The sequence below is a fragment of the Mycobacteroides saopaulense genome (assembly GCF_001456355.1).
Taxonomy (GTDB): Bacteria; Actinomycetota; Actinomycetes; order Mycobacteriales; family Mycobacteriaceae; genus Mycobacterium; species Mycobacterium saopaulense.
In genome coordinates, this window is the sequence record NZ_CP010271.1 from 2438783 (window position 1) to 2554125 (window position 115343).

The 115343-nt window shown below is 65.3% G+C and carries 114 protein-coding genes, 2 pseudogenes and 1 riboswitch (2 of these 117 running past the window's edge); of the genes and pseudogenes, 39 read left to right on the forward strand and 77 right to left on the reverse strand.

Annotated features, from left to right (window positions below; genetic code table 11):
- Positions 1–946, forward strand: the end of a protein-coding gene (gene glgX / locus MYCSP_RS12155) for a glycogen debranching protein GlgX (protein WP_088413868.1). Its footprint begins 1196 nt before the window's first position; 946 of the gene's 2142 nt are visible here — the last part of the coding sequence; its start codon lies beyond the left edge, outside the window; its stop codon occupies positions 944–946.
- A gap of 5 nt (positions 947–951) precedes the next feature.
- On the opposite strand, the gene ilvA is transcribed toward glgX, so the two are convergent.
- Entirely contained in the window at positions 952–2193 is a 1242-nt protein-coding gene (gene ilvA, locus MYCSP_RS12160) for a threonine ammonia-lyase IlvA (RefSeq protein ID WP_162266355.1), read from the reverse strand.
- Between the two features lie 14 nt (positions 2194–2207).
- Entirely contained in the window at positions 2208–2645 is a 438-nt protein-coding gene (locus tag MYCSP_RS12165; protein ID WP_070910261.1) for a nitroreductase family deazaflavin-dependent oxidoreductase, read from the reverse strand.
- 127 nt (positions 2646–2772) lie between these two features.
- Between MYCSP_RS12165 and MYCSP_RS12170 the strand changes: the two genes are divergently transcribed.
- Genes MYCSP_RS12170 through MYCSP_RS12180 form a run of 3 tightly spaced genes read left to right on the forward strand, consistent with a single transcriptional unit; the run spans position 2773 to position 4592 of the window.
- Positions 2773–2979 carry a hypothetical protein gene (locus MYCSP_RS12170; protein ID WP_088413870.1) on the forward strand — a complete coding sequence of 69 codons (207 nt, stop codon included), beginning with the start codon at positions 2773–2775 and terminating at the stop codon, positions 2977–2979.
- Between the two features lie 33 nt (positions 2980–3012).
- Positions 3013–3771: a hypothetical protein gene (locus tag MYCSP_RS12175; protein WP_088413871.1), complete on the forward strand. Its 759-nt coding sequence runs from the start codon at positions 3013–3015 to the stop codon at positions 3769–3771.
- A 5-nt stretch (positions 3772–3776) separates the two neighbouring features.
- Positions 3777–4592 (forward strand): DUF6498-containing protein, encoded by an 816-nt coding sequence (locus MYCSP_RS12180; RefSeq protein ID WP_407661700.1) that lies wholly within the window; start codon positions 3777–3779, stop codon positions 4590–4592.
- A gap of 8 nt (positions 4593–4600) precedes the next feature.
- On the opposite strand, the pseudogene MYCSP_RS12185 reads toward MYCSP_RS12180, so the two are convergent.
- Positions 4601–4879 (reverse strand): annotated as a pseudogene (locus tag MYCSP_RS12185) (DUF5313 family protein); the annotation flags it as partial.
- Here MYCSP_RS12185 and MYCSP_RS12190 point away from each other — a divergent pair.
- Positions 4878–4994, forward strand: a pseudogene (locus MYCSP_RS12190) (transcriptional regulator); the annotation flags it as partial. The pseudogenes MYCSP_RS12185 and MYCSP_RS12190 overlap by 2 nt on opposite strands.
- Here MYCSP_RS12190 and dnaE read toward each other — a convergent pair.
- From dnaE to lspA, 5 genes are all read right to left on the reverse strand, one after another.
- A complete protein-coding gene (dnaE, locus tag MYCSP_RS12195; RefSeq protein WP_088413873.1) occupies positions 4991–8548 on the reverse strand; it encodes a DNA polymerase III subunit alpha in 3558 nt (1185 codons plus the stop codon). The pseudogene MYCSP_RS12190 and the gene dnaE overlap by 4 nt on opposite strands.
- A gap of 153 nt (positions 8549–8701) precedes the next feature.
- A complete protein-coding gene (locus MYCSP_RS12200; protein WP_083013358.1) occupies positions 8702–9250 on the reverse strand; it encodes a lipoprotein LpqH in 549 nt (182 codons plus the stop codon).
- A gap of 12 nt (positions 9251–9262) precedes the next feature.
- On the reverse strand, positions 9263–10231 hold the full coding sequence (gene rarD, locus MYCSP_RS12205; RefSeq protein ID WP_088413874.1) for an EamA family transporter RarD: 969 nt from the start codon (positions 10229–10231) through the stop codon (positions 9263–9265).
- Entirely contained in the window at positions 10228–11145 is a 918-nt protein-coding gene (locus MYCSP_RS12210; RefSeq protein ID WP_070910267.1) for an RluA family pseudouridine synthase, read from the reverse strand. The genes rarD and MYCSP_RS12210 overlap by 4 nt, the downstream gene beginning before the upstream one ends.
- Complete coding sequence (gene lspA, locus MYCSP_RS12215; protein WP_162266233.1) at positions 11142–11771, reverse strand: signal peptidase II; 630 nt, start codon at positions 11769–11771, stop codon at positions 11142–11144. The genes MYCSP_RS12210 and lspA overlap by 4 nt, the downstream gene beginning before the upstream one ends.
- Positions 11772–11869: 98 nt before the next feature.
- Here lspA and MYCSP_RS12220 point away from each other — a divergent pair, with 98 nt between their 5' ends.
- On the forward strand, positions 11870–12787 hold the full coding sequence (locus MYCSP_RS12220; RefSeq protein ID WP_207565744.1) for an asparaginase: 918 nt from the start codon (positions 11870–11872) through the stop codon (positions 12785–12787).
- Here the strand turns inward: MYCSP_RS12220 and MYCSP_RS12225 are convergent.
- Complete coding sequence (locus MYCSP_RS12225; protein WP_088413875.1) at positions 12752–14122, reverse strand: DNA polymerase IV; 1371 nt, start codon at positions 14120–14122, stop codon at positions 12752–12754. The genes MYCSP_RS12220 and MYCSP_RS12225 overlap by 36 nt on opposite strands.
- Positions 14123–14226: 104 nt before the next feature.
- Between MYCSP_RS12225 and MYCSP_RS12230 the strand changes: the two genes are divergently transcribed.
- Positions 14227–14796 (forward strand): class I SAM-dependent methyltransferase, encoded by a 570-nt coding sequence (locus MYCSP_RS12230; RefSeq protein ID WP_207547369.1) that lies wholly within the window; start codon positions 14227–14229, stop codon positions 14794–14796.
- Here the strand turns inward: MYCSP_RS12230 and ileS are convergent.
- Both ileS and MYCSP_RS12240 read right to left on the reverse strand, forming a co-directional pair.
- The gene (gene ileS / locus MYCSP_RS12235; RefSeq protein WP_235629474.1) at positions 14793–18044 is read right to left on the reverse strand and encodes an isoleucine--tRNA ligase; all 3252 of its coding nucleotides are present in this window, start codon (positions 18042–18044) and stop codon (positions 14793–14795) included. The genes MYCSP_RS12230 and ileS overlap by 4 nt on opposite strands.
- 221 nt (positions 18045–18265) lie before the next feature.
- On the reverse strand, positions 18266–19522 hold the full coding sequence (locus MYCSP_RS12240; protein WP_088413876.1) for an MFS transporter: 1257 nt from the start codon (positions 19520–19522) through the stop codon (positions 18266–18268).
- 91 nt (positions 19523–19613) lie between these two features.
- On the opposite strand from MYCSP_RS12240, the gene MYCSP_RS12245 reads away from it, so the two are divergent.
- Together MYCSP_RS12245 and MYCSP_RS12250 are read left to right on the forward strand one after the other, a co-directional pair.
- Positions 19614–20486 (forward strand): LysR family transcriptional regulator, encoded by an 873-nt coding sequence (locus tag MYCSP_RS12245; RefSeq protein ID WP_070910273.1) that lies wholly within the window; start codon positions 19614–19616, stop codon positions 20484–20486.
- Between the two features lie 14 nt (positions 20487–20500).
- Positions 20501–21553, forward strand: coding sequence for a putative nucleotidyltransferase substrate binding domain-containing protein (locus tag MYCSP_RS12250; RefSeq protein WP_083013210.1), 1053 nt, complete (start codon positions 20501–20503; stop codon positions 21551–21553).
- On the opposite strand, the gene MYCSP_RS12255 is transcribed toward MYCSP_RS12250, so the two are convergent.
- The gene (locus MYCSP_RS12255) at positions 21542–22126 is read right to left on the reverse strand and encodes a hypothetical protein (RefSeq protein ID WP_070910275.1); all 585 of its coding nucleotides are present in this window, start codon (positions 22124–22126) and stop codon (positions 21542–21544) included. The genes MYCSP_RS12250 and MYCSP_RS12255 overlap by 12 nt on opposite strands.
- 87 nt (positions 22127–22213) lie before the next feature.
- Between MYCSP_RS12255 and MYCSP_RS23415 the strand changes: the two genes are divergently transcribed.
- Positions 22214–22372, forward strand: coding sequence for a hypothetical protein (locus MYCSP_RS23415; protein ID WP_165757429.1), 159 nt, complete (start codon positions 22214–22216; stop codon positions 22370–22372).
- On the opposite strand, the gene meaB is transcribed toward MYCSP_RS23415, so the two are convergent.
- The 3 genes from meaB to mutA are packed head-to-tail and all read right to left on the reverse strand — an operon-like array spanning position 22369 to position 27444.
- Positions 22369–23340, reverse strand: a complete 972-nt coding sequence (meaB, locus tag MYCSP_RS12260) for a methylmalonyl Co-A mutase-associated GTPase MeaB (RefSeq protein ID WP_083013209.1) — start codon at positions 23338–23340, stop codon at positions 22369–22371. The genes MYCSP_RS23415 and meaB overlap by 4 nt on opposite strands.
- Positions 23340–25619, reverse strand: coding sequence for a methylmalonyl-CoA mutase (gene scpA / locus MYCSP_RS12265; protein ID WP_083013208.1), 2280 nt, complete (start codon positions 25617–25619; stop codon positions 23340–23342). The genes meaB and scpA overlap by 1 nt, the downstream gene beginning before the upstream one ends.
- Before the next feature lies 1 nt (position 25620).
- Positions 25621–27444, reverse strand: a complete 1824-nt coding sequence (mutA, locus tag MYCSP_RS12270; protein ID WP_070910278.1) for a methylmalonyl-CoA mutase small subunit — start codon at positions 27442–27444, stop codon at positions 25621–25623.
- A gap of 182 nt (positions 27445–27626) precedes the next feature.
- Here mutA and MYCSP_RS12275 point away from each other — a divergent pair, with 182 nt between their 5' ends.
- On the forward strand, positions 27627–28358 hold the full coding sequence (locus MYCSP_RS12275; RefSeq protein WP_088413877.1) for a TVP38/TMEM64 family protein: 732 nt from the start codon (positions 27627–27629) through the stop codon (positions 28356–28358).
- On the opposite strand, the gene MYCSP_RS12280 is transcribed toward MYCSP_RS12275, so the two are convergent.
- From MYCSP_RS12280 to MYCSP_RS12295, 6 genes are all read right to left on the reverse strand, one after another.
- Positions 28355–28732: a DoxX family protein gene (locus MYCSP_RS12280; RefSeq protein ID WP_083013356.1), complete on the reverse strand. Its 378-nt coding sequence runs from the start codon at positions 28730–28732 to the stop codon at positions 28355–28357. The genes MYCSP_RS12275 and MYCSP_RS12280 overlap by 4 nt on opposite strands.
- On the reverse strand, positions 28729–29097 hold the full coding sequence (locus MYCSP_RS12285) for a DoxX family protein (protein ID WP_070910281.1): 369 nt from the start codon (positions 29095–29097) through the stop codon (positions 28729–28731). The genes MYCSP_RS12280 and MYCSP_RS12285 overlap by 4 nt, the downstream gene beginning before the upstream one ends.
- A gap of 54 nt (positions 29098–29151) precedes the next feature.
- Positions 29152–29283 (reverse strand): hypothetical protein, encoded by a 132-nt coding sequence (locus MYCSP_RS23595; RefSeq protein WP_070910282.1) that lies wholly within the window; start codon positions 29281–29283, stop codon positions 29152–29154.
- 84 nt (positions 29284–29367) lie between these two features.
- On the reverse strand, positions 29368–29505 hold the full coding sequence (locus MYCSP_RS23315; protein WP_070910283.1) for a hypothetical protein: 138 nt from the start codon (positions 29503–29505) through the stop codon (positions 29368–29370).
- Positions 29506–29737: 232 nt separating this feature from the next.
- Positions 29738–29907, reverse strand: a riboswitch (M-box (ykoK) riboswitch).
- A gap of 11 nt (positions 29908–29918) precedes the next feature.
- Positions 29919–31073: an SPFH domain-containing protein gene (locus MYCSP_RS12290; RefSeq protein ID WP_070910284.1), complete on the reverse strand. Its 1155-nt coding sequence runs from the start codon at positions 31071–31073 to the stop codon at positions 29919–29921.
- Between the two features lie 30 nt (positions 31074–31103).
- Entirely contained in the window at positions 31104–31529 is a 426-nt protein-coding gene (locus MYCSP_RS12295; protein WP_083013204.1) for an NfeD family protein, read from the reverse strand.
- Positions 31530–31594: 65 nt separating this feature from the next.
- Between MYCSP_RS12295 and MYCSP_RS12300 the strand changes: the two genes are divergently transcribed.
- The gene (locus tag MYCSP_RS12300) at positions 31595–32422 is read left to right on the forward strand and encodes a hypothetical protein (protein ID WP_083013203.1); all 828 of its coding nucleotides are present in this window, start codon (positions 31595–31597) and stop codon (positions 32420–32422) included.
- Here MYCSP_RS12300 and MYCSP_RS12305 read toward each other — a convergent pair.
- The 9 genes from MYCSP_RS12305 to MYCSP_RS12345 form a co-directional block, all read right to left on the reverse strand.
- Positions 32419–33441 carry a ferrochelatase gene (locus MYCSP_RS12305; RefSeq protein WP_088413878.1) on the reverse strand — a complete coding sequence of 341 codons (1023 nt, stop codon included), beginning with the start codon at positions 33439–33441 and terminating at the stop codon, positions 32419–32421. The two genes, MYCSP_RS12300 and MYCSP_RS12305, sit on opposite strands and share 4 nt — an antisense overlap.
- 9 nt (positions 33442–33450) lie before the next feature.
- On the reverse strand, positions 33451–34260 hold the full coding sequence (inhA, locus tag MYCSP_RS12310) for an NADH-dependent enoyl-ACP reductase InhA (protein WP_070910288.1): 810 nt from the start codon (positions 34258–34260) through the stop codon (positions 33451–33453).
- Between the two features lie 61 nt (positions 34261–34321).
- Complete coding sequence (gene fabG1 / locus MYCSP_RS12315) at positions 34322–35068, reverse strand: 3-oxoacyl-ACP reductase FabG1 (RefSeq protein ID WP_070910289.1); 747 nt, start codon at positions 35066–35068, stop codon at positions 34322–34324.
- Positions 35069–35155: 87 nt separating this feature from the next.
- The gene (locus MYCSP_RS12320; RefSeq protein WP_088413879.1) at positions 35156–36166 is read right to left on the reverse strand and encodes a VWA domain-containing protein; all 1011 of its coding nucleotides are present in this window, start codon (positions 36164–36166) and stop codon (positions 35156–35158) included.
- Positions 36163–37125, reverse strand: a complete 963-nt coding sequence (locus MYCSP_RS12325; RefSeq protein WP_070910291.1) for a DUF58 domain-containing protein — start codon at positions 37123–37125, stop codon at positions 36163–36165. The genes MYCSP_RS12320 and MYCSP_RS12325 overlap by 4 nt, the downstream gene beginning before the upstream one ends.
- On the reverse strand, positions 37122–38258 hold the full coding sequence (gene moxR1, locus MYCSP_RS12330) for a chaperone MoxR1 (RefSeq protein ID WP_083335830.1): 1137 nt from the start codon (positions 38256–38258) through the stop codon (positions 37122–37124). The genes MYCSP_RS12325 and moxR1 overlap by 4 nt, the downstream gene beginning before the upstream one ends.
- Before the next feature lie 173 nt (positions 38259–38431).
- The gene (locus MYCSP_RS12335) at positions 38432–39154 is read right to left on the reverse strand and encodes an NlpC/P60 family protein (RefSeq protein WP_070910720.1); all 723 of its coding nucleotides are present in this window, start codon (positions 39152–39154) and stop codon (positions 38432–38434) included.
- A 38-nt stretch (positions 39155–39192) separates the two neighbouring features.
- Positions 39193–40635, reverse strand: coding sequence for an NlpC/P60 family protein (locus MYCSP_RS12340; protein ID WP_088415594.1), 1443 nt, complete (start codon positions 40633–40635; stop codon positions 39193–39195).
- A 316-nt stretch (positions 40636–40951) separates the two neighbouring features.
- The gene (locus MYCSP_RS12345) at positions 40952–41509 is read right to left on the reverse strand and encodes an Rv1476 family membrane protein (RefSeq protein ID WP_088413880.1); all 558 of its coding nucleotides are present in this window, start codon (positions 41507–41509) and stop codon (positions 40952–40954) included.
- Positions 41510–41790: 281 nt separating this feature from the next.
- Between MYCSP_RS12345 and acnA the strand changes: the two genes are divergently transcribed.
- The 3 genes from acnA to MYCSP_RS12360 are packed head-to-tail and all read left to right on the forward strand — an operon-like array spanning position 41791 to position 45694.
- The gene (gene acnA, locus MYCSP_RS12350; protein WP_083013201.1) at positions 41791–44580 is read left to right on the forward strand and encodes an aconitate hydratase AcnA; all 2790 of its coding nucleotides are present in this window, start codon (positions 41791–41793) and stop codon (positions 44578–44580) included.
- Positions 44581–44607: 27 nt separating this feature from the next.
- Positions 44608–45180 carry a TetR/AcrR family transcriptional regulator gene (locus MYCSP_RS12355; RefSeq protein WP_064633723.1) on the forward strand — a complete coding sequence of 191 codons (573 nt, stop codon included), beginning with the start codon at positions 44608–44610 and terminating at the stop codon, positions 45178–45180.
- A complete protein-coding gene (locus tag MYCSP_RS12360; RefSeq protein ID WP_088413881.1) occupies positions 45164–45694 on the forward strand; it encodes a DinB family protein in 531 nt (176 codons plus the stop codon). The genes MYCSP_RS12355 and MYCSP_RS12360 overlap by 17 nt, the downstream gene beginning before the upstream one ends.
- Here MYCSP_RS12360 and MYCSP_RS12365 read toward each other — a convergent pair.
- The 7 genes from MYCSP_RS12365 to MYCSP_RS12395 form a co-directional block, all read right to left on the reverse strand.
- Positions 45691–46302: a hypothetical protein gene (locus tag MYCSP_RS12365; protein WP_088413882.1), complete on the reverse strand. Its 612-nt coding sequence runs from the start codon at positions 46300–46302 to the stop codon at positions 45691–45693. The genes MYCSP_RS12360 and MYCSP_RS12365 overlap by 4 nt on opposite strands.
- 36 nt (positions 46303–46338) lie before the next feature.
- Positions 46339–46983 carry an AMIN-like domain-containing (lipo)protein gene (locus MYCSP_RS12370; RefSeq protein ID WP_083013198.1) on the reverse strand — a complete coding sequence of 215 codons (645 nt, stop codon included), beginning with the start codon at positions 46981–46983 and terminating at the stop codon, positions 46339–46341.
- A 64-nt stretch (positions 46984–47047) separates the two neighbouring features.
- Positions 47048–47230: a helix-turn-helix domain-containing protein gene (locus MYCSP_RS12375; protein WP_070910297.1), complete on the reverse strand. Its 183-nt coding sequence runs from the start codon at positions 47228–47230 to the stop codon at positions 47048–47050.
- 118 nt (positions 47231–47348) lie between these two features.
- Positions 47349–48977 (reverse strand): ABC-F family ATP-binding cassette domain-containing protein, encoded by a 1629-nt coding sequence (locus MYCSP_RS12380; RefSeq protein ID WP_070910298.1) that lies wholly within the window; start codon positions 48975–48977, stop codon positions 47349–47351.
- Positions 48978–49006: 29 nt separating this feature from the next.
- Positions 49007–49816, reverse strand: a complete 810-nt coding sequence (locus MYCSP_RS12385) for an enoyl-CoA hydratase (protein ID WP_070910299.1) — start codon at positions 49814–49816, stop codon at positions 49007–49009.
- Positions 49817–49882: 66 nt separating this feature from the next.
- Positions 49883–50236, reverse strand: a complete 354-nt coding sequence (gene trxA / locus MYCSP_RS12390; protein WP_083013196.1) for a thioredoxin — start codon at positions 50234–50236, stop codon at positions 49883–49885.
- A gap of 43 nt (positions 50237–50279) precedes the next feature.
- Positions 50280–51407, reverse strand: coding sequence for an NADH:flavin oxidoreductase (locus MYCSP_RS12395; RefSeq protein WP_083013195.1), 1128 nt, complete (start codon positions 51405–51407; stop codon positions 50280–50282).
- 184 nt (positions 51408–51591) lie between these two features.
- Here MYCSP_RS12395 and MYCSP_RS12405 point away from each other — a divergent pair, with 184 nt between their 5' ends.
- The 3 genes from MYCSP_RS12405 (at position 51592) to MYCSP_RS12415 (ending at position 53628) form a co-directional block, all read left to right on the forward strand.
- Complete coding sequence (locus MYCSP_RS12405; protein WP_083013193.1) at positions 51592–52230, forward strand: DUF5666 domain-containing protein; 639 nt, start codon at positions 51592–51594, stop codon at positions 52228–52230.
- 20 nt (positions 52231–52250) lie between these two features.
- The gene (locus MYCSP_RS12410; RefSeq protein WP_083013192.1) at positions 52251–52745 is read left to right on the forward strand and encodes a GNAT family N-acetyltransferase; all 495 of its coding nucleotides are present in this window, start codon (positions 52251–52253) and stop codon (positions 52743–52745) included.
- 106 nt (positions 52746–52851) lie between these two features.
- The gene (locus MYCSP_RS12415) at positions 52852–53628 is read left to right on the forward strand and encodes a DUF5666 domain-containing protein (RefSeq protein WP_088413883.1); all 777 of its coding nucleotides are present in this window, start codon (positions 52852–52854) and stop codon (positions 53626–53628) included.
- On the opposite strand, the gene MYCSP_RS12420 is transcribed toward MYCSP_RS12415, so the two are convergent.
- The 7 genes from MYCSP_RS12420 to MYCSP_RS12450 form a co-directional block, all read right to left on the reverse strand.
- Entirely contained in the window at positions 53625–53969 is a 345-nt protein-coding gene (locus MYCSP_RS12420; RefSeq protein ID WP_070910304.1) for a metal-sulfur cluster assembly factor, read from the reverse strand. The two genes, MYCSP_RS12415 and MYCSP_RS12420, sit on opposite strands and share 4 nt — an antisense overlap.
- Complete coding sequence (gene sufU, locus MYCSP_RS12425) at positions 53966–54418, reverse strand: Fe-S cluster assembly sulfur transfer protein SufU (RefSeq protein ID WP_070910305.1); 453 nt, start codon at positions 54416–54418, stop codon at positions 53966–53968. The genes MYCSP_RS12420 and sufU overlap by 4 nt, the downstream gene beginning before the upstream one ends.
- Positions 54415–55698, reverse strand: coding sequence for a cysteine desulfurase (locus tag MYCSP_RS12430; protein WP_088413884.1), 1284 nt, complete (start codon positions 55696–55698; stop codon positions 54415–54417). Before MYCSP_RS12430 ends, sufU begins: the two co-directional genes overlap by 4 nt.
- Positions 55699–56466, reverse strand: a complete 768-nt coding sequence (gene sufC, locus MYCSP_RS12435) for a Fe-S cluster assembly ATPase SufC (RefSeq protein ID WP_070910307.1) — start codon at positions 56464–56466, stop codon at positions 55699–55701.
- Between the two features lie 17 nt (positions 56467–56483).
- On the reverse strand, positions 56484–57644 hold the full coding sequence (sufD, locus tag MYCSP_RS12440; RefSeq protein ID WP_088413885.1) for a Fe-S cluster assembly protein SufD: 1161 nt from the start codon (positions 57642–57644) through the stop codon (positions 56484–56486).
- Positions 57645–57647: 3 nt separating this feature from the next.
- The gene (gene sufB, locus MYCSP_RS12445; protein ID WP_070910309.1) at positions 57648–59075 is read right to left on the reverse strand and encodes a Fe-S cluster assembly protein SufB; all 1428 of its coding nucleotides are present in this window, start codon (positions 59073–59075) and stop codon (positions 57648–57650) included.
- A 61-nt stretch (positions 59076–59136) separates the two neighbouring features.
- Positions 59137–59832, reverse strand: coding sequence for a helix-turn-helix transcriptional regulator (locus tag MYCSP_RS12450; RefSeq protein ID WP_088413886.1), 696 nt, complete (start codon positions 59830–59832; stop codon positions 59137–59139).
- Positions 59833–60014: 182 nt separating this feature from the next.
- Here MYCSP_RS12450 and mptB point away from each other — a divergent pair, with 182 nt between their 5' ends.
- From mptB to MYCSP_RS12480, 6 genes are all read left to right on the forward strand, one after another.
- Positions 60015–61805: a polyprenol phosphomannose-dependent alpha 1,6 mannosyltransferase MptB gene (mptB, locus tag MYCSP_RS12455; RefSeq protein WP_088413887.1), complete on the forward strand. Its 1791-nt coding sequence runs from the start codon at positions 60015–60017 to the stop codon at positions 61803–61805.
- A complete protein-coding gene (locus MYCSP_RS12460; RefSeq protein ID WP_083013186.1) occupies positions 61747–62646 on the forward strand; it encodes an ABC transporter ATP-binding protein in 900 nt (299 codons plus the stop codon). The genes mptB and MYCSP_RS12460 overlap by 59 nt, the downstream gene beginning before the upstream one ends.
- Positions 62643–63437 (forward strand): ABC transporter permease, encoded by a 795-nt coding sequence (locus MYCSP_RS12465; RefSeq protein WP_083013185.1) that lies wholly within the window; start codon positions 62643–62645, stop codon positions 63435–63437. The genes MYCSP_RS12460 and MYCSP_RS12465 overlap by 4 nt, the downstream gene beginning before the upstream one ends.
- Positions 63438–63475: 38 nt before the next feature.
- Positions 63476–64144 carry a DUF899 domain-containing protein gene (locus MYCSP_RS12470; RefSeq protein ID WP_083013184.1) on the forward strand — a complete coding sequence of 223 codons (669 nt, stop codon included), beginning with the start codon at positions 63476–63478 and terminating at the stop codon, positions 64142–64144.
- Between the two features lie 23 nt (positions 64145–64167).
- The gene (locus MYCSP_RS12475) at positions 64168–64611 is read left to right on the forward strand and encodes a YybH family protein (RefSeq protein ID WP_083013183.1); all 444 of its coding nucleotides are present in this window, start codon (positions 64168–64170) and stop codon (positions 64609–64611) included.
- Between the two features lie 95 nt (positions 64612–64706).
- Positions 64707–65693 (forward strand): COX15/CtaA family protein, encoded by a 987-nt coding sequence (locus MYCSP_RS12480; RefSeq protein ID WP_088413888.1) that lies wholly within the window; start codon positions 64707–64709, stop codon positions 65691–65693.
- Here the strand turns inward: MYCSP_RS12480 and MYCSP_RS12485 are convergent.
- Together MYCSP_RS12485 and MYCSP_RS12490 are read right to left on the reverse strand one after the other, a co-directional pair.
- Positions 65646–66611, reverse strand: a complete 966-nt coding sequence (locus MYCSP_RS12485) for an ATP-grasp domain-containing protein (protein ID WP_088413889.1) — start codon at positions 66609–66611, stop codon at positions 65646–65648. The two genes, MYCSP_RS12480 and MYCSP_RS12485, sit on opposite strands and share 48 nt — an antisense overlap.
- Positions 66593–66925: a hypothetical protein gene (locus tag MYCSP_RS12490; protein WP_083013354.1), complete on the reverse strand. Its 333-nt coding sequence runs from the start codon at positions 66923–66925 to the stop codon at positions 66593–66595. The genes MYCSP_RS12485 and MYCSP_RS12490 overlap by 19 nt, the downstream gene beginning before the upstream one ends.
- Positions 66926–66959: 34 nt before the next feature.
- Here MYCSP_RS12490 and MYCSP_RS12495 point away from each other — a divergent pair, with 34 nt between their 5' ends.
- Entirely contained in the window at positions 66960–67937 is a 978-nt protein-coding gene (locus tag MYCSP_RS12495; RefSeq protein ID WP_088415596.1) for a quinone oxidoreductase family protein, read from the forward strand.
- Between the two features lie 6 nt (positions 67938–67943).
- Here MYCSP_RS12495 and MYCSP_RS12500 read toward each other — a convergent pair whose 3' ends face one another.
- Positions 67944–68879, reverse strand: coding sequence for a heme o synthase (locus tag MYCSP_RS12500; protein ID WP_162266234.1), 936 nt, complete (start codon positions 68877–68879; stop codon positions 67944–67946).
- A 228-nt stretch (positions 68880–69107) separates the two neighbouring features.
- Between MYCSP_RS12500 and tkt the strand changes: the two genes are divergently transcribed.
- The 5 genes from tkt to pgl are packed head-to-tail and all read left to right on the forward strand — an operon-like array spanning position 69108 to position 75639.
- On the forward strand, positions 69108–71225 hold the full coding sequence (tkt, locus tag MYCSP_RS12505) for a transketolase (RefSeq protein ID WP_088415597.1): 2118 nt from the start codon (positions 69108–69110) through the stop codon (positions 71223–71225).
- Positions 71226–71251: 26 nt separating this feature from the next.
- Positions 71252–72385, forward strand: coding sequence for a transaldolase (tal, locus tag MYCSP_RS12510; protein WP_088415598.1), 1134 nt, complete (start codon positions 71252–71254; stop codon positions 72383–72385).
- Between the two features lie 35 nt (positions 72386–72420).
- Positions 72421–73971 (forward strand): glucose-6-phosphate dehydrogenase, encoded by a 1551-nt coding sequence (zwf, locus tag MYCSP_RS12515; protein WP_083013351.1) that lies wholly within the window; start codon positions 72421–72423, stop codon positions 73969–73971.
- A 19-nt stretch (positions 73972–73990) separates the two neighbouring features.
- Complete coding sequence (opcA, locus tag MYCSP_RS12520; RefSeq protein ID WP_070910320.1) at positions 73991–74899, forward strand: glucose-6-phosphate dehydrogenase assembly protein OpcA; 909 nt, start codon at positions 73991–73993, stop codon at positions 74897–74899.
- Entirely contained in the window at positions 74896–75639 is a 744-nt protein-coding gene (gene pgl / locus MYCSP_RS12525) for a 6-phosphogluconolactonase (RefSeq protein ID WP_083013178.1), read from the forward strand. The genes opcA and pgl overlap by 4 nt, the downstream gene beginning before the upstream one ends.
- Positions 75640–75838: 199 nt before the next feature.
- Here the strand turns inward: pgl and MYCSP_RS12530 are convergent, their stop codons facing one another.
- From MYCSP_RS12530 to MYCSP_RS12550, 5 genes are all read right to left on the reverse strand, one after another.
- Positions 75839–76591 (reverse strand): hypothetical protein, encoded by a 753-nt coding sequence (locus tag MYCSP_RS12530; RefSeq protein ID WP_083013176.1) that lies wholly within the window; start codon positions 76589–76591, stop codon positions 75839–75841.
- The gene (locus tag MYCSP_RS12535) at positions 76578–76913 is read right to left on the reverse strand and encodes a hypothetical protein (protein WP_083013175.1); all 336 of its coding nucleotides are present in this window, start codon (positions 76911–76913) and stop codon (positions 76578–76580) included. The genes MYCSP_RS12530 and MYCSP_RS12535 overlap by 14 nt, the downstream gene beginning before the upstream one ends.
- Positions 76910–77296, reverse strand: a complete 387-nt coding sequence (locus MYCSP_RS12540; RefSeq protein WP_070910324.1) for a hypothetical protein — start codon at positions 77294–77296, stop codon at positions 76910–76912. The genes MYCSP_RS12535 and MYCSP_RS12540 overlap by 4 nt, the downstream gene beginning before the upstream one ends.
- A gap of 264 nt (positions 77297–77560) precedes the next feature.
- On the reverse strand, positions 77561–77797 hold the full coding sequence (secG, locus tag MYCSP_RS12545) for a preprotein translocase subunit SecG (protein WP_030093493.1): 237 nt from the start codon (positions 77795–77797) through the stop codon (positions 77561–77563).
- 49 nt (positions 77798–77846) lie between these two features.
- Positions 77847–79016 (reverse strand): neutral zinc metallopeptidase, encoded by a 1170-nt coding sequence (locus tag MYCSP_RS12550; protein ID WP_088415599.1) that lies wholly within the window; start codon positions 79014–79016, stop codon positions 77847–77849.
- 77 nt (positions 79017–79093) lie between these two features.
- On the opposite strand from MYCSP_RS12550, the gene MYCSP_RS12555 reads away from it, so the two are divergent.
- Positions 79094–80764 (forward strand): DUF2207 domain-containing protein, encoded by a 1671-nt coding sequence (locus MYCSP_RS12555; protein ID WP_088413891.1) that lies wholly within the window; start codon positions 79094–79096, stop codon positions 80762–80764.
- 1 nt (position 80765) lies between these two features.
- On the opposite strand, the gene tpiA is transcribed toward MYCSP_RS12555, so the two are convergent.
- From tpiA to uvrC, 8 genes are all read right to left on the reverse strand, one after another.
- Positions 80766–81551, reverse strand: a complete 786-nt coding sequence (tpiA, locus tag MYCSP_RS12560; RefSeq protein ID WP_083013173.1) for a triose-phosphate isomerase — start codon at positions 81549–81551, stop codon at positions 80766–80768.
- Between the two features lie 11 nt (positions 81552–81562).
- Positions 81563–82789, reverse strand: a complete 1227-nt coding sequence (locus MYCSP_RS12565) for a phosphoglycerate kinase (RefSeq protein WP_083013172.1) — start codon at positions 82787–82789, stop codon at positions 81563–81565.
- 2 nt (positions 82790–82791) lie between these two features.
- Positions 82792–83814, reverse strand: a complete 1023-nt coding sequence (gene gap / locus MYCSP_RS12570; protein ID WP_070910729.1) for a type I glyceraldehyde-3-phosphate dehydrogenase — start codon at positions 83812–83814, stop codon at positions 82792–82794.
- Between the two features lie 53 nt (positions 83815–83867).
- Positions 83868–85091, reverse strand: coding sequence for an MFS transporter (locus MYCSP_RS12575; RefSeq protein WP_162266357.1), 1224 nt, complete (start codon positions 85089–85091; stop codon positions 83868–83870).
- A gap of 179 nt (positions 85092–85270) precedes the next feature.
- The gene (gene whiA, locus MYCSP_RS12580; protein WP_030093500.1) at positions 85271–86248 is read right to left on the reverse strand and encodes a DNA-binding protein WhiA; all 978 of its coding nucleotides are present in this window, start codon (positions 86246–86248) and stop codon (positions 85271–85273) included.
- Positions 86245–87330 (reverse strand): gluconeogenesis factor YvcK family protein, encoded by a 1086-nt coding sequence (locus MYCSP_RS12585; protein WP_407661541.1) that lies wholly within the window; start codon positions 87328–87330, stop codon positions 86245–86247. The genes whiA and MYCSP_RS12585 overlap by 4 nt, the downstream gene beginning before the upstream one ends.
- An 8-nt stretch (positions 87331–87338) precedes the next feature.
- Positions 87339–88244: an RNase adapter RapZ gene (gene rapZ / locus MYCSP_RS12590; protein WP_088413893.1), complete on the reverse strand. Its 906-nt coding sequence runs from the start codon at positions 88242–88244 to the stop codon at positions 87339–87341.
- Entirely contained in the window at positions 88216–90231 is a 2016-nt protein-coding gene (uvrC, locus tag MYCSP_RS12595; RefSeq protein ID WP_083013169.1) for an excinuclease ABC subunit UvrC, read from the reverse strand. The genes rapZ and uvrC overlap by 29 nt, the downstream gene beginning before the upstream one ends.
- 179 nt (positions 90232–90410) lie before the next feature.
- Between uvrC and MYCSP_RS12600 the strand changes: the two genes are divergently transcribed.
- From MYCSP_RS12600 to MYCSP_RS12610, 3 genes are read left to right on the forward strand one after another with little or no spacing between them, the layout of a single operon-like run.
- A complete protein-coding gene (locus tag MYCSP_RS12600) occupies positions 90411–90656 on the forward strand; it encodes a hypothetical protein (protein ID WP_407661701.1) in 246 nt (81 codons plus the stop codon).
- A gap of 15 nt (positions 90657–90671) precedes the next feature.
- Positions 90672–91307, forward strand: a complete 636-nt coding sequence (locus MYCSP_RS12605) for a hypothetical protein (RefSeq protein ID WP_083013168.1) — start codon at positions 90672–90674, stop codon at positions 91305–91307.
- Between the two features lie 19 nt (positions 91308–91326).
- Positions 91327–93270 carry a gamma-glutamyltransferase family protein gene (locus MYCSP_RS12610; RefSeq protein WP_088413895.1) on the forward strand — a complete coding sequence of 648 codons (1944 nt, stop codon included), beginning with the start codon at positions 91327–91329 and terminating at the stop codon, positions 93268–93270.
- A gap of 8 nt (positions 93271–93278) precedes the next feature.
- Here MYCSP_RS12610 and eutC read toward each other — a convergent pair whose 3' ends face one another.
- The 11 genes from eutC to MYCSP_RS12665 all read right to left on the reverse strand — a co-directional run bounded on the left by eutC (position 93279) and on the right by MYCSP_RS12665 (position 105630).
- Entirely contained in the window at positions 93279–94052 is a 774-nt protein-coding gene (eutC, locus tag MYCSP_RS12615; protein WP_083013166.1) for an ethanolamine ammonia-lyase subunit EutC, read from the reverse strand.
- Complete coding sequence (locus MYCSP_RS12620; protein WP_088413896.1) at positions 94049–95464, reverse strand: ethanolamine ammonia-lyase subunit EutB; 1416 nt, start codon at positions 95462–95464, stop codon at positions 94049–94051. The genes eutC and MYCSP_RS12620 overlap by 4 nt, the downstream gene beginning before the upstream one ends.
- Complete coding sequence (eat, locus tag MYCSP_RS12625; protein WP_083013164.1) at positions 95461–96888, reverse strand: ethanolamine permease; 1428 nt, start codon at positions 96886–96888, stop codon at positions 95461–95463. Before eat ends, MYCSP_RS12620 begins: the two co-directional genes overlap by 4 nt.
- A gap of 83 nt (positions 96889–96971) precedes the next feature.
- Positions 96972–98495, reverse strand: coding sequence for an aldehyde dehydrogenase (gene adh, locus MYCSP_RS12630; protein WP_083013163.1), 1524 nt, complete (start codon positions 98493–98495; stop codon positions 96972–96974).
- Positions 98496–98599: 104 nt separating this feature from the next.
- On the reverse strand, positions 98600–99883 hold the full coding sequence (locus tag MYCSP_RS12635) for a GAF domain-containing protein (protein WP_088415600.1): 1284 nt from the start codon (positions 99881–99883) through the stop codon (positions 98600–98602).
- Positions 99884–99994: 111 nt separating this feature from the next.
- Positions 99995–101983: an acetate--CoA ligase gene (gene acs / locus MYCSP_RS12640; RefSeq protein ID WP_083013162.1), complete on the reverse strand. Its 1989-nt coding sequence runs from the start codon at positions 101981–101983 to the stop codon at positions 99995–99997.
- A 163-nt stretch (positions 101984–102146) separates the two neighbouring features.
- Complete coding sequence (locus tag MYCSP_RS12645) at positions 102147–102617, reverse strand: PH domain-containing protein (protein ID WP_083013161.1); 471 nt, start codon at positions 102615–102617, stop codon at positions 102147–102149.
- A complete protein-coding gene (gene ribH, locus MYCSP_RS12650; protein ID WP_083013160.1) occupies positions 102614–103102 on the reverse strand; it encodes a 6,7-dimethyl-8-ribityllumazine synthase in 489 nt (162 codons plus the stop codon). Before ribH ends, MYCSP_RS12645 begins: the two co-directional genes overlap by 4 nt.
- Positions 103099–104352, reverse strand: coding sequence for a bifunctional 3,4-dihydroxy-2-butanone-4-phosphate synthase/GTP cyclohydrolase II (locus tag MYCSP_RS12655; RefSeq protein ID WP_083013159.1), 1254 nt, complete (start codon positions 104350–104352; stop codon positions 103099–103101). The genes ribH and MYCSP_RS12655 overlap by 4 nt, the downstream gene beginning before the upstream one ends.
- Positions 104353–104449: 97 nt before the next feature.
- Positions 104450–105046, reverse strand: a complete 597-nt coding sequence (locus tag MYCSP_RS12660) for a riboflavin synthase (protein ID WP_083013158.1) — start codon at positions 105044–105046, stop codon at positions 104450–104452.
- Positions 105047–105075: 29 nt separating this feature from the next.
- Complete coding sequence (locus MYCSP_RS12665; protein WP_083013157.1) at positions 105076–105630, reverse strand: hypothetical protein; 555 nt, start codon at positions 105628–105630, stop codon at positions 105076–105078.
- 450 nt (positions 105631–106080) lie between these two features.
- On the opposite strand from MYCSP_RS12665, the gene MYCSP_RS12670 reads away from it, so the two are divergent.
- The 3 genes from MYCSP_RS12670 (at position 106081) to MYCSP_RS12680 (ending at position 108266) form a co-directional block, all read left to right on the forward strand.
- The gene (locus MYCSP_RS12670; protein ID WP_083013156.1) at positions 106081–106758 is read left to right on the forward strand and encodes an MspA family porin; all 678 of its coding nucleotides are present in this window, start codon (positions 106081–106083) and stop codon (positions 106756–106758) included.
- A gap of 62 nt (positions 106759–106820) precedes the next feature.
- Entirely contained in the window at positions 106821–107507 is a 687-nt protein-coding gene (locus MYCSP_RS12675) for an MspA family porin (RefSeq protein ID WP_083013346.1), read from the forward strand.
- Positions 107508–107549: 42 nt separating this feature from the next.
- Positions 107550–108266 (forward strand): hypothetical protein, encoded by a 717-nt coding sequence (locus MYCSP_RS12680; RefSeq protein ID WP_088413898.1) that lies wholly within the window; start codon positions 107550–107552, stop codon positions 108264–108266.
- Here MYCSP_RS12680 and MYCSP_RS12685 read toward each other — a convergent pair whose 3' ends face one another.
- The 4 genes from MYCSP_RS12685 to MYCSP_RS12700 form a co-directional block, all read right to left on the reverse strand.
- Positions 108267–108929: a methionine ABC transporter permease gene (locus MYCSP_RS12685; protein ID WP_070910348.1), complete on the reverse strand. Its 663-nt coding sequence runs from the start codon at positions 108927–108929 to the stop codon at positions 108267–108269.
- On the reverse strand, positions 108926–109957 hold the full coding sequence (locus MYCSP_RS12690) for a methionine ABC transporter ATP-binding protein (protein WP_083013153.1): 1032 nt from the start codon (positions 109955–109957) through the stop codon (positions 108926–108928). Before MYCSP_RS12690 ends, MYCSP_RS12685 begins: the two co-directional genes overlap by 4 nt.
- Positions 109954–110820, reverse strand: coding sequence for a MetQ/NlpA family ABC transporter substrate-binding protein (locus MYCSP_RS12695; protein ID WP_083013152.1), 867 nt, complete (start codon positions 110818–110820; stop codon positions 109954–109956). Before MYCSP_RS12695 ends, MYCSP_RS12690 begins: the two co-directional genes overlap by 4 nt.
- 154 nt (positions 110821–110974) lie before the next feature.
- Positions 110975–111706, reverse strand: a complete 732-nt coding sequence (locus tag MYCSP_RS12700) for an Rv1815 family serine proteinase (RefSeq protein WP_088415602.1) — start codon at positions 111704–111706, stop codon at positions 110975–110977.
- Between the two features lie 171 nt (positions 111707–111877).
- Here MYCSP_RS12700 and MYCSP_RS12705 point away from each other — a divergent pair, with 171 nt between their 5' ends.
- Both MYCSP_RS12705 and MYCSP_RS12710 read left to right on the forward strand, forming a co-directional pair.
- A complete protein-coding gene (locus tag MYCSP_RS12705; protein WP_083013344.1) occupies positions 111878–112567 on the forward strand; it encodes an LppX_LprAFG lipoprotein in 690 nt (229 codons plus the stop codon).
- Positions 112564–114108, forward strand: coding sequence for an MFS transporter (locus MYCSP_RS12710; RefSeq protein ID WP_083013151.1), 1545 nt, complete (start codon positions 112564–112566; stop codon positions 114106–114108). Before MYCSP_RS12705 ends, MYCSP_RS12710 begins: the two co-directional genes overlap by 4 nt.
- Here MYCSP_RS12710 and ribD read toward each other — a convergent pair.
- On the reverse strand, positions 114076–115098 hold the full coding sequence (ribD, locus tag MYCSP_RS12715; protein ID WP_083013150.1) for a bifunctional diaminohydroxyphosphoribosylaminopyrimidine deaminase/5-amino-6-(5-phosphoribosylamino)uracil reductase RibD: 1023 nt from the start codon (positions 115096–115098) through the stop codon (positions 114076–114078). The genes MYCSP_RS12710 and ribD overlap by 33 nt on opposite strands.
- Before the next feature lies 1 nt (position 115099).
- A protein-coding gene (gene rpe / locus MYCSP_RS12720; protein ID WP_162266360.1) for a ribulose-phosphate 3-epimerase crosses the window boundary here: on the reverse strand, positions 115100–115343 show its 3' portion. 422 nt of this gene lie beyond the right edge of the window; the window shows 244 of its 666 coding nt (coding positions 423–666); its start codon lies off the right edge, out of view — the gene reads right to left on this strand; its stop codon occupies positions 115100–115102.

Below are 115343 nucleotides of genomic sequence, written 5' to 3' on the forward strand. Positions count from 1 at the left end.
TCAAGTGGGCAACTTCCCCGGGCTGTGGACCGAATGGAACGGTAAGTTCCGCGACACCGTTCGCGACTATTGGCGCGGACAGCCGGCCACTCTCGGAGAATTCGCCTCCCGACTGACCGGCTCCTCCGACCTTTATGAGGCCACCGGGCGCCGGCCCAGCGCGAGCATCAACTTCGTCACCGCGCACGACGGCTTCACCCTGCGGGACCTCGTCTCTTACAACGAGAAACACAACGAGGCCAACGGTGAGAACAACCAGGATGGCGAAACCTACAACCGTTCGTGGAACTGCGGAGTCGAAGGCCCCACTGACGACGCCGCGATTCTCGCGCTACGGGCCCGACAGATGCGCAACATCATGGCGACTCTGGTGCTGAGCCAGGGTACCCCGATGCTGTCCCACGGCGACGAGATCGGCCGCACCCAACAGGGCAACAACAACGTCTACTGCCAGGATTCGCCCCTGTCCTGGATGGATTGGGAACTCACCTCCACGAATGCCGACCTGCTGGATTTCGCCAGGACCGTGATCGCACTGCGCAAGCAGCACCCGGTGTTCCGGCGCCGCCGGTTCTTCGCCGGGCGCCCGATCCGTGAGGGCGAAGAAGTACGCGATATCGCCTGGCTGACCCCCGCCGGCGAGGAGATGACCACCGCCGATTGGGACAGCGGATTCGGCAAGAGCCTGGCGGTCTTCCTCAACGGCGACGCGATCCCAGAGCCCAACGCACGCGGTGAGCGTGTTTCGGGCGACTCATTCCTGTTGTGTTTCAACGCCTTCGACGAACCGCTGGATTTCGTGACACCCGACGGCGACTACGCCTCGCAGTGGACCGCGGTGCTCGACACTGCCGAACCCGACGGCCAATGCTCTGCCGTGGTGAGTGCCGGCAAGACCGTGCGCGTGCAGGACCGCGCTCTCGTGGTGCTGCGTAAGAGCGGCTAGCCGAGCTACGTCAGGTAGCGGAACGCTGCCGAATCGGGCTCCAGCCGTTCGATATCCAGGCCGGAGACCTGCATACGATCCAGCAGACCCGACAGGTCGTCGGCATTGCTGAGTTCGATGCCTACCAGCGCCGCACCCATCTCACGGTTGTTCCGCTTGACGTACTCGAACAGCGTGATGTCGTCGTTGGGACCCAGCACCTCCCCCAGGAACCGACGCAACGCGCCCGGCTCCTGCGGGAAATCCACCAGGAAGTAATGCTTGAGTCCCAGGTGCACCAAGGACCGCTCCAGGATCTCGCCGTAGCGCGAAACATCGTTGTTGCCACCGGAAATGAGACAGACAACGGTTTCGCCCGGCGCCAGCTCCAGGTCGGCCAGCGCGGCCACCGACAGCGCGCCCGCGGGTTCGGCGATGATGCCCTCGTTCTGGTAGAGCTCCAGCATGGTGGTGCAGACGGCACCCTCCGAGACCGCTGTCATGCGGATGGAGTCACCGGCTGCCGCCAACACCTCGTGCGTCAACGCGCCCGCCACCCGGACGGCAGCACCGTCCACGAACGGATCGACGTGCTCCAGCGGAACCGGCTTTCCGGCGGCCAGGGCCGCGGCCATGCAGGCGGCCCCGGCCGGTTCGACGCCGACGATCCGCACCGAGGGTGCGCGTTCCTGCAGGTAGGCGGTGATTCCGGCGGCACAGCCGCCACCGCCGACGGGCACCACCACCACGTCGGGCACGGCGTCCAGCTGCTCCAGGATCTCGGCCGCGATGGTGCCTTGTCCCGCGATGGTCCGCGGGTCGTCAAATGCCGGAACCAATGTCGCTCCGGTACGTTCGGCGTCGGCCCTGGCCGCCGCCGCGGCTTCGTCGTAGCCGTGCCCAACCGCGATCAACTCGACGAATCCGTTGCCGTGGTACGTGATTCGCTGACGCTTCTGCTTCGGCGTCTTGCTGGGAATGTAGACCCGGCCGTGCACGCCCATTGAGTTGCAGGCCAGCGCGAATCCCTGGGCGTGGTTGCCGGCGCTGGAGCACACCACGCCGGCAGCCTTCTCCTCATCACTGAGCTGCATCAAGAGGTTGAAGGCGCCACGCAGTTTGTACGAACGGACCGATTGCAAGTCTTCGCGCTTGAGGTACACGTTGGCACCGGTCAGTGCGGACAACCGGTCGGCATGCTGGACGGGAGTCGGGTGCACCACCTCGTCGATGCGCTTGGCCGCCGCATCGATATCGGCGGCGGTCACCACCGGGCCGGCGCTCAAGAGACGGGCGTCAGCACGAAAACCGGGATCTGACGGTCGGTCTTGGTCTGGTATTCCGCGTAGGGCGGGTAGGCCTCGACGGCACGGTCCCACCACGTGGCCTTCTCGTCGCCGAGCACCTCGCGTGCCTGGTAGTCCTTGGTGGTGCTGCCGTCCTGCAGTTCGACGATCGGGTTCTCTTTCACGTTGTAGTACCAGACGGGATTCTTGGGCGCCCCGCCGAGCGAGGCGACGATGGCGTACTCACCGTTGTGCTCGACCCGCATCAGGGCGATCTTGCGCAGCTTCCCGGACTTGGCGCCGAGCGTGGTCAACAGGATCACCGGCATATCCGCGATGGTGGTGCCATCGGTGGTCCCGCTCTCGATAATCCTGGCCACCTGCTTCTGCGACCAATCGAGTCCACTGGGTTCGTATTCACCGGTTAATGGCATGGCGACAACTGTATCGCTCCCCCCATCGGGGATTCATCCCGATAACGGTGTCGAATGGCTTTGTTTCATCACCCGCGATGCTCGTGTTCGGTTGACCGAACTTCATCGTTAGGCCTATCCTGTACCCATGACGACGTTTGAACGCGCTGCACACGAGGTGCGGTCGGTGGACGTCACCGGAGCCGCATGGCCCGCCTACAAGCTGCTGGCACTCGGAGCGGGTGCGGTGGTCTTCGTCATCACGCTTCTGCTCATCGCGACGATGTCGACCGCGGTGCTCTCATCCGCCGCCGTCGCCAGCTTTGTCTGGCTGACCGGCTCGCTCATTCACTGAGCAGAACCCCACCCCGGGGTGTAATACATCCCCATGTCTTCGCCACGCGATTCCACTGCCGGGCATTCCGCCGGGCAACGCATGGAGCGACTTGCCCATGAGGTCACCGATGATGTGCTGGCTGCCGAGAAGCATCTGCCGTCGTGGCTGCGTCCGGGAGCGCCGGAAAGCCGGATACCCGTCCTCATCGCACTGATCGCCGCGATCGGTCTCCAGTTGGCCATCCCGGCACAGTTCAATTTGACCCCACGCTGGCCGCTGCCCGCTCTCGAGTCCGTACTCCTGCTGATCCTGGTGATTCTCAACCCGATAAAGTTCACGCGCTCAACGACTCTCGGGCGCTGGGCGACGTATGTACTGATCGCCGCCATCACCGCCGATAACACGATCTCCGCGGTTCTCCTCGATTACAAGATCGTCTCCGGGCAGATGGGCGACAACCCACGCGTGCTGCTCGGCAGCGGGCTGGCCATATTCATCACCAACGTGATCGTGTTCGGTATGTGGTACTGGGAGTTCGATCGCGGCGGGCCCTTCGCCCGCCACACCCCGGAACGACCGCATCCGGACTTCATGTTTCCGCAAATGGCCAATCCCGAACTCGCACCGCCGGATTGGCGCCCGAAGTTCCCTGACTACTTGTACGTGAGCTTCACCAACGTTGTCGCCTTCTCCCCCACGGACACCATGCCGCTGTCCCGGTGGGCGAAGATGCTGATGACGTTGCAATCGATGGTGGCACTCTCGACCGTTGCACTGGTGCTCGCCCGTGCCGTGAACATCCTGAGCTAGCCGTGATCGCACCGAACTCCATCCCGACATCGGACGACCCCGGGACCCTCAATCGGATTCTGCACCTGGCCACGATGCTCGCGGTCAATGCCATCCCCGTCACCGGGTGGTTCGTCGGAGGATGGTCGGCCGGCACCACGCTCGCCGTCTACTGGTTCGAGACGGTGGTGGCGTCCCTGTTCATCGCCCTTCGCGCGATCCTGCACCGGAGGTGGAGCCCGCGCCGCGGACACTTCAGATACGAGGCCCCCGGACCGGACCGCAGCTACTCGCGCACCTCGTTCGTCAAGGGGTTCCTGTTCACCACCCTTGTCTTTTCGGGTGCACATGGATTCTTCCTCGCGGTGATCGTGTTCCTGCTCACTCACAACGGCAAGGCCGTACTGATCGGTATCGACTGGCACAGTGTCGGATTCGGATGCCTTCAGGTGCTCATCGCCCTCGCCGTCGACCTCCTGATAGACCTTCCCTCGCTACGCCGGTGGTCCTTCTGGCAGTTGGAGATGATGGCAAGTCGCGGCTTTCTGCGAGTGGCCGTCGTGCACCTGACCCTGATCTTCGGGATGTTCGCAGTCGCGGTCACCGATGCGCCGTCCGCACTGTTCGGAGTGTTCGTCGCCCTCAAGACCATGTATTCGCTGAGCACCACCTTCCCGCAATGGGAGCCTGCCACGCCGCCGCGCTGGTTGAGCAGCGCCATGAACCGCATCCCGAGCGCACGTCTGGGGCTCACCTTCGAGGAGCAGTGGGCCAAGGACCGACGTGACGAGACGGCACGGCGCAGGAAGAACGAAGAGCCATGGGCCGACTCGAAGCGCTGACCAGCTGATCAGATGGGATCACTGCTGGAGTAGGTGTCGGTGGACTCCGGCCGGGCGCCGTAGCGCTGAGCGTACGCCTCGTGCTTGCGCGCATGCTTCTCGCGGTTGCCGATATCGGCCAGTTCCGGATCCAGATCGTGCTGGGCCAACCGGTAGCGCCGCCAGATCTTGTTGAGTGCGTGGGTCATCAGGATCGCCCAGACGTAAATCGGCAGGGTGATCGCCACGTGCAGCAGTGTTCCGCCGGGCAGCAGCCAGAACGGAGCCAGGATGAAATGCGGCGGGATCTACACGTTGACCTCGCCGCAGGTGGCCGAGCTGTTGGCCACCGCGCGCAAGATCCTGACCGGCGTGGTGGCCGACCAAGCCGAATGGCTCGATGGCGCCGATGCGGCGAGCTAGCCGCCCAGGCAACCCGGCCCGAGCAGCGCCTTGAGGTCGCCCATCAACGCCGACGAGGGCGTCACCCGAAGCGACTGATCGAGTTCCAGGGTGGTGACACGTTCTCCGCTGATCAACCGCAGGTGTACCTGGTTGGTGCCCGGATGCCGCGCCAACACCTGCTTGAGCGCCGTCACCTTGTCGATGGTGCATTGCCGGGTCGGCATGGTCACCGCGACCGGACGATCATCGGCTGCCTGCGAGAAGTCAGGTACCACAAGGTCATTGGCGATCAGGGAGATCCGGTCATCCCGGATGGCAACCTTGGCGTTCACGAGCACCACCGCGTCGTCGGCGATCTCGGCACCGTATACCGAGTAGGCCTGCGGGAAGAAGAGCACCTCGATACCACCGGTGAGATCCTCGAGCTGCGCCGAGGCCCACGGCATCCCGTTCTTGTTGACGCGACGGTTGACCGAGGCCAGGATGCCTCCCACACGCACCTGGGTGTCGTTGGGGATATCGCCTTCCAGAATCGTGGGGATCTGGGTGTCGGTCTGACGGCTCAGCAGGTGCGCCACCCCGTTGAGCGGATGCCCGGATACGTACAGGCCCAGCATTTCCCGCTCCAGGGCCAGCTTGTGTTTTTCTTCCCACTCGTCGTCGGGCACCTTAATCGCAAACACAGACGAAGACTCCGCACTGTCGTCCCCACCGCCGCCGAACAGATCGAACTGTCCCATGGCTTCGGCCTTTTTGGTGCCCAGCACCGAGTCCACGGCGTCGGATTGCACGAGGAAAAGACCTTTGCGTGGATGGCCCAGCGAGTCGAAGGCGCCCGCCTTCACCAGCGATTCCGTGACCTTCTTGTTGCAGGCCGCGATGTCGATCTTGTGCAGGTAATCCGAGAAGTCGGTGAACGCACCCTTTTCCTCGCGGGTGGCGATGAGCGACTGCACCACGTTGGCACCGACATTTCGGACACCGCCGAGCCCGTAGCGGATGTCCTCTCCCACCGAGGCGAAGTTGTGCACGGACTCGTTCACGTCCGGCGGCAGCACCGTGATGCCCAGGCGGCGGCAGTCGGCGAGATAGACGGCGGCCTTGTCCTTGTCATCACCCACCGACGTCAGCAGTCCGGCCATGTATTCGGCCGGATAGTTGGCCTTGAGGTAGGCCGTCCAGAAGGACACCAGCCCGTAGCCGGCGGCGTGCGATTTGTTGAAGGCATAGCCGGCGAACGGAAGAATGGTGTCCCACAACGCCTTCACGGCCTTCTCGGAGAAGCCGTTGTTGGTCATGCCCTCGTAGAAGCCCTTGTATTCGGCCTCCAGCACTTCGAGCTTCTTCTTACCCATGGCCTTGCGGAGCGCGTCGGCCTTACCCATCGAGTACGAGGCGACCTTCTGGGCGATGAACATGATCTGCTCTTGGTAGACGATCAAGCCGTACGTCTCGGAGAGGATCTCCTTGAGCGGCTCTTCCAGCTCGGGATGAATGGGCTTGATCGGCTGACGGCCGTTCTTACGGTCGGCGTAGTCGTTGTGGGCGTTCATGCCCATCGGGCCGGGGCGGTATAGCGCCAGAACCGCGACGATGTCGTTGAACCCGGTGGGTTGCATGCGCCGCAGCAGGTCCCGCATCGGCCCGCCATCGAGCTGGAACACCCCGAGAGTGTCACCGCGGGAAAGCAATTCGTAGGTGGCCGGATCATCGAGCGGCAGGTGATCGAGGTCCAGATCGATCCCGCGGTTGGCCTTGATGTTGTCCAGGGCGTCACCGATGACGGTGAGGTTGCGCAGGCCCAGGAAGTCCATCTTCAACAGGCCGATGGCCTCACAGGACGGGTAGTCCCAACCGGTGATGATGGCGCCGTCCTGTGGGCGCTTCCACAGCGGGATGGCCTCGGTCAGTGGCTCCGAACTCATGATGACCGCGCAGGCGTGCACGCCCGCGTTGCGGATCAGACCTTCCAGACCGCGTGCCGTCTGGAAAATGGTGCGCACGTCCGGATCGGTGTCGATCAGCGTGCGGACCTCGGCGGCCTCCTTGTACCGCTCATGCTCGGGATCGGTGATGCCCCACACCGGGATGTCCTTGGCCATGATCGGCGGCGGCAGCGCCTTGGTGATGCGGTCTGCGATCGCGAAACCGGGCTGCCCGTAGTGGATTCGCGCCGAATCCTTCAGTGCGGCCTTGGTCTTGATGGTGCCGAAGGTGATGACCTGCGCCACCCGGTCGCTCCCCCACTTCTCGGTGGCGTAGCGAACCATCTCGCCGCGGCGGCGATCGTCGAAGTCGATGTCGATATCCGGTGCCGACGGCCGTTCCGGGTTGAGGAATCGCTCGAACAGCAGACCGTGCGGAATCGGGTCGATGTTCGTGATGCCCAGCGCGTAGGCGACGAGCGAGCCCGCCGCAGACCCACGGCCGGGGCCGACGCGGATGCCGACCTCTTTGGCATGGGAAACGAGGTCGCCGACGACCAGAAAGTATGCGGGGAATCCCTTTTGCTTGATGACGTCGAGCTCGTAGTGAGCACGGGTGAAGTACTCGTCGGGCACTCCGCCGGGAACACCCTCGAACCGGCGCTCCAGGCCCCGATCGACTTCCTTGCGCAGCCACGAGTCCTGGTCCTCGCCCTCGGGAACCGGGAAGACCGGCATCCGGTCCTTGAAGTTCCAGACATCCTCGTAGAGCTGCACGCGCTCGGCGATCAGCAGCGTGTTGTCGCAGGCACCGGGGACCGCGTCATCCCACAGGTCCCGCATCTCCGATGCCGGCTTGAGGTAGTAACCGTCACCATCGAACTTGAAGCGGGTGGGGTCCGACATGGTCTTGCCGGTTTGCACACACAGCAACGCCTCGTGGTTGTGCGCGTGGTCCTTGGTGACGTAGTGGCAGTCGTTGGTGGCCAGCGGTGGAATGCCGAGCTTCTTGCCCACCTCCAACAGGCCCTCGCGCACCCGGCGTTCGATGGACAGCCCATGGTCCATCAGCTCCAGGAAGAAGTTGTCCTTACCGAAGATCTCCTGCCACTTGGCCGCGGCAGCAAGTGCCTCGTTCTCTTGCCCGAGCCGAAGCCTGGTCTGCACCTCACCGGAAGGACATCCCGTGGTGGCGATGACGCCGCTGGCATGTTCGGCGATGAGCTCGGCATCCATCCGGGCCCACTTGCCGAGCTGACCCTCGAAGGACGCCAGCGACGACAGCTTGAACAGGTTGCGCAGGCCCGTCGCGTTCTCGGCCACCATCGTCATGTGGGTGTACGAACCCGAGCCCGACACGTCGTCGGACTTCTGGCCCGGATCGCCCCAGAACACACGTTTGGTGTCGAATCGCGACGCCGGGGCGATGTACGCCTCGATGCCGATGATCGGTTTGACCCCGGTGGCGGTGGCGACGTTGTAGAACTCGCTGGCGCCGTACATGTTCCCGTGATCGGTCATGCCGACCGCGGTCATGCCCAGGCGCTCGACCTCGGCAAGCATCGGCTTGATCTTCGCCGCACCGTCGAGCATCGAGTACTCGGTGTGGTTGTGCAGGTGCACGAACGAAGAATTCGAGGAGCTCACACGTGCCTTTCGTACTGACCCAGGTCGGCCGTCAATCGTTAGAGGGGTCAGTTTATTGCGAGGCTCTGACAGACTCGGGCGTGTCGGGGGTGTGTCGTCGGGCTCATCCAGCTACCTGATTCACAGCGGTCACAAACGCCCCGCCAGCAACGGTTAGCCCGTGGCCCAGCCCGGCGGGCAGCTGACATCGATCGCATAGGTCATGGTCTTGACGACGCCGGCGTTCCAGCCGGATCCCTCTCCCTCGACGAGAAAGTCGTCGCCACTGCGGGTCGCCTTGATCAGCTCGCCGACGTTGTCCTCCTCGTTCAGCAAGATGATGAGTTCGCGCGTCTGAATATCGAACATCTGCACTCCCAGCGACTCCTGGTCGAGCGTCACCATCGCGTGTCCCCCAGACACTTTCTTGGGGCCGACATTGATCAGAAAGCGAGTCAGGCCTTTGTCCACGAAGCAATAGACCGGTCCGGGCATGCTCACGACGGTGCCCTCGACCGTCACCCTGGCCTTGCCCGACGATATGAAGGCGGGGTGCCCGCCCTCCGCCTTCGGTTCCGGCACCGCACTCTCCACCGGTATAGCACTGGCCATCGCGGCCGCGATGCTGGCGTCCATGGCCTTGAGCTCTGCCGCACCGGGCCGCGCCACGGGTGACGCACAGCCGGACAGCGCGGTGGCAACGACGGCCACCCCGATGATCATCTGTCGCAACATTCAGTCCCTCCCGCTCCCCAGAGCCGTATCGCTCTGCCGAACCGTAACCCGCGGGCTCGCCGGGCGTCGCGAGATCAGTGAGCCGCGCACCATGTCGACCGTGAAGATCGCCAATGCCGCCCAAATCAGGACAAAGCCCGCCCAACGCTCCGGCGGCATCGCCTCATGCTTGACCAACACGCCCCAGAGCATCTGCAATGTGGGCGTCAGATACTGCAACAGTCCGAGAGTCACCAGCGGAATGCGTTGCGCTGCAATACCGAACAGCAGCAACGGAAGTGCCGTCACCACACCGCTGAGCACCATCAGGGCGGTGTGACCATGTGTGTAACCCAGGAAATGCTGCTGCCCGGCCAGACCGAGGAACACCAGGTAGGCAATCGCGAACGGCGCCGCGACAACGCCCTCGGCGGTCAGGCTCACCCGAGGGTCGACGGTCACCGTCTTCTTGATGGCCCCATAGCCCGCGAACGAGACGGCCAGGATCAATGTGATCACCGGCAGCTGCCCGTAGTTGACCGTGAGCACCGCAACGGCGGTGAACGCCAACACCAGGGCCAGCATTTGCCACCGGCTGAGCGGCTCGCGGAAGATCAGCACACCCAGCAGCACCGTGACCAACGGGTTGATAAAGTACCCGAGCGCGGCGTCCAGCACGTGCCCGGAGTTGACGGCGTAGATGTAGACACCCCAGTTGAGGGCGATGAGAACCGATGCACCGACCAGCAGACCCCAGTTCCGCGGTCCCATGGCGACCAGGTCGCGCAGCCGTCGCGACACCGCCACGACGATGACCATCAGCAGCAGCGTCCAGATCATGCGGTGCGCCAGAATCTCGACCGCGCTCGCCGGCTCCAGCAGCGGAAAGAACGCCGGGAACAGACCCCACATCAGATAGGCGCCAGCTCCGAACAAATACCCGGACTTCAGGCGGCGATTCTGTTCAGAGGTCGTCTGGACCGCGCTCATCGCAGGACATCGAGTGCATGCGCCAGATCGTCGGGGTACTCGCTGGTTATCTCCATCCAGCGGCCGTCGCCGGGGTGGGCGAAGGCCAGCGACTTGGCATGCAGCCATTGGCGTTCCAGCCCGAGCTTGGCGGCCAGCGTCGGATCGGCACCGTAGGTCAGGTCGCCACAGCACGGATGCTTGATGGCCGAGAAATGTACCCGGATCTGATGCGTACGCCCGGTCTCCAGGTGGATCTCGAGCAGGCTGGCCGCCACGAACGCCTCGAGCGTGTCGTAATGGGTGATGGAGTGACGGCCGTCCTCGACGACTGCGAACTTCCAGTCGTGTCCGCGATGCCGGCCGATGGGCGCGTCGATGGTGCCGCTGGAGGGATCTGGATGTCCTTGCACCAGAGCGTGATAGCGCTTCTCCACGCGGCGGTATTTGAAGGCGCGTTTGAGCTCTGTATAGGCCTTCTCCGACAGCGCAACCACCATCACGCCGGAGGTTCCGACATCCAACCGGTGCACGATTCCCTTACGTTCCGGCACTCCGGAGGTCGTCATCCGAAACCCCGCCGCGGCGAGCCCGCCGAGCACGGTAGGACCGGTCCAGCCCACAGAGGCGTGAGCGGCGACACCCGCCGGCTTGTCGACAGCGACCAGGTCGTCATCGGCATAGAGGATTTTCATACCCTCGATGGCCTCGACGCGGTTCTCGGGTGGGGCTTTGGGCTCGGGAAGCGTGACCTCCAGCCAGGTTCCCGCGGTGAGTTTCTCGGACTTGGCGACGGCGACCCCGTCCAGGAGCACCGCGCCCTCCTCGGCCAGCGCTGCCGCCGCAGTGCGGGACAGTCCGAGTAGCCGTGCCAGCCCGGCATCGACTCGCATACCGGACAGACCGTCGGGTACGGGCAGGGAACGCGATGTCATGACGGCTTGGTCTGGGATGCCTGCGCGTCGGCGCCCTCGGTGTCGGACTCGGGACCGGAGTTCGCCGATGCCTCCGGAGCCTCGTCGCCGGGGACTGCTCGCGTGGTACGGCCCTCGCGGTCGTAGTCGTATCCGAACAAGGACAGCGCCACCAGCAGAATCGCTCCACCCACCACCGACGGGTCGGCGACATTGAAGACCGGCCACCACCCCACCGACAGGAAGTCGACCACGTGGCCGCGCAGTGGACCGGGTCCGCGGAAGAACCTGTCGACCAGATTGCCCAGAGCGCCGCCGAGAATCATGCCCAAGCCGATTGCCCACCACGTCGAGACCAACCGACGACCGATCAGCAGGATTCCCACCACCACCGATATCGCGATCAGGGTCAGGACCCAGGTGTAGCCGGTGGCGAACGAGAACGCCGCGCCCGAGTTGCGCACCAGCGTCCAGGTCACGGTGTCGCCGATGATGGGCACAGGTTTACCCGGTTGGAGCAGTTTGACGGCGAGGACCTTGGTGACCACATCGACCGCGAGCACCACCGCCGCCACGATAAGTAGCAGTTTTATCCGCCGCTGGGGCTGTGGGGCGGTTTCGGGCTCGTCACTCACGTCCCCCATCATCCCTTACTCGGCGCGGTGCATTACGCGGCCTGTCTGCGATGATCGCCGCTGTGGCCGATGTTCTTCCCCCTAGAGACTCATCACCGACCGTTGTGCTGCTGACGACCGGCGGAACCATCGCGACCGAGGTGGACAGCGACGGTATCGCCCGGCACAGCAGCTCAGGCGGCGATCTGCTGGCGGCGTCCGGCTCTGATGATGTGGTCGTGGACGACCTGATGGCCGTCGACAGCGCGGAGATGACGCCCCAGCGCTGGCAACAGATCGCGGCCGCGGTCCGCGGACATGTCGCACGCGGTGCCACCGGAATCGTCATCGCGCACGGCACGGACACCCTTGAAGAGACCGCGCTGTGGCTGGCACTGACGTGTTCGGTGCCTGTCCCCGTGGTGCTCACCGGAGCGCAACGCAGCGGTGACCATCCGGAGTCCGACGGGCCAGGCAATCTGCGTGATGCGTTCACGGTGGCCGCGACCGGCGCGGCGCTGGGCGTGGTGGTCTGCTTTGCCGGTCAGGTGTATCCGGCGACGGGCATCCGCAAGGTCGATTTGGCCGCACCGGCCGGATTCGCCGGCGTTGCACCCATCGGGCAGGTGCGCGATGGAATGTTTCTGCGCCATGCCGACACACCGCCGGTCTTTCTGGGCACCGTGACGCGCGCCGCGCTGCCCCGTGTCGACGTCGTGAGCCTCTATCCGGGTGCCGATGCGGTGGCCCTCGATGCCTACGTGCGGGCCGGTGCCCAGGGCCTGGTACTGGAAGCTCTGGGCGCAGGCAACGCCAATGACGTTGTCATCGAGGCGGTTTCGCGCCACATCGCCAATGGCATCCCCGTGCTGGTGACCACCCGCGTACCGGCAGGGACGCTGGCCCCCGGGTATGCCCCGGGGCAGAAGCTGGTGGACGCGGGCGCGGTAACGGTGTCGCGTCTTCGTTCCGGGCAGGCCCGGGTGCTGTGCATGGCGGCGCTGGCCACCGGGTCAGATCTCGTCTCCGTCGTCGAGCGGCTCGGCTGACTCCTCCGGCCAGTCCAGGCTCGCCACCGGATCGGCGCGGGCGATACCCGGATCGTCGACCGCGAAGGTGCGCGCGATGCCCGCACCACTGCTGCGTGTCTCGAATCTCACGGTCATGACGCCATGTCCGGTGCCCTGGATCCAGCCGTGACCGAACTCGGGGTGTTCGACGTCATCGCCGACGCCCCAGCTCGCGGCGCGCGGGGCCTCCTGTTGCGCGGCAGCCGGCGTCTCGTCGGTTTCCGCGACAGACTCGCCCTGATCCAAGTCGGGGAAAAGTGAGGTCTGCTGCACATCGGAGAAGCCCGAGAATCCCACGCCGACAAGACGAATGGGGCCGATTTCGACGGGGTCCAGCAGCAGCCGCCGCGCCGCAGACATCAGCACCGCGCGTTCGGTGGTGGCGTAGGGCAGGGTCGCCGATCTGGTCAGGATGCTCATATCCGAGCGGCGCAGTTTCACGGTGACGGTGCGCACCCCGCGCCCATGTTTGACGAGTCTCCGATGCGCGTGCGCGCCGATCGGCTCGATGGCTTCGCGGAGCTGCTCCAGGGTTGTCAGGTCGTCGGGAAAGGTCGACTCGGCACTGATCTGTTTGGTTTCCGCACGTTCGGCCACCGGGCGTTCATCGATCCCACGCGCAAGTTGGTGCAGTGCGGGACCGATCGTGCCGCCGAGCACCGAAGCCACCTCGCTGGTCTGCAGTGCCGCGAACTGACCGATGGTGTCGATTCCCAACCGGTGCAGTCGTTCTTCGGCTACGGGCCCGATCCCCCACAACTTGCGCACCGGGAGGTCGTCGAGCAGTGACCGTTCCTCCTCGGGCGCGATGATCCGCACGCCATCGGGCTTGGCCAGCCCCGAGGCGATCTTGGCGATCTGCTTACCGGACCCCGCCCCGACGGATGCGGTCAGGCCGGTTTCGGCGAGCACCCGCGTGCGCAGCTCGGCGATGTACTCGGTCACCGATTCGGTTGTGGCTCCGGCTAGTTCAGCAGGTTCGCCGAAGGCCTCGTCGAAGGACAGCTGTTCGAGCACGGGGATCATGGACCGCACGGTCGCGAATACCCGCCGACTGGCGACGCCGTACACCGCGCCACGCGGCGGCAGGACGACCGCACTGATGCCTACGAGACGCCGCGCCTGGTGCATGGGCATGGCCGAGCGCGCACCGAAGATCCGGGCCTCGTAACTCGCGCCGGCCACCACGCCCCGACCTCCGGTACCGCCGACCAGGACCGGACGATCACGCAGGGTCGGCCGGGTCAGCTGCTCGACCGAAGCGAAGAAGGCATCCATGTCGAGGTGCAGAACCCATCGACCGGCAGCACACACGCGCTCATCGTATGGCGCAGCTCTGACACCCTCGTGGCCGAACCTCGACAAGGAATGGCCGAATCGCGCTACTCGGACAGCAGCCGCGTCCCTAGCCTGATGTCATGGCAATGAATCTGGTGCACCGTTGGTGCTGTAGCTCGGAGATGTGGGCACGCAAGACCGAGTCGCAGCTCCTCCCGTGGGCCCTGGAAGGGGTCGAGCTCGGTGCGGACACCCTGGAGATCGGTCCCGGCTACGGCGCGAATCTGCGTGTGCTAAGCAAGCGCACGCCGCAGCTCACCGCAGTGGAGATCGATGAGACCATGGCCGCGCGACTGCAGCGGCTCTACGGCGATCAGGCGACGGTCATCCAGGGTGATGGCACCGAGCTGGGTTTCGATACCGACCGCTTCAGCTCCGTGGTGTGCTTCACCATGCTGCATCACGTGCCGACACCCGTGCTGCAGGATCGACTGTTCGCACAGGCGCATCGGGTGCTGGCTCCCGGCGGTGTCTTCGCCGGCAGCGACGGCGTGCACTCCACCTTTTTCCGGCTGCTGCACATCGGTGACACCTACAACCCGGTACCGACCACCTCGCTGCCGGATCGCCTGCGCGCGGCGGGGTTCACCGATATCGAGCATCAGCTCGACGGTGGCAACCAGCGCTGGCGGGCCGTGAAGGCGGCCTAACCGGCCGCCTTCACCAGGGACACCCGGACCCCGTCGCCGAGATCGGTGGCGGGGTCCGGCACATTCTGGCCTCCCTCTCCGATCTGCAGTGTGGTGGCCAAGATTTCACCAGCGATCAGGTCCCGGTGGCGTTCGGCCCAGGCGCGACGATCGGCAGGCACCCCCAGGACGACCTCGATACGATCGGAGACCTCAAGACCCGAAGACTTGCGCAGATCCTGCAGTTCGCGAATCAGGTCGCGCGCCCAACCCTCGGCCTCCAACTCCTCGGTGACGGTGTCATCCAGGATGACCAATCCCCCGCCTTCGGGAAGCGCCGCCGTGGAATCCGGCTCCGCGGCCACCAGTTTCGAATCGAACTCACCCTCCTGCAGGGTGATTCCCGCGGCGACGACGGTGCCGTCGGCCTGCTGCGCCCAGTCACCGGCCTTGACCGCGCGGATGACGGTCTGCACATCCTTGCCCAGACGGGGACCGGCGGCCCGCGCGTTGACCGTCAGCTCGAACTTGCCGTACACGGCGATATCATCGGTCAGCTCAACGGATTTCACGTTGAGCTCGTCGGCGATGAGCGCTGTGTAGGGCTCCAGTCGCTTGGGGTCGGGCACCGCCACGGTCAACTTGAGCAGCGGCAACCGTACCCGCAGCTTCTTGGCCTTGCGCAAGGAAGAACCGGTCGAGGCGACTTTTCGTACCTCGTCCATCGCGGCGACCAGCGCCGGATCCGCGGGCAACACGGATTCGGAGACCCAGTCCGTCAGGTGCACCGACCGCTCTCCGGTCAGTCCGCGCCAGATGACCTCGGTGGTCAACGGAAGCAGCGGAGCGGCCAGCCTGCATGTCGTCTCCAACACGGTGTGCAGAGTGTCGATGGCGTCCGCATCCTCCTCCCAGAAACGCGAACGGGACCGTCGCACATACCAATTGGTCAGTGCGTCGGTGAACTGACGCAGCTGCTCGCACGCCACGGAGACGTCGCAGTCATCCATGGACTTGGTGAGGTCGTCGCGCAGCTGCGCCAACTTGGCCAGGATGTATTTGTCCAGCACCTGCGTCGAGTCGGTGCGCCAGGTGCCGGGTTTGGGCGCGTACAGCTGCAGGAAGCTCCAGGCATTCCACAACGGCAGGATGACCTGCCGCACGCCCTCACGGATCCCCTGCTCGGTGACGATCAGATTGCCGCCGCGCAGGATCGGCGATGCCATGAGGAACCACCGCATCGCGTCGGAGCCGTCGCGGTCGAACACCTCGTTGACGTCCGGGTAGTTGCGCAACGACTTGCTCATCTTCTGGCCGTCGTTGCCCAGCACGATGCCATGTGACACACAGGTTCTGAACGCGGGCCGGTCGAACAGCGCGGTCGCCAGCACGTGCATGACGTAGAACCAGCCGCGGGTTTGGCCGATGTACTCGACGATGAAGTCGGCCGGGAAATGATTCTCGAACCACTCGGCGTTTTCGAACGGGTAGTGCACCTGCGCGTAAGGCATTGAGCCCGAGTCGAACCAGACATCGAAAATGTCTGGGATGCGGCGCATGGTGGACTTGCCGGTGGGGTCGTCGGGATTCGGGCGGGTCAGCTCGTCGATGTAGGGCCGGTGCAGGTTGGTCGGCCGCACGCCGAAGTCCCGCTCCAGCTCATCCAAACTTCCGTAGACGTCGATGCGCGGGTATGCGGGATCGTCGGACTTCCACACTGGAATTGGGCTGCCCCAGTAGCGGTTCCGCGAAACAGACCAGTCGCGTGCACCTTCCAGCCACTTACCGAACTGGCCGTGCTTGACGTGCTCTGGATACCAGGTGATCTGCTCGTTGAGTTCGACCATTCGATCCCGGAATTCCGTCACCTTGATGAACCAGGAAGACACCGCCCGGTAGATCAACGGGTTACGGCAGCGCCAGCAGTGCGGGTAGGAGTGGTCATAGGTCTCGTGGCGCAACAAGACCGCGCCGTTGGCTGCGGCCGAGCCGGTGCCATTCTTGAGATCCTTGATGATCTGCGCGTTGGCGTCGAATACCTGCTGCCCCTCGTAGTCGGGCACGGTGACATCGAAGCGCCCCCTCGAGTCCACAGGGGTGACTGGCGTGATCCCGGCCTTGTCGGTGACGTTCTTGTCCTCCTCACCGTATGCGGGTGCCATATGCACGATGCCGGTGCCGTCGTCGGTGGTGACGTAATCCCCGGAGAGCACGGTGAACGCGTTCGGCGAGGCACCCTGCTGGAAGTACGGGAACGGAGGGACGTACCGCATACCCAGCAACTCGGCACCCGTATAGGTGTCCAGCACCGTCGGCTCTTCACCCAGCTCACGGGCGTACGCCCCAACCCGCGCCTGCGCCAACAGATAACGGTCCGCCGTCCCATCGCGGCCTTCGGCCGCCACCAACACATAGGTGACCTCCGGGTTCACCGCGACCGCCAGGTTCGAGGGCAGGGTCCACGGAGTGGTGGTCCAGATCAGCAGGCGTGCACCGTCGAGTGTCGCCCACCGCGTGTTCTCGTTGCCGGCGATCCGGTAACCGACGGTGACCGCGGGATCCTGACGACTCTGGTACACGTCGTCGTCCATGCGCAGCTCGTGGTTGGACAGCGGTGTCTCGTCACGCCAGCAGTACGGCAGCACGCGGTATCCCTCGTACGCCAAGCCCTTGTCCCACAACTGTTTGAACGCCCAGATCACCGACTCCATGAAGGTCAGGTCGAGCGTCTTGTAATCGTTGTCGAAGTCCACCCAGCGCGCTTGCCGAGTCACGTACTCGCGCCATTCCTTGGTGTAGCGCAGCACCGATTCGCGGCACGCATCGTTGAACTCGGCGATGCCCATCGAATCGATCTGAGACTTGTCGGTGATGCCCAGCTGGCGTTCGACTTCCAGCTCTGCCGGCAATCCGTGAGTGTCCCAACCGAACCGGCGGTCCACCTGGTATCCGCGCATGGTCTGATAGCGCGGGACGATGTCCTTGACGTAGCCGGTGAGCAGATGCCCGTAGTGCGGCAGTCCATTGGCGAACGGTGGCCCGTCGTAGAAGACGTATTCCGGGGCGCCGTCACGATGTGCAATGCTCGCGCGGAACGTGTCGTCTTCGTCCCAGTAGCCCAGCACCTGCTTTTCCAGCGCAGGGAGATTCGGCGATCCGCTGCGCTGATCGGCGCCAAGATCAGTCCGCGGGTACGCGTCCGCGGATGAGCCGCTTGCGCGAAGACTCTCGGATGCGGATGAGCCGCTTGCGCGAAGACCATCAGGCATAGTCGGTAGATCTCCCTGTGCTCGCCGGCACGGGGACGATGGGACGCCGTCGGCGTACCTCCGCGGTACCACCCCGCTTGCCCCGACCTGTGCGGGGCCTCTCACAGCGGCTGTGACGGGCCTACCCGTCCGGTTCTACCGGGTTATCCGTGCTGCGCGCACGGAACCTTTCTTCCGGAGACTCCCCGGTGATGGCCGGATCGATGTCTGTGGCCGTAATTCTATTCGGGTGTGTTGATATGGCCAAACCGGTTTCGAATGATCATCGCAGCCGCCAGGACCAGCGCGATCGCCAACAACGCCCCGACGAAATGGACCGTCAGCGCCCATCCGCCGGACTGGTACGCCAATCCTCCCGCGGCACCTGCCACCGAACTTCCCAGGTAGTAGCTGAACAAGTACAGGGCAGAGGCTTCGGCCCGGTCGCGCTGCGCGACCGCGCCTACCCAGCCGCTCGCGACGGTATGTGCGGCGAAGAAGCCCGCGGTGAACACACCCACCCCGATGATCACCGTGACGAGCGAGTCCGGGACGGTCAGTGCAAGCCCCAGCGCGGTGACGGTGACCGCTCCGATCAGGACCAGCCCCCTACCGCGCCGATCCGCCAGCCGACCGGCGACCGCCGACGACACCGTTCCGGCCAGATACAGCAGGAACAGCAGCCCGGCGATTGCCGTCGGAAGCCCGAAGGGCGGAGCCACCAGGCGATAGCCCAAATAGTTGTAGACCGTGACGAACCCGCCCATCAACAGAAAGCCCAGCCCGAACATGATGAGCAGCACCGAGTTTCTCAGGTGCATGCCGAGAATCCGCAGTGTGGTGCCGACCCTGACCCTCTTGGGCACGAAGAACTGAGACCTCGGAAGAAGCATCGCGAACAACACCGTGCACACCAAAGTCATTGCGCCACTGCCGAGTAACGCGATCCGCCAATCGCTCACATCAAGCACCGAAGAAGCCACCAGTCGCCCGGCAAGTCCACCGACCGTCGTTCCGGCGATGTATCTGCCCATCGCCGAACCGAGAGACCCCGGATGCACCTCCTCGGCAAGGAATGCCATGGCCACTGCCGGAATCCCGGCCAATGCGACACCTTCTGCCGCACGGCCCATCAACAACACCGCGAACGTAGGACTGGCCGGAAGCAGCAGCCCGATGACCGTCGTAGCGATTGCCGACACCAGCATCACCGGGGTGCGCCCGAACCGTTCCGACAGAGCACTGGCAGGGATGATCGACAGTGCCAGCATTCCGGTAGTCACCGAAACCGTGAGGGCGGCAGCCGCCGGACTGACTCCCAGATCCGCGGACAGTGCGGGAAGCACCGCCTGTGTTCCGTACAGGGCCGCGAACGTCGCAAGCCCGGCGGCGAACAGCGCACCGGTCAGCCGCCGATATCCGGCGGTTCCTGTGGTGTGGGGCACGGGACTCGCACCACAGCTCGCCGAAACTCTCTGGGTACTCGGGGCGACGGCCATGGCTGTAGATGCTGCCTGGGTCAATGCATATTGCGGAAATGAGCAATTTGACACTTTATAATTCGATTCAGGCATAAATGGAGGTGAAGAGATGGCCGACGGCGACTACGAGTGGTACATCACACTCGCCGAACTCCACAACGTCACCGCCGCCGCCGATCAGCTCCAGCTCGCGCAGCCGACGCTCACCCGAATGCTCGCCCGCTTGGAGCGCCGGCTGGGCGTGCAGCTGTTCGATCGGCACGGCAAGCGGCTCACCCTGAATCCGTTCGGGCGGATCTTCTACCAGCACGCCCGCCGCGCCCAGATGGAGCTCGATTCCGCCCGCCGGGCCATCGACGACCTGGCCAATCCCGCTGAGGGGGAAATCCGGCTCGGGTTTCTGCACACCTTCGGCCCGGCGTTGGTCGCCGGTCTCATCGCGGGATTCGCCGCGACGTCGCCCCATGTGCGATTCGTGCTGGAGCAGGGTGCTGCGGGCAGCCTCGATGATCTGGTCGCCAACGGCGATCTGGACGTGGCAATCGTCTCTCCGCGTCCACGTCGCGCAAATCTCGGGTGGCGCAACCTCTTCCGGCAGCGCCTCGGTGTCGCAGTCCCCACCGACCATCGACTGGCACAGGCCGAAGACGTGTCGATGTCCGCTCTGGCCGACGAGCCCTTCATCGGGATGCACCAGGGATTCGGTATGCGGCGCCTGCTCGAAGAACTGTGCGCGGCTGCGCAATTCCAGCCGCGCATCGTGCTGGAATCGAGCGATCTGACCACGGTGGCGGGCCTGGTGGCAGCCGGCCTGGGCATCGCGGTACTCCCCGTGGACGCCACCACCTACCCGCCCGATCTCAGAATGCTGCGCCTCATCGACGCCGACGCGCACCGGGACGTCGGCATCATCTGGAGTTCCGCGCAGCCGCTTTCGCGCCCGGTCCGAGATTTCATATCCCACGCCGTCGCGTCGACGTAGGGAAGAATCACCCCATGTCCGCTGACGTGCCGCCCGAGAACGGGATCGCCCACGCCATCGCACAGATCGATGCCGCTACGGACGAATCTGCATTCTGCGCGGCGGTGGGCGCGGCACGCATGGTGATAGCCCTGGAGATACGGGCGCGTACACCTGAGGCGACTCTGGCCGCCGCCTGGTCAGTGGCATTGCAGCGCAGCATTGACACGGCGGCACGACTCGTCGCCGACGGGACGAACCCGGGCTGGACCTGGTTTGTCTCGGGAAGCGTGGCCCGCGGTGAGGCGGCTCCCGGCTCCGACATCGAGACCCTGCTCGCCGTCGACGACGAGGTCGATGCCGCCGGGAAGACCCACCTCATGGAGCTCGCGGCGCGCGTGCACGCGATGCTCGAACGCAGTGGCATCGGCAGTGACGCCAACGGAGTTCTCGCGAGCCGCGGCCGCTTCTGCCGCCGGGCCGCCAATTGGTTCGAGGGCATCGAACGGTGGTGCGCCAACCCGCCGGAGGATCGCGGAGTGGTGATGGTGGGCCTGATGGCAGATTCCCAAGGGATCGGCACCGGATCGTCGTTGCCTGACAACGCTCTTCGTAGCGAGAATGCAGACTGTGCACACCACCACTACCCCATCAGGCTGGCGATGCTTCAGGATGCGGTGGCTGTGCGCGCCGGATTTCCCTCGCGGTTGAAGATATTCGCGACGCAATCGGACACCGTCGATCTCAAGATCGCGGCGATCGATCCCGTGGTCAAGATCGCTCGCTGGGCTGCCTTGTCGGCGGGTTCAGACGCTCTCGCGACAACGGATCGACTGGATGTGGCGTCCGCGGCCCGGATTCTGGACCCGGATGATGCCTCGACGCTGCGAGATTGCTTCGGATGGCTGCTGCGGTTCCGGTGGCGCTCCCGGGCCGGCGCCTGGCAGGACGGGCAGCACATGTCCGACACCATCTCGCTCTCCGCCCTGGCACCGCAAGAGCGTGCGGTGCTGCGCACCATCGCCCGGGAGATCGCCGGCATCCGGCGCAAGCTGATCTACCTGTCCTCGACCTCCTCATTTAGATAATCGGTCATACCAGCGCATGGCCCAGCGAGCATCTCCGAGGGCCGTGTGCCGTTGGCCCGCGCTCGGTGTGTTGACACCGAATTGCAGCGACAGGTTGGAGTAGTCCGCATCCGGTGTCAGCCCGCGTTCGCGGATCCGCTCCGCGGTGCGGCTGACGACGTCGACCAGGTCTGGGTTCCAGGTGGGGCTGACCCCGTGCGCCAGGAACATCGTCGTCAGGCATTCGGTGTCGAACTGAGGAATCACGCCGACAATGGTCGCGCCGGACGTCCACTCCTCAACCAGCGAAACGGCCTCGGCGGCACGAAAAACGCGGGGAAACTGCAGCGGTCGCAACCGAACCTGCGGATGGCGCTTGTGGAATCCACTGATATCAAGGCCCGCAGGATCGGCCGCCTCGAGATCGAGGTCTTGGACGTCGACGCACAAGTGCAGTTGCCGTTGCCCCTCCTCGGTTCGGCGGATGATCGCGATCTCCCACGGCTGGCGCTCGCGGTGCAGCCCGGTGGTCTCGGTATCGAGAAACACCAACGGGCGCCAAGACGTGCCGGATTCGCCTGCCTCGCCAGTCATATCGGTGGCAGTCTCCCACACGACATCCGCCGATAGGGCGCACCTGGAGACAAATCCGAGTCAGCTCATGGCGGCTACCCAGTTGCCGTGGAGAATGCGGGACCGATACTCGCGTCCCTCACCTCTGATCTCTTTGTTGCCCTGAGTGATTCACAGGAGAAGGTCTACAGATCCGCAGCCCTCACTCTGCCCCGCATCGCCACCGAGATCAACGCGTTGCCGCTGCCGACACACGGGGATCCCTAGGAACCCAGCGACAGAATGCGCTCGGCAGCAAGGGCGGGTGTGAGGGTGCCCTCGCGTACCTGCTGCTCGACTTCTGCACGCACCGCCTTGACATCGGGTGCGTTGAGCACCCGATCCAGCACCGCATCGCGCACCATCGCCCACATCCACTCCACCTGCTGGCGGCGACGTCTGGCATCGAACTCCCCCGCCTCGGTCAGCACCTTGCGGTGTTGCAGCACGGTGTCCCACATCTCGGACACACCGTTGTTCTCCAGTGCGCTCATGGTGAGAACCGGTGGACGCCACAGGGTGTCATGCGGATAGATCAGACGTAACGCACCCGACAACTCCCGAGCGGCCTTCTTGGCCTCGATTGCGTGCTCACCGTCAGCCTTGTTCACCACGACCAGATCGGCAAGCTCCAGCACGCCCTTCTTGATGCCCTGCAGCTGATCTCCGGTGCGCGCCAACGTGAGGAAGACAAAGGTGTCCACCATGTTGGCGACGGTGACCTCGGACTGGCCGACGCCGACGGTCTCGATCAGGATGACGTCGAACCCGGCGGCTTCCAGCAGCACCACCGTTTCCCGGGTCGCCTTGGCCACCCCGCCGAGCGTCCCCGAAGTCGGCGAGGGCCGAATGTATGCATCGGGATGTACCGAGAGCCGACCCATTCGGGTCTTGTCGCCCAGGATCGAACCGCCGGTGCGCGTGGACGACGGATCGACCGCCAGCACTGCTACGCGGTGTCCCTGTTCGATGAGGTACATCCCGAGAGCCTCGATGGTGGTCGACTTGCCCACCCCGGGCACGCCGGTGATCCCGACCCGCAGCGCATTTCCACCGTCAGGAGACAGCTCCAGCAGCAGCTGCTGGGCCTGCGCACGATGGTCTTGGCGAGTCGACTCCACCAAGGTGATGGCTCGGGCCAACCCCGAACGGTCTCCCGACCGGATCAGTGCAGCCAGATCGTCAGGTGCCGACATCAGGTCAGGACGTACCCAAGCCGCTCAGCCAGCTTATGCAGCAAGCCAATCGCCGCCTCGGCGATCACCGTTCCCGGCGGGAAGATGGCCGCGGCACCCGCCTCGTACAGCTCCTCGAAATCTCCGGGAGGAATGACGCCGCCCACGACGATCATGATGTCTGGGCGCCCCACCTCTGCCAGAGCCTCACGCAGCGCGGGCACCAAGGTGAGGTGGCCCGCTGCCAGTGACGACACACCAACCACGTGCACGTCGTTGTCGGCAGCCTGGCGCGCGACCTCCTCGGGAGTCTGGAACAGCGGGCCCACGTCGACATCGAAACCGATATCGGCGAAGGCCGTTGCGATCACCTTCTGTCCGCGATCGTGCCCGTCCTGGCCCATCTTGGCGACGAGGACGCGGGGCCGGCGGCCATCGGCGTCGGCGAACTTCTGCACGAGCTCGGTCGCTTGCGTCACGCTGCTAACGGCGCCGTCCCTTCCCACCTCGTCGCGGTATACCCCGCTGATGGTACGGATTTCGGCCTGGTGCCGCCCGTAGACCTTCTCCAGCGCGTCGGAGATCTCTCCGACGGTCGCCTTGTGTCGGGCGGCCTCGATGGCCAGCGCCATCAGGTTGTTGCCCAACCCGTCTTCGCCGGCACGGCTGGAATCGGCTGCAGCCCGGGTCAACTCGGCCAAGGCGGCCTGCACGGCATCGTTGTCGCGATCGGCGCGCAGCTGCTCCAACTTGGCCAACTGCTCGGCACGCACCCGCGAGTTCTCGACCTTGAGGACCTCGATCTGCTGATCCTCGGCGACCTGATACTTGTTGACGCCGATCACAGGCTGACGACCGGAATCGATGCGCGCCTGCGTACGCGCGGCGGCCTCCTCGATGCGCAGTTTCGGGATGCCCTGGTCGATCGCCTGCGCCATACCGCCGGCCTCGGTCACCTCCCTGATGTGCTCGCGTGCACGGGAAGCAAGCTGATGAGTCAGCCATTCCACGTAGTAGGAACCGCCCCAGGGGTCGATCGGACGGCAGGTACCCGACTCCTGCTGGATGAGCAGCTGAGTATTACGGGCGATGCGCGCCGAGAAATCGGTGGGCAGCGCCAGCGCCTCGTCGAGAGCGTTGGTGTGCAGCGACTGGGTGTGCCCCTGGGTCGCGGCCATCGCCTCGATGCACGTGCGAGCCACGTTGTTGAACACATCCTGCGCAGTCAACGACCAGCCGGAGGTCTGCGAATGTGTGCGCAGGGACTGCGATTTGGCACTCTTCGGATCAAACTGTGCCACCAGCTCGCTCCAGAGCAGCCGCCCGGCCCGCAGTTTGGCCACCTCCATGAAGAAGTTCATGCCGATGGCCCAGAAGAAGGACAGCCGAGGGGCGAACACGTCGATGTCCAGGCCACCCTCCAACCCCGCCTTGATGTACTCGACACCGTCGGCCAGGGTGTAGGCCAGCTCCAGATCAGCTGTGGCACCGGCTTCTTGGATGTGATAGCCCGAAATCGAGATCGAGTTGAACTTCGGCATCTTCGCGCTGGTGTAGGCGAAGATGTCCGAGATGATCCGCATCGAGGGCTTCGGCGGATAGATGTATGTGTTGCGGACCATGAACTCTTTGAGGATGTCGTTCTGGATGGTCCCGGCCAGCTTCTCGGTACCGACACCTTGCTCCTCGGCGGCCACTACGTACAGCGCCAAGATGGGTAGCACGGCGCCGTTCATGGTCATCGACACCGAGACCGAGCCCAGATCGATCCCGTCGAAGAGCTGGCGCATGTCGAGGATCGAGTCGATGGCGACACCGGCCATGCCGACGTCACCCTGCACACGCGGATGATCCGAGTCGTACCCGCGGTGGGTCGCCAGGTCGAAGGCCACCGACAGACCCTTTTGACCGGCGGCAAGGTTGCGGCGGTAGAACGCATTGGATTCGGCAGCCGTGGAAAAGCCCGCGTACTGGCGGATGGTCCATGGCTGGTTGACGTACATCGTCGGGTATGGGCCACGCAGGAAGGGCACCTGACCGGGGAATGTGTCGAGCGGGTATCCCTCGCTGCGGACAGCCTCGCGGTCGGCGGCCGTGTAGATCGGCTTGACGGTGATCGCCTCAGGCGTTTCCCAATCAAGCTGCTCGGGCGCATATCCGTGCGCATCGGCCGCTGCCGCCACCGCGGCGTCGACGGCGGCGGCATCAGGTGCCGCCGCCACCCGATCACCGTGCAGCGGCACATCGGCGAAGCTGCCCAGGACGGTCTCGGACACAGAACGATCCGTGAGGTCAGTCATGTCACGCCCCCAACTTGGTCAGCATGGCCGAAAGCGCTTCGACAGCATTGATTTTCATGGTCAGATAACCGTCGGGGCGTGACGACTCCGCGACCTCAGCGACTGCCTTCTCTGGCCCCGCGAGGTAGATGTCGGTGATGCCCGCGGCCCGGGCCGCATCGACAACCGCGGCCGCCTCGGCACCGTATCGGCCATCGGTTCCACAGATGACGGCGAGGCGTGCCCCCGCATCGGTCACCGCACCGGCCACCGTCTCTGCGTCAAGCACACCGGGATTGACGGTCTCGATACCGCCGGAGGCCAGCAGATTCGACGCGAATGTGGTGCGCACGTTGTGCTCGGCCAACGGACCCAATGGGATCAGCAGCGCCGTCGGACGCGCACCCGAGGCAGCCAGAAATGCGTCCGAGCGGTCCCGAAGAGCCTCGAAGTCCGCCGCATACCTGTACGCCCCGGCGGGGTGCGGCGGCAATGGCGCCTCCCCCAGGTTCGGAAACTCGTTCACCCCCGTCACCGAGGTACGCCGATGCGCGATGTCGTCAGCGCGCTTGGCGCGCGTCGCCGCCACACGGTCACGAATGAGATCGGCCGCCGCCTCGAATCCGCCCGCGCGCTCGATCTCGGCGAACAACGACCATGCCTGCTGCGCAAGGGTTTCCGTCAGGTCCTCGATGAACCAGGATCCGCCACCCGGGTCGAGCACCCGACCGACATGAGATTCCTCGAGGAGCAGCAGTTGCGTGTTTCGGGCGATACGCGCCGAGAACGCCGGGGATACCGAATCCAATCCGCCCGCGATGGCGTCATCGAACTGCCGCACCCGTACGCTGTCCGCGCCGCCGACCCCGGCACCAAAGGCGGCCAGTGTGGTGCGCAGCATGTTCACCCACGGATCACGTTGGGCCATCATCGGTTCGGAAGTCACCGCGTGCATCAGGGCGCCACCGTCGTTGGGGGCGCCCGCCACCTCCGCCACCCGGGCCCAGAGCACCCGCGCCGCGCGGAACTTGGCGATCGACAGGAACTGGTCATCGGTAGCGGCGAAGCGGAAGCTGATCTGCCGCAACGCCTCTGCGATACTCAAACCGCCGTTCTGCAGCAGTCGGAGATAGGCGACTCCCGCAGCGACTGCAACCGCGAGTTCTTGACTGTCGCTGGCGCCCAGTTCGTGAGCGATCGTGCCGTCGACGGTGATCGCGTGAATCTGCTCGATCCGTGCGCTTGCGCGCTCGGCCAACGCCACCGCGTCATCCACCGACACGCCCGGGCGCTCGGCGAACGCGCTGCCGAGCGGATCGGCGCCCAGGTCCACGACGACGCCCTCGGCGCTGCCCTCATGGGCGTCCAAGACTGCGAATATCGCCTCGGCCACCGCGGTGAGCTCGGCAGCCGCCTCCACCTGAATGGGCGCCAGGTCCAGGTAAACACCCTGCAGGGCACGGCCGACCGCCTCGGGACGAAGATCCGTCAGCACGATGGCGCTGGCTCCCTGTCCCAGCGCGTCGAGGATGGCCTCGTTCAGCAGCGCCGGATCGCCCGCGCCGTCGAAGCGCTCGGCGACCTTCCATCCACTGTTCACGTCCCGCTGCGGATCACCACCGCGCACAAACGGCCATTGGCCGGGCAGCGACGGCTCGGGTAGCTCGTCCAGCGCCGTGTACAAGGGCCGGATCGCAACCCCGTCATACGTGGGCGAGTCGAGCAGGCGTTCGGGATCCGCAGGCAGATCTTCGACCGCCTTGCGGGTGGTCTTCGCCAACACCCCGGCGACATCCTTCTGCCATCTGGCGAAGTCATGCCGAATTTCGGGCACCTCAACAGTCACAAAACTGCTCCCTGCTGCTCGTCGTCGAGCGACACATATGGCACTCCATGCCGAAATGCCTATCACACTTACTCATCAGGCTAAATGACACCGTCTGCTACCGCCCAGTACGGGGGCCGGGAGGTGGCGGACGCCGTGTCCCGATACGCACCATTCACGCACGCTCCGTACCCTTATTCAGCATGGGGTTCCGGCAGATCTGGGGTACGGGGGTCGCGGCATTGCGCCGACTCCCGCGGCGTCAGCTGCTGTGGACCGGTGTCGCCGTGCTCATCGTGCTCGCGGCCGCGCGATTCGTACCGGTGCCCACGGCCATCCAGATGCGCGATTGGGCGCGTGAGCTCGGCCCATGGTTCCCGCTGGCCTTCCTGGCCGCCCACACGATCGTGACGGTGCTGCCCTTCCCACGCACCGCCTTCACCCTGGCAGCCGGGCTGCTGTTCGGCACCCAGCTCGGCGTGCTGCTCGCGGTCGTCGCAAGTACGGCGAGTGCCGTCTTGGCGCTATGGACGGTACGCGCACTGGGATGGAAGCTGGCTGCGCTGCATCATCGGCCCGCGGTCAAGAAGGTCGATGACCAATTGCGCCTACGTGGATGGATCGCGGTGATGTCGATGCGGCTCATCCCGGCGGTGCCGTTCTCGGTCCTCAACTACGCCGCGGGAGCCTCTGCCGTGCGGGTCATGCCGTATACGTTGGCCACCTTTGTGGGCCTGCTGCCGGGCACCCTCGCAGTCGTGGTCCTCGGTGACGCGCTCACCGGACACATCAGCCCGACGCTGTTCGCGGTTTCTTTGGTCACCTCGGTGGTCGGCGTGCTGGGCATCCTCTACGAGATCCGGCGCTACAAGCGCATCCACACCGAGATCGCCGATGCCGAACCCTCGGACGAACCAGAGCGAGTGGGCGGCTAGGCCCGCCCGGCCCCCGATTGCTCGAACCCCTTGCCGGCCAGCGTCGCGAACAAGGCCAGCAGGCTCGCTGCGGGCACCGCATTGACCATCTTGTCGTGTGCACGGAGGTGAGCACCGACCGCCAGCGTGAAGTAGACGGTCAGCATGAACGCCGTCAATCGTCCCAGCGCGGGCCACCGGATGCCGCCGGCCAGGCCGACCGCCGATGCGGACTTGACCACCGGGAGAACCCACCAGATCCGTTGCGGCAAACCCACTTTCTCCAGGGACGCCTTGACGGGCCCAATCGGGCCGATACACACCGCGGCATCTGCTGCTTGCATCGCCGCCAACGTGGCCAATACCTTCGGATTCGCCAAAAGCCGCCCGGTCATGATGGTTTGGCCGTCAATCCCCTGGCTGCCAGGACACCGTAGGTGGCCAGCAGCGTCGATGCCGACACCGCATTCAGGCCGATATCACGCACCCGCAGGTGGGCGCCGACGGCCAGGCTGAAGTAGAGCGTGAGCATGACCAGGGTCAGCTTGGCCAACGCGGGGAAACGCACACCACCCAACAGCCCCACCGCGGCCGCGGCTTTGATCGGCGCGAAGATCCATCGGCTCTGTCGCGGGAAGTGCACATCGTCAAGACATTTGGCCACATAGGGAATCGGCTGGACACAGAGGGCCGCGTCGACAGCCTGGAATGTTCCCAATAATGCGAGAACTCTGGGAGATACGAAAGCGTCATTGCTCATGGCTCCAGTGAACCACTACGACACCAGGCAATCGATCGATCCGACCGATTCCCGCTAGTGCGATGCGTGTGCGCCCAGAGATGCGGAAATGACCGCCAGCGGCGACTGGGCCAGCTGCATGTTGGCCCGCTCCTGCGGGGTCAGCTGGTGGCGCTCCCAGAAACGTCGTAACGCGCGAATACTCATGTATCCATTGGACGCGGTCGCGCCGGTGGAATCCAGCGCGACCGCGTCTTCTAGACACTTTCATTACGGCGTCGCCGCCATCCCTTAGCGCGGTGGATGTGCGCCCAGTGATGCCGACACCACCGCCAGTGGCGAGTAGCTCAGCTGCATGTTGGCCCGCTCCTGCGGGGTCAACCGCCGCCGATCCCAGTAACGCCGTACTGCTCCAATGGTCAAGGTCATGATCGGACTCCTTTCATAGGGAGCTGCCGACCCAGCGCACGTCAGATGCGGCTATCGCGTGGAGGATTCACCGATGCGGGCAGGCCGAGTGGGCAGCTTCGATTGTCTGTACGGACTATCGCCGGGTTTCACGGGTATGCCTCACCTCCTTGCCTTCGGGACGCACGCGGGCGTCAAATCGCCGGTGCAGCAACAGGGAGAGAGAATGCCCGAAACCGTAATGCCGGCCGGGCGTGCACCTCTCTCGTCAGGGCTTCGGCACTGCGCGACGTGTCCGTATCACGGAAGCCACTTTGGGTCATCCCTTAGTCCGGGAAGACCTGTCCTAACCTTGGGCGTCTCTCGACGTCGTCAGATCAGTGGCCTGTGTTCACGCAGGAGCCTCACCTAGCAAGGTGCTGAACCGAAATCCACTATACCCCGGGAAGTCCGTGACGGCTCGTCGGATCGATCGCCGGGTCCACCGAGCCGATTTCCTTGGCCGCCGATTGCGCCTCGGCAAGCGCCGCAGCGACTTCCGGAGTGGTCTTGGTCTCGAACCAACCGGCGACCTCGTCGGAGTCGTCCTCGGGACGCTCTGATGTTTCATCGACCGGGGAGGGTTCGTAGCGGAACACACCGTCGGAGCCCGGCGCGCCCAGCAGCTTGGTGAAGCCCTGCAGCGCCGAGCCGAAGTCGCTGGGGATCAGCCACACCTTGTTGGCCTCACCCTGCGCCATCTTCGGCAGCGTCTGTAAGTACTGGTATGCCAACAACTCTGGTGTGGGCTTGCCGGACTTCACTGCCGCGAAGACCTTTTCGATGGCCTTGGCTTGGCCCTGAGCCTGCAGATATTGAGCGGCACGCTCACCCTCGGCCCGCAGGATGCGCGACTGCCGATCGGCCTCTGCCGAGAGAATCGCCGCCTGCTTGGCACCCTCGGCCGCTAAGATCTGCGACTGCTTGGCACCCTCGGCCTGCTTGATGGAGGCCTCGCGCACACCCTCCGCGTTCAAGATCATGGCGCGCTTCTCGCGGTCGGCCTTCATCTGCTTTTCCATCGATTCCTGCACCGAAGGCGGGGGGTCGATGGAGCGCAGTTCGACCCGGGCCACCCGCAGTCCCCAGCGTCCCGTCGCCTCGTCGAGCACCCCGCGCAATTGGCCGTTGATCTGATCGCGCGAGGTCAGCGTCTGCTCCAGGGTCATGCCGCCGACCACGTTGCGCAGCGTGGTGGTGGTCAGCTGCTCGACACCCACGATGTAGTTGCTGATCTCGTAGACTGCGGCCTGTGGATTGGTGACCTGGAAGTAGACGACGGTATCGATATTCACCGTCAGGTTGTCCTCGGTGATGACCGGCTGGGGCGGGAACGACACCACCCGTTCACGCAGATCAACCTTGGCCCGGATGCGGTCGACAAACGGCACCAGAATGGTCAACTGGCCGCTGACGGTCTTCGAATACCGCCCCAGACGCTCGATCACCGCGGCCTCCGCCTGCGGGACCAGAGCCACGGACTTCAGCACGATGGTGACGCCCAGGATGATCAAGACGATCAGCACAAAGGCTCCGGCAGCTACTCCCATTCCCCTACTCCTGTCACTGAGGTTCTTGCGCTAGATCTTCTCGACAACCGCCGTGGCACCGTCGATTTGAACAACCGTCACCGTCTCACCCTGCTCGAATCGTCCCGATTTCTCCAGGCTGCGGGCCGACCACATCTCGCCTCCCAGGCGAATCAGCCCGTGCAGGTCGTCGACGGGTTCAATCACGATGGCGCTCTTACCCTCCAGCGCCTTGGCGTTGGTGTGCAGGATCGGGCCCGCAGTCAGACGTTTCCGCAGAGCCGGCCGCACACCGACCAGCAGCACCACCGCACTGATCACGAACACCAGCCCCTCGCCCCACAGCGGCATATCGAACGCCCAGCCGGCACCGGCCGTGACCAGGGCCGAGGCGCCGAGCATCAACAGGAACATGTCCCCTGTCATCAGCTCGGCGGCCGCGAGCAGGATGCCTGCGACGAGCCACACAATCGGCATGGGTCCACATTAGCCCGCGTGGGCAACTGGTGGGGGCGGATGCGGCGCCTTAGACTGCGAGCATTATGGCGAATCCGAGTGTGTCCCTGGCAGTGTGGGCAAGCGCGTGGCTGGCAGGCCGCGCGGCGCCCGATGATGTCATCGATGCCCTCATCGCCTGGGCACCAAGACATTTGGTCACGGCCTACGATGCGGTGGCGGCAGGCCACACGGGACTCTCGTGGCCGGATATGGATGACAACGGCCCGATCGGCCTCCTGCAGACGATCCGGACCGGGACCGGTCAACCGCACGGCTCGCCCGACATCCATGTGATCTTGCCCGCGCCGGGTGACCCCCGCGGCCTGCCCGCAGGCACCCAGTTCCAGCGCGACGCGATGGAAGCCAGTGAGGCGATTGTGCTCAGTGATCACCGAAATGATTCCACCGCAATAGGATTGGTACCTGCCGTAGAATACGACGAGGACCGTGACGAGACGATCGGCCTGTCCTGGACCGTGTACTCGCTGCCCGCGCAGATCCCCCCGCAAGCCGGACCGGACCTTGGGGAAGCCGAGTTTCAACTACGCCAGGCGATCCGTTCGGCCACCTCGACGCTCAACCGGCTGGACCGGGCTGTGGGCGCAACGGACGCCGACCCCCGCGAACTTGTCGACGAGGTCCTATCCACGCTACGCGGGCACCGGCTGCCGGACCACGCGCCACACCGGGCGATCCGAGTACTCGACTCGGCCAATCAGGTCGAGGCAATCGCCACGGCGGCGGCCGAAATCATGGAGCTACCGGGTGCCCTAGACGACGGTGCCGTGGCGAATGCCCTACGGCCGCTCGTTCTGGTGGTGCGCGAGGCGCGCATGGCCGCGGCGGCAGCCATCATCGACGCCTCGCGTTAGGACTCCAGCCGCACGCAGCAGTGGGCTGAACACAGGGCGCCGTTCACACTGAATCCGTATCCGGCGACCGGATCGATCCCACTGGCCCGCAGCGGGGCCCGTCCCTCGGCGGCCTCCGTGATCAGGTCCACCGCGAGCCGCGCGAATCGCGCATCGGCGCCCGGTGTCCCCGCGCGGACAAACTCGATGCCGTGCTCGTCCGCATACTCTCGGGCCTCGTTGTCCAAGTCCCACACCACCTCCAGGTGGTCCGACACGAATCCGATGGGTGCCACCACCACCGACCGCTTTCCTCGATCTTTCAGCGCGCCAAGGTGATCGACAATGTCCGGCTCCAGCCACGGCACCTGAGGCGGGCCCGAGCGGGACTGCCACACCAGGTCGTAATCCTGGTGATCGGTTGCGGCGGCCACCAATTGCGCGAGGTAACGCACCTGCCGGCTGTAAAGCTCGGGGCCGTGCCGTCGGTCCGCCGCCAGTGGGATGGAGTGTGCGGTGAACACCAGCCGCGGGGCCCCCTGCGCGCGTGAGACCGCAGCTTTCACCGCCTCGGCGTACAGCCGCACCAGTATCGGGTGGTCGAAGTACTGCCGGAGCTTCACCAGCTCGGGCGCCCCGTCCCCCACCGTAGCGCGGGCCCGGGCAATGTCTTCGACGTACTGCGTACAGCCCGAGTAGCCGCCCCACGCAGAGGTGGTGAAGACGGCCGCCCGCTTAATCCCCTTGTCGCGCATATCGGCAACGGTGTCCTCCACCATGGGATGCCAATTGCGATTACCGAAGAACACCGGCAGCGGACGTCCGGCCTGCTGGAGCTGCAACGAGATCTGATCGATCAGCGCCCGATTGATGCCATTGATCGGAGAGACGCCACCGAAATGGAAATAGTGCTCGGCGACCTCGTCGAGCCGTTCGGACGGAATCCCACGGCCACGCGTCACGTTCTCCAGAAACGGCCGCACCTCCTGCGGCCCCTCGGGACCCCCGAAGGACAGCAGAAGCACCGCGTCAAAATCCACGTGAGTCCACTAGAGCAGTTGGGTGTGCGCGCCGCCGTCGGCGAAGATGATGTCGCCGGTGGTGGCGGGCAGCCAGTCGGACAGCAGGGCACACACCGTCTTGGCGACCGGCGTCGGATCCTTCATGTCCCAGCCGATCGGGGCGCGCTGATCCCAGCCGTCCTCCAGCACACTCATCTGCTGGCCGGCCTCTTCGCCGAGTGCCCCGCCGACAATGGCGCTCATTGCGAGTGTCCGGATAGGCCCGGCCGCAACGAGATTCGACCGAACACCGACCGCGCCGGCTTCGCGTGCGACGAACCGGTTGACCGACTCCAGGGCGCTCTTGGCCACGGTCATCCAGTTGTAGAACGGCATCGCCCGCGTGGGGTCGAAGTCCATACCCACGATGCTGCCGCCGCGGTTCATGACGGGAAGTACCGCCTTGGCCAGCGACGCGTAGGAGAACGCCGAGATGTGGAAGCCCTTGGAGACATCCTCGAACGGCGCCTCGAAGAACGGGTTCAGCCCCATGCCGGTCTGCGGCATGAAGCCGATCGAGTGCACCACGCCGTCGAGCTTGTTGCCCTCGCCGATCACCTCGGTGATGCGGCCGGCCAGGCTCCCGATGTGCTCCTCGTTCTGCACATCGAGTTCCAGTAGCGGCGCCGGCTTCGGGAGGCGCTGGGTGATGCGCTCGATGAGACGCAACCGGTCGAACCCGGTGAGCACCAACTCGGCGCCCTGCTCCTGCGCGACCTTCGCGATGTGGAATGCGATGGACGAATCGGTGATGATGCCCGTCACCAGGATGCGCTTGCCCTCAAGTAGTCCTGCCACGATTCTCCTTAGGTAATTGCCTGCGCTCCTGCGCACGCTGGGGGACGTCCGACAAAGTTTGTTAGTGGCCCATGCCCATGCCGCCGTCGACCGGAATGACCGCACCGGAGATGTAGCCGGCATCTTCGGACGCCAGGAAGCTGACCGCCCCGGCAACCTCGGCGGCAGTGCCTATCCGCTTGGCCGGGATGAATTCCAGGGCACCCTCCTGGATCCTTTCGTCGAGCGCACGGGTCATCTCGGTGTCGATGAAACCCGGTGCGACCACGTTGGCGGTGACACCTGCCTTGGAGAGCTCCCGGGCAATCGAGCGCGCCAAGCCGATGACTCCGGCCTTGGAGGCGGCGTAGTTGGCCTGGTTGCCGATTCCCCAGGTGCCGGAGACTGAACCGATGAAGATCATCCGGCCGAAGCGCTTGCGTTGCATGCTGCGCGAGGCCCGCTGGGCCACCCGGAACGCCCCGGTCAGGTTCGCGTTGATGACCTGCTCGAACTTCTCTTCCGTCATGCGCATCAGGAATGCGTCCTGCGTGATGCCGGCATTGGAGACCAAGACCTCGACGGCACCCTGGTGCTCCTCGACCTCCTTGAAGGCCCGATCGACGGCATCGTTGTCGGTGACATCGCACTCGACCCCGAAGAAGCCCTCCGGCACACCGGACCCGCGGTGGGTGACTGCCACCTTGTGCCCGTCGGCGGCAAGACGTTGCGCAATCGCCAGGCCGATACCCCGGTTGCCACCGGTGACCAGGACAGAGCGAGAGACAAACTCGGGACGGGCGACGCTAGCGCCGAGAGCATCAGACATGAGATTCAACTTATCGTCTTCTTAAACTTATGCCTAAACGACTGGCCCATGGACCGGCGTGAGAGACCCCACCAAGCGGGTAGCGCGTCAGTTGGGCAGGCGGCGGTTGATGACCAGCCCGACGAAGGCCGCGGCCAAGACCAGAAGCGCGCCCAGACGCAGCCACCCGACACTGGCGTCGCCGCGGATCGTCTCGTACCCGATCTGCTGCTGCAGATTGGCGTAGACCTCCTTGAGCTGGCTCAACGTCGACGCCGTGTACGTCTCGCCACCCGAGAGCTTGGCCACCTTCTCCATCATGTCCGGGGCGTAGGGAACGTTCTGGCGTTGACCGTTGATCTCGACGTACCCGTCCTTGGTGCCGAACGCGATGGTCGAAATCGGCACCTGCTGGTCCTTGGCGGTACGCGCCGCGGTGTAGGCGCCTTTCGGGTTGTCGGGGTTGGACGGCACCGTTTCCTTACCGTCAGACATCAGCACGATGCGCGCCGGTGGCGGCTTGTCACCGCCGCCGATGACCGCGCCCACCGTGGCGATCGCCTGCAGCGCGGTGAAGATGCCCTCACCGGTGGCGGTGCGGTCGGCAAGCTGCAGGTTATCCAGGGCATTGACGGTGGCATCGCGGTTGGTGGTCGGCGACACCAGCACGGTGGCGGTGCCCGCGTAGGCGATCAGCCCCAGGTTGATGCCCGGGGTGAGGTTGCGCGCGAACTCCTTACCGGCTTCCTTCGCCGCACCCAGACGGTTCGGGGCGACGTCGGTCGATTCCATGGACCGAGAGACGTCGATGACGAGCATCACGACAGCGCGGTTACGGGGAATCCGGACGTCATGTGTGGGGCCGGCGAGCGCGATCGTCAGCACCATGAGACCGACCACCAGCAATGCCGTCGCAAGGTGTCGCCAAGTACGCGGCCGGGTAGGGGCCACCGAGTCCAGCAGCTCGGTGTTCGCGAAGCGCAGCACGCGCTTCTGACGCATGTACTGCGCCACCACGTAGAGCGCGACCAGCCCGGCCACCAACAGCAGCACCAGGAAGAACCACGGGTGAGCAAAGCCCGTCAGAGTCATCGGCCCGAAGAACGGCAGATCACTCATCGAACCCCGGCTCCTGTCCCCGCCACCGCACCGCGGCGCTGTTGAGAGACGAATCTCACGATGTCATTGATCCAGTCACGGTCGGTCCGCAGGCTCAAAAGCGGTGCACCGCAACGGCGTAATGTGCGTGCCACCTCTTCATGATGCCTTGCTGCCGCCTGGGCGAAATCCCGGCGCAGGTTCTCGTCGATCCGGTACTCCTTGGTGATCCCGGTCTCGGCGTCCTGCAGCAGCACCTCACCGACATCCGGGAGCTCCACATCGCGCGGGTCGAGCACCTCGATGCCCAACACCTCGTGCCGGCCGCCGACGGCCCGCAGCGGCCGCATCCAGTTGATGGGGCCCAGGAAGTCGCTGATGATCACGGCCATCCCCCGACGGCGTTCCGGGCGGCGCAACGCGTCGATGGCCACCGACAAGTCACCACGTACCCCTTGGGGTGCCTTGGGCATGGTGGCGATGCTGCGCAAGATGTCCTGTTCGTGGGCGCGTCCGGAGCGCGCGGGCAGCCGCACAATCTTGTCTCCGTTGGCGATGATCGCGCCCAGCCGGTTTCCGCCACCGCTGTTGAGGAAGATGATCGCGGCAGCCGCCGCCACCGCGAGGTCACGCTTCTCGCAATTGGTGGTCCCGAAGTCCAGACTCGCCGACATGTCGACCACCAGCCACGTCTCCAGCTCGCGGTCGGCGATCATCTGGCGAACGTGCGGGCTGGTGGTCCGCGCCGTCACCGACCAGTCCATGCGCCGGACGTCGTCACCGGGCTGGTACAGCCGTGACTCCCCCGGCTCGGATCCCGGGCCGGGGATCAGGCCGAGGTGGTTGCCGTGCAACACCCCGTCCAGCTTGCGCCGGATCTTCAGTTCCAGGGTCCGCAGCGCCGCCGACAGCTGCGGATCACGGATTTCGCCACGACGCAGGGACGGGATATCTACCGGCCGGGCTGCGGGGGTGCTCACCTGGGCGCGGCGTTATGGGTGGCCGGGACCGGGCCGTTTGTTCCGACCATCGCCGGCTGCACCGAATGTCCTTGTTGCGGAACGGCATTCACCTGCGGCAGGCCCACCGTCTGCAGAATCCTGTTGATCGCGGTGTCGGCGGAGACCTCGTCGGCCAGAGCGTCGTAGCTCATCACCAGACGGTGGCGCAGCACATCCGGGATCACCTCGATGACGTCCTGCGGGATCACGTAGTCCCGTCCCCGCACCAGCGCCAGGGCACGGGACGAGGCGATGATGCCCAGCGACGCACGGGGGCTGGCACCGTAGGAGATCCAGTTGGCGACATCGCCGAGGCCGAATTGCGCGGGGTTGCGGGTGGCCGAGATGACCCGGACCACGTAGTCGACCAGCGCGTGGTGCACGAAGTTGTTGGCCGCCAAGTCCTGCAGGCGCAGCAGTGCGTCGGAGGAGAGAATCTGCTTGGGCTCCGGCGGCGTGACACCCATCCGGTAGATGATCTCGCGCTCTTCTTCGACGGTCGGGTAATCGACATTGATCTTGAACAGGAACCGGTCGCGCTGCGCCTCCGGGAGCGGGTACACGCCCTCGTTCTCGATGGGGTTCTGCGTCGCCATCACCAGGAACGGCTTGGGCATCGGGTAGGTCTTGCCACCGATCGAGACGTGCCGTTCGGCCATGACCTCCAGCAGCGCCGACTGCACCTTGGCGGGCGCACGGTTGATCTCGTCGGCCAGCAGGAAGTTCGCAACCACCGGGCCGAGCTCGGTGTCGAACTCTTCCTTGCCCTGCCGGTAGATGCGGGTACCGATGATGTCGGTGGGCACCAGGTCAGGAGTGAACTGGACTCGGGAGAACGAACCGCCCACCACCTTGGCGAAGGTCTCGACCGCGAGCGTCTTGGCGACGCCGGGCACACCTTCGAGCAACACGTGACCCTTGGCGAGCAGACCGACGAGGATGCGCTCCACGAGCCGGTCCTGGCCCACGATGACGCGCTTGACCTCGAAGATGGCGCGCTCAAGGTTCTGCACCTCGGCGGCCAGGGCCGGTGATGTCGCGGCGTGCGACGCGGGGCCGGCGCTTCCGCCGGGGTACCCGGCACCTCCCCCTGGTGACCCTGGTGATGACATCAACTTCCCTCCGGCTCTGCCTGACGATTTCATGCCTTGTTGGTGGCGCGAACCACACGAGCGGCACCCAAGTCTGGGCGGCGCCTCCGGTCCACTATTCCAGCATCCCGGGATTTGGTCCACGTACCCGTTCGCTGGCGCGCCCTTCTAGCTCATCCGAAGGATCAGAAGAGCTACCACGCGATGATACGAACCGCGTAAGGAGTCATGCCGCCCGTGCGCACCGGAGACACCGTGACCTTCTCCGCGCTGCCGCTGGCTTCCAGCATCTGACCGTTGCCGAGGTAGATCACCACGTGCTGCGACCCACCGGGGCCGTAGAAGAGAAGGTCACCACGCTTTGCCTGCGAGACCGGAACCTTCTGGCCCGCGTTGTACTGATCGCCGGAGTACTTCGGCAGCTTCACGCCCGCGGCCGCATACGAGAACATGGTGAACCCGGAACAGTCGTAGCCGACCTTGCCCGCGTCGTAGTCGACACCACCGCTGGGGCCACGCACGGTTCCGCCGCCCCAGGAGTACGGCACACCCAGCTGGCTGCCGCCACGCTGAATCACCCGTTCGACCGCCGCGCGGCCGTAGACCAGCGGACGGCCGGCGCCCGCCGACGCACTGTTTCCGCCGATTCCCAACGCACCCAGCGCCGTCTGACCGACGCCCATGACGCCGTTCATGATCTTTGTCGGATCGGCACCCTGACTCGGTCCCGTGAAGGGCAGCGTGTTGTCCCAGTCCCCGCCCGACGGGTTGAGGCCCAGAGCGTTCAAGAAGGCCGTGCCGACATTGGGACCGAGCGGGTTTTCATCGGCCGTAGCCCGCGGTACGCCCATGAACAGCACCAGTGCGATAGCGATCCCCACCGCAAGAGCTGCCCGTAACACGAAGAGCCCCTGGATTTTTAGCAACTTGGTCGTTTTCGCTGTGCTCACAGGTTCTACCACTCAATCATCCGGGTTACATAGGGCGTCATGCCGCTGGTGCGCACCGGCGACACCTTGACCACATCGCCGGTGTTCGGCGCTTCGAGCATCTGGCCGTTGCCGAGGTACAGCGCCACGTGCTGACTTGCGTTGGGGCCGTAGAAGATCATGTCGCCACGCTTCATCTGTGCACTGGGCACCTTGCGCCCGGAGTTGTACTGATATCCGGTGTAGTGCCGAAGCCTGATGCCGACCGCGGCGAAGCCGTACATCATCAACCCGGAGCAGTCGTAGCCGACAGTTCCTGCGCCGGAATCGATTCCACGGGTCGGACCGTTGTATGAGCCACCACCCCAGGAGTACGGCGTGCCCATGGCACTACCGGCGCGGGCGATGACGCGCTCCACGTTCTCGCGGCCGTAGACCTTGGGGAGGTACTCACCACCCTCGCCGGAAGCTGCCGCCGCCGGGGCGGCCTTCGGGCAGAAGATGCCGATCACACCGCACACCGCGGACTGGCCGACGTTGGCTGCGGTGTTGCCGATGCCCAACACCATGTTGATGGTCTGCGTGGGATCGGTGGGCACGTTGGCGCTGGCGATCATCGGGAGAGTGGTGTCCCATTCGCCACCGCCGGCGGCAGCAGGAGCCGGCCCCTCGGTCCATTCGTTCCCGTTTCCGGCGATGGCGGCGCTCGGATTGATCACCCGCGCGCTTGCGGCCGACGCCGAGAACTCCGGCCCACGGGCGGCAGCCAACTGCGCCTCGGCGCTCTTCTTCTTTGCCGCCAGCTCCGCGGCGACTCCGCGCTGGGATTCCAGCTTCTTCTGCACGTCGTGCATCGCAGCCACCAGATCGTCCTGCTGTTTCTGCGCATCAGCAGTCGCCTGGTCGGCCTTCTCCTGAATGGCCCGCGCCTGTGATTGCTTGTTCACCTGCTCGGTCCGTGCCCGGCGCAGGTTGTCCATGACGGTCTGCGAGCTCGACTCCACGCTCTTGGTCACCGAAGCAAGGCGCACCACATCGTCGGGATTGGTCGCCGTCAGGTATGAGCCGGACGGACCCGCCATATAGGTGGCCACGGCCATCCGGTCGAACTTGCCCTGCGCTTCGGCGATCGCGCCGTTGGCGGCGTCAACAGCGCGCTGACCTTCTTCGACCGCCCGACCGGCCGCGGCAGCGTTATCGCGTGCGTCCTGCAGGTCGACCAGACCCTTGTTGATGGATTCCTGCTGAGTCTGCACGTCCGCGGTGAGCTGCTCGATCTGCTGGTTGGTGTCGGCCAGCTGAGTGATCAGCGATGCCATGTCATTGGGTTCGGCGGAGGTGACGGCCATGGTCGGGGACGTGATCATCAACCCAGCCACGAGCGGGGGCACCACCAGGGCTGCCACCGCGGTCCGTTTGCCACGCACCGCGAAACGGTCCGCGAAATTCTGCGGGACTGTCCGTTTCATTCGGTCTGCCGTCTCCTCGATCTTCGGCGTTCGGCGAGCCTTCTCGGTCATAGCGGCCCTTCCCCGACACGCTCCCAGTTGTCACATAAGACGCACTAACCACTTTGGCGCCACTTGCACCGTACGTCACTTTTGCAACTAATGAAACTTTAGTCACAAATTACATATGTGTAATTAATTGGCCACTGACGGACAATTGCGGAGACGCCTTCTGACGGTTAATTGACGTGAATTGAATACCGGCAGTTCATCCGGGTTACATACTGCGCGCGGCTATTTCGCGATGGAACGGCCTGCGCGAATGGTGTGCAAATCGTTACTTAACCGAGTCATTCGCGAAGCGGCCGCGAACGAGCGTAATTCCGGCACAGATCGCCGCGACTAGCACGACAAGCGCAATGGTCAGCTCGGTCCACGAGAAGTGCTCGCGCCCCAGCTCGTCGACAAAGTTGTTGGCCGAGAGCACGGGGTTGCCGGTCTTGGCGACGTCCTGCCCCGCCTCCAGCGTTACCCGGTCGAACGTGGCGCTGTACGTTCCCGCGAAGGACGGACTGATGACGAGGATCGTCGAGTCCGGATGGTCCTTACCGATCTCGGTGGCGATATCGCGCAACGGGGTGTCGATCCCGGGGTTGTTCGGTAGCGCGATCACCTTCAGGTCGATGTTCTTGGCATGCGCCTTCGCGACGACATCCTTGAGCCCGGGGACGTCGACCGACGGGGCGGCAACTCCGTCCTCGTTGACATCCGCGCGCGTCATCTCCAGGCATTTGGCCGACCAGCCCATGGGGTCGGTTCCCGCGGTCTGGACTGACACCCCCACCGCCTGGCACAGCTCGGCGGGAATGAAGGTCGGCAGGTGCTGCGGCGTCACGCGACCAATCTAACCTGCGCCGCGCACGGTGTTGCGCACCCTGACACGCCGTATTTGGCGTGCATAACGCGGCCCTCACCGGAGGTGGTGGATGCCACGACGGGAATGCGGAGTGAAATTTAGGCATCCCCCTTATTACGGGACAAGCGTACTGTTAGACTGGCGGCGGAAGGCAGCCATCTGCGGTGGCGCCTCCGGAACCCCGCCTGGCACAGCCCGCCGGCGGGTGGCCTTCGAGCTTTGGAGCTGATGTGACTAGCAGTCCTAACAAGACGGAATCAGTGAATTCCTTCGGCGCGCGCGGCACTTTGCAGGTCGGCGATGAGTCGTACGAGATTTTCCGCCTCAACGCTGTGCCCGGTACCGAGAAACTGCCCTACAGCCTAAAGGTGTTGGCGGAGAACCTACTACGCACCGAAGACGGTGCCAACATCACCAAGGACCACGTCTTGGCGCTGGCCAACTGGGACCCCTCGGCCGAGCCCAGCGTGGAAATCCAGTTCACCCCGGCCCGCGTGGTCATGCAGGACTTCACCGGCGTTCCCTGCGTGGTCGACTTGGCCACCATGCGGGAAGCCGTCGCGGCCCTCGGTGGCGATCCCGACAAGGTGAACCCGCTGTCCCCCGCCGAGATGGTGATCGACCACTCGGTGATCCTGGACGTCTTCGGTACGGCCGACGCCTTCGAACGCAACGTGGAACTCGAGTACGAGCGCAACGCCGAGCGCTACCAGTTCTTGCGTTGGGGCCAGGGCGCTTTCGATGACTTCAAGGTCGTGCCCCCCGGCACCGGCATCGTGCACCAGGTCAACATCGAGTACCTGGCGCGCACGGTGATGGTCCGCAATGGCCAGGCCTACCCCGACACCTGTGTGGGCACCGACTCGCACACCACCATGGTCAACGGCCTCGGCGTTCTCGGCTGGGGCGTCGGCGGTATCGAGGCCGAGGCCGCGATGCTGGGCCAGCCGGTCTCGATGCTCATCCCCCGCGTCGTCGGCTTCAAGCTCACCGGCGAGATCCAGCCCGGCGTGACCGCCACCGACGTGGTGCTCACCGTCACCGACATGCTGCGCAAGCACGGCGTGGTGGGCAAGTTCGTCGAGTTCTACGGCAAGGGTGTGGCCGAGGTGCCGCTGGCCAACCGCGCCACCCTGGGCAACATGAGCCCCGAATTCGGCTCTACCGCAGCGATTTTCCCGATCGATGAAGAGACGATCAACTACCTGCGCCTGACCGGCCGCGACGACCAGCAGTTGGCGCTCGTGGAGGCCTACGCCCGCGAGCAGGGCATGTGGCACGACGCAGATCACGAGCCCGCGTTCTCGGAGTACCTGGAACTCGACCTGTCCACCGTCGTGCCCTCCATCTCCGGCCCCAAGCGTCCCCAGGACCGCATCGAGCTCTCTGATGCGAAGAATGCATTCCGCAAGGACATTCACAACTACGTCGAGGAGAACCACCCGGCGCCGCACACCAATCTCGATGAGGCCGTTGAGGAGTCGTTCCCGGCAAGCGATTCGGCTGTGCTGTCCTTCGCCGAAGAGGACGCCGTGATTCCGTCCGCCGCCAACGGTGGCGAGGGCCGTCCGTCCAAGCCCGTCAAGGTGAAGTCGGCCGAGCGCGGCAACTTCGTGCTGGACCATGGTGCGGTCGTCGTCGCGGGCATCACCTCCTGCACCAACACCTCCAACCCCTCGGTCATGCTGGGCGCCGCCCTGCTGGCCAAGAAGGCCGTCGAGAAGGGCCTGACCACCAAGCCGTGGGTCAAGACCAACATGGCGCCCGGTTCGCAGGTCGTCACCGATTACTACAACAAGGCCGGCGTGTGGCCTTACCTGGAGAAGTTGGGCTACTACTTGGGCGGCTACGGCTGCACCACCTGCATCGGAAACACCGGCCCGCTGCCCGACGAGATCTCCAAGGCCATCAACGACAACGACCTGTCGGTGACCGCGGTGCTCTCCGGTAACCGCAACTTCGAAGGACGCATCTCCCCCGACGTCAAGATGAACTACCTGGCCTCACCGCCGCTGGTCATCGCCTATGGCATCGCGGGCACCATGGACTTCGACTTCGACACCGACCCGCTGGGCAAGGACCACGACGGAAACGACGTCTTCCTCAAGGACATCTGGCCCAGCGCCTCGGAGATCGAGGAGACCATCGCGTCGTCGATCAACCGCGAGATGTTCACCAACTCCTACGCTGACGTCTTCAAGGGCGATGAGCGCTGGCGTGGCCTGCCGACCCCCGAGGGCAACACCTTCGACTGGGTCGATTCCTCCACCTACGTGCGCAAGGCCCCGTACTTCGACGGGATGCCGCTGGAGCCGACGCCGGTCACCGACATCTCCGGTGCCCGGGTACTCGCACTGCTGGGCGACTCGGTCACCACCGACCACATCTCGCCGGCCGGTTCCATCAAGTCCGGCACGCCCGCCGCGCAGTATCTCGACGAGCACGGTGTGGATCGGAAGGACTACAACTCGCTGGGCTCGCGTCGCGGTAACCACGAGGTGATGGTGCGCGGCACCTTCGCGAACATCCGCCTGCGCAACCAGCTGCTGGACGATGTCTCGGGCGGCTACACCCGCGACTTCACCCTCGACGGTGGCCCGCAGTCGTTCATCTACGACGCTTCGGTGAACTACCAGAAGGCCGGCATCCCGCTGGTCGTCTTGGGCGGCAAGGAGTACGGCTCGGGCTCGTCGCGTGACTGGGCCGCCAAGGGCACTCGCCTGCTGGGCGTCAAGGCCGTCATCACCGAGTCGTTCGAGCGCATCCACCGGTCGAATCTCATCGGTATGGGCGTCATCCCGCTGCAGTTCCCCGCCGGCGAGTCGGCGGCCTCACTGAAGCTCGACGGCACCGAGACCTACGACATCACCGGTATCGAGAAGCTCAACGAGGGTTCGACACCGAAGACCGTGCACGTGACCGCGACCAAGCAGGACGGGTCTCGTACTGAGTTTGATGCCGTGGTCCGGATCGACACTCCGGGAGAGGCCGACTACTACCGCAACGGCGGCATCCTGCAGTACGTGCTGCGGAACATGCTGGCCGGCTAACCGCGCCCAGGACTAGAGGCCAACACAGTGCCGCGCGTTAGCGAGGATCACCTCGCGGCTCGTCGCCGCCAGATTCTCGATGGCGCGCGGCGCTGTTTTGCCGAATATGGGTACGACGGCGCTACCGTGCGCCGCCTCGAACACACCATCGGCATGTCACGGGGAGCGATATTCCACCATTTCCGCGACAAGGACACGCTGTTCTTCGCGCTGGCGCGCGAAGACGCCGAACGGATGGCGAACGTCGCCAGCCGCGAGGGTCTGGTGCAGGTGATGCGGGACATGCTGGCCGATCCGAATCAATTCGATTGGCTGGCAACCCGTCTCGAGATCGCCCGCAAGCTGCGCAATGACCCCGAGTTCCGGCGGGGCTGGAATCAACGTTCCGAAGAACTCAACACCGCCACCCTGGCCCGGCTGCAGCGCCAGAAGAAGGCGGGTCGCTTGCGCGAGGACGTGCCCAGCGAGGTGATTCTCGGATATCTGGATTTGGTGCTCGACGGCCTGGTCGCCCGCCTGGCCGCGGGCGAGTCGACGGAAAGCCTCAGCCGCGTGCTGGATCTCGTGGAAGACTCGGTGCGCCGTGCCGATCACGCCTGATACCAAGGACTGGACCTGGGTCTTGGAGAGGCGATGCGGCGAATGCGGATTTGATCCCGCCGCAACGTCATTCGATCAGATACCGCAGATCGTTCGGGAAAACGTGGCAGCTTGGCAGCCGGTGCTAGTCCGCGCCGGGGTGCGCTCGCGTCCCGACGAGCAGACCTGGTCACCGCTGGAGTACGGCGCGCATGTCCGCGACGTGTTCCGGATCTTCCTGACCCGGCTGCAGCTCATGCTGTCCGAAGACGATCCGCTGTTCGAGAACTGGGACCAGGACAAGACCGCCGTAGCAGATCGCTACGGCGAGCAAGACCCCGCGACGGTGGCTGCCGAACTTGCCGCGGCGGGCGAGGCCGTCGCCGCTGCCTTCGCCGACGTCCCACGCAACTCGCTATATCGCCGCGGAAGGCGAAGTAACGGCTCGGTTTTCACGGTCGAGACGCTGGGGCTGTATTTCGTGCACGACCCGGTGCACCACCTGCACGATGTTTCCCGGCTGCCTGCGGACTAGTGCGGGAAGTCGATCACGGCCCGTGCGGGCGTGTCGGCGACGTAGACCACCGGACACTTGGCCCCCTGCGCGGCGACCTTCCAGGCCATCACACCGTTCTTGTCCCTGAAGATGTCGGGGTCCTGCAGCAGGCGGGCCGATCGCACCACCGTCGTGCCGGGAGGCGCGCCGAGGTTGTCGGGCTGCGGGAACGATTTCACCTGACTGTTCTCCGGGTGCCCGGAGGTGCCGAGCACGGTGTTGTGTGCCGCCGCGCCGCGGAATGCCACCGCGTATCCCCCGTCGACCGGCGTGACCGAGAACGGTGGCGCCTGCCAGTAAGTGACCGGCCCCACCGGCGGAGCGAGCCTGTCCGCCCCGAAGGCGAAAGTGACCCTGTCGAGGTCATCGAGGGTTTCGATGCGCACGTCATGCAGGATGGTGGCGTAGTTCTCGGCGCCGCCGTCGGTCAGCGTGGGGCACGCCGGGGCGGCCGCCGCCTGCGGGGCAGGCAGGATCGAGCCCACTACTAGTACAAGCGGTACCAGGTATCGATACATGGTTAGCGAATGTACGGCGTCCGCCACCGCACCGCTGGCATTCGGCCGGGGATTGTCCCCAGTGGCCAATGCCGAGCCGGGCGATGGTGCCCCGTCACAAGCGCCTTAGTGCGGCAGATCCACCACCAGGCGTGGCGGATTGGTCAGGGTGCTCACCTGCGGGCAGCGCTGCTTGTTCAGACCCAACGCCCACCGCACCTTGCCTTCGAAGTCCTCTCCCTGCTTGGCCTCGGCCAGGACCGGAAAGTCCTTGGGCTTGATCTCACTCGGCCCCGGATACGAGCGGACCGGCTTGTCGGCCTCATGCGCGGCCGCACCGTCGAACAGCACACCGAGCAGCGCGGTACCGGCGACGACAACGGAGTCGCCCTTGGGGCCGGCGGAGACGCTCGCCGGGCTGTCCACCGAGTACTTGGGCACCACCAACTGGTCCAGCGAGACCTTGTTCTTGGGGTCTGCCTTCGGATCCGGCCCGAATTCGAAGGTGACCCTGTCGAAGTCGCCCTGCTTGCCCACGCGGACATCCCGCAGCAGGGTGGCCACATTCTTGCCCCCGCCCCCGCTGAGCGTCTCGCAGGCCGTGACGCGGAAGGTCTCCGGAGCGGGTGCCGAGGTTTGCGGCAATGCCGTGGTCGTGGCCACCGGAGATACCGCGTCGCCCGACTGGCGCACCGGCCCGGCACAACCGGATGCCGTCATCGTCGCGAGCGCCAGCACGCTGAAGCTCCGGATACCACGTTGTCGTCGCATCGCACTACGGTAGCAACAATTGTCGCCCGAAAGCTCAACGGGCACACTGCGTGTCGGACGTGAGCTAGGCCTTGCGACCCCGCCGATTCGGACCTCCGCGCCCGCGCAGGGTGGCGCCTGACTCCACGAGAGCGCGATGCACAAAGCCATACGATCGACCGGCCTCGGCGGCCAGCGCGCGAATGCTCGCGCCCTTCTCGTATGCCGCCTTCAGCTCGGCACGCTCCTCGTCGCGTGTTTTGGCCATCGCGACCTCTCTCCCGACTCCATCCCGCTGCCCCGGTGGGCGACTCGACCCGGTTGCACCATAGCGCAAATGTGATCACGCATGTGAACGAGACGCGAAGGGGGTGGAAAGAAAAAGATCAGGCCAGTTCGATGAGGTCCCGATACTCGTCCGACCAGTAGTCTTCGGTACCATCCGGCAACAACACGACGCGTTGCGGATCCAACGCCTCCGCAGCACCCGGGTCGTGGGTCACAAGCACGACCGCACCGAGGTAACTGCGCAACGCGTCTAAAACCTGTTCACGCGAGGCCGGGTCCAGGTTGTTGGTGGGCTCGTCGAGTAGCAACACATTCGCGGTCGAGGCCACCAGCCCAGCCAGCGCCAGTCGGGTCTTCTCACCGCCGGACAGTGTGCCCGCCGGCTGTTCCAGCTGGGCGCCGCTGAACATGAATGCGCCCAAGATTCCCCGCAGCTCCTGCTCCCCCGTGTCCGGAGCGGCGTGGCGGATGTTCTCCCATACCGTCGCCTCGTTGTCCAGGGTGTCGTGCTCCTGCGCGAAGTACCCGAGCTTGAGTCCATGACCCGGTTCCAGTTCGCCGGCGTCCGCAGTCTCCGCGCCGGCCAGCAGCCGCAGCAGCGTCGTCTTGCCCGCACCGTTGAGCCCCAGCACCACGACCCGAGATCCGCGGTCGATGGCCAGGTCAACCCCGGTGAATATCTCCAGCGATCCGTAATTCTTGGTCAAACCCCTGGCCACCAACGGCACCCGGCCGCACGCCGCGGGCGTCGGGAACTTGATGCGGGCCACCTTGTCGGCCACCCGCTCCTCGTCGAGCCCAGACAGCATCTTCTCCGCGCGCCGCAACATATTTTGTGCGGCAACGGCTTTGGTGGCCTTCGCGCCCATCTTGGCCGCCTGGGTGCGCAGCGCCGAGGCCTTCTTCTCCGCATTGGCCCGTTCCCGGCGGCGGCGCTGCTCGTCCAGCGAGCGCGCGTCCAGATACTTCTGCCAACCCATGTTGTAGACGTCGACCTCACCGCGTACCGCGTCCAGGAACCACACCTTGTTCACGACGTCGGCAAGCAACTCGACGTTGTGGCTGATCACCACCAGCCCGCCGTCGTGATTCTGCAGGAAGCCACGCAACCACCCGATCGAGTCCGCATCAAGGTGGTTGGTCGGCTCGTCGAGCAGCAGCGTCATGTTCGACCCCGCTCCGCCTTCCGCGGCACCGAACAGAATCCGCGCCAGCTCCACCCGTCGCCGCTGACCGCCCGACAACGTGCGCAGCGGCTGGGTGAGCACCCGCTCCGGCAATCCGAGACTCGAACAGATGCGCGCCGCCTCGCTCTCCGCGACATACCCGCCCAACGAGGAGAAGCGCTCCTCCAGTTGGCCGTAGCGTCGAACCGCCTTGTCGCGCTGACCGTCGTCGACCAGCTCCGCCATCAGCGTCTGCTGCTTCTCCAATTCGCTGATGATGGTGTCCAGGCCCCGCGCCGACAACACCCGATCGCGCGCCAGCAGATCCAGGTTTCCTTCCTTGGGATCCTGTGGCAGATAACCGATTTCACCGATCCGTGACACCGACCCGGCGTACGGCTCACCCTCGCCGGCGAGAATTCGCATCGAGGTCGTCTTGCCGGCTCCGTTGCGCCCCACCAGCCCGATGCGGTCGCCGGGCTGGATGCGCAATGCGGGGCCCGGCGCGTAGACGAGCGTGCGGGCTCCGGCGCGGACCTCGAGGTCCGTCGCGGTAATCACTACTTACTCCTTGAATGCTGCGTGCGCGGTCAGCGCTTGTCTCGGAAGGTCGCTGTGCGCTGTTCCTTGCGGGCGGCGGTAGCTTCTTCGAAGTTGTCGGTGAGCAGCCGGACGTATAGCTGGCCCAGACCCTCTTGGTGCATGTGACTTTCCAGGCTAGCGGCGTCCAGCCCACTCCAGATGGTGCGCTTGGTCAACTCGATCCCTGGACGGGAGAACCCGGCAATGCGTTCCCCGATCGCGTAACACTCTTCCAGCAGCGTCTCGGAGGACACCTTGCGGGATACCAAACCGATGCGCTCGGCCTCGTCCGCATCGACGTCACGGCCGGTCAGCATGATATCGGAGGCACGCGACGTGCCGATGGCGCGCGGCAGCAGATAGCTCAGTCCCAGCTCACTGGCCGTCAAACCGTTGTTGATGCCGGCGGCCCGGAAGTACGCGGCGTCGGAGGCCACCCGAACATCGCAGGCCAGCGCCAGGCACAACCCACCACCGATGGCCGCCCCGTTGACGGCCGCGATCACCGGCTGGTGCATCCGACGCAGGGTGAGGATGACCTCGTCGAGCAACTCCATCGACCGCAGCGCGATAGTCGGCTGAGTCAGTCCCTGGATGTGCGGGATGGGTCCGGCCGACTTCTGGTCGGCACCCGAACAAAAACCCTTGCCCGCCCCGGTGATGACCACCGCGCGCACGTCATTGTCGTGGCTGATATCGACCAGCATCTGCTTGAAGGGCAGCATCACATCGAACGCCATGGCGTTCATCCGCTCGGGCCGGTTCAGGGTGACCAGGGCAATTTCCGGACGCGGACGCTCCACCAGGACGAAACTCATGCGTCCATATAACCGACAGGGTCGGGATGCACCAAATCCTTGAGGAGCGATCCCGCTCGTCGAGCGTTACGCCTCTTGTTCGCGCAGCGCCGCCTCGACGTCGAGGTCACGCACCTGCTGCACCAGGTCGGCCAGAGAGGCAGGAGGCAGCGCGCCGGCCTGGTTGAACACCAGCTGCCCCTTCTTGAACGCCATCAGCGTGGGGATCGAGCGGATGTTCGCCGCGGATGCCAGTGCCTGTTCCGCCTCGGTGTCCACCTTGGCGTGGACAACATCCGGGTTTTCCTCGGAGGATGCCTCGAAGACGGGGCCGAACTGGCGGCACGGCCCACACCACGACGCCCAGAAGTCGACCAGCACGATGTCGTTGTCGTGGATCAGGTCATTGAATGCGTCAGCGGTGATGTCACGTGTTGCCATGTCTTCCTCAACGTCGCCGGGGTGCGCGATGTTCCGTCCGTGCTCAGTAGAGCGCGGCCAGGGCCTTACCGATGTTGAATCCGACGAACTCGTCCTGCCGACCGTCCCGCAGCTTGTTCACCCATTCGGGGTCCGACAGCAGGGCACGACCGACGGCGATGACATCGAACTCGTTGTCGGCGAACTGCCGCAGCACCGCCTCCACCGATGCAGGCTCGATATCCCGGACCTCGGTGGGCTTGAACTCGGTCTGCAGGCCCACCGAACCGACCGCGATGGCCGGAAGCCCCGTGACACGCTTGGTCCAGCCGGACAGGCTCAGCTGTCCGTCGGCGCCGTCCAGGTCCGGGAATGCGGGCACATAGTGCCGACGCGTGGACGGATGGAACACATCCACGCCTGCCTCGACCAGAGGCGCCAGCAGACGTTCCAACTCGGCTGGGCTGTCGGCCAGCGTGGCCGCATAATCCGCCTGCTTCCACTGCGAAAACCGGTACAGGATAGGAAAATCCGGTCCGACGGCGGCACGGACCGCGCGCACCACCTCGACCGGGAAGCGCACTCGATCCGCCACCGAACCGCCATACCCGTCCGCCCGCACATTGGTGCGCTCCCAGAGGAACTGATCGAGCAGATAGCCGTGGGCGCCGTGTAACTCGACCGCATCGAACCCCGCATCCCGAGCGTTGCGCGCGGCTGTGCCGTACTGCTCGGCCAGCGGCCCGAGCTCGTCGGTCTGCAGTGCACGCCCGCGCGGGGACGCGTCGCCCGCCAGGCCCGACGGGCTGACCGATTCCACGTCGGGGTTGAACTCCGGATCGACGCCACGCTCGACGCCCTGATGCCACAGCTGCGCGGCGATCGCCGATCCCTCCGCGTGCACGGCCTCGGTGACCGCCAACCATCCGGCCAGCGAGTCATCGCCGATCAACCGCGGCACATTGGACTGCCCACCGGCGGCATCGTGTGGGATGAAGACGCCTTCGGTGATGATCAGCCCCACACCCCCGGCCGCGCGTCGCCGGTAGTACGCGGCCACATCCTCACCGGGCACCCCGCCGGGCGAGGCCGATCGCGTCATCGGCGCCATCGCGAACCGGTTGGGGGCCGTCAGCGATTTGACGGTGAACGGCTCGAAGAGGGGTGCTACGTCTGGTCTCACGTCGGTCACGAGGTGTCAAACTACGCCGTCGCCGTATCCATTCCGGATAACGTGGTCAACCATGTCACCAAACCTCTGGCCCAGGCCCGTGCTGCAGGTGGTCGTCGGTGTCATCGCGCTATCTGCCGTGGCGTGCGGCGGGTCGCAGAACCCGACCGTCGAGTCGTCACCGGGCCCGGCGTCGACGACGGCCATGCGGCACGCGGGTGGCCAGGATCACGCCGGTGGGGTGATCTCGTCGGTATCGGGCCACACCGTAGAGGTAACCACCCCCGTAGGCAGCGCCGATATCGACTTCAACACGATGACGAAGCTCACCGAGGTTCAGCCCGCCGAGCTCTCCGATGTGGTCGTGGGCAGCTGCGTGAGTGTGCTCGCGACACCCGGCGCGGAGGCCACGGACCAGGTGACCGCACAGCGTGTGCTGATCAGTGCCGCCGAGGACAACAAATGCGCAGCCGACACACCTCCCGCCGGCGCGATGCCGCCCGGCGGGCCTTCCGGTCCACCACCTGGCCCCGGCATGCCGGGGCCGCCGGATGGGCCGGCTCCCTTCGGCGGTCCGAACGTTCATGGTGCGGTGGCCTCGGTCAACGGCAGCGTCATAGTCGTGGCCAACACCGACCCCAGCGGGGCCTCGGAGATTCAAACCGACGTACTGACGACCGCGGACACCAAGTACGACAAACGGCAACCCACCGAGGCCACGGCGATCACCGCCGGTAAATGCGCGGACGCGCACGGCACCAAGAATGCCGACGGGGTACTGCAAGCCACCACAATCGATCTCGGTCCAGCCACCGACGGACAGTGCGGACCTCCCAAGCCCTAGGCGAGTTACCGTGAACGGCGATGGAAGTTCGGCATGCGCGGCCGTCTGATCACGGCGCAATCAAAGAAGCTATTCCCCAGTGGTGGTCGGGCTCGAGAACCCCCGATCAAGCACGTGAACTTGCCATGCTGGTGCCGCCTCTGTTCCTGCAGCACTTCGCGTCAACCAGTTGGATCGTCGAGGAAAATGACGAGCTCGCCGCCTTCCTCGTCGGATTTCATTCGGCCGACCACAACGACCAGGCGTACATACATTTCGTCGGCGTCGATCCGCGCCTACGAGGCCAGGGCATCGCCAGACGTCTGTACGACGTGTTCTTCACCCAGGCGCGAACGGCCGGTCGCACCGTAGTCAAGGCGATCACCTCGCCGAACAATGATGGATCGATCGCCTATCACGGGGCACTGGGTTTCACCGTTCAGCCCGGAGACAAAGAGATCAATGGTCTACCGGTGCATTCCGACTATGACGGCCCCGGAGAAGACCGCGTCTGCTTCGTGCGCCGGATCGTATGAGCAGTTGTTCGCGCAACACACAGCAACTTCGTACAAATGCCGGAGTGCAACCTCAGCCAACGCGCGCACGCTGAGGTGTCCCATTCGTCGACCATGGAGAACACCGATGTCCCCAAATCAGATACTCGGCCAACCTCGATTCGCCCGCGGTGCACTGCTCGCACTTGCCGGGCTGACGGCACTGTCCGTGGCCGCGTGCGGCTCACAGAACAACACGAACAACGCCGGCACAAACTCGTCGGCGCCGGCCGCCACGTCGGCGGCGCACCAGGGCGAGCACAACGAAAAGGCCCACGTCGCGGGGCTTATCGCCTCCGTGTCGGGCAACACCATTCAGGTGACGAAGAAGGACGGCAGCGCAACGGTCGGCTTCAGCCAATCGACAAAGATCTCCGAGATCACCGCCGCGCAATTGTCGGATGTGACGACCGGGAGCTGTATCGCCGCGATGACGCAGCAGGACTCAAATCCGTTGGCGGCCCGGCGCGTGATGATCTGGCCGGCCACGGACGGCAGCTGCACCAGAGCACAGGCAAAGGAACAGCAGGAATCGACTTCCCCTGCCTCACCATCCGGTAAGCGTCCCGAACATCAAGCCGTGCGTGGGACGGTCGCCTCGGTCAACGGGAACACGATCACGGTGAGCGACACCGATCCGAACAACGGGGCTGCCACGCAGACCGCCGTGACCGTGTCGAACGACACCAGCTATGCCAAGCGTGGTCCGGCCCAACAGAACGCCATCAGCGCGGGCAAGTGCCTCGCCGCACACGGCTCCGACGACGCATCGGGGAACCTGCAGGCCGCAACGATCACGCTGCGAGCCGCCAAAGATGGCTCATGCGAAGGCCCGGGCGGCCATGAAGGCCACCAGGAACGCTAGACGGTGAAGCCGAGGGCCCGGAGCTGTTCCCGACCGTCGTCGGTGATCTTGTCCGGGCCCCACGGCGGCACCCAGACCCAGTTGATCTTGATCTCCTTGACCAGTCCCGCGCCGACGAGGGCGTTGCGTGACTGATCCTCGATGACATCGGTAAGCGGGCAGGCCGCCGAGGTGAGCGTCATGTCGATGACGGCGACCTTGCCACTGTCGCCCTCCTCGACATTGAGCCCGTAGACGAGGCCCAGATCGACGACGTTGATACCCAGCTCTGGGTCGACGACATCACGCATCGCCTCCTCGACATCCTCGAGAAGCTTTACTTCCTCTGATACCTCGGTCATCGCGTCACCTCTTGATGTTCTATTGCCTGTACCAACGCATCCTTGAACGCCATCCATCCTAGAAGCGCACACTTCACGCGGGCCGGGTACCGCGAAACCCCCGCGAAGGCGATGCCGTCGCCGATGACGTCCTCGTCGCCATCGATCGTGCCGCGAGAAGAGATCATCTCGTTGAACGAGGCCACCGTCTTGAGCGCCTCGTCCACCGTCAGTCCGATCACCAGATCCGTCAGCACCGAGGTCGCGGCCTGGCTGATCGAGCAGCCCTGCCCGTCATAGGAGACGTCAGCGATTTTGTTGTCTTCCAGGGCAACTCGCAGTGTCACCTCATCGCCGCACGTCGGATTCACGTGGTGCACTTCGGTCGCGAACGGCTCCCGCAGCCCGCGATGATGCGGATGCTTGTAGTGATCCAGGATGACTTCCTGGTACATCTGCTCGAGCCTCACAAGGACGATCCCCCGTCGCTGCGCCCGCCCAGGAAGAACTCCTGCGCGCGACGAACACCGGCGACCAGCCGGTCGACCTCGTCAAGAGTGTTGTACACCGCGAAAGAGGCACGGGCGCTGGCCGCGATGCCGAATCGGCGGTGCAGTGGCCAGGCGCAGTGATGCCCGACCCGTATCGCGACACCCTCGTCATCGAGCACCTGACCCAGGTCATGCGCGTGAATGCCATCCACGACGAACGAGACCGCGCCCCCACGGTCGATGTTCTCGGCCGGACCGATGATACGAACTCCGTCGATGCCGCCGAGGCCGGCGAGTGCGGCCGAGACCAGCTGATGCTCGTGCGCGGCAATGGCTTCCATGCCCACCGCGTTGAGGTAGTCCACCGCCGCGCCGAGGCCCACCACCTGCGAGGTCATCGGGACACCCGCCTCGAATCGCTGCGGGGGCGGCGCGTAGGTGCTGACCTCCATGGTGACGGTCTCGATCATGGAACCGCCGGTGATGAACGGCGCCATGGCCTCCAGCAGTTCACCCCGCCCGTACAGCACACCGACGCCGGAGGGCCCAAGCATCTTGTGCCCGGAGAACGCCGCATAGTCGACGCCCAGCTCGCGGAAGTTCACCGGCATATGCGGCACCGACTGGCAGGCATCCAGAACCACCAGAGCACCAACCGCTTTCGCGCGACGCACCAACTCGGCCACCGGTGCCACCGCGCCCGTCACATTGGATTGGTGCGTGAAGGCCACCACTTTCACGGCCTCGGTGAGCTCGAGGGAGTCAAGATCGATGCGACCGTCATCGGTCACCCCGAACCAGCGCAGGGTTGCGCCGGTGCGACGGCACAGCTCCTGCCACGGCACCAGATTCGCGTGGTGTTCCAGCTCGGTGATGATCACCTCGTCGCCCGGACCCACCGCGCGGTCGAACCGGCTGTCACCGAGGGCGTAGGCCACCAGGTTCAGTGATTCGGTGGCGTTCTTGGTGAAGACAATCTCGCCGTCGTCGACTCCTACGAAGCGGGCGATCGCGTTGCGCGCGCCCTCGTAGGCATCGGTGGCTTCCTCGGCGAGCTGGTGAGCGCCGCGATGCACCGCGGCGTTGCGCTCGGTCAGGAAGGTCCGCTCGGCGTCGAGCACCGGTAGCGGGCGCTGCGAGGTGGCCCCGGAATCCAGGTAGACCAACGGTTTGCCGCCGCGCACCGTTCGGCTCAGGATCGGGAAGTCCGCCCTGATCTGCGAGATCCGAACGGTGTCCAGCGGAACCGTCGCGGTCATCTAAGCTCCCGCGACTGCTTGGGTGAAGCGCTCGTAGCCGTTCTCCTCCAGCTCGTCGGCCAGTTCCGGGCCGCCCGACTCGACAATGCGGCCACCGACGAAGACGTGCACGAACTGCGGCTGGATGTAGCGCAGGATCCGGGTGTAGTGGGTGATGAGCAGGACACCACCGTGCTCGCGCTCGGCGTAGCGGTTAACACCCTCGGAAACGATGCGCAGGGCGTCGACGTCCAGCCCGGAGTCCGTCTCGTCCAGGATCGCGATCTTCGGCTTGAGCAGGCCCAATTGCAGGATCTCGTGGCGCTTCTTCTCGCCGCCCGAGAACCCTTCGTTGACGCTGCGCTCGGCGAAGGCGGAGTCGATCTCCAACTCCCCCATAGCTTCCTTGACTTCCTTGACCCAGTGGCGCAGCTTCGGAGCCTCACCGCGCACGGCCGTGGCGGCGGTGCGCAGGAAGTTGGACATCGAGACGCCCGGCACCTCGACGGGATACTGCATGGCCAGGAACAGACCCGCCCGGGCCCGTTCGTCGACAGAAAGTTCCAGCACATCTTGCCCATCGAGAGTGATGGACCCGGAAGTCACCTGGTACTTGGGGTGCCCGGCGATGGCGTAGGACAGCGTGGACTTCCCGGAACCGTTGGGGCCCATCACGGCATGGGTCTCGCCCGAGTTCACCGTCAGGTTGACGCCCTTGAGAATCTCGATGGATTCACCCTCATTGGGCGAGATGCTGACGTGCAGATCCTTGATTTCTAGCGTGGTCATTCGAATTCCCTTATGAATTAATGATCGGTCGTTTGCAGTTCTTGTTCAACGGCCTCGGTGAGTCGGTCGCGCACCGACTCGATCCCGATCCGCTGGATGATGTCCTGGAAGAAGCCGCGCACCACCAGTCGGCGCGCATCCTCTTCGGCGATACCGCGTGAGCGCAGATAGAACAGTTGCTCATCGTCGAATCGTCCGGTGGCACTGGCGTGCCCGGCCCCGGCGATCTCGCCGGTCTCGATCTCCAGGTTCGGCACCGAATCGGCCCGAGCCCCGTCGGTGAGGATCAAGTTGCGGTTCAGCTCGAAGGTGTCGGTGCCCGTGGCCTCGGCGCGAATGAGCACATCGCCGATCCAGACGGTGTGCGCATCGGGCTTGTCGGAGGCCGGATTGCCCTGCAGCGCACCCTTGTACGTGACGTGCGAACGGCAGTTGGGTTGGGCGTGGTCGACCAGCAGCCGGTGCTCGAAGAACTGGCCGTCGTCGGCGTAGTACAGCCCGAGCAGTTCGGCGTCACCACCCTGCGCGCAAAAGCGGAGAGACGCGCTCAGCCTTACCAGGTCTCCGCCCAGGGTGACCGCGATATGCCGCAGCACCGCGTCCTTGCCGAGCTTGGCATGGTGCGCCGTCACATGCACCGCGTCGTCGGCCCAGTCGGCGATGCTGACGACGGTCAGCCGAGCCGCGTCGTCTACCACGAATTCGACGTTCTCGGCGTAGGTTCCGCTGCCGCGGTAGTCGATGACCACCACCGATTCGGACAACTCTCCGGCACGAACCTGGGTGTGTCCGTAGGCAACCTGCCCCGCACCGGGACCGGTGACGGTGATCGCGACCGGATCGCCCACCACCGCCTGCTTGCCGACGGTGATCACCGAGGCCTTAGAGAACGACGAGTAGGCCTGCGCGGCAATCCGATCCGAGGGAACGCCGCCCTGTCCGAGGCGCTCGTCGGCACGGTCGACCGTCTCCACGATCACGCCCTCACCGGCGGCGACATCCACGGTCGGTTCCGCGGTCGCGGTGGCGGTGCCGTCGTGCAGGCCGCGCAGCCGGCGCAGCGGGGTGAATCGCCACAGCTCGTCGCGGCCGCCGGGCACCTCGAAGGCGGCCACGTCGTAGGAGCTGAACAGCTCTCCCTTGTTGGCGCCCTCGACAGCTTGAGTCAACTGCGTCATTCCCTAACCCACCGCGCCTTCCATTTGCAGCTCGATGAGCCGGTTGAGCTCCAGCGCATATTCCATCGGTAGTTCCTTGGCGATCGGCTCGACGAAGCCGCGCACCACCATGGCCATCGCCTCGTCCTCGGTCAGACCGCGGCTCATCAGGTAGAACAGCTGGTCATCACTGACCTTGGACACGGTGGCCTCGTGACCCATGGTGACGTCATCCTCGCGAATGTCGACATACGGGTAGGTATCGCTGCGGCTGACCGTATCGACCAGCAACGCATCGCATTTCACGGTGGAACGCGATCCGTGGGCGCCCTTGTTGACCTGGACCAGGCCTCGGTAGGAGGCACGGCCGCCGCCGCGAGCCACCGACTTGGACACGATGTTGCTCGACGTGTTCGGTGCCAGGTGCAGCATCTTGGCACCGGTGTCCTGGTGCTGCCCTTCGCCCGCGAAGGCCACCGACAACACCTCGCCCTTGGCGTGCTCACCGGTCATCCACACGGCCGGGTACTTCATGGTGACCTTGGAGCCGATGTTTCCGTCGACCCATTCCATGGTGGCACCGGCCTCGGCGCGGGCCCGCTTGGTGACCAGGTTGTAGACGTTGTTCGACCAGTTCTGGATGGTCGTGTACCGGCACCGACCACCGGCCTTGACGATGATCTCGACGACGGCCGAGTGCAGCGAGTCGGACTTGTAGATCGGTGCGGTACATCCTTCGACGTAGTGCACGTAGGCGCCCTCGTCGACGATGATGAGCGTCCGCTCGAACTGACCCATGTTCTCGGTGTTGATGCGGAAGTAAGCCTGCAGCGGAATGTCCACGTGCACGCCCGGCGGCACATAGATGAACGATCCACCCGACCACACCGCGGTGTTCAGCGCCGAGAATTTGTTGTCTCCGGCCGGGATGACACTGCCGAAGTACTCCTTGAAGATCTCCGGGTGCTCGCGCAGACCGGAGTCGGTGTCCAGGAAGATAACCCCTTGGGACTCAAGGTCTTCGCGGATCGAGTGGTAGACGACTTCCGATTCGTACTGCGCCGCGACGCCCGCCACCAGCCGCTGCTTCTCGGCCTCGGGGATGCCGAGGCGGTCATAGGTGTTCTTGATGTCCTCGGGCAGTTCGTCCCAGGACGCGGCCTGCTTCTCGCTGGACCGCACGAAGTACTTGATGTTGTCGAAGTCGATGCCCTCGAGGTTCGAGCCCCAGTTCGGCATGGGCTTCTTGTCGAAGGTCCGCAGCGCCTTGAGGCGAACATCGAGCATCCACTCGGGCTCGCTCTTCTTGCTGGAGATGTCGCGCACCACCGCCTCGGACAGCCCGCGCTGTGCGCTGGCGCCTGCCACGTCGGAATCGGACCAGCCGTAGCCGTAGTTGCCCAGGGACGCGATCGTCTCGTCCTGGGTCAACACTTCACGTTCGAGGGTCATCGTGACACTCCGTTCTCTTGAGCTGTCTTTTTCGTTGTGTCCGGCACGGGCTGGTGCCGGATCAGTGGGACACGTTTATCGGGATGTGCGTGGTACAGGCGCAGTCACCATTGGCGATCGTGGCCAATCGCTGTACATGTGTTCCCAACACCTCGGCGAAGGCCTCCTGTTCCGCCTCGCACAATTCCGGGAACTCGGCCGCTACGTGGGATACCGGGCAGTGATGCTGACATATCTGTACACCCTGCGGAGATCCGGGAGAACCGCCCACTTTCTGGGTGCTCGCGGCGTAGCCGGCCTTGGTGAGCGCCGCCGCAACCTGCTCAACGGTGGCCTCCGGATCGTTATGGGGGGCCCCGGCCGCCACATCACCCAAAATCGCGTCGATACGACGACGCGCGAAGGTGCGCACGGCATCGTCGCCGCCGATCTCGCGCAGCTGCCGCATCGCCGCGGAGGCCAGATCGTCGTACGCGTGATTGAGCTTGGCACGCCCATCGGCGGTCAGTAGATAGCGCTTGGCCGGCCTGCCGCGGCCGTGATGCTGCCACGCGGCCGCTGGGTTCGCGACGGCGTCACCTGCGTCGATGAGCGCGTCCAGGTGCCGACGTACGCCGGCCGCGGACAAGCCGAGGCGGTCTCCGATCTCACCTGCGGTGATAGGCCCGGATTCCATCAGTAGCCGCACCACGGCGGCACGCGTCTGTCCATCGTGAGACACGGCGGGCGCGGCGTCCAGCACCTGCGACACAGCCATCCCAGACGCCGCGGCGGACGCCCTGGGAGATGCCTGACCGAATTTCACAACACCAGTGTGACGCAATTCGGAATGCCACGTCTAGCAAGGGTTACCTATGTTGACAGGCACCATGCCCGACAGGACAGGCCCTGTCCGCCCGGTTCCACGGAGCGAGTCCGGCAGGCCGATACGCTGCTGGCGTGTCGGTACGTGGGCAGTGGCTGAGTTCATCGCTCTCCCATCTGCATGATGACGAGCGCTCGTCGGCCCCGCTGAACGCGCGTGAGCTCACGGCCATGAACCGGACTCGGCTGTTCGGCGCCACCGGAACCGCGCTGATGGCCATCGGTGCGCTCGGCGCCGGCGCGCGCCCGGTCATCCAGGATCCGATCTTCGGGGTCAGGCTGCTCAATCTTCCGTCGCGCATTCAGACCGTGTCACTGACCATGACCACCACCGGCGCCGTGATGATGACGTTGGCCTGGCTGATGCTGGGCCGCTTCGCAATCGGCAGCCTGCGCAACAAAGGTCCGGACGGGCGTCCGGATGGGCCCAGAGGTCCGGTGCGCAGGATGTCGCGCGGTCAGCTAGACCGCACCCTGCTGCTGTGGATCCTGCCGCTGCTCATCGCGCCGCCCATGTACTCCAAAGACGTGTACTCGTATCTGGCGCAAAGCCAGATCGCGCGCCTGGGCAAAGATCCGTACACGGAGGGCCCGGCCATGGCCCTGGGACTCGATCACGTGTTCACGCTGTCGGTACCCAGCCTGTGGCGAGAAACACCCGCCCCCTACGGTCCGCTGTTCCTCTGGATCGGCAAGGGCATCTCTCGACTCACCGGCGACGACATCGTCGCGGGGGCATTGTGTCATCGACTCGTCGAACTACTCGGTGTGCTGCTGATCATCTGGGCCACACCCCGCCTGGCTCAGCGCTGCGGGGTCGCCGAGGTCAGCGCGCTCTGGCTCGGCGCCGCCAATCCCCTGCTGTTGATGCACCTCATCGCCGGAATCCACAATGAGGCCCTCATGTTGGGCCTCATGCTGACCGGCACCGAACTGGCCATGCGGGGCGTCGACTCGACGCGCTCGCTCGCCGGGGTCAGGCACTGGCCACACACCCGCGTGCAGTGGGCCACCTGGGCCCCGCTGGGCAATCTCCTGGCCGGCACCGTACTGATCACCGCATCATCGCAAGTCAAGCTGCCGTCCCTGTTGGCTCTCGGCTTTGTCGGAATGGCGCTGGCGCGCCGATGGGGCGGCGGAGTTCGCGGCCTTGTGCAGTCCGGGGCGCTGCTGGGCACGGTGACCGGTGCCTGCACGGTCCTCATCGGATGGGCCAGCGGGCTCGGATTCGGCTGGATCTACACGCTCGGTACCGCCAACGCCGTACGCAGCTGGATGTCACCACCCACCCTTGTCGCCCTGGGTACCGGGCAGGTCGGCATCTTGCTCGGTCTGGGCGACCACACCACCGCCATCCTCTCGCTGACCCGCGGCATCGGTATCGGGATCATCGCGATCGCGGTGTCGTGGCTACTACTCGCCGTGCTGCGCGGACGCCTGCACCCCGTCGGTGGGCTCGGCGTCGCCCTCGGCATCACCGTGCTGCTGTTTCCGGTGGTGCAGCCCTGGTACCTGCTGTGGGCGATCATCCCGCTGGCCGCGTGGGCCACCCGCCCCGCGTTTCGCGGCACCGCGATCGGGATCACCCTGCTCGTGGGCATCTTCGGGCCCACCGCCAACGGCGACAGATTCGCGCTGTTCCAGATCATCGACGCGACCGTGGCAAGCGCCATCATCGCGCTCTTGCTCATCGCTATCACGCATGACTATCTGCCATGGCGTCGGCTGCCTAACGGCGACCGAGAGCCGCCGCTTACGCTGACTGACCGTGACGCAACCATCGACCAGGACAGCACCACCGGTGCGGATGCGGTCGGTGACCAAGCGATACGGGCCGACAACAGCACTGCACAACCTCGACCTTGAGGTCCACGAAGCGCAGGTCTTCGCGCTGCTGGGGCCCAACGGTGCCGGGAAAACCACCAGCGTCGAGCTCTGTGAGGGCTTCCTGCATCCCGACGAGGGCATCGTCGAGGTGCTCGGCATGGACCCCGTCGCCAAGAACTCCGCAGTGCGGTCGCGTATCGGCGTGATGCTGCAGGGCGGCGGCGCCTACCCCACTGCCCGGGCCAGTGAGATGCTGGGGCTCGTCGCCTCGTACTCTGCCAATCCTCTTGACCCGCAATGGCTTCTGGACACACTGGGGCTGACCGATGCCGCCCGCACTCCGTACCGGCGGTTATCCGGAGGCCAACAGCAACGCCTGGCGCTCGCGTGCGCCTTGGTGGGCCGACCCGAGCTGGTCTTCCTCGACGAACCGACCGCCGGCATGGATGCTCACGCCCGGCTGGTGGTGTGGGAACTGATCGACTGCCTGCGGCGCGACGGCGTCGCCGTGGTGCTCACCACCCATCACATGAAGGAAGCCGAGGAGCTGGCAGACCAGCTGATGATCATCGACCACGGTTCCGTGGTGGCCTCCGGTACACCATCAGAGCTGATGCAATCCGGTGCCGAGAACCAATTGCGCTTCTCCGCGCCGCCGCGACTGGATCTGACCCTGCTCATCTCCGCGCTACCCGAGGGATACACGGTGTCCGAGGCCACTCCCGGCGAGTATCGAGTGGAGGGCGTCGTGGACCCTCAGGTGCTGGCCACCGTCACCGCGTGGTGCGCACGCATGGATGTGCTGACCACCGACCTACGCGTGGAAAAGCGCAGCCTTGAGGACGTGTTCCTCGATCTGACCGGCAGGGAATTGCGATGACCGACACCACACCCCGCTTCGTCCCGGGCACCTTCACTCCCGATCCACGGCCCAGCGCCGTGCACACCATGCTCTTTGCTCAGTTCTGGCTGGAGCTCAAGCTGCTGCTGCGCAACGGTGAGCAGCTGCTGCTCACCATGTTCATTCCGATCACCCTCCTCATCGGGCTGACACTGCTACCACTGGGCCAATTCCCCGGTTCCCGGACCGACATCTTCGTGCCCGCCATCATGGCGCTGGCCGTCATTTCCACCGCATTCACCGGGCAGGCCATCGCGGTCGGGTTCGATCGCCGATACGGCGCGCTGAAACGCCTGGGCGCCACCGCATTACCGGTATGGGGCATCATCGCAGGCAAGGCGCTGGCCGTGGTCACCGTGGTGGTACTGCAGGCCGCCGTCATCGGCGCGATCGGTGGCGCACTGGGTTGGCGCCCGCATCCGGTGGGGCTGTTGCTCGGCGCGGTGATCATTGCCCTGGGCACTGCGACGTTCGCGGCGATGGGCCTGTTGCTGGGCGGCACCCTGCGCGCGGAAATCGTGCTGGCCCTGGCGAATCTGTTGTGGTTCATTTTCGCCGGTCTGGGGGCGTTGACACTGGAAGATGGTCGCACCACCGATGCGATCCCCCGCGCCATGGTGCTCCTGGCACGCCTGTCCCCCTCTGGTGCACTCTCGGAAGCGCTGGCGGCCGCGATGACGCTGTCCGTGGACTGGTTTGCGCTCGCGGTGCTTGCGGTGTGGGGTGTGCTCGCCGCCTACGGCGCGCTGCGCTGGTTCAAATTCACCTGAGGCGATGAGATACGGGCCCGGGCCGGGTCTGTATCGGTATGCCCGATTCCATTTCTCCCACCGCACGTCCACGTATCGTCTCGCGCGAGCAATGGCGTTCCGCCAGCGCCGAGCTGCTGGTCCACGAGAAGGCTGCGACACGAACTCTCGATGCGCTGGCCGCGCGGAGACGCCGGATGCCGATGGTCGCGATGCCGGGTGGGTACGGGTTCGTCGGCCCCGATGGCGAATGTTCACTGATCGACCTGTTCGCCGGGCGCGGCCAGCTGATCGTCTACCAATTCATGGACAACGGCCCAGACGACTACTGCTCCGGATGCGCATCGGTGTGCGACAACGTCGGCAGGCCCGAGCATCTGAACGCTCGCGACACCAGCTTCGCGGTGGTGTCCAACATGCCGTACGCACAAATCGCGGGCTTCCGGCAACGTATGCAATGGTCCTTTCCGTTCGTGTCCTCGCGCGGCACCACCTTCTCCGCGGATTGCGGCGCGGGAGCGGGATTCGGCATCAGCGCATTTCTCCGCGACGGCGAGGACGTCTATCAGACCTACTTCAGCACCGACCGCGGCGGCGACAAGATGCGCATGGACTTCATGCTGCTGGACATCACCGCCTTTGGGCGACAGGAGACCTGGGAGGATTCACCCGCGGGCTGGCCCCAGACACCGCCTTATGCGTGGTGGCGCTTACACGACGAGTACTAGCCAGGGTCTCGTACGCTCGCCGGGTGACGGATATCGAGGCGGCCTTGGATCGGTTCGTAGCAGCGTTCAACACCAATGACCTGGACGTAGTCATGCAACACTTCGCCGACGACGCCGAGTACCTGCCAGGTGACGGCTCACGACATGTGGGCCTGAGTGCTATCCGCCGGGAATTCGAGCCACAGTTCGGCGGCGCCTACGGCGCGATGACATTCGACGAACATGACCGGATGATCGACCAGTCGGCGCGCAAGGCCGTCATCCGGTGGACATGCCGTCATGACATCCGGGCACGCCGATCCGGGCGCAGACTATTGGGTTTGGTCACGCGCATTGGGGCCGTGATACTTCCGCGATTCGGCTGGGAAGGACTCGACGTCTTCCACTTCGATGATCGGGGCAAGATCACCGGCAAGTACACGTACTCGAACTACGTGCTGCCACGCATTAGCACCAAACTGGGCTAGCCGGGTTTCGCCTCTGGCGCCTGGATACCGAGATCGCCGGCCGGGTGACCAACGACTACTACAAGACGTAGTGGGGGGTGACATAGACTCAGCAGGTGCTATATCGGGCGTTCCTGTGGGTAGTCGATCTACTGCCTATGCCGAGCCTGCGAACGCAGCGCCTCATCGCCGCGGCCGTGGTGCTCACTCAGGGCGGTATTGCCGTCACCGGTGCCGTCGTGCGCGTCACCGCCTCGGGTCTGGGCTGCCCCACCTGGCCACAGTGCTTCCCGGGCAGCTTCACCCCGGTGGCCGTCGCCGAAGTGCCGCGCATCCACCAGGCCGTCGAGTTCGGAAATCGGATGATCAGCTTCCTGGTGGTTCTCACCGCGGCGCTGGCAGTGCTCGCCGTGACCCGTGCCCGCCGACGCCGCGAGGTCCTCGTCTACGCCTGGCTGATGCCTGCTTCGACAGTTCTGCAGGCGGTGATCGGCGGCATCACGGTGCTGACCGGTCTGCTGTGGTGGACTGTCGCGATTCATCTGCTGGTCTCGATGGGCATGGTGTGGCTGGCCACGCTGCTGTACGTCAAGGTCGGTGAGCCGGACGTCGCATCCGACCTGCCCACCGTGCCACCGCCCCCTGCGCCGCTACGCCGGTTGACCGCTCTGCTCGGTGTGATGTTGGCAGCGATCCTGGTGGCCGGAACCCTGGTCACCGGAGCCGGGCCACATGCCGGCGACAAGAGCATCACCCGCGTGGTGCCCCGACTTCAGGTCGAGATCACCACGCTGGTGCATCTGCACGGCACCCTGCTCGTCGCCTATCTGGCACTGCTGGTTGGCCTGGGGTTCGGACTCGCCGCTATCGGCGTAACCCGGCGCGTTTGGGTGCGTCTGACCGTGCTGCTGGGGCTCACACTGGCGCAGGGATTCGTGGGAATCGTGCAGTTCTACACGGGCGTACCGGCAGTGCTCGTCGCGGTCCATGTCGCGGGCGCGGCCGCCTGTACCGCAGCCACCGCGGCGCTGTGGGCCGCGCTGACCACTCCGGAACTAGCCGCGACCGCGTTGCCCCAACGGGCCGAGGCCCAAGCGCTCTAACGCGTCCTCGACACCGATCACGAACTTTCGTTGCGCCAGATCGCGCTCCTCGGTATCCAGCTGGCGCCAGCCCAAGGACGGTTCGACCAGCTCGAGTTCCAAGAGGCGGGGGTCGTCGTCGATCACACCACCGATGACGTCGACGCGGGCGTACAGCAGGTCCGTCATCGCAACTCGGCACTTCGTCGCGGCGGCCGCCAGCGCGGCCGCACCGAGCTTCCACAGCGCCGAGGACGGCTTCACCGGCGCAAGCCGCTCGGCATGGAAAAGACCGGACTCGTCGACCTCGGCCGCGGTGCCGGGCGGAGGCAGTAGCGCAGCCTTGGTAAACGCGTGCGACGGTTCGCCGTTGAGGAAGACCAGCGCCGTCTCGCCGTGGTGGTCGACCCGGGGATCGTAGGGCTGGATCAGCACGGTGCGGCCCTCGTCCTGCAACCCCTCCGCGTGATCGCGCGCGGCCTCCGGGCAGGTGAATCGGCCCGCGCCACGGGATCCTCCGGCCACTGCCGGCTTGATCACGAGTTCCCCGTCGGGCAGGACGATGGGTTCATCGGGTGCGAAGAAGGTGCTGGGAACCGTCGGAATACCAACTGCAGCAAGGTCATTCAGGTAGCGCTTGTCGGTGTTCCAGCGCACCACCGAGAGTGGGTTGAGCACATTACGAACAGATCCCGCCCATTGCAGGAATTCCTCCAGACGCTCCGGATAGTCCCAGGTGGCACGCAGGATCACCAGATCGGCCTGCGCGGCCTCCGGGTCATCCCAGGACAGCCACCGGGCGTGCAGATCACGGGCACGCAGTGCGGCAACAAGTTCGGCGTCGTCGCCATCACCGGCGACAAGCTGCGGGCAACCGGCCAGAACGATGCGCGGATGGAAGATATCCGGCCGTCCCAGCCTTACGTCCGGGCGACCCACCCGGCCATCTTCTTGGCGTGCCCGGGTGCCGGGTTGGCAGTGCTGACCAGCTCCCGATCCCACTCGGGCGCGACCTCGATGCCTTCGACGGCCGCCACCGCGGCCTGCGCGGTGGCCAGATCGTCGACCACCTGATCACCGAGGATCCCGTCGGCGCCGATCAGGGTGATCCGGACTCCGGCCTGCCCGACGGTCTGCAACACGGCCTTGGTCGGCATGTGGTGCGCCTTCACGAATGCGGTGAGCGCGCGGTGCACTGAGGAGGGGGCAGACACCTTCCGCTGCTGATCGGCAGGCTCGGCTTCGTCGGTCATATGTAGAGCGTACGTGGCCTGGATACTGGTACCCATGCGTGCCATCGAAGTGCCCGTGACCGGAGGCCCCGAGGTCCTCACCCTCGTCGAGAAGACCGACCCGACACCGGGCTCCGGTGAGGTACTCATCGACGTCGACGCGGTGGGCGTCAACTTCCGCGACGTCTACCTACGTAACGGCAGCTACGCGGCCCCGCTCCCGCACATTCCGGGTTCTGAGGTCAGCGGGGTGGTGAGCGCCGTCGGCGAAGGCGTTCACACCCTCGCCCCCGGAGATCGCGTCGCCAGTCCGGTCGCGGCCTGGGGGTACGCCGAATCAACCACCGCGCCAGCCGATTTCACTGCGAAGGTGCCCACCGGGTTGTCCGCCCAGGTCGCGGCCAGCGCATTGCTGCAGGGCATCACCGCGCACTACCTGCTGACCTCGGTCTACCCCGTCGCGGCCGGTGACACCGTGCTGGTGCACGCCGGCGCGGGCGGTATGGGCCTGCTGCTGACCCAGTGGGCGACCTATCGCGGTGTCAGGGTCATCACCACCGTGTCGAGCGAGGCCAAGGAGAAGCTGTCCCAGGAGGCCGGTGCGGCCGAGGTGCTGCCCTACCCCGATCCCGACGATCCCGCCGAATTCACTTCGCGGATCCTGGAATTGACCTCGGGCGAGGGCGTGGCGGTGGCCTACGACGGTGTCGGCAAGTCGACCTTCGAAGCGAGCCTGGCCGCCGTGCGGGTGCGTGGCCTGATCGCGCTCTACGGCGCGGCCAGCGGCCAGGTGCCACCCTTCGACCCGCAGCGCCTCACCGCGAAGTCGGCGGTGCTGACGCGCCCCACCATGGGGCATTTCATCCGCACGCCCGAAGAGTTCGCCTGGCGTGCCGATGACGTCCTGGACCTGGTGTCACGCGGGACCTTGAAGATCACGATCGGTGCCGCCTACCCGCTTGATCAAGCCGCGCAGGCACATACCGACCTGGAGGCACGCAAGACCACGGGGTCGGTCGTATTGGTGCCCTGACGCGGCTCAGAGCTGGAAGAGGGTGGGCCAGCCGACCACGGAGTCGACGGCCAGTGCGCAGAAGACCACGGCCAGGTAGTTGTTCGACTGCAGGAACAGACGCAGGGGCTTGATCGGCTGCCCCTTGCGCACACCCGAGTACAGCTGGTGCGCCATCGCCAGGAACCACACCCCCGCCAGGAAAGCGACCACGGCGTAGATGACACCGGCCGCCAGCGCGAGCACCAGCGTGGCCAGCACCGTGAGCCAGGTGTAGACCAGGATCAGCTTGGTGACCTTCTCCTCGGTCGCGATCACCGGCAGCATCGGCACGCCGGCGGCGCGGTAGTCCTCCTTGTACCGCATCGCCAGCGCCCAGGTGTGCGGAGGCGTCCAGAAGAAGATGATCGCGAACATCACCAGCGCCGGCCACGCAATCGTGTCCGTGACCGCGGACCAGCCGATCATCACCGGCATACACCCCGCCGCTCCGCCCCACACCACGTTCTGCGCGGTGCGGCGCTTGAGCACCAGCGTGTAGATGAACACGTAGAACGCGATGGTGGCCACGGCCAGCACGCCGGACAGCAGGTTGGCGGTCCACCACAGCCATGCGAACGCCCCGGTGCCGAGCACGACGCCGAAGATCAGGGCGTTTCGGGTGGTCACCGACGAGGTGGCCAGCGGCCGCCGCGCGGTGCGCTTCATGACCTTGTCGATGTCGGCGTCGGCCACACAGTTCAAGGTGTTGGCACTGGCCGCGGCCATGATTCCGCCGAGAAGCGTGTTCAGGATCAGCAGCGGATTCACGTGCCCGCGATCGGCCAACAGCATCGCCGGAATCGTGGTGACCAACAGCAGTTCGATGACGCGCGGCTTGGTCAGCGCGACATACGCGAGAATCGTGCGGAGAAAGGGCGGTGCGGTACGGCCGTGGCCATGCGCGCCCTGCGTCTCTCGCATCCGCACCGCGCTGATCCTCCTGGGTAGCTTTATGGGTGAGCCAGCCGACCCGCGGCACTGAGCGCTCTACTACACACGATGGTAGACCGCCAGGGTCCGGCGTCGACAACCAACCTGTGCCCACCGAAGTGAACACAGGTTGACCATCGCCGGACTATCACATTGCTCGCGGGGCGTGACCCGGCCTTGAGGCAGCGGTACGAAATGGGCAGCACTACGATGGGCCCCGTGACCGCGATCTCGCATGAACTGGCGGAAATCCCGACCGATATCCCAACCCTCACCCGGGCCAACCACCCGGATGACTGGACAGACCTGGACTCGCGTGCGGTGGATACCGCTCGGGTCCTGGCCGCCGATGCCGTACAGAAGGTCGGCAACGGGCACCCGGGCACCGCGATGAGCCTGGCGCCCTTGGCGTACACGCTCTTTCAGCGCCAGCTGCGCCACGACCCCAGCGACACCACCTGGATCGGCCGGGACCGGTTCGTGCTGTCCTGCGGACACAGCAGTCTGACCCTGTATCTACAGCTGTACTTGGGCGGATTCGGCCTGGAGCTCTCCGACATCGAGGCGCTGCGCACCTGGGGCTCGCTGACCCCCGGCCACCCCGAGTATCACCACACCAAGGGCGTCGAGATCACCACCGGCCCGCTCGGCCAGGGCCTGGCCTCCGCGGTCGGCATGGCGATGGCTTCTCGCTACGAGCGTGGCCTGTTCGATCCCGACGCAGCGCCCGGTACCAGCCCGTTCGACCACTTCATCTACGTCATCGCCTCCGACGGTGACATCGAAGAGGGCGTCACCTCCGAGGCGTCCTCCCTGGCCGGGACTCAGCAGCTCGGGAACCTCATCGTCATCTGGGACGACAACGAGATCTCCATCGAGCACGACACCAAGATCGCACTCTCGGAGGACACTCCCGCCCGCTACGAGGCCTACGGCTGGCATGTGCAGACCGTCATCAGTGGCGAGAACGTCACCGGCATCGAGGAAGCACTGGCCAACGCCCGCGCCGTCACCGACCGCCCGTCGTTCATCGCGCTGCGCACGATCATCGGATACCCCGCCCCCACCAAGATGAACACCGGCGGTGTGCATGGCTCCGCGCTGGGCGCCGACGAGGTGGCCGCCACCAAGAAGATTCTGGGCTTCGACCCCGAGAAATCCTTCGACGTGGCCCCGGAAGTGATCGCTCACACCCGTGAGCTGGTGCAGCGCGGTAAGCAGGCACATGCCGAGTGGGACAAAGACTTTGACGCCTGGGCCGCCCGCGAGCCCGAGCGCAAGGCGCTGCTGGACCGGCTGGAGGCCGGCGAGCTCCCCGACGGCTGGGACGCCGAACTGCCGTACTGGGAGCCGGGATCCAAGGGCATCGCCACCCGTGCCGCGTCCGGCGACACGCTCTCGGCGCTTGGCCCCAAGCTACCCGAGCTGTGGGGCGGCTCGGCGGACCTCGCGGGCAGCAACAACACCACCATCAAGGGCGCCGACTCCTTCGGCCCGACGTCCATCGCAACGTCCGACTGGAATGCCCAACCCTACGGTCGCACATTGCATTTCGGCATTCGCGAGCACGCGATGGGTTCCATCCTGTCCGGCATCGTGCTGCATGGGCACACCCGCCCGTACGGCGGTACTTTCCTGCAGTTCGCCGACTATATGCGCCCCGCGGTGCGGTTGGCGGCGCTGATGAACATCGACCCGATCTACGTTTGGACACACGACTCAATCGGTCTGGGCGAGGACGGCCCCACCCACCAGCCGGTCGAGCACTTGGCGGCTCTGCGCGCCATTCCCAACCTTTCGGTGGTGCGGCCCGGTGATGCCAACGAAACCGCCTATGCCTGGGCGACCATCCTTGAACGTCGATCCAGTACCGGCCCAGTCGGTTTGGCGTTGACGCGACAGGGCGTGCCGATCTTGGGGGGCACCAGCCGCGACGGCGTGGCCAAGGGCGGTTACGTGCTGGAAGACGCCAGCGGCAAGCCCGAGGTGATCCTCATCGGTACCGGCTCGGAGCTGCAGCTCGCTGTCGAGGCCAAGAAAATTCTGGCCGCCAAGGGAATTGCGGCCTCGGTGGTTTCGTTCCCCTGTGTGGAATGGTTCGAGGCCCAGCCCCAGGAATACCGCGACAGCGTGCTGCCGCCGTCGGTTCGTGCCCGGGTGGTGGTGGAGGCCGGAATCGCTCAGGGTTGGTACAAGTTCGTCGGCGACGCCGGGCAGATCGTGTCGCTGGAGCACTTCGGAGCTTCCGCCGACGACAAGACCTTGTTCCGCGAGTTCGGCTTCACCCCGGACGCAGTGGCTGCGGCCGCCGAAAGGTCAATCGCAGCAGCTCAATAACCCCGAATCAGGAAGGGATGACTCCCATGAGCACATCTGATCAGAACGCTAATCTCGCCGAACTGAGCGAGGCCGGAGTCGCCGTCTGGCTCGACGATCTCTCACGGGACCGACTCAACTCAGGCAATCTCGCCGAGCTGATCGCAACCCGGAGCGTCGTCGGGGTGACCACCAACCCCGCGATCTTCCAGGCAGCGCTGTCCAAGGGACACGCCTATGACGCGCAGATCGCCGAGCTGGCCGAGCGCGGTGCCGATGTCGACTCGGCGATCCGCACCGCCACCACCGACGACGTACGCGCCGCCTGCGATGTGTTGGCTCCTCAGTACGAGGCCTCCGAGGGCATCGACGGTCGCGTGTCCATCGAAGTGGACCCGCGGCTGGCTCATGACACCGACAAGACCATCCTGCAGGCGATCGAGCTGTGGAAGATCGTCGACCGGCCAAACCTGCTGATCAAGATTCCGGCCACCAAGGCGGGTCTGCCGGCGATCTCGGCGGTGATCGCCGAGGGCATCTCGGTGAACGTCACCCTGATCTTCTCGGTGGAGCGCCACAAGGAAGTCATGGACGCCTACCTGGCCGGCCTGGAGGCCGCCAAGGAAGCCGGACGCGACCTGTCCAAGATCCACTCCGTGGCCTCGTTCTTCGTTTCCCGGGTGGACACCGAGATCGACAAGCGCCTTGAGGACATCGGCAGTGGTCAGGCCCTCTCGCTGCGGGGCCGCGCCGGGGTGGCCAACGCCCGGCTCGCCTACCAGGCCTACGAGAAGGTCTTCGAACACGGTCACCGGTTCGCCGAGCTCAAGAAGGCCGGTGCGCGGGTGCAGCGCCCACTGTGGGCGTCGACGGGCGTGAAGAACCCCGACTACGACGACACGTTGTACGTCGTGGACCTGGTGGCGCCGCACACCGTGAACACCATGCCCGAGAAAACCCTGGAGGCGGTCGCCGACCACGGGGTGGTCACCGGCAACACCATTCACGGGACCTACGACGGTGCACACGCGGTGTTCCACGAGCTGACGCGTGCCGGGATCGACCTCGACGATGTGTTCGAGGTGCTCGAGACCGAAGGCGTCGAGAAGTTCGAGGTCGCCTGGAACGAGCTCATCGACGCCACCCAAGCCCAACTCGACGCGGTATCCACCAAGGACTGAGCGTGGATGACGGTCTTCACACGAAAGGCTCATCCATGACCGACGTTCTCCCCGCGAAAGACGTATCTGCAACAAACCCGTTGCGGGACAGGCGCGACAAGCGTCTGCCCCGCATCGCTGGTCCCTGCTCGCTGGTGATCTTCGGTGTCACCGGCGATCTGGCCCGCAAGAAACTGATGCCGGCGATCTACGACCTCGCCAACCGCGGGTTACTTCCCCCGACCTTTGCATTGGTGGGTTTCGCCCGACGGGATTGGGCCAACGAGGACTTCGGGCAAATCGTGCTGGACGCCGTCAAGACGCACGCGCGCACCCCGTTTCGCCAACACGTGTGGGATCGCCTTGCCGAGGGAATCCGGTTCGTGCAGGGCAGCTTCGACGATGACGAAGCCTTCGAGCAGCTGAAGAAGACGTTGCAGACCCTCGACGAGGAACGCGGCACCGGCGGCAATCACGCTTTCTACCTGTCGATTCCGCCAAAGGCCTTTCCCACGGTCTGCGAGCAGCTGTCCAAGTCGGGCCTCGCGCAACCGGTGGACGGGGCCTGGCGCCGCGTCGTGATCGAGAAGCCCTTCGGCCATGATCTGGAGAGCGCCCGCGAGCTGAACGCTGTCGTCAACGAGGTGTTCCCCGAGGAATCGGTTTTCCGCATCGATCACTATCTCGGCAAGGAGACGGTGCAGAATATCCTCGCGTTGCGTTTCGCGAACCAGTTGTTCGACCCCATCTGGAATGCACACTTCGTGGACCACGTGCAGATCACCATGGCCGAGGACATCGGGTTGGGTGGACGCGCAGGGTATTACGACGGCATCGGGGCAGCCCGCGATGTCATCCAGAACCACCTTCTGCAGTTGCTGGCCTTCACTGCGATGGAGGAGCCGATCAACTTCTCCCCCGCCGAGTTGCAGGCCGAGAAGATCAAGGTGCTGTCCGCGACCCGGCTGGCCGAACCACTGGCCGAAACCACCGCCCGCGGCCAGTACGGACCCGGCTGGCAGGGCAGCCAGCAGGTGCCCGGCCTGTTGGAGGAGGACGGGTTCTCCAAGACCTCGACCACCGAGACGTTCGCGGCCATCACCCTGGAGGTGGACAGCAGGCGCTGGGCCGGGGTTCCGTTCTATCTGCGGACCGGAAAACGCCTCGGCCGCCGCGTCACCGAGATCGCGCTGGTGTTCAAGCGGGCGCCACACCTGCCGTTCGACTCCACCATGACCGAGGAGCTCGGGGCCAACGCACTGGTGATCCGGGTGCAACCGGACGAGGGCGTCACGCTGCGATTCGGCTCCAAGGTTCCCGGGACCGCCATGGAGGTCCGCGACGTCAACATGGACTTCTCCTACGAACAGGCGTTCACCGAGGAATCGCCGGAGGCCTATGAGCGGTTGATCCTCGATGTGCTGCTGGGGGAACCGTCGCTGTTCCCGGTGAATGCCGAGGTCGAATTGTCCTGGCGGATACTGGATCCCGTACTGGACTTCTGGGCTGCGGGCGGCAAACCCGAAACCTACGAGTCCGGGACCTGGGGCCCACAGTCGGCCTTCGACATGTTGGCCCGTACGGGACGAGACTGGAGGCGGCCGTGATCCGCGAAGGAGTCGAGTCATGATCATCGATCTGCCCAACACCACCACGAACGACGTCAACAAGAAGCTGGTCGAGCTGCGCGAGACCGGCGGTGCCGTCACCATGGCCCGCGTGCTGACCCTGGTGGTCATCACCGATGCCGGCGACAACGTCGAAGAAGTCATCGAGGCCGCCAACGGTGCAAGCCACGAGCATCCCTGCCGGGTGATCGTGCTGGAACGCAACCCGCTGGCGCCGGACACCGGACTGAGTGCACAGATCCGCGTCGGCGGCGATGCCGGTACCGGCGAGGTGGTGGTGCTGCGACTGCGCGGCCCGCTGGCCGCCCACGAGCACAGTGTGGTGATCCCGTTCCTGCTGCCCGATACCCCGGTGGTGGCCTGGTGGCCCAATCAGGCGCCGCCGGTGCCTGCCAAGCACCCGTTGGGACGCTTGGCTATTCGCCGGATCACCGATGCCACGACCGCACCCGATCCGATGGATGCCATCAAGAACCGCCTGACCGGATACACCCCGGGCGACACCGACCTGTCGTGGAGCCGGATCACCTACTGGCGCGCGCTGCTGGCATCGGCACTGGATCAACCGCCGTATGAGGGCATCAACTCCGCGGTGGTGTCCGGACTGGCCACCGAGCCCGCACTGGATGTGACCGCGGGCTGGCTGGCCTCCCGCATCGAGGGCCCGGTCACCCGGGTGGTCGGCGAGTTGAAGGTGGAACTGCACCGGGACAGCGAGATCGTCACGCTGAGCCGTCCGCAGACCGGCGCCATTGCGACCTTGGCCCGCACTGGACGCCCGTCGGCATCACTTCCGTTGCCGCGCAGGGAAACACGAGATTGCCTGGCCGAGGACTTGCGCCGCCTCGACCCCGACGAGATCTACCGCACGGCGCTTGAGGGAATCGCGAAGGTGCAGTACGTATGAGTGAGACGATCATCGAAAAGTACACGGACACCGATGCTTTGGTGACCGCTGCCGGCGATCGGCTGGCGTCGGCTATCGCCGACGCCCTCGCCGAACGCGGCAAGGCGATGATTGTGTTCACCGGTGGTGGTACCGGCATCGCACTGCTCAAGCATCTACGGGATGTCGCCAGCGATCTCGACTGGGCCAATGTCCACGTGTTCTGGGGTGATGATCGATACGTCCCGAAAACCGATCCGGAACGCAATGCCTGGCAGGCCTGGGAAGCACTGCTTGAGCATGTGAACTTCCCGCTGCGCAACATGCATGCCATGCCGAACAGCGAAAGCGAGTACGGCACCGACCTGGACGCGGCCGCACTCGCGTACGAGCAGCTCTTGGCGGCCAATGCCGATCCCGGCCAGGACTGTCCCACGTTCGATGTCCATCTGCTGGGCATGGGCGGTGAGGGCCACATCAATTCACTGTTCCCCCACACCGATGCGGTCAGGGAGACACAGCGTCTCGTCGTGGCGGTGCCCGACTCGCCCAAGCCCCCGCCACAGCGGATTACCTTGACACTGCCTGCTATTCAGCGTTCTCGCGAGGTGTGGTTGGTCGTTGCGGGCGAGGCCAAGGCCGAAGCGGTTGCCGCGGCGATCGGCGGTGCCGACCCTGTCGACGTGCCGGCAGCGGGCGCCGAGGGCACCGAACGTACCGTGTGGCTGCTCGACACGGCCGCGGCAAGCCAGCTGAACTAGTCCGCGCCGGTCCATCCGCGAGCCCATCGCCCGAGGCGGCTCGCCTTCCCGCGCTTTTCTTCATCGTCTATTTCGCGGTCTCGCCGATGATCCCGATCCCCCTGGTGTGCAAGCTGATTGCCGAGTCGACGGTAACTGCCGTGACACCGGTACGCGTTTCGTGGCCATCGAAGCTGGCGTACGTTCTGCGCGCGGCAGCCTAAGCCTCGTTGCCCTGCCCAGCGGCGAACAGTGCGTCGGGGTCCACCGGCAACCCATGTTCGGCCGGGGCCGCGGCCGGACGCGCGTGGCTGACGACAGCCGCCGTGGGAACCGAGGCGACGGCGGCGCCGGGTGCAGGGGTGCGCAGACGCTCCACGTTGATCGCGAACTCCGCCACTGCCTCCCGAATAGCGCCGGCATGCTCATCCAGGCGGTCCAGAAGCTGAGACAGCGTGCGTCCCATCTTGTTTCCGAGTTCGGAGGCATCGGCCACCGCGGAGGCGATCGTTGTCGCGACACTGCCTCCCTGGGTGATGGGTGAGGCGGCCCGCGCCGCGGTGAACTCGGTGATGACGTCGTCCACGTAGCCTTCCACCCACTGCCCGAGCATGCTCCGGGTATGTGTGACCAGATCGGTCACCACGTTGATGCGCTGATTGATGTTCGCCGCGACGAGGCGCAGCTCTTGGAGGGCATCATCGAGGAGACCAGATGCCTCGCTGAATCCCATGGCCGCCGCTCCGCTGTGACCATCGCCGAGCGCGCTGAGAACCGCCGAGAGTTCCTGTTGCACATTGGTGACATCGGCAATGCTGTAACGCCAGAAGGTGGCTTCGGCAGATGCAGCTGCGGGGTCGCCCCGAAGCGCATCGAGTGGTTCTTCGAGGAACTGCACATGCTCCACCAAGAAGCCCAGTCCGGCGTCGTGCAGGCGAGTGAGCGGTTTCAGCTCGGCATCAAGGGTGTCCACCGAACCCTTCACCAATCTTCTTCATCGCCGCGACAGTCTGATCCTCAGCCTCGGCGATCTGCCGGGCCTGGTCATGTAGGCGCTGACCCGTCTCCACCATGACATCGCCGAGAGTACGGACCGCGTCGCCGAGCTGCTCGATGCTCCCCCGTACCGACATCACGAAATCTGAGGACGCCGCCCCCAGGTCCCGTTCGCCGAGCCCCTCTCCATGATGATCGAGCAGGAACCGCACCGTTGCACCGGCGCTCTCCAGGTTGGCCGCCTCGCGCAACACCACGTCGCGGTCAAACCGAAAGGTCCCACTCATCTCATCGCTCATGTCACCGGTCCCAGATGTTCACCCTCCCCAAGGTGCCCGCCGTCCAGATAGCCCTTGACGTAGTCCATAGCCGGTCCATCGCCGGTGAGATCATGCAGCGTGCTGTGGATCTGGCTTGCCGCATTGACCTGCGCCGCCGCGATGGTCCGCGTGATGATCGCGGAGAGATCCCGCGCATCCATCGACAGTGTCGACTCGTCCAGATCGAGTGCCTCGATGCGTCCCCCCGAACCGACGGTCACCGCCACCCCCACATCGTCCTTGGCATGGCCGCGAACCAGCCCCACGGTCTGCTGCACATACTGGGCGCGCTGCCCGAGGACCTCAAGACGGTCCTGGTACTCACGAATCCATTGGCGGGGGTCACCACGGCACTCCGACATGACGAGGGGCTCCTTTCCGAGAACACGGACGGTGAAACGGGAACGTCCCCTCCGCGTCCCCGGTCCACCGACCGCTGCTGGCATCTGTCGACTTCTGTGCCATACATAGAGATTGATGGGCTGAGGAGGTGAATCGGTTCCATGAATTTTGAAGAAATTTCTCCGCAAATAGATGAACGTCAACTACCAGCAAGAATATCTACTACAGAGACAAAACAGCGGACTACCTGTGCAGTAGTCCGCTGTTGGTGAAACCTTCTGGCGCTAGCCGCCGAGCTTGATCTCCAGCCCGACACCGATGATCGAGATCACCCAGATGGCGGTGACGAAGTAGGTGAGCCGGTCCAGGTTCTTCTCCACCACCGTCGAGCCGGAAAGGCTGGACTGAACGCCACCACCGAACAGCGTGGACAGACCACCGCCCTTCGCACGGTGCAACAGCACCAGCAAGACCACGAGCAAGCTCGTGATCACCAGGATGATCTGCAACGCCAATTCCATGGGTGTCAGCCTACCGGCTCGGTTCCGCCCACCTGCGCAGGGACTCCGGTCAGCTCACTGCCGAACTGTCGGCCAGCCAGGTATTGCACTCCCACAGCCGATTCTTGAGCGAGCCGTGCCGCCACCATGCCTCCGCATGCTGGTTGGAACCGTGGTCACGCTTGGGCTGTTGTCCATCACCGCGATCCTGGTCGTTCCAGGCCAGGTCGAGTTCCTGCTGGGTTATGGTGCCACCGCGTCGAGAGCCCACGAACATTCCCGAGAAACACTGGGCCTGCAGTTCTGCCCGTCGGGACAACTCAAGTCCCTGCGGTGAATCGACTCCGGCAGCGCGGCGCTGGCTCCAGTACTCACCCCACACCCCGCTGAGCTCCTGAGCATGGTGCCCATACTCGTGGGCGTAAACGGCCAGGTAGATACCATCGTGGTTCCCATACCTGGCCGGGGGCACACCCACGACCGACATGTAGATCGTGTTGTTCGAGGGACAGTAGAAGGCCGCCGTCTCCCTACCGAAGTATTCGCCCCCACACGGCGAATCCACATAGCTTCCGGCCACTACCAAACCCGGCGACGACCACGGCAGATCATGCCCGTCGAGCAGCCGCCGCCACTCCGGATCCATGCACCCGCGAAGGTCACGGTAGAAGGCGTCAGCGTGTGGGATGTCGAACGGCCATGTGCTCGTGGAGCACGGCGCATTCGTGAATCCCGCGTCCTGATTCCGGAACAACGGATTGTTGCCGAGCGCGTACACCGGCTTGGGGCCGGGTGGCGGCGGGGGCGTCGGTGCCGCGGTGGGGCTCGTCGACGATGCCGTCCACACGGCCGTACTGCGAATTGTTGTCGCGGGGTACTGCCACGTGGTGGTGGCTCGCGCCGAACGGTCCCTACTCGGACGCAGCGCCAATACCGCCATCGTACCCAGCACCAAAGCCGCAATCAGGGCGCACACCACGCCACCGATGATCAGGCCGGTGTGAGACCCGCCGCGCGCATGCGGTCGCGGTCCGTACCCTGCCGGCGGTGGATACACAGGACGCACCGGTGGCACCCGGTACGCGGGTGGCGGTTGGGGCGCCGGATATCCCGGAAACGGTGCACCGGGCGGTGGGCGCCATCCTCGGTACGGCGATGCCATCGGAGCGTGAGCAGGTGGAGGTAGCGGTGTCCCCCAGCCGGGCACCGGCCTGGATTGGTAGTACGGCTGCTGCCCCATGTCGTCCGCCCCCAAACACGTTTTGTGAATGCGCGCCAGCATATCGACCCTGACCTAGGGTTACCGCCGTGGGAGAGATGATTCGCGGGGCGGTTGTGCGGCTGTTGATATGTCTGTCGGTATGCGCCGGGTGGCTCCTCGCGGCGGCTCCAGCGGACGCGGACGGTCGCACCGGCACTGTCGCGGTGGCCATGAACCTTGCCGACGACGGCACGCTGAATGTCACCGAAACCATCACACCAGCCAAAGACCAAGTGCTGCAACGGTATCTCCCTCTCGCCACGATGGTCGAAGGCAATCGAATTCAGCACTTTGAAGTGAACACCCCGGCCAGCACCGGCAACGCGGAAACCTCAGCCGACAGTGCGGCGCTGACCATCACCGCTCGAGGCCCGGCGACTGTCACCTACACGGTGCGCGGGGCCGTGGCCGACGTCGACGGACACCAGCATGTGACCTGGCCGTTTGCCTCGGGGTGGAGCTCTGCCCTGCACGATGTCACGGCTTCGTTCGTATCCCCGAGTACCAAACCCAGCTCTCCCGAATGTTCTCTGGGCACACCAGGTTCCCAAACACGTTGTACCGCGGCCCAACTTGACCACCTGGGGGTCATCCGGGTTCAGCAGAACGAACTCCCGCCGGACTCATTCGCCGTCTTCAGCGTCATGCTGCCCGCCGGCACGGTTCCGCCCAGCGCCGTCTTCACGGCAATCCCGGGGGCACCGGGCCCCTTCGCGCTGACATGGCCGTCGATCGCCGCGCTCGCGGGGCTCGGTGTCATCACGACCGCATTGGCGGGCTGGGTCGTCATCGCGCGCCGGCGGGACACACAAGCCGCCGAAATCCCCGTCACCCCAGCAGATCCCCTCGTGCATGACGCCGATGGAACGCGATTCGCGGCGCCCGACGGCGTGCTGCCCGGGCAAGTGGGCACCGTTGTCGATCTGCGCGTCGACGCCGTAGACCTCACCGCGACGATCGTCGACCTGGCGGTGCGGGGATACCTGTGGATCGCCGAAACCACCACGCCCGGTGCACAGCTCGATTGGCAGATATCCCGTCGCGCGCCGACGGACGGCCTCCTGACCGCCTACGAGACCCGGTTACTGAATGCCCTGCTCCCCCAGGACACCGAGACTGTCTTCGCATCCAGTTTCCAATCGCCCGGTTCCCGGCTGGATCTCGGCGCCATCCCCGAGGCGATGTACACCGATGCCCAGCGCCATCGGTGGTTCCGCCGTTCGCCCGAACACCTTGGCGCCCTAACCCGTTACGGAATCGGCGTACTGCTCGGCGGTGTCGTGATCACGGCCGCACTGGCGCTCAGCGTCGGCAGCGCCATGATCGGTGTGGCGGTATGCGGCGCGGGAGCCGTCAGCGCGCTGGCGGGCATGTTGCTTCCGGTACGGACCGCGCGTGGCCGGCTGCTGGTGGCACATATGGCCGCGCTGCGCCGGTACCTCGCCGACCTCGATGTGGCGGCCCTGGAGCCCACCGATCGGGAGATCATCCTGACCCGGGCGGCGCCTTACGCCGTGGTCCTGGGGCAGTTGGGTGCATGGCTCAAGGCCATGGAGACACTCGATACCGCCGTAGACGGTTCGCCCGGAATCGATTGGTACGAGACGGCTTCCGATGAAGTCGACAAGACAGCAGCAGATATCACCACGAATCTGCCAGCCTTCCTCACCATTCTGGACGGCGTGTTGGCGCGCGGCGCGCACCTACAGAACCTGCCGCAGAATTGAGTTAGAGCAGCGGTCCACCCGCGGCGATCGCCGACATCTGGGCGAACTGCTCACCGTCGAGCGAGGCCCCGCCGACCAGCGCGCCGTCGACATCCTCCTGGGCGACGATCTCGCCCACGTTCTTGGCGTTGGCCGAGCCGCCGTAGAGCACTCGCACGGACGACGCCACCTCGGCGTTCACGATCTGCGCCAGCTCGGCCCGGATCGCCGCACACACTTCCTGCGCGTCGGCGGCACTCGCCACCCGGCCGGTGCCGATCGCCCATACCGGCTCGTAGGCGATCACCACCTGCGCGACCTGCTCGGCGGTAAGCCCGGCCAGCGACCCGCGCAAGGAATTCACGTTGTACTCGACGTGATCCCCCGCTTCGCGGATGTCGAGAGCCTCACCGATACACACAATCGGCGTCAGACCGTGCTTGAGCGCCGCCGTCGCCTTGGCGGCCACCAGCGCGTCGTCCTCGCCGTGGTACTGCCGGCGCTCGGAGTGCCCGACGACGACGTAGGTGACGCCCAGCTTGGCCAGGAAGGCACCGCTGATCTCACCGGTGTACGCACCCGCGTCATGCACCGACACGTCCTGCGCACCATAGGTGAGCCGCAACTTGTCCCCGTCGACCAGCGTCTGCACGCTCCGGATGTCGGTGAACGGCGGAATGACCGTCACGTCCACTTTGTCGAAGTACTTGTCCGGTAACGAGAATGCGATCTTCTGCACCAGGGCGATGGCCTCGAAATGATTGAGGTTCATCTTCCAGTTGCCGGCAATCAGCGGCTTACGCGACATGCGGAGCTCCTCTAGCTTTCGAGAACGTCGATACCCGGAAGCGCCTTGCCTTCAAGGTATTCCAGGGATGCGCCACCACCGGTGGAGATGTGCGAGAAGCCATCGTCCGGCAGGTCCAGTGCGCGCACTGCGGCCGCGGAATCGCCACCGCCGACCACGCTGAAGGCACCCTTCTCGGTGGCCGCGATGATCGCCTCGGCCACACCCCGCGTGCCCGCCGCGAACGCCGGGAACTCGAACACACCCATGGGGCCGTTCCAGAAGATGGTCTTGGCGTTCGACAGCACGGCCGTGAACCGCTTCACCGACTCCGGCCCGATATCCAGGCCCATCTTGCCCTCCGGAATAGCATCCGCGGCAACGGTTTCCGAGGGCGAATCGGCCGCGAACTCGTCCGCGGCGACGATGTCCATCGGCAGATGGATCACGTCGGCGTACCGGTCGAGCAGGCTGGCGCACGTCTCGATCATCTCGGGCTGTACCAGCGACTTGCCCACCGGCAGTCCCTGCGCGGCCAAGAAGGTGAAGCACATGCCGCCGCCGATCACCAGGCTGTCGGCCTTGGTGGCCAGCGATTCGATGACCGCCAGCTTGTCGGAGACCTTGGAGCCGCCGAGCACCACCGCGTACGGACGCTCGGTGCTGGCCGTGAGCACCCGCAGAACTTCCACCTCGGCGGCCACCAGACCACCGGCGTAATGCGGCAGCAGGGTCGCCACGTCGTAGACGGAGGCCTGCTTGCGGTGCACCACCCCGAACCCGTCGGAGACAAAGGCTCCACCGGTACCGGTCGGGCCGCCGACCAGCTCGGCCAGCTCCTGGGCGAGCGCCAGCCGCTGTGCGTCGTCCTTGCTGGTCTCGCGCGGGTCGAACCGGATGTTCTCCAGCAGCAGCACATCACCATCGGTCAGGCCTTCGGCACGCGCCAGCGCGTCGGTGCCGACCACGTCACCTGCCACCTGCACATGCTGGCCCAGCAGCTCACCGAGCGCCGCACCGACCGGGGCCAGCGACAGCTTGGGATCCGGCTTGCCGTCCGGACGGCCCAGGTGGGCGGTCACGATGACCTTGGCCCCGGCACCCGCGAGCGCGCGGATGGTGGGGACCGAGGCCACGATGCGACCGGGATCGGTGATATTGAGATTGTCATCGAGCGGAACGTTCAGGTCCGAGCGGACCAGCACACCCTTGCCCGAAACTCCCTCGGCCAGCAGGTCATTCAGCGACTTGATCGCCATCGTTACAGCGACTTGCCGACCAGGCCGACCAGGTCGACCAGGCGGTTCGAGTAACCCCACTCGTTGTCGTACCAGGAGACAACCTTGGCCTGGTCGTCGATCACCTTGGTCAGCCCTGCATCGAAGATCGAGCTGTGCGGGTCGGTGACGATGTCCGACGACACGATCGGCGCGTCGTAGTACTTGAGGATGCCCTTGAGCTTGCCCTCCGCCGCGGCCTTCATGGCGGCATTGATCTCCTCCGCACTGGCGGCCTTCTTGAGTTCAACGGTGAGGTCGGTGGCCGAGCCGGTGGGGATCGGCACGCGCAGGGCGTAACCGTCGAGCTTGCCCTTGAGCTCGGGCAGTACCAGGCCGATGGCCTTGGCCGCACCGGTCGAGGTAGGCACGATGTTCAGCGCGGCGGCACGGGCGCGGCGCAGGTCGCCGTGCGGGCCGTCCTGCAGGTTCTGGTCCTGGGTGTAGGCGTGAATGGTGGTCATCAGGCCCTTGACGATGCCGAACTCGTCATTGAGCACCTTGGCCAGCGGCCCGAGGCAGTTCGTGGTGCACGAGGCGTTGGAGATGATGTTCTGGCTGCCGTCGTACTTGTCGTCGTTGACGCCCAGCACGATGGTGATGTCCTCGTCACTGGCGGGCGCGGAGATGATGACCTTCTTGGCACCGGCGTCCAGGTGGCCCTGGGCCTTGTCGCGCTTGGTGAAGATACCGGTCGATTCGACGACGACGTCGACACCCAGGTCACCCCACGGCAGCGCCGCCGGGCCTTCGCGGACCTCGAGGGCCTTGATCTTGTGGTCGCCGACGACGATGGTGTCGTCGCCCTCCAGGCTGACGTCGTACGGCAGCCGGCCCAGGATGGAATCGAACTTCAGCAGGTGGGCCAGGGTGGCGTTGTCGGTCAGGTCGTTGACCGCGACAATCTCGATGTCGGTGTTGATCCCTTGAGCCTTCTGCGCGTCCAGTGCCCGAAAGAAGTTCCGGCCGATCCGGCCAAACCCGTTTACGCCTACCCGGACAGTCACGTAGCGCTCCCTCATGTCTTGATGTGGTTGTGTACCCGTTATCGGCACTCACATTAGCCCAGGGGGTGAGCCATTTCGTCCCGGCCCAGCCGCGCGACGATATGGGCGGCGACCGCCAGCACCAGAGGCGCCACTCCGGCGATGACGAACACCGTCGTGTTGCCGATGACGTGGGCCACCGGAACCACCAACGCAAAGGATGCGGGCAGGCCGACCAGGGACACAAAGAAGTCCATGCTGGCCGCGCGCCCGAGCATCTCCTCGGGCACACGGCGCTGCATCAGGGTGCCCCAGATGACGTTGGCGGCCTGCATGGTGCCGCCCACCACGATCATGGCCAAAGCGATCATCCAGACGTGCCCGGTGAATCCGATCAGCACCAGGGGCAGCGAGCCCGCCCCCCACATCAGGATCATCACCGTCAGGTACCGGCGCGCGAGGGGCAGCGAGGACACGATGAACGAGCCGACCGCTCCGGCCAAACCGAACAGCGCCAGCACGGTGGCGTGGGTACCGGGATCGCCGCCGTGGTCGCGGATGACGAACGGCAGCAGGATCTCGATGGGGCCCACCACCACCAGCACATAGCCGATCGCGAACAGCAGTGTGGCGAAGAACCAGGTGGTGTGCACCATGTACCGGAATCCCTCGACCAAGTCGGCGGCGGCCCGGCGCAGCGGATGCTGCCGCATATCCGTCGAGGCAGGCGGCTCGTGCCGGTGCCGGACCAGCAGCAGGCAACACAGCCCGGCCGCGACCAGAACGCCCTCCAGGAGGAACGCCCCGCCCGGTGACCACACACTGACTATCGCCGCGCTGACCGCGGGCCCGGCCGCCAACTGCATCACGGGCCGTAACACGCCTTCAATTCCATTGGCGGCCAACAGTTCATCGGCGGGTAGCAAGCTCGGCAGCAGCGCGGTATAGGCCGGTATGTAGAAACCCTCGGCGATACCGAACAACAGTGAGTTGAGCGCCAGATGCCAGATGTGCGCTGCACCGGTCAGCGCGAGCGTCGCGGTGGTGAACATCAGCACGGTCTGCAACGCCAGCGAGCACCGCATCACCCACAGCTTGGGCAGGCGATCGGCGGCGACACCCGCGGGCAACACACTGACCAGCAGCCCGACGCTGAAGGTGGTGCCGACGATGGCGACCTGCGCGGGCCCCAGTCCCATCCGGATGACTTGCCAGACCAGCGCCACTGTCCACATGCCGTTGCCCAGCAGGGTGATCGCCAGCCCCAGGGTCAGCAGCCGGTAGTCCCGATGTCGCAGCGGACGCAGCGCGCGCGGCAGCTGGGAGGTCTGATGGTGCGACTCCTCGCCCGAAGAGTCCTCGGAGTTTTTCCCAAGGACCCCTTCGGTTTTCAACTGCTTGGCAGAGTCCACAAACTCAGGGTACGAAAGCACTCCGACAATTCGCCAACGGTTTTCGCCGCGCGCGAGACTGGAGCTCAGGCTTCTTCGAGCAGCTCCGGGGTCACCGCGGATTCGGTATCGGGGATGCCGTCGGTCTTGGCCTTGCGATCGGCCATCGACAACAGTCGCCGGATACGGCCCGCGACAGCATCTTTGGTCATGACCGGATCGGCCAGGCGGCCCAGCTCCTCCAGCGATGCCTGACGATGCTCGACACGCAGTTTGCCCGCAGCGGCCAGATGGTCGGGGACGGTGTCACCGAGGATTTCCAGTGCGCGTTCCACGCGTGCGGCAGCGGCCACCGCCGCACGCGCCGACCTGCGCAGGTTCGCGTCGTCGAAGTTCGCGAGCCGGTTCGCCGTTGCCCGTACCTCGCGGCGCATACGGCGTTCTTCCCAGGTCAGCCGGGTGTCCTGGGCGCCCATGCGGGTAAGCAGGGCACCAATCGCCTCGCCGTCGCGAACCACTACGCGGTCGCTCCCCCGCACTTCACGGGCCTTGGCACTCACACCGAGCCGCCGCGCCGCGCCGACCAGTGCCAATGCGGCCTCGGGGCCCGGGCAGCTGACCTCCAGCGCCGAAGACCTGCCGGGCTCCGTCAGTGAGCCGTGGGCCAGGAAGGCACCGCGCCACGCTGCCTCGGCATCGGCCACGCTGCCGCCGACCACCTGTGCGGGCAGCCCACGCACCGGACGGCCCCGCAGATCGAGCAGCCCGGTCTGTCGTGCCAGCGCCTCGCCATCCTTCGCGACGCGCACCACGTAACGGGTCGTCTTGCGAATGCCGCCGGCCGACAGGACATGCACCACGGCGTTGTAGCCGTATAGATCGAAGATGTCTTTGCGCAGACGCCGCGCGATGCTGCCCTGATCGACCTCCGCCTCGACGACAACCCGGCCGCTGACGATATGCAGTCCGCCGGCGAACCGCAGCAGCGACGCGACCTCGGCGCGGCGGCTACTGACCTGAGTCACCACCAGGCGGCTCAGTTCGTCCTTGACCTCGGCGGTCATCGCCACGTGGCGTCCCCTCTCTGGCTTCCATGTTGCGTGTGCCCGCCCCCCGCTGCGAGGCGCACCGTAGATTCGGCATCTGCTCCTGCGGAAGTTCCTGTGCCCAAGGCCGCGCCACCCGTCCGTACTCGATCCAAGACCGCCGACAGTTTCGCAGGGTCATGTAAATGTGTACCAGGACGCGCGACATCAGCGAATTGAACCTGCGCATTGAACAGGGCGGCAGCCCTGGTCAGGTGGTCGCGTTCGGTGCCATCTGCCGAGGCAGATTCGACGACGATGTCATGCACACCGAACTCGGGAGCGTGCTGCGAGAGTACGTGCAAATGTCGCTCGGCGGAAAAGCCCGCGGTCTCCCCCGGCTCCGAAGCAAGGTTCAAGATCAGTGCCTTGCGGGCTCGTGTCTGCTGCAATGCCGCGAACAACTCGGGCACCAGAACATGCGGGATGACGCTCGTGAACCAGGATCCGGGCCCGAGAACCACCAGGTCTGCGGCCATGATGGCATCCACAGCCTGTCGGGTCGCAGGAGGATCTCCCGGATGCAGACGTACCCGGCGCACCTTGCCCGGTGTGGTCGCCAGCGCGACCTGCCCGCGGATCACCCGGCTCATCCGCGGATCTGACTCCAGGCCCGACACGTCGGCCTCGATCTGCAGCGGAATCGGGCACATGGGCAGTACCCGTCCGGTGATGCCGAGCATGCGCCCCATCTCGTCGAGCGCGGTGACCGGATCGGCGAGCATGTCGGTGAGCCCCGCCAAGATCAGATTGCCGATCGGGTGCCCGGCCAACCCGCCGCTGCCCCCCAGCCGGTGCTGGATGGCGGTGGCCCACATGCGCCCGCGGGGACTGTCGGATGCGAGCGCGGCCAGCGCCATGCGCAGATCGCCGGGAGGCACGATCCCCAGCTCGGAGCGGATTCGCCCCGATGACCCGCCGTCGTCGGACACCGTGACGACGGCGGTGATGTCGTGGGTGAGCCGCCGGGCCGCCGACAGGGTTGCGTACAGACCGTGCCCGCCCCCGAGGGCGACAATGCGGGGTTCACGTCGCGCGAACGGTGAGTCCACCCGATCCATGCCCGAGCTCATTCGCGTCCCAGATCGCGGTGCAGCACACGCACCGACAGGTCTTCATCGGGTGACAGTGATGCGGCCAGTGCCTCGGTTATCGCGACACTGCGATGCTTACCGCCAGTGCAGCCCACCGCGATGGTCATGTAGCGCTTTCCCTCTCGCCGGTAGCCGTCGATCACGAGGTTCAGCAGCCGATGGTAGGTGTCCAGGAACTCGTCCGCACCGGGTTGGCTCAAGACGTACTGACTCACCGAAGGATGCTGACCGGTGTGTGGTCTCAGCTCGTCCACCCAATGCGGATTCGGCAGGAACCGGACGTCGACGACCATATCCGCGTCCATCGGCAAGCCGTACTTAAATCCGAAGGACTCGACCGTGACGCTGATGTGGGCCACGGATTCACTGCTGAAGGCGCGCTCGATCGCCGCGCGTAGGGCCGGGACGGGCAACGACGAGGTGTCGATGACCAGATCCGCGGACGCCCGGATCGAGGAAAGCAGGGCGCGCTCGGCGGCGATGCCCTCGGCGAGGGTCTGCCCACCCTGCAACGGATGACTCCGCCGGTTGTTCTCGTAGCGGCGGACCAGGCTCTCGTCGGACGCTTCCAGGAACAGCACGCGCGGGCTGATCCCGCGCGTGGCCAGGTCGGCACGGACCGACTCCAGATCCCCGGTGAACCCCCGGGACCGCACATCCATGACCACGGCGAGCTGGGTGATGCGCGAGCCGGCCGCGAGGCCCAGATCGACCATCCGGGTGATCAGTTCCGGCGGCAGATTGTCGGCGACGTACCACCCGAGGTCTTCGAGCACCTTGGCGGTGGTGCCGCGTCCCGCGCCCGAGAGGCCCGTGACCAGGACGACGTCGATATCGGCGTTCGCGGTCTCGTTAGGGGGATGGAGTGTCATCGGCTCCATTTTCGACCATGGCGGGCAGTGCCGCTTCGGTTGCACCGGAAGTGGCCGCCGATCCGCCAGTTCCGACGAGTGCCTCGCGCACCGCTACCGCGGTGGCCGCGCCGATGCCCGGCACAGCGGTGATCTCCTCGACACTGGCCTTCTTGAGCTGTGCGACAGAACCGAAATGTGACACCAGCGCGGCCCGGCGGGCCTCCCCCAGACCCGGAATACCGTCGAGCGCCGAGGCCGTCATCCGTCGCGAGCGCTTGCTCCGGTGGAACGTGATGGCGAACCTGTGCGCCTCGTCACGCACGCGCTGCAACAGATACAGCGCCTCACTGGTTCGCGGCAGGATCACCGGGTCCGGTTCGCCGGGCACCCACACCTCTTCGAGCCGCTTGGCCAGGCCGACCACCGCGACGTCGGTGACGCCCAGTTCACTCAGCTCCGCAGCGGCCGCATTGACCTGAGGCGCCCCGCCGTCCACCACGAAAAGATTGGGCGGATAGGCGAATCTTCGTGAATGTCCTTCCGCTGCATACTCAGTCACCGCCTGCTGATCTTGCACATGCCGGGCGAATCGACGCCGGGTGACCTCCGCGATGGAGGCGACATCGTCGGAGCGACCGTCCCCGGCGGCCTCCTTGATGCTGTAGTGGCGATAGTCCGATCGGCGGGACAGTCCATCTTCGAAGACCACCAGCGAGGCCACCACGTCGGTGCCCTGGACATGGCTGATGTCGATGCACTCGATGCGTAGCGGCGCCTGCTCCAGGCCCAGCGCGTCCTGCAGCTCCTGCAAGGCGGCAGACCTGGTGGTGAGATCGCCCGCGCGTTTGAGCTTGTGCTGCGCCAGGGCCTCTTTCGCGTTGCGCTCAACCGTCTCTGCCAGTGCCTTTTTGTCGCCGCGCTGCGGCACCCGCAACGACACCCGTGAACCCCGCAGGCCGGTCAGCCAAGACGTCATTCCCTCGGCGTCCCTCGGCAGGACCGGTACCAGCACTTCGCGCGGTACCGGTGCCACATCGGCCTCGGGATCGGCCGCGTGCGCGAGATCCGCCTGATCACCGTAGAACTGGGTGAGGAACTGCTCGACCAAACCCTCGAGATCGGAATCTCCAGGATCGCCGGTTTTTTCGACAATCCAGCCACGCTGCCCGCGGACCCGCCCGCCACGCACGTGAAACACCTGCACGGCGGCTTCCAAGTCGTCGTCGGCGAATGCCACCACGTCGGCGTCGGTGCCGTCGCCGAACACCACGGTCTGTCGTTCCAGCGCACGCTGCAGCGCCGAGATGTTGTCCCGCAGCCGCGCCGCCCTTTCGAAGTTCAGTTGCTGCGCGGCATGGTTCATCTCGCGTTCCATGTCACGCGCCAGACGATCCGTCTTACCCGACAGGAAATCGCAGAAATCAAGCACGATCTCGCGGTGTTCTTCGGCGCTCACTCGCCCGATGCAGGGCGCCGAGCACTTTTCGATGTATCCCAGTAAGCAGGGCCGATCAATCTGTTTGTGCCGCTTGAACACTCCGTTAGAGCAGGTGCGCGCGGGGAACACCCGTGTCAACAGGTCGAGGGTTTCCCGGATGGCCCACGCATGCGAGTACGGGCCGAAGTAGCGCACGCCCTTGCGCCGTGGTCCGCGATAGACGAACAGGCGCGGATACTCCTCGTTGAGAGTGACGGCCAGCACCGGATAGGACTTGTCGTCGCGATAGCGGACGTTGAAGCGCGGATCGAACTCCTTGATCCAGTTGTATTCGAGCTGCAGGGCTTCGACCTCGGTGCCCACCACCGTCCACTCCACGCTGCCCGCGGTGGTGACCATCTGCCTGGTCCGCGGATGCAAACCCGTGACATCGGCGAAGTACGAGGTGAGCCGGCTGCGAAGACTCTTGGCCTTGCCGACGTAGATGACCCGTCCGTGCGGATCGCGGAATCGGTAGACGCCCGGCTCGACAGGTATCGAGCCGGGAGCCGGTCGATAGGTCGCGGGATCGGGCACGTATCCAGGCTAGTCCGCGACTCTGACGCTCCCACCCATTGATACATGCCCGGCGACGTCGGACATTCCGCTACCCTCAGGGGGTACCTCAACGCCGAGGCTAAGGAGCGACAACGGTGCGTAGATTGCCCGCGGTCTTGATAGCCGTGCTGGTCACCGCGGCGGCAGGCCTGTCCCTCATGACCGCGATCCATGCCATGGCCCGCCCGTCGAACGATGCCGATGCCGTGATCAACAGCCTGCAGGCCAGCGGCTATCGGGTCACCGTGACGAGAATCGGCTCGGGGCATCCCGACAATTGCGTCGTCCAATCCGTCAATCAACAGTCGCCGGTCTCCAATGTCGCCAGTGCCCGCGATATGCGCAACAGGCCCACGTCGGTTCCCGTGTCTACCAAGGTCGCTCACGTCACGCTGGCGTGCTGACAGATAGGACGATCGATGAGAAACCGTGTTTATCCCCTGGCCATTGCCATGGTCACCGCTGGCACGATCGCCTTGCCGCCCGCGATGACCAGTGCCGATCCCAATACTCCGGCACCGACCCCGGACTCTCAAACCGCTTCTCGCACAGCGATCCTTCCCGTCTTCGCGCAGGAGGGCATCCGCGTCAGAACGGGAAAACCCGGTGAACCATTGACGATCCATCTGCCTTCTGATGCTCCCCTGATGCCGGCGCAGTGGGGGCCCGACGGGGAGGCGACCTACCAATCCGCCGACACCGACATCATCGTGACGCCTCTTGTCGACGGCGGCGAGTACTTCACGATCGTGAAGAAGAACCCGGCCGACTCTTTGGACTACAACCTGCACCTCGGACTTCCCGCCGGCACCCACTGGGTGCGGCACGGCACCACGCTGCTCATCGAATCCGACGGCGCAGGTCCGGATCAGCCCGCACTCCTGGTCGGAATGTTCGCGTCGCCCACGGTGACCACCGCCAAGGGCACCGAGATCCCGCTGACCGTCGAGATCGATCCCGACGGCAATACCGCGTTGTCAGCCCGCAGTCCCGAGCTCGCCAACACGCCCGTCGAAGTCGGTTTCTCCTACCACCCGGTGGACACCGTCCACTAGCCGCTAACGTGATGGAACTGTGAGGACCCTGCCGAGAGCGCTAGCCTCCCTCGCCATCGCCCTCGTCGTGGTCGCGGGCTGCTCGACCGATCATGCCGCGCGCCGCGGTGCCGGCTCAGAGCCGTGCGGCATCGTCACCAATGGCACGCCGATCTCGAAAGCCGCTGTGGCAGGGTCCACTACCGAGCGCAACATCTCCACCAACCCCGAGGTCGCCACCGGTTACCGCCAGGGCATGTCGGCGGTCCGCACCGCGAGCTATGCCGTCGCGACCGCCAACCCGCTGGCCACCCAGGCCGCCTGCCGGGTGCTACGCGACGGAGGATCGGCGACGGACGCACTAATCGCCGCACAGGCAGTGCTCGGACTCGTCGAACCGCAATCCTCCGGGATCGGTGGCGGCGGCTTTCTCGTCTACTACGACGCCGCCACGGGTGCTGTCGAGGCTTACGACGGCCGTGAGGTCGCGCCCGCGGCCGCCACGGAAAACTATCTGCGCTGGATCGACGACGCGCATCCAGTCGAACCCGCGCCCGACACACGGTCATCGGGGCGTTCGATCGGAGTGCCGGGAATCCTGCGTATGCTCCACGACGCCCACACCGCACACGGCGCCAAGCCATGGCGTGACTTGTTCACTCCGGCGGTTCAATTGGCCGATGAGGGTTTCGAGATCAGCCCACGCCTCGCCGCCGCCATCGCCGACTCCGCGGCCGGCCTTGCCGTTGACCAGGAGGCGGGCACGTACTTTCTCAATCCCGACGGGTCGGCGAAACCGGCAGGGACAAAGCTCACCAACCCTGCCTATGCGAAGACCCTGGGCGCCGTCGCGACCGACGGACCCGATGCCTTCTACCGGGGTGCGATCGCGGACGACATCGTCGCCGCGGCGGCAGACACCTCGGCGGGACGCACCCCGAGCCTGATGACGGCCGCCGATCTATCGGAGTACACCGCCAAGCGGCGTGAGTCTCTCTGTACCACCTACCGCGACCACGAGATCTGTGGCATGCCGGCTCCTTCGTCGGGCGGCATCGCCGTCGCCGCCACCCTTGGGATTCTGCAGAACTTTCCGATGGCCTCCTACCGGCCCACCGACCTCGACCTGGACGGCGGCAAGCCGACCGTCGACGGCGTGCACTACATCGCCGAGGCCGAGCGACTGGCCTACGCCGACCGTGACAAGTATGTCGCTGACACCGACTTCGTTGCGCTGCCCGGCAATTCGCCCGGCGCGCTGCTCAACCCAACGTATCTGGCCGGGCGTGCCCAATTGATCTCGGGTGAGAGGACCATGGGCACCGCCAAGCCCGGGGAGTTCAACGTTCCGACCTCGGCAGCGGTCTCCACTCCCGAACACGGCACCAGCCAGGTGACCGTGGTGGACGCCCGCGGCAACGCGGCATCGCTCACCACCACAGTGGAATCCGCCTTTGGCTCCTTCCACATGGTCGATGGCTTCATCCTCAACAATCAGCTCACCGACTTCTCGGCCCAGCCGGTCGGCAAGGACGGCCTTCCTATCGCGAACCGGCTGCAACCGGGCAAACGGCCACGCAGCTCCATGGCTCCCACCTTGGTTTTCGAGAGGACGGAATCGGGCAAGCGCGGTGCGCTACTGCTTGCGCTCGGTTCACCCGGCGGCTCGGTGATCATTCAGTTCGTGGTGAAAACGCTTGTCGGCATTCTTGATTGGGGGCTGGATCCGCAGCAAGCCGTGTCCATGGTCGATTTCGGCGCCAACAATTCCGCCAAGACCAATGTGGGCGGCGAGCACCCGAACATCGACGCGCGTGACAACGGCGCCGACGATCCCCTCATCCGGGGGCTGCGTCAGCGCGGGCACGCCGTCGATGTCGCTGACCAGTCCAGCGGCCTATCGGCCCTGGTGCGGCGCGGGCCGGGGTGGATAGGCGGTGCGGACCCACGCCGCGAGGGTCTCGTCATGGGTGATACGGGCTGAACCGAATGTCAAGCCAGCTCTTCCCGGTCAGAGCCGCCGAGGGCGTCTGCACGCGAGGTGTCCTTGAGTGACACTCCGGAACGGCCCAGCCGGCGTGCGCCGCTGACCAGGCTCGCCGCGATATGCGCGGCCTCCTCGTAACTGAGCCCGTCGGGCGGATGGATGTTCGAGATGCAGTTGCGGTCCGCATCGGTGCATCCCGGTCGCGGCAGATGCGTGAGGTAGATGCCGAGACTGTCCACGACGCTGAGCCCGGGCCGTTCACCGATGATGACGATCAGTGTGCGGTACCGGCCTTGCGCCGCGATGTGGTCTCCCAGCGCCACTCGGGCCTGGGTGGCGATCACGGGTGCCGCCAACGTGTATGCGTCACCCAGCTGCCGGACAAGTTCGCCCACGAGCGAGACGCCATGGCGCATAAGTGCCGTCGGCGACAGGCCATCGGCGAGAACGAATCCGATATCCGATGCCTCGCACGGCACCGCGGACAGATCCGCAGGAAGCCTTCCGAGGTCGGGCCTGCGTAGATACTCGTCACGCGAGCTCACTTGGCTGGTGACCACCGCGGGCGTTCCCAGCCCGATGCCGGTGACGTCGGCGGCGAGCCGTTCGACATCCAAGGGCACATGGACGGCGTCACGCGCGGCCGCATGGGCAGCGGCCAAATCCAGTACGTCCCTGGTGTGCAGCGCGTTGCCCGCACGGTCCAAGCCGATGCGGGCCTGGGTATTCAGGCGCAACTCTCGCCAAAATTTCTGGCGGGCAACATCGCCGGTACTCATCGGACGCCCGAGGTGGTCAGGGCGCGCAACGGCGAATTGACCACATCGAACGGCGTGAGACGACCGCCCGCGTCTATCATCCCGATGGCCTGTAACCACTGTTCGAACTCCGGTGCCGGGCGCAGACCCAAAGTCCGACGCGCCTGCAGGACATCGTGAAACGACAGACTCTGATAACCGAGCATGACATCGTCGGCACCGGGAACGGTGATGACGAATGCCACCCCGGCAGCCGCGAGCAGGATCAGCAATGCGTCCATGTCGTTCTGATCCGCCTCGGCGTGGTTGGTGTAGCAGACGTCGACACCCATCGGCAGGCCCAGTAGCTTGCCGCAGAAGTGATCCTCCAGTCCGGCACGGATGATCTGCTTGCCGTCGTAGAGGTATTCCGGCCCGATGAATCCGACGACGGTATTGACCAGGAATGGCTCTAAGTCACGGGCCACCGCGTAGGCACGGGCCTCCAGTGTCTGCTGGTCGACCGGCTTGCCGCCGGTACCCAGATGGGCGTGAGAGCTCAGCGCCGATCCCTGCCCGGTTTCGAGGTACATGACGTTGTCGCCGACGGTGCCCCGGTTCAGCCCCCGAGTCGCGTCGCGGCCCTCACGCAGCAGCGAGATGTCTACTCCAAAAGCTGAATTGGCTCCCTCGGTACCCGCGATCGACTGGAACGTCAAGTCCACCGGAGCTCCCCGCTCGATCAATTCGATCGTCGTGGTGATGTGTGAGAGGACGCAGGACTGGGTCGGGATGTCGTAGCGCGATCTGATGGAGTCGAGCAGATACAGCAGATCCGATGTGGCGTGCGGTGAATCGGTTGCCGGGTTGATGCCGATCACCGCGTCACCGCATCCCAGAAGCAGCCCGTCGAGCACGGCAGCCGCGACGCCACGGGGATCGTCGGTGGGGTGATTCGGCTGCAGCCGCGTGGCCAGTGTGCCCTTCCCACCGACGGTGGTGCGGAAGGCGGCGCTGACTTGCATGGCGGCGCCGACCGCGATCAGGTCTTGATTGCGCATGATCTTGCTGACCGCCGCCGCCATCTCCGGGGTGATTCCCGCGGAAACGGCGGCAATCCGCTGAGCACCGTCGTCACGGGAAGCGCTCTCCAACAACCAGTCCCGAAAGCCGCCGACGGTCAGATGTGAGATGGGGCCGTAGGCGAGGCGGTCATGGCTGTCGATGATCAGCCTGGTGACCTCATCGGTTTCGTAGGGCACCACTGCCTCGTTGAGAAAGGTATCGAGCGGAAGATCAGCCAGAACCCAAGCCGCAGCGGCCCGTTCGGCATCGGACCCGGCCGCGCATCCGGCGAGTTGGTCACCCGAGCGCAGCGGCGTCGCCTTGGCCATCACATCGACCAGTCCGTCGAACGTATAGTTCTGCCCCGCTACCTGTCGCCGGTACTTCACGTGAGCTCGCTTTCCGCCTCCGCAAGCATCGCGAACTCCTCGTCGGGCGAGTTGGCGACCAGGCGGTGACGGCTGTAGAGCGCGAAATACAGCATGAACGCCATGAATACGGCCAAACACAGGCCCGCGGCCACCGGATTGACCAGGAATGTCGCGATGACTGCGAGCACCGCCACGACCAGGGCGAAGCCGGTGGTCACCATGCCGCCCGGGGTGCGGTAGGGCCTCGGCATCTTCGGTTCACGCACGCGCAGCACGATATGGCTGACCATCATCAGCACGTAACTCACCGCCGCGCCGAACACCGCCATGTTCAGCAGCAGGTCACCGTGCCCGGTCAGTGACAGCGCGAACCCGATGACGCCGGGGACGATCAACGCCAGCGTCGGAGCCTTCCGCGAGTTGGTCACCGACAGCACGGTCGGCAGATAACCCGCGCGGGAAAGCGCGAACAGCTGCCGCGAGTATGCGTAGATGATCGAGAAGAAGCTCGCGATGAGTCCGGCCAACCCGATGTAGTTGACCAGCTTGGCCGCGGTGCCGTGACCGAGCGCCTCGACAAGCGGGTTGCCCGAATCCGACATCTGTTCCGCTCCGCCGGCTCCGGTGGTCAGAATCAGCGCCGCCGCGCAGGTCACCAGCAGCACGCCGATCGCCGCGATGATCCCGCGTGGCACATTGCGTTCCGGGTTGGCCGTCTCTTCGGCGGCCAGCGGAACGCCCTCGACGGCCAGGAAGAACCAAATGGCGAACGGGATGGCGGCCCAAATGCCAAGGTAGCCGTGCGGCAGGATGCTGGAAGCCCCGGCAGCACTTTCGTCCACCGCGATATTGGTCAGGTTGTGGATGTCGAAATGACCGGCGGCGGCCACCGCGAAAATCAGCAGGCCCACCAAGGCAACCGCGGTGATGACGAACATCACCTTCAACGCCTCGCCCACACCGGAGAGATGGATCCCGATGAACACGGCGTAGGCGGCCAGGTACACCCACCACCCGTTGGTGATGCCGAACAGCCCCAACGACTGCACGTACGCTCCGATGAAGGTGGCGATTGCGGCGGGGGCAATCGAGTACTCGATGAGAATTGCCGTGCCCGTGGCGAATCCACCCCACGGCCCCAGCGCACGGCGTGCGAAGGTGTACCCGCCTCCCGCCGTCGGCAATGCCGACGACAACTCCGCCATGCCCAGCACCAGGGCCAGGTACATGCCGGCGATCACCACGGTGGCGATTGCCAGCCCGCCGAAGCCGCCCTGGCCGAGTCCGAAGTTCCAGCCCGAGTAGTCGCCGGACACAACGTAACTCACTCCGAGGCCGGCCAGCAGGAGCCAGCCCGCGCTCCCCGACCTGAGTTGACGCTTGCGCAGGTACTCCGCGCTCTCGAGGTGCTCCTCGACGAGGCCGTGCTTGGTGGTCGCCATATCGTTTCCTTGCTTCTCCGCAGTTCAGTGGTTCAATTCAGTGGGGTGACTTCGCTTTCCGGTGAGACCGCCGATGGCGAGGATCAGAAGAATCCCTGGGCCTTGGAGCTGTAGGACACCAACAGGTTCTTGGTCTGCTGGTAGTGGTCGAGCATCATCTTGTGGTTCTCACGGCCGATACCGGACCGCTTGTAGCCGCCGAATGCCGCGTGTGCGGGGTATTGGTGGTAGCAGTTGGTCCATACCCGGCCCGCCTTGATATCCCGCCCTGCGCGGTAAGCGATATTGCCGTTACGGCTCCACACTCCAGCGCCCAGTCCGTACGGGGTGTCGTTGGCGATGGCGATGGCTTCGTCGTAATCGGCGAATGAGGTCACGGCGAGCACCGGCCCGAAGATCTCCTCCTGGAAGATCCGCATCGAGTTGGTCCCGGCGAAAACCGTCGGCGCGACGTAATAGCCGCCCGACAGGTCGCCGCCGAGTTCCGCGCGCTCACCGCCGGTAACAAGCCGCGCCCCTTCAGATTTGCCGATCTCGATATAGGACAGGATCTTCTCGAGCTGCTCATGGGAGGCCTGCGCCCCCATCATGGTCTCGGTGTCCAACGGATCGCCCTGGCGGATGGCCTTGGTGCGGATGGCAGCCAACTCCAGGAACTCGTCGAAGATGTCCGCCTGAATCACGCTGCGCGACGGACACGTGCACACCTCGCCCTGGTTGAACGCGAACATCGTGAACCCTTCCAGGGCCTTGTCCTGGAAATCGTCACCGGCCGCCATCACATCCGAGAAGAAGATATTGGGGCTCTTGCCACCGAGTTCCAAGGTCACCGGAATCAGGTTCTGGCTCGCGTACTGCATGATCAGCCGGCCCGTACCGGTTTCACCGGTGAATGCGATCTTCGCGATCCGGCTGCTGGATGCCAGCGGCTTGCCCGCTTCCACCCCAAAGCCGTTGACGATGTTCACCACACCCGGCGGCAGCAGGTCACCGATCAGCGAGAACAGGTACAGGATCGACGCCGGGGTTTGCTCGGCGGGCTTGAGCACCACCGCGTTACCCGCGGCAAGAGCCGGAGCCAGCTTCCAGCTCGCCATCAGTAGTGGGAAGTTCCACGGGATGATCTGCCCGACAACGCCCAGAGGTTCATGGAAGTGGTAGGCGACGGTGTCCTCGTCGATCTGCGACAGTGAACCCTCTTGCGCCCGAAGGACACCGGCGAAGTACCGGAAATGATCGATGGCCAACGGGATGTCGGCGTTGACGGTTTCCCGGATCGGCTTGCCGTTGTCCCACGACTCGGCGACGGCGATCGACTCCAGATTGGCTTCCATCCGGTCGGCGATCCGATTCAGGATCAGCGCCCGCTCCGCCGGCGAGATCTTGGCCCACCCTGCCGTCGCGGCGTGCGCGGCGTCGAGCGCCTTCTCGACATCGGCCTCACAGGAGCGAGGTATCTCGCAGAACACCTCCCCCGTCACCGGGCTACGGTTCTCGAAGTAGCGCCCCTGGACCGGGGGAACCCATTGCCCGCCAATGAAATTCTCGTAGCGGGATGCGAACGCCATCAGCGATCCCTGCGCACCCGGGCGGGCATAAACGGTCACGGTGGTCTCCTACCTTCAAGACATCAGATGTGTCGGTGATCACTGAAGGTAGATTTCGGCCCGTTGCAGCACCGTTGCAACTTCTTGGTCCGGGGGCCCCGCGCTCAGGCGAGATCGGAATCCAGCGCGATGAGGTGGCCGCGCGCTTCCGACCGCATGACCGTGCCCGCGCTCGGATGCTCACGCAGGGCCTGCCATCCCGCACGATCATCGCGCGCCTCCGGCAGGTCGAGCCAGCGGCGCAACAGGTGCAGGTCTCCGCCGGCGAGCACCGCACCGCGAAGGCTCGCGCTCAATTCCAGGCGCAGTCGACCGATCGCTGGCGCCGCCGATCGCGGCAACAGCTGCCCCGAATAGGAGTCCATCGCCCCGGCGACGTCACCGGCTCGTAGTGCGGCGAAGACATCACCCATATCGCTGCCGACCTGTTCCAGAAGCCGGTAGGGACGGGACCCGATCAATTCGCCGCCCACGATGCGACGCAGTCGCGACATCTCCGCGCGAATGGTGACGACGTCGAGGTCGTTTTCATCGAGCAGCATCGCCAGATGATCGGCGCTGAGTCCCTCGGGGTGGCGTAGCAACAATGCCAGGATCTCCGCATGGCGCCCCGACAGCCGGTGGGCGCGCTGCCCGTCGGCGCGATACAACACCGGGCGGTCGGCGCCGAGCACGGTCAACCGCGGTTCGGTATCACCCTGCCGATGATCCTGACTCGGGTAGTTCAGGGCGATGAAATGTTCGACGGCAACCGCGGTCGCGCGCACGAGTGCCAGGGTCTGTGCGGAGGCGACGGCGGCACCGCCGGTCAAGTCCAGGCTTCCCAGGGGCACGCCCGTCAACGGGTCATGGAGCGGAACCGCGGTGCATGACCACGGACGGACAAGCCTGCAGAAGTGCTCACTGCCGCGGATCTGCACCTCTCGGTCCAGCGCGAGCGCGGTGCCCGGGGCATTCGTGCCCACCGCCTGCTCGCTCCAGTCGGCGCCGGGCACGAAGTTCATCGTGGCCGCCTTGCGGCCGGCGCCGGCGTCACCTTCCACCCAGAGCAGTGCTCCGTCGGCAGCGGTGACCCCGACGAGTGCGCCGGAGTCCGTGGCGTGATCCACCAGCAAGCGGCGGATGACAGGCAGCGCTCCGGCCAGCGGATGGCTGCTGCGCAGTTCGGTCAGGCGCTTGGCGGCCGCGGCCTCACCGGGACCGCGATCGGGATCGACGCCGGTCGCCAGGCTCCGCTGCCAGCTTTCGGTCACCAGGCGCGGCAGAGATATGGACTCCAGGTACGAACCGTCTACCCGGCCGGCCACGAAAAGGTCGTGCGCGTCGCGTACGGACGCCAACGAGGCGCGTACAGCGCTGCCACGCGCTGTACTTCTCGTAGTCGCCACGGTCTCCAAGCTCTCTGCCCTGGCCATATTCGCAGGCACGGTCGATATCGACACGATACTTGGACATCGGTGCCGGGAAGGGAAACTGCGCGAGATAGCCGGTCACGCAGGTTACGGCAGGCAGGCCTGCGCCCGGATTGCCTCGAACACGGCGGGGTCTACCAGCGCCGTAGTGTCACCGGGATCGCGCCCCTCGGCAACATCTCTCAGCAGCCTGCGCATGATTTTGCCGCTGCGGGTCTTCGGCAACTCGGGGACCACGAAGAGATCCCGTGGCCGGGCAATCGGCGATATCTCACGCGCCACCTCGCTGCGCAGTTCATCGATGGTGGCGTCACGCGGCCTGCCCTGGTGCCGAGCGTTCAGGATGACGAATGCGCAGATGGCCTGGCCGGTCTGCTCGTCGGTGACACCCACGACGGCCGCCTCGGCGACCCCGGCATGCCCCACCAACGCGGACTCGACCTCCGCCGTGGAAATCCGGTGGCCGGACACGTTCATCACATCGTCGATGCGGCCCAACACCCAGATCTCGCCGTCCTCGCCGTAGCGAGCACCGTCGCCGGCGAAGTACCACCCCTGCTCGGCGAATCGCGACCAGTAGGTCTGCACAAACCGGTCCGGGTCGCCCCAGATACCGCGTGCCATCGCAGGCCACGGCTGGTCGAGAACGAGGTATCCGGCGCCCTGTCCAACCTCGTCGGAATGTGCGGACAACCTCGTTCCATCGTCGTCCACGATCATCGCCGAGATACCGGGCAGCGGCTGCATCGCCGAACCGGGTTTGCATGAGGTGACAGCGGGCAACGGCGAAATCATCGCTGCCCCGGTTTCGGTCTGCCACCACGTGTCCACCACCGGCGCGACGTCGTTGCCCAAGACCGTCCGATACCAGCGCCACGCCTCCGGGTTGATGGGCTCTCCCACCGAACCAAGCAACCGCAGGCTCGAAAGATCGTGCGCATCGGGTATCTGCCGCCCCCACTTCATGAAGGTGCGAATCAACGTCGGCGCCGTGTAATAGGTTGTCACACCGTATTTCTCGATGATCTGAAAGTGCCGGCGCTCATCCGGCCAGGCCGGTGTGCCCTCATACACCACCTGAGTGGTCCCGTTGGCCAGTGGACCGTAGACGATATAGGTGTGCCCCGTGATCCACCCGATATCTGCTGTGCACCAATAGGTATCGACTTCAGGCTTGATATCGAAGAGCGCGCTGTGGGTATAGGCCGCCTGCGTCAGGTACCCGCCACTGGTGTGCACAATGCCTTTCGGCTTTCCCGTGGTGCCCGAGGTGTACAGCAGAAACAGCGGATGCTCGGCGCCGAAGGCTTCCGGGCGGTGCTGGGCGGAGGCGCGCCCGACCGTCTCGTGCCACCACGCATCGCGTCTGTCGTTCCAGGCCACCTCGGTGCCGGTGCGCCGGACAACCAGAACATGTTCGACGCCCAGCCCCTCGGCAATCGCCTCGTCGACGGCAGCCTTGAGCGGTGCGGCCTTTCCCCGCCGGTACTGACCATCGGCCGTGATGATGATCTTGGCCCCCGCATCGGTGATCCTGGCCCGTAGCGCCGACGCGGTGAATCCGGCGAAGACCACCGAATGCATGACGCCCAGGCGCGCGCACGCCAGCATCGCAATGATCGCTTCGGGGATCATCGGCATGTAGATCACCACCCTGTCGCCCGGCGCGGCGCCCAGGCCGGCGAGCGCATTGGCAGCCCGGGACACCTCGTCCTTGAGCTCGGCATACGTGATGGCACGCGCCTCGCCAGCGGGCTCACCCACCCAGTGAATCGCCACCCGGCCGCCGTTGCCCGCTTCCACGTGCCGGTCCACACAGTTGTAGGCCACATTCAGGGTGCCGTCGACAAACCAGCGCGCGAACGGCGCGTCGGACCAATCCAGCACCTCGGTGAACGCACGTTCCCAAGAGAGCCTTTCGGCCTGCCTTGCCCAGAACCCGAGCCTGTCGGCCGCCGCCTCGTGGTAGAGCTCGTCGGTGGCGTTGGCCTGTTCGGCGAACTGAGACGTCGGCGGGTAACGGTCGGCACTCGGGGACACAACATGGGCATGACGAACAGAGCTTTGTGCGGGCACCGATTCTCCTTGAGTGTCGCCTTGTCGACTGCACCCGACGGGAATTGCCGCACACGCGGTCTACGGGTTATGTCGTTGGTGGCGGCACGTTATCGCCGCAAAGGTTGCACCAAGGCTGCAGATTGCGACCGCGGTCACACGACGACGCGAAGTGCCGGGCCGGTCAGGCGGCCGGACGATTCGTGTAGGTGACGATCAGTGCCCGCAGCGCGTCCATCGCGTCGACGGCACGCTGCTTGTCGATTGCCTGAATGGCCATCAACGGCTCGTACTCATAGTCGTCCAGGTCCAGCCGCGCCCACTGCGCTCCTGCCGGAAACGACACTCCGACGACGTCCGACCATGGAATGAGCTTCGGGCCCAACACATTGCGCACCTCGATGCCACCCTCACCGGCCCGCACTCGAGGTCGCGCGAACATCAGCACCACCCCTGCGATGACAAAGCCCACCACCGCGATACCCACCTGGTCGGAGGTCTTGAAGATCACCCCGCTATTGGGCGAGATCTTCAGCAGCAGGCCCACTGCGACATGCGCGGCCGCGATGACAAAGGCCGCCGCGTATACGAAGTACGGCGACAGATGCGGTGTGAGGACGAGTTCCCATTCGCGGTCCCGCGGCGACTCGCTCACGCCTCGGCCCAGGGCTGGCGAAGCCGGCGCAGCGTCAACGCCGTGTCCAGGGCGGCAGCTGCCGCCTGAGCGCCCTTGTCCTCGGATGACCCCGGCAGACCGGCCCGGTCGAGGGCCTGCTGTTCGTTGTTCACGGTCAGCACGCCATTTGCCACCGGGGTGCTGGTATCCAACGACACGCGGGTCAGCCCGGTGGTGACCGCATCGCAAACATAGTTGAAATGCGGTGTCTCGCCTTGGATCACCACACCCAGCGCGACGACGGCGTCATGGGTGCGTGCCAAAGCCTGCGCCACCACCGGTATCTCGATGGCGCCGAGCACCCGTACCACCGTCGGACGTTCGATCCCCGCATCGGTGGCAATACGCGTAGCCCCCTCCAACAGGGCCGTGCAGATCTGGTCATGCCACGTGCTTGCCACGATCGCCAGGCTAAGACCCGACGCGTCACCGACCTTCAGTGACGGGATTCCGCCGCCGCTCACGCGCCATCAGCCTCGGGATGATCATCGAGATCGGCCAGGTCGTGTCCCATCCGATCCCGCTTGGTACGCAGATACCGGATGTTCTCGGAGTTGGCACGCACCGGCAACGGCACCCGCTCGATGATGTGCAGCCCGTATCCGTCCAATCCCACGCGCTTGGCGGGGTTGTTGGTCAACAGGCGCATCGACTTCACGCCCAGGTCCACCAAAATCTGTGCGCCCAAACCATAGTCGCGCGCGTCAGCGGGCAGACCGAGCTTCAGGTTGGCGTCGACGGTGTCCTCACCGGCGTCCTGCAGCTGGTAGGCCTGCAGCTTGTGCATCAGTCCGATGCCGCGGCCCTCATGGCCGCGCATGTACAACACGATGCCCCGGCCCTCTTTGGCCACCATCTCCATCGCGGCGTCCAGCTGCGGACCGCAATCACAACGCCGCGAACCGAATACGTCACCGGTCAAACACTCGGAGTGCACACGCACCAACACGTCGTTGCCGTCGCCGTCGGGGCCGGAGATGTCCCCCAACACCAGGGCCACGTGCTCGACGTCGTCGTAAATGCTGGTGTAACCCACCGCACGGAACTCACCGTGCTGGGTGGGGATACGCGCCTCGGCGATCCGTTCGACATGCTTCTCGTGCTTACGCCGCCACTCGATCAGATCCGCGATCGACACCAGCGCCAGGTTGTGCTCATCGGCGAAGACCCTCAGCTCCTCGGTCTGCGCCATCGCACCCTCGTCCTTCTGGCTGACGATCTCGCAGATCACCGCGGCGGGCCGCAGGCCCGCCAGCTTGGCCAGGTCAACCGATGCCTCGGTGTGCCCTGGGCGTCGCAGCACCCCACCATCCTTGGCGCGCAGCGGAACAACGTGCCCCGGCTTGGTGAAGTCGTCGGCCGCGCTCTCCGCGTCGGCCAGCAGTCGCATGGTCGCGGCGCGATCGGAGGCCGAAATCCCGGTTCCGATACCGTTTTTCGCGTCCACGGTCACGGTGTACGCCGTGCCGTGCTTGTCCTGATTTACCGCGTACTGGGGCAGCAGCCCAAGACGGTCGCAGTCCTCACCGGCCAACGGTACACAGAGGTACCCCGATGTGTACCGCACCATGAATGCCACCAATTCAGGGGTGGCCTTCTCCGCGGCGAAGATCAGATCGCCTTCGTTCTCCCGGTCCTCATCGTCGACGACGACGATGGCCTTACCGGCGGCGATATCGGCGACAGCGCGTTCAATGCTGTCCAACCTGGTCATGGGGACCACTCTCGTTAGGGGCGTGTGGGCACTCTAAGTATGAACCACTGGGAATCGAACGATTCGAGCGCTGTTCACTCAGCGGATCCGGGCCCGCCTAGGAACGGTGTTCGAGCAGCCGTTCGACGTACTTGGCGATGACATCCACCTCGAGATTCACCGTCGTGCCGATGGTCGCCGTGCCCAGCGTGGTCAGGCCCAACGTCGTGGGGATCAACGACACCTCGAACCAGTCCGGTCCCAATCCCGACACCGTCAGTGACACCCCGTCTACGGTGATCGAGCCCTTTTCGACGACATATCTGGCCACTGCCTGCGGCAGGGAGACGCGCACGACCTCCCAATTCTCCGAAGGCGTCCGCACCAGCACCTGCCCGGTGCCGTCGACGTGCCCTTGCACGATGTGTCCACCCAGCCGGCTGTTGACCGCGGCCGCCCGCTCCAGATTGACCTTGGCGCCGGTGGCGATCTTGTCCAGGCTGGACCGCGAGAGCGTCTCGCCCATAACGTCGGTGGTGAAGACTCCCCCGGGCCGGACCTCGACCACCGTCAGGCAGACGCCATTGACGGCGATCGAGTCGCCATGCTTCGCGTCCTCAACGACCAGGGGGCCGAGCACGGTGAGACGGGCAGCGTCGTCGAGATCTTCCCTGCCCAGGATCTCGCCAAGCTCCTCAACGATTCCGGTGAACATGCCGCCAAGCCTAGGACGCTTTCCTGGGATTAGGCGTGCGTCCCTGCCTGCGCGCAGGCCATCTGGGCATTGTGCGCGTCGGTGTTCAGGTCGTTGGCCTTCCCGTTCACGCCGTCGACCGGTGCGCGCACACCCATGAGGATCATCAACTTATTGGCGTTCGTCGCCCATGAGCGCATCGGATCGGCGATCGCCGGATCCAGATCCGGGGTATTCGCAGCTTCGTTCGCGAACGAGGCCGCCTCACGCAGCGCGGTACGGCCGGTTCCATTGCTCGACGAGACATAGACATCGCTGTAGTTGCCCTCCATCCCCGCCAGGTTGTTGGCGAAGTCGGAGTAGTTCGTCGCGGCGTAATCCAGCGCGGTCGCGAACTTCGCGCACGCCTCGACGGCAGCAGGGGTCGCGGTGTCACTGGTCGGCGCGGCACCCGACACAATCGCGGGACCGGGCGCTACGGCCGGCTGGTCTGTGGGATCGGGTTGATCGGGCTCCGCATACGCTGCAGGAACAACCGCCAAGCCCATACCGATCGCGACCAGAGCCGGCACGGCCGCCTTGCGACACAGATGTAGTGGCCTCATCGATTCCTCTCCAGGTTCCCTGGTGCTGTTCGGCCGTGACCGTACCCGCAATTCATCACGACGTCGCGTCAAGACAGCACCGACAACTGATAGTGAGTTGCGGAATTGTCACGAGTCTGAACCATTGTTGAACAACTGGTATATGACAGAGAATTCGCCTGACCGTTGAAAAGTGTGCTGGATACCCCTACCGGGTAGTCCCAAATGATCATGCGGGCGCGGTAACGACACCAGTGGTTTTCCTCACAACCGCCGAGGCAGAAGGCATTTCACGTTTCAAATCATCGCGGTTGGAACGGTGTGTACCGACGTAGGAAATGGATAGACATTGGGCGATAACTGTTGTCCGTCCATTAACCGTTTCGCAACGCGGCACCCCCAACATTCGTCGGGACAGCTTCCTCACAGAAGTCATGGACATCACCAAACAATGAGAGGCGCCACCGCACCATGCTGAAAAGTCTTGTCACTCTGACTGCTGTCTGCGCGCTCGCCGCAACGGCGCCCCTCGCCCTGGCCGAACCCGGTGATGATCCGACGCCCGTACAGCCGGTGGCGGATGCACCACCGCCCCCTCCCGGCGATACCGGCGCAATGCCGTCGGCGGAGCCCGGCACCTTGTCCACCCCGGACGGCTGGATCCTCGCCGTCGCCGCGAAGGACGAGAGTCTGCTGCCGGTGGCACCGTTGACCACTGCGCTGTCCTCGCGCGAATACATCGTCGGCGGCACATTCATCGGTGGCGTGAAGGGTGGCGGCAAGACGAAACTCGCCGGTGGAACCCTGGAAGCCGGCTACCAGATCGGCTGCGGCATCACCGGTGGCCCCGTGGAGCTGATGGGTGGTGTCAGCCTCCAGCCGTCGATCAGCATGGCCGGTGTCCCCTCGGCCAGCGCCGGTGTGGTCGGCCAGATCAAGGTCGGTCTGAAGCCGGGCACGGTGACCATCGTCCCGGTCAACAAGAAGACCTTCGAGGGCACCACCACGCGTACCACCATCACCGGCTTCCGCATCAAGATCGACGGCTGCGTCGGTCAGTCCTTCATCCGGTCCTACGCGACCTTCACCAGCTCCACCGAGAACACCGATGACGTGGTCACGTACATGGGTGTCACCAAGGCCGTCTGACATTGATGACCGAAACACCCACAGCCAGCCCACTGTTCAAGACCACGAGAGGCCTCAATCCCATGCTCAAGAGTCTCGTCACCCTGACCGCCGCGTGCGCACTCGCGGCGTCGGCTCCGCTCGCCCTGGCGGACCCGTCCGACGACCCGCCACCCGTCCAGCCCGTGGCGGACGCCCCGCCTCCCGCTGACGGCCCACCGCCGGACAACGGCCTCGTCGGCTCCGAGGAACCAGGCATCGTTAAGACCCCCGACGGCTGGACCCTCACAGTCGGTGCCAAGGATGAGACCCAGCTGCCCATCCCGCCGCTGACCACCGCCACCTCGTCGCGCGAGTACCTGGCCGGAGGCACGTTCACCGGCTCGGCCAAGGGCGGCGGCAGCACCAAGCTGTCCGGCGGCACCCTGGAGGCCGGCTACCAGATCGGTTGCGGCATCAGCCTGAACACCGTCAAGTTGAACGGCTCCATCGGTCTCAACGTCGGCCTGACCACCGGCGGCATCGGTAGCCTCGGCCTGCCCATTCAGGGCCAGATCGAGGTACACCCGCAGCCCGGTGAGGTCATCAACGTCTCCGTCGACAAGAAGAAGTACAAGGGCAGCGAAGTGCGCATCACCCTCAAGGACGTGCACATCAAGATCGACGGTTGCATCGGCCAGTCGTTCTTGCGTTCGTACGCCGTGCTGACCAGTTCGTCGAAGGACAATGACGACATCGTCGCCTACTACGGCGTCACGAAGACCGTCTAGTTCAGACCGCCCGAACTGCCAAAGAACAGAGGAGACGCAGCCATGAGGAACCCCGATCATCCGTCCATCGTGAAGATCGGGGTGGCTGCGGCTCTGGCCGCGGGTGCGTTACTCGCTTCCGCGGCGACCGCCTCCGCAGATCCCGAACCCGATCCCGTGCCTGTGGCTCCTCCCGCACCTCCGGGACCACCGGAGCCTCCGCCGCCGTCTCAGATCGGCAACCCTCTGGCGCTGTCCGGTACCGAGCAGGGGCCCGGTGGCATCCCCACCAACCTCGCCATCGTGGGTAATCCGAACCTGATCGGCCAGAACCCGGCACCAGCGGCGCCGGCCCCGCCGGGTGCCACTCCTCCGGTCGTCACCCCCAACACCCGGGCGCTGAACAACCAGTACCTGTTGCCGCAGAACCTCAAGCCCGCCGAGCCCGGCAAGGGCGAGGTGTACGGGGTCGCCCCCGGCGAAGAGAACGCCGACGTTTCCGGCGGCGAGTACCTGGGACGGCTCATCCGCGGGGTTCAGGACGGTCAGTGGCGCGGCGGCATCGTCGGCCGCGGTACCAAGGAATCGCTCAACCAGCCGCTGCCCGGAACCGCTCCGCCGCCCGGAACCCGCATTCCCGGCCTCGGCGATGACTCGCAGGGACCGGCCCCCGAGCAGTGGCACTGGACTCCACCCGAGCCACCCGAAGGCGCGCCGGCCGCTCCCCCCGCTCCCGGCTCACCCCTGCCTGCCGCGGCGCCGCCGACCCCTCCCGCATAACTATCTCCGGAGCGCCTTGCGCGCCAGGTAGTTTCCGAAGAACTGCGCGGCCTGCACCAGCACGATGATGATGACTGTCGAGACGATCGTCACCTGCCAGTTGAAGCGCTGGTAGCCCTGCACGATGGCGAAGTCACCGAGGCCGCCACCGCCGACCAGGCCGGCCATCGCGGACATGTCGACGATGCCGATCAGTACAAAGGTGTAGCCGAGAATCAACGGCCCCAACGCTTCCGGTACCAACAGGGTCACGATGATGCGCAGCGGGCCGGCGCCGACGGCGCGCGCTGCCTCGATGACGCCGGGATCGATGGTCACCAGGTTCTGTTCGACGATGCGGGCGATCGCGAAGGACGCGGCGACGATCATCACGAACACCACGGCCGTGGTGCCGATCGTCGTCCCCACCACCCCGAGAGTGATGGGCCCCAGCGCCGCGATCAGCACCACGAACGGAATGGGCCGCACGATGTTCACCACTACGTTGAGCAGGGTGTGCAGCACCCGATTCTGCAGCAAGCCACCGGATCTGGTGGTGTACAACAGCACGCCCAGGCCCAACCCGATGAGGCCTCCCACCACCAGGGTGATCGACACCATGTACAAGGTGTCTCCGAAGGCCTCGAACAACTGCGGTCGCAACCGCTCCCAGTTGGTTGTCATCGCCCCACCTGCTGAACCGTGGTCACAGCCGATAAGTCTGAGATAACTTGCGCCACTTGATCGTCAGATCCTTCCAGCTCGAGTGTGAGATTGCCGAAGGAGCGCGACTGCAGCGTGGTGATGCCCCCGTAGACCACCTCGAAGCGCACGCCGAGTTCGGTCGCGCGTGCTAGCGCGGGGCCGATCTGCACACCCTCACTGATTTCGACGGATACGATCATTCCCTTGTGTCGCTGCGTTATTCGCGCGATATCTTCGCCGCTCGGGGTGTTCTGCAGCACCGTCCCGACAAAACGCTTGCCGGCCTCACTCTGCGGCGTGGAGAACACGTCGAAAACGGTTCCGGTCTCGACGACCTTGCCGTCGGCCAGCACGGCGACACGGTCGGCGACCGTACGCACCACATCCATTTCGTGGGTGATCACCACGATGGTCACCCCGAACTCGTCGTTGACCGCCCGCAGTAGGCGCAGCACATCGCCGGTCGTTTCCGGGTCCAGCGCACTGGTCGCCTCATCGGCCAACAAGACCGACGGCGAGGTCGCCAGCGCCCGCGCTATCCCGACACGCTGTTTCTGTCCACCGGAGAGCTGGTCCGGATAACTCTTGGCCTTATCGGCCAGCCCGACGAACTCCAGCAGCTCGGCGACCCGCGCGTTGCGCTTGTCGGCGGACCACCCGGCAACCCGGAGCGGATAGGCGATGTTCCCCGCCACGGTTCGGGACCGGAACAGATTGAACTGCTGAAAAATCATGCCGATATCCGTACGCACACCGCGTAATTCGCGCTCCCCCAGAGCACTCACCTCGGCCCCGTCGACCACCACGCGGCCGGTGGTGGGGCGTTCCAGTCCGTTGATGAGGCGCACCAACGTACTCTTTCCGGCTCCGGAGTAGCCGATCATCGCGAACACCTCACCGGCGGCGATGTCGAGCGAGACGTCATCGACCGCGGTCACCGTCTTCTTGCCTACCTGGAAGGACTTGGTGACGTTCTCGAACCGGATCAGCGGCGTCGTACCGGTCATTTTTCGCTGCGAATCTGCTGCTCGATCCTCCCCAAGATGGCCGCGCAGTCGGGGCCGCTCTTTGTCACCGAAAGCTGAGTTCCCTTGCTTTCCTTGGCATATGCCTCGGTGACCGCCGGCGAATGAAAGACCTCGACAAGTTTTTGATACGTCGGGTTGTCCTTCTCCTCGGCGCGCGCCACGATGACGTTGATGTAGGGCTCGGCCCCCGGACTGGCCGGATCGTCGGCATAGAGCGCACTCTTGGGGTCGATGTTCGACTGCGCCAGATAGGTGTTGTTGATGACGGCGCCATCGATCGATTTGAGCGACAACGGCGTCTGCGCCGCGTCCACCAGCGTCACGCTGACTCGGGAAGCCCCCTTGTCGATATCCCCGACACTGGGCGTCGTACGTTCGCCCTTGAGAGCGACGAGCCCGGCCGCCTTCAGCACGAACAGTGCCCGAGCCTGATTCGGCGGATCATTGGGGATCGCGATCTGTCCGCCCTGCGGGATATCCGCAAGCGCCTTGTGCTTCTGCGAATACAGGCCCAGCGGCACGATATAGGTGGCACCTACCGGTGCAAGCGTCGCATTATCCGCGACGTTATATTCAGCCAGGAAACGAAGATGTTGAAATAGATTCACGTCGACCTGTTTTTGGGTGAGCGCCACATTCGGCTGGCTGTAGTCCGTAAAGTTGGTGGTGACGAGTTTGATTCCCGCTTTTCCAGCCTCGTCGACGAAAACATCCCAGGAGTCCTTGCCTGCCTCTGTCGTGCCGATACGCACGACATTTCCGCTGCTGCTATCGCCGCCAGAGCAGGCGACGCCGCCAAATCCTGCCGCGAGCAGGACCAGTGCAATAGCAATACGTCTCATATCAGCCTTTCAAATTCAGCGTGATCACAATGGTTGACATTGTGAAATATCTGAAGGCGCAGCAAATTGTTAATAGGCCTCAGAACGGCGCCACAGTACCAGAAGGAAAAGCGCAGTGCGCCTTGTCGAAACGCGAGAATGAAACAGAATGAGACTAGGACGCCGCGGGGACCGCCGACGGCAGCGGCGGCGCAGGCAACTCGGGGCCACCATTACCCGGTCCGGCGGCCGGCATCTGCGCGACCAGCTGTGACTGCATCTGAGCCGATATCGCCGACCACGACATGGCGGCAGGCTTACCGCCCCAGCGCAACGAATAGATACCCACCAGTAGGGCCTGTCCGGGTTGGGTGATGGTGTACACGGGTCCGCCCGAATCACCGTGCTGCCCACCGACATCCGTCATGGTGAACCAACCGTTGTTGATCGCGTCGACCTTGCCGCAGGTTTCACCGGACACCGAGCCCATCAGGCACACCGGGAGCCCCGGCTCGGGGCCCGCGTTCTGCGTGATCCGCAGTGCGAGTCCGTTGGGCAGATTGCTGCTCAATTCCACCCCGGGCGCGAACGTGATGCCCTCGTAGTCCGAAACGACGTCTCCCGGGCCGATCGCACCGCCGGTTGGCAGGTTGCGACTCATCAACAAGACCTCGCCGACACGGTTCCCGCCCAGATCGGTGACCGCTCCGGTGGCGTTGCAATGTCCCGCCGTCAGGCCGATTCTCGATATCGGATCGACGTAGCCGAGCGTGCAACGACTGTCCCCCTGGACAATCGACATGCCCGGGAAAGCGACAATCTTGGGAGGAGCTTCCGAGGCTGGATCGGCGGCTGAAAGCGCAGGTGAAGCAACAAGAATGCCAGCGACAGCGGCAACCGCGGACATGCCACATGCCAGTGCTCTGCTCACGTTTTTCACCACAACCAGCCCTCGGTTGACAATCCCGCCCTGCAAATGAGCATGGCGTCGGATTGCTGGGGTGTCAATTTCATCGCCAGCAACATCGTCGTGTCGCGAGCCTCCCAGTGGTCGCGGTCAGCCTCTACGATCGGTCCCATGCGCAACCGCATCCGACTCGTACTCGTCCCCTTAGCCATCTCCCTAGCCGTCGCCGCCATCGCCCTGGCCGGCTGCTCCAAGACCGAGAAGGCCGACCCCAGCCTGCCCGAGGCCGCCACGCTGCTCAGCGAATCGGCGGCCACCACCAAAACCCAGACCAGCACGCACATCGTGCTCAAGGTCACCGGCGACAAGCCGACCCTGAAGCTGTCGGACCTGACCGGCGATCTGACCACCACCCCGGCTGTGGCCGCCAAGGGCACCGCCAAGACCGGGGGGCTGGAACTGCCGTTCGTCGTGGTGGACGGTGAGTTGTTCGCCCAGCTCAGCACCACCTACACGAGCATGGGACCGGTCAAGGACATCTACGACATCGGACTGATCCTCGACCCCAACAAGGGGCTGGCCAACCTGCTGTCGAACATCACCGATGCCAAGTCCCAAAAGGTCGAGACCGTCGACGGCGTCGATTCGGTTCTCGTGACCGGGACGATGAGCAAGGACGCCTTGAACACCTTCACCGGCGGCACCACGCTCACCGCCGACATTCCGGCCAAGGCGTGGATCCAGAAGGACGGCAAGCACCTGCTGACCAAGATCAGCGTCGACACCTCGCCGGGTAACACCATCGAGATGTCGTTGTCCGACTGGGGCAAGCCGGTCACGGTCGACAAGCCCGCCCTGTGACGCACACAGCGACGGAGCCCGGTACCTCCCTGCCCCTGCGGCATCGCAGCATCGCCATCGGCGCCGGAAGCCTGGCGGTGCTCCTGGGTGCCCTGGATACCTATGTCGTAGTCAGTGTCTTCACCGACATCATGACTACCGTCGGCATCGCGCTGAACAACATCCAACAGGTCACTCCGATCGTCACGGGTTACCTACTCGGATATATCGCCGCGATGCCGCTGCTGGGACAGGCCTCCGATCGATTCGGGCGCCGTCTGATCCTGCAACTGGCACTGGCCGGGTTCGCCATCGGTTCTGTCGTCACAGCGCTGTCCACCGACCTGACGATGCTGGTCACGGGCCGCATCATTCAGGGTGTAGCCAGCGGCGCGCTGCTTCCGGTCACGCTGGCTCTGGGCGCCGATCTGTGGGCGCAACGCAATCGCGCGACCGTTCTCGGTGGTATCGGTGCCGCCCAGGAACTGGGCAGCGTGCTCGGCCCGCTGTATGGCGTGCTGTGCGTGTGGCTGTTCGGCCACTGGACCGCCATCTTCTGGGTCAATGTGCCGTTGGCGATCATCGCCATCGTGTTGGTCCAGTTCAGCGTGCCCGCGCACCAGCACGACCCGAATCGACCGAAGGTGGACGTCGTCGGGGGTGCACTGCTGGCCGTCGCATTAGCGCTCCTGGTGGTGGGTTTGTACAGCCCCGATCCGAAAGTCTCGGCACTACCCGAGTGGGCCCTGCCGGTTCTGATCGGATCTGGGGTCGCATTCCTGGCGTTCATCGTCTGGGAATCCCGGGCCAAAACCCGGCTGATCAAGCCAGAAGGCGTTCGGTTCGGCCCGTTCTTCGCGGCGTTGGCCGCGTCCCTGGCCGCCGGTGCGGCTCTGATGGTGACACTGGTCAACATCGAGCTGCTCGGGCAGGGAGTGCTGCAGATGAACAAGGCCGACGCGGTCTTCCTGCTGTCCCGCTTCCTTGTCGCACTGCCGATCGGGGCGGTGATCGGCGGCTGGCTCGCGACCCGATTCGGCGACCGGATCATCGCGGTCGTCGGCCTGCTTATCGCCGCGTTCGGGTACTACCTGATCTCCGGTTGGCCGGTAGATGTGTTGGATGCCGTGCACAACTTCGGGCTCTTCACGCTGCCTCGGCTCGACACCGACCTGGTGGTCGCCGGTGTGGGTCTGGGCCTGGTGATCGGACCGCTGTCATCTGCGGCCCTGCGGGTTGTGCCCGCCGCTCAGCACGGCATCGCATCAGCACTCGTGGTGGTGGCTCGAATGACGGGCATGCTCATCGGCATGGCTGCCCTCGGTGGTTGGGGCATTCACCGCTTCTACCAGAACTTCGATGCGCTGGCCGCCAAGGAACCCAAGCCGACCGGAAAGCCTAATTTCATCGAGCTGCAAATGCAGCTCCTGAACCGCAGCATCACCGCGTACAGCGAGATGTACAGCGAGATGTTCGCGATAACAGCAATCGTCTGTGTGATCGGCGCGGTGATCGCGCTGTTCATCGGTTCACACCGGAAGTCGCGGGACGAGGCTCAGTAGCACGTCGGGGCCCATCCGCTCGATCTGGTCGTACTCCCAGTGCAGCGCTCGTGACAGGGTCGTGACGCCCACGTCCTCCACGGCGGGGACGTTGCCTCCCAGGAGCATCGGCGCCAGGTAGGCCAGGATTCGGTCCACCAGGCCGGCACGCAGGAATGCGCCCGCCAGTGTCGGGCCGCCCTCCAGGATGATGTCGGTGCGATCGCCCAGCGCCGCGATCACCTCGGCCGGGTCGTGTGTGCGGATCACCATGGTGTGCGAGTCGTCGTTCAAAACCTTTGCATCCGAGGACACCTCGCGCATTCCGATCACCACACGCAATGGTTGGTGAGACAGCAGCACATTGTCGGGCGTGCGTGCGGTCAGCTGCGGGTCGTCCGCGAATACGGTGCCCGTGCCCACCAGAATGGCATCGGCGAATCCCCGCCGCCGGTGCACGTCGGCGCGGGACTGCTCGCTGGTGATCCATTGGCTGGTGCCGTCATTGGCGGCGCTGCGCCCGTCGACGCTGGCCCCGTACTTCCAGGTGACGTGAGGGCGCCCGGTGCGCTGTTTGTGCAGCCACTCTCGCAAGGGTCCGGCCGTGACGAGGTCAGCGGCGACACCGTCGATTACCTCGATCCCCATCCCGCGCAGGCGCTCCGCTCCCCCGGCGGCCTGGGGATTGGGATCCGCGACCGCGTAGACGACGCGCGCCACACCGGCCGCGACCAGAGCATCCACGCAGGGGCCCGTCCTGCCCTGGTGATTGCATGGCTCCAGGGTGACCACGGCGGTGCCACCCACCGCGGCATCACCGGCCTGCGCCAGCGCCACCACCTCGGCATGCTCTTGCCCCGGCGGGCGTGTGCCACCCGCCCCGACAACCGCTCCAGATGAATCCAGGATGACCGCGCCGACAGGCGGATTCGGATACGTGCTGCCTTTGACCTCTTCGGCTGCCCGGATCGCCAGATCCATCGCGGCGTCCAGGCCTATCGGGGCACCCATTTCAGCGGGCCAAATGTGTTGCCGCCCTGGCGGCTTGCTCACGCAGTGCCCGGACCGCCCCTCCGGGGTCCTGCGCCCCGTAGACGGCAGAACCCGCGACGAAACAGTCCACCCCCGCCTCCGCGGCTTGCTCGATGGTGTCGGCGTTTATTCCTCCGTCGATCTCCACCAGCACGGTCAGCTCTCCGGAATCGACGAGCCTGCGCACGGCGCGCACCTTGTCCAGAACACCCGCGATGAAGGAC

Bases quoted from the DNA above. Each gene is read 5' to 3' on its own strand.
- MYCSP_RS12165 (WP_070910261.1), bottom strand. From the start codon at position 2,645: ATGCCATTAACCGGTGAATACGAACCCAGTGGACTCGATTGGTCGCAG.
- MYCSP_RS12170 (WP_088413870.1), top strand. From the start codon at position 2,773: ATGACGACGTTTGAACGCGCTGCACACGAGGTGCGGTCGGTGGACGTC.
- MYCSP_RS12175 (WP_088413871.1), top strand. From the start codon at position 3,013: ATGTCTTCGCCACGCGATTCCACTGCCGGGCATTCCGCCGGGCAACGC.
- MYCSP_RS12200 (WP_083013358.1), bottom strand. From the start codon at position 9,250: ATGATCATCGGGGTGGCCGTCGTTGCCACCGCGCTGTCCGGCTGTGCG.
- rarD (WP_088413874.1), bottom strand. From the start codon at position 10,231: ATGAGCGCGGTCCAGACGACCTCTGAACAGAATCGCCGCCTGAAGTCC.
- MYCSP_RS12210 (WP_070910267.1), bottom strand. From the start codon at position 11,145: ATGACATCGCGTTCCCTGCCCGTACCCGACGGTCTGTCCGGTATGCGA.
- lspA (WP_162266233.1), bottom strand. From the start codon at position 11,771: ATGATGGGGGACGTGAGTGACGAGCCCGAAACCGCCCCACAGCCCCAG.
- MYCSP_RS12230 (WP_207547369.1), top strand. From the start codon at position 14,227: ATGGCAATGAATCTGGTGCACCGTTGGTGCTGTAGCTCGGAGATGTGG.
- ileS (WP_235629474.1), bottom strand. From the start codon at position 18,044: ATGCCTGATGGTCTTCGCGCAAGCGGCTCATCCGCATCCGAGAGTCTT.
- MYCSP_RS12240 (WP_088413876.1), bottom strand. From the start codon at position 19,522: ATGGCCGTCGCCCCGAGTACCCAGAGAGTTTCGGCGAGCTGTGGTGCG.
- MYCSP_RS12245 (WP_070910273.1), top strand. From the start codon at position 19,614: ATGGCCGACGGCGACTACGAGTGGTACATCACACTCGCCGAACTCCAC.
- MYCSP_RS12250 (WP_083013210.1), top strand. From the start codon at position 20,501: ATGTCCGCTGACGTGCCGCCCGAGAACGGGATCGCCCACGCCATCGCA.
- MYCSP_RS12255 (WP_070910275.1), bottom strand. From the start codon at position 22,126: ATGACTGGCGAGGCAGGCGAATCCGGCACGTCTTGGCGCCCGTTGGTG.
- meaB (WP_083013209.1), bottom strand. From the start codon at position 23,340: ATGTCGGCACCTGACGATCTGGCTGCACTGATCCGGTCGGGAGACCGT.
- scpA (WP_083013208.1), bottom strand. From the start codon at position 25,619: ATGACTGACCTCACGGATCGTTCTGTGTCCGAGACCGTCCTGGGCAGC.
- MYCSP_RS12275 (WP_088413877.1), top strand. From the start codon at position 27,627: ATGGGGTTCCGGCAGATCTGGGGTACGGGGGTCGCGGCATTGCGCCGA.
- MYCSP_RS12280 (WP_083013356.1), bottom strand. From the start codon at position 28,732: ATGACCGGGCGGCTTTTGGCGAATCCGAAGGTATTGGCCACGTTGGCG.
- MYCSP_RS12285 (WP_070910281.1), bottom strand. From the start codon at position 29,097: ATGAGCAATGACGCTTTCGTATCTCCCAGAGTTCTCGCATTATTGGGA.
- MYCSP_RS23595 (WP_070910282.1), bottom strand. From the start codon at position 29,283: ATGAGTATTCGCGCGTTACGACGTTTCTGGGAGCGCCACCAGCTGACC.
- MYCSP_RS23315 (WP_070910283.1), bottom strand. From the start codon at position 29,505: ATGACCTTGACCATTGGAGCAGTACGGCGTTACTGGGATCGGCGGCGG.
- MYCSP_RS12290 (WP_070910284.1), bottom strand. From the start codon at position 31,073: ATGGGAGTAGCTGCCGGAGCCTTTGTGCTGATCGTCTTGATCATCCTG.
- MYCSP_RS12295 (WP_083013204.1), bottom strand. From the start codon at position 31,529: ATGCCGATTGTGTGGCTCGTCGCAGGCATCCTGCTCGCGGCCGCCGAG.
- MYCSP_RS12300 (WP_083013203.1), top strand. From the start codon at position 31,595: ATGGCGAATCCGAGTGTGTCCCTGGCAGTGTGGGCAAGCGCGTGGCTG.
- fabG1 (WP_070910289.1), bottom strand. From the start codon at position 35,068: ATGTCTGATGCTCTCGGCGCTAGCGTCGCCCGTCCCGAGTTTGTCTCT.
- MYCSP_RS12320 (WP_088413879.1), bottom strand. From the start codon at position 36,166: ATGAGTGATCTGCCGTTCTTCGGGCCGATGACTCTGACGGGCTTTGCT.
- moxR1 (WP_083335830.1), bottom strand. From the start codon at position 38,258: ATGTCATCACCAGGGTCACCAGGGGGAGGTGCCGGGTACCCCGGCGGA.
- MYCSP_RS12340 (WP_088415594.1), bottom strand. From the start codon at position 40,635: ATGAAACGGACAGTCCCGCAGAATTTCGCGGACCGTTTCGCGGTGCGT.
- MYCSP_RS12370 (WP_083013198.1), bottom strand. From the start codon at position 46,983: ATGCGACGACAACGTGGTATCCGGAGCTTCAGCGTGCTGGCGCTCGCG.
- MYCSP_RS12375 (WP_070910297.1), bottom strand. From the start codon at position 47,230: ATGGCCAAAACACGCGACGAGGAGCGTGCCGAGCTGAAGGCGGCATAC.
- MYCSP_RS12385 (WP_070910299.1), bottom strand. From the start codon at position 49,816: ATGAGTTTCGTCCTGGTGGAGCGTCCGCGTCCGGAAATTGCCCTGGTC.
- trxA (WP_083013196.1), bottom strand. From the start codon at position 50,236: ATGGCAACACGTGACATCACCGCTGACGCATTCAATGACCTGATCCAC.
- MYCSP_RS12405 (WP_083013193.1), top strand. From the start codon at position 51,592: ATGCGGCACGCGGGTGGCCAGGATCACGCCGGTGGGGTGATCTCGTCG.
- MYCSP_RS12410 (WP_083013192.1), top strand. From the start codon at position 52,251: ATGGAAGTTCGGCATGCGCGGCCGTCTGATCACGGCGCAATCAAAGAA.
- MYCSP_RS12415 (WP_088413883.1), top strand. From the start codon at position 52,852: ATGTCCCCAAATCAGATACTCGGCCAACCTCGATTCGCCCGCGGTGCA.
- MYCSP_RS12420 (WP_070910304.1), bottom strand. From the start codon at position 53,969: ATGACCGAGGTATCAGAGGAAGTAAAGCTTCTCGAGGATGTCGAGGAG.
- MYCSP_RS12430 (WP_088413884.1), bottom strand. From the start codon at position 55,698: ATGACCGCGACGGTTCCGCTGGACACCGTTCGGATCTCGCAGATCAGG.
- sufC (WP_070910307.1), bottom strand. From the start codon at position 56,466: ATGACCACGCTAGAAATCAAGGATCTGCACGTCAGCATCTCGCCCAAT.
- sufD (WP_088413885.1), bottom strand. From the start codon at position 57,644: ATGACGCAGTTGACTCAAGCTGTCGAGGGCGCCAACAAGGGAGAGCTG.
- sufB (WP_070910309.1), bottom strand. From the start codon at position 59,075: ATGACCCTCGAACGTGAAGTGTTGACCCAGGACGAGACGATCGCGTCC.
- MYCSP_RS12450 (WP_088413886.1), bottom strand. From the start codon at position 59,832: ATGGCTGTGTCGCAGGTGCTGGACGCCGCGCCCGCCGTGTCTCACGAT.
- MYCSP_RS12460 (WP_083013186.1), top strand. From the start codon at position 61,747: ATGCGGTCGGTGACCAAGCGATACGGGCCGACAACAGCACTGCACAAC.
- MYCSP_RS12465 (WP_083013185.1), top strand. From the start codon at position 62,643: ATGACCGACACCACACCCCGCTTCGTCCCGGGCACCTTCACTCCCGAT.
- MYCSP_RS12470 (WP_083013184.1), top strand. From the start codon at position 63,476: ATGCCCGATTCCATTTCTCCCACCGCACGTCCACGTATCGTCTCGCGC.
- MYCSP_RS12490 (WP_083013354.1), bottom strand. From the start codon at position 66,925: ATGACCGACGAAGCCGAGCCTGCCGATCAGCAGCGGAAGGTGTCTGCC.
- MYCSP_RS12495 (WP_088415596.1), top strand. From the start codon at position 66,960: ATGCGTGCCATCGAAGTGCCCGTGACCGGAGGCCCCGAGGTCCTCACC.
- MYCSP_RS12500 (WP_162266234.1), bottom strand. From the start codon at position 68,879: ATGCGAGAGACGCAGGGCGCGCATGGCCACGGCCGTACCGCACCGCCC.
- tal (WP_088415598.1), top strand. From the start codon at position 71,252: ATGAGCACATCTGATCAGAACGCTAATCTCGCCGAACTGAGCGAGGCC.
- zwf (WP_083013351.1), top strand. From the start codon at position 72,421: ATGACCGACGTTCTCCCCGCGAAAGACGTATCTGCAACAAACCCGTTG.
- opcA (WP_070910320.1), top strand. From the start codon at position 73,991: ATGATCATCGATCTGCCCAACACCACCACGAACGACGTCAACAAGAAG.
- pgl (WP_083013178.1), top strand. From the start codon at position 74,896: ATGAGTGAGACGATCATCGAAAAGTACACGGACACCGATGCTTTGGTG.
- MYCSP_RS12535 (WP_083013175.1), bottom strand. From the start codon at position 76,913: ATGAGCGATGAGATGAGTGGGACCTTTCGGTTTGACCGCGACGTGGTG.
- MYCSP_RS12540 (WP_070910324.1), bottom strand. From the start codon at position 77,296: ATGTCGGAGTGCCGTGGTGACCCCCGCCAATGGATTCGTGAGTACCAG.
- secG (WP_030093493.1), bottom strand. From the start codon at position 77,797: ATGGAATTGGCGTTGCAGATCATCCTGGTGATCACGAGCTTGCTCGTG.
- MYCSP_RS12550 (WP_088415599.1), bottom strand. From the start codon at position 79,016: ATGGGGCAGCAGCCGTACTACCAATCCAGGCCGGTGCCCGGCTGGGGG.
- MYCSP_RS12555 (WP_088413891.1), top strand. From the start codon at position 79,094: ATGATTCGCGGGGCGGTTGTGCGGCTGTTGATATGTCTGTCGGTATGC.
- tpiA (WP_083013173.1), bottom strand. From the start codon at position 81,551: ATGTCGCGTAAGCCGCTGATTGCCGGCAACTGGAAGATGAACCTCAAT.
- MYCSP_RS12565 (WP_083013172.1), bottom strand. From the start codon at position 82,789: ATGGCGATCAAGTCGCTGAATGACCTGCTGGCCGAGGGAGTTTCGGGC.
- whiA (WP_030093500.1), bottom strand. From the start codon at position 86,248: ATGACCGCCGAGGTCAAGGACGAACTGAGCCGCCTGGTGGTGACTCAG.
- MYCSP_RS12585 (WP_407661541.1), bottom strand. From the start codon at position 87,330: ATGGATCGGGTGGACTCACCGTTCGCGCGACGTGAACCCCGCATTGTC.
- rapZ (WP_088413893.1), bottom strand. From the start codon at position 88,244: ATGGAGCCGATGACACTCCATCCCCCTAACGAGACCGCGAACGCCGAT.
- MYCSP_RS12600 (WP_407661701.1), top strand. From the start codon at position 90,411: ATGACCGCGATCCATGCCATGGCCCGCCCGTCGAACGATGCCGATGCC.
- MYCSP_RS12605 (WP_083013168.1), top strand. From the start codon at position 90,672: ATGAGAAACCGTGTTTATCCCCTGGCCATTGCCATGGTCACCGCTGGC.
- eutC (WP_083013166.1), bottom strand. From the start codon at position 94,052: ATGAGTACCGGCGATGTTGCCCGCCAGAAATTTTGGCGAGAGTTGCGC.
- eat (WP_083013164.1), bottom strand. From the start codon at position 96,888: ATGGCGACCACCAAGCACGGCCTCGTCGAGGAGCACCTCGAGAGCGCG.
- MYCSP_RS12655 (WP_083013159.1), bottom strand. From the start codon at position 104,352: ATGACCAGGTTGGACAGCATTGAACGCGCTGTCGCCGATATCGCCGCC.
- MYCSP_RS12660 (WP_083013158.1), bottom strand. From the start codon at position 105,046: ATGTTCACCGGAATCGTTGAGGAGCTTGGCGAGATCCTGGGCAGGGAA.
- MYCSP_RS12665 (WP_083013157.1), bottom strand. From the start codon at position 105,630: ATGAGGCCACTACATCTGTGTCGCAAGGCGGCCGTGCCGGCTCTGGTC.
- MYCSP_RS12670 (WP_083013156.1), top strand. From the start codon at position 106,081: ATGCTGAAAAGTCTTGTCACTCTGACTGCTGTCTGCGCGCTCGCCGCA.
- MYCSP_RS12675 (WP_083013346.1), top strand. From the start codon at position 106,821: ATGCTCAAGAGTCTCGTCACCCTGACCGCCGCGTGCGCACTCGCGGCG.
- MYCSP_RS12680 (WP_088413898.1), top strand. From the start codon at position 107,550: ATGAGGAACCCCGATCATCCGTCCATCGTGAAGATCGGGGTGGCTGCG.
- MYCSP_RS12685 (WP_070910348.1), bottom strand. From the start codon at position 108,929: ATGACAACCAACTGGGAGCGGTTGCGACCGCAGTTGTTCGAGGCCTTC.
- MYCSP_RS12690 (WP_083013153.1), bottom strand. From the start codon at position 109,957: ATGACCGGTACGACGCCGCTGATCCGGTTCGAGAACGTCACCAAGTCC.
- MYCSP_RS12695 (WP_083013152.1), bottom strand. From the start codon at position 110,820: ATGAGACGTATTGCTATTGCACTGGTCCTGCTCGCGGCAGGATTTGGC.
- MYCSP_RS12700 (WP_088415602.1), bottom strand. From the start codon at position 111,706: ATGTCCGCGGTTGCCGCTGTCGCTGGCATTCTTGTTGCTTCACCTGCG.
- MYCSP_RS12705 (WP_083013344.1), top strand. From the start codon at position 111,878: ATGCGCAACCGCATCCGACTCGTACTCGTCCCCTTAGCCATCTCCCTA.
- ribD (WP_083013150.1), bottom strand. From the start codon at position 115,098: ATGGGTGCCCCGATAGGCCTGGACGCCGCGATGGATCTGGCGATCCGG.